This is a genomic window from Nonomuraea rhodomycinica (assembly GCF_013363995.1).
GTDB lineage: Bacteria > Actinomycetota > Actinomycetes > Streptosporangiales > Streptosporangiaceae > Nonomuraea > Nonomuraea rhodomycinica.
In genome coordinates, this window is record NZ_JABWGO010000003.1 from 508001 (window position 1) to 620393 (window position 112393).

Below are 112393 nucleotides of genomic sequence, written 5' to 3' on the forward strand. Positions count from 1 at the left end.
TCGCAGGGGCGCCGCCCGGCGACGGACGGCCCTCCTGGAGACGGCCCTCCTGGAGACGGCCCTCCTGGAGACGGCCCCCCTGGAGGGGCCGGGCGTGGCGTTCGCCCTGCGCCTGCACGGGCTGCTGCGCGCCGCCGACCTGCGCGCCATGGGCGTCGAGCCCCCCACCGGTACCGCCACCGAACCCCCCGGCCCCATGGCGTCGCGAAGCGCCACGACGGTAGCCGGCGCCGTCACCGCACCCGGCCCCGTGTGTGGCGACTGGTACGCCGAGCCCCGGCTGTGGGAGGAGTGCGGGCGGCGGCTGGCGGACGCCGTGCGGCGGCACGCGCACGACCATCCCCTGGAGCCCGGCCTGCCTGTGGAGGCCGCCCGGCACGAGCTGGGCCTGCCCGACCGGCGGCTGGTCGTCGCCCTCGTACGGCCGCCCCTCACGCTCGCCGCCGGCCGGATCGCCGCCGGGCCCGCGGGGCTGCCGCAGCCGGTGGCCGGGGCGGTCGAGCGGTTGAGGCGTGAGCTGGCGGCGCGGCCCTTCCACGCGCCCGAGGCGGCCCGGCTGGCCGAGCTGGGGCTGGGCGCGCGGGAGCTGGCCGCGGCCGTGCGGGCCGGCGCGCTGCTGCGCGTGGGCGAGGGCGTGGTGCTGCTCCCAGGGGCCGACCGGCGGGCGGCCGAGGTGCTCGGACGCCTGCCGCAGCCGTTCACGGTCAGCCAGGCCAGGCAGGCCCTCGGCACGAGCCGCCGGGTGGCCGTCCCGCTGCTCGAACACCTCGACCGGGCCGGGCTCACCGAGCGGCTGGACGACGTGCGGCGCCGTCTGGCGGGACGCGGCCGGCCGCCGTCCGCGAACCCGCAAACGTAGCGGCATTTAACCCGCGTCAAACGTATTCGAGCAGTTCAGGGACGCTGTTCAGGTATAGATTCGGATGTCGGGGGCCGCAACCTGAGGAGAGCAGACCTCAGGGGACTTGAACCATCGTCATCGGGGGTAGCGATGGTTGGAGACCTGCCGCGGCGACTCGTCGCGGAAGCCATCGGAACGCTGCTGCTCGTGCTGTTCGGAGCCGGCTCGGTGGTCGCGGCACTGATCATGGGCAAGGGCGAGCTCACCTACGCCGCCCTCGGCTTCATCTCGTTGTCGTTCGGCCTGGTGGTGGCGCTCGTCGTCTACGCCTTCGGCACCACCTCGGGCGCCCACATCAACCCGGCCGTCACCGTGGCCCTCGCCGCCGGCGGCAGGTTCCCGTGGCGGGAGGTGCCGTTCTACATCGGGGCGCAGCTCGTCGGCGCGTTCTCCGGCGGCCTGCTCATCGTGGGCGGCTTCGGACGGCGGGCGGCGACGGAGTTCGGCACCGGGCAGACCACCCTGGGCCCGCAGGTCGGCTACGGGCAGGGGATCCTGATGGAGGCGCTGGGCACGTTCCTGCTGCTGATCACCATCATGGCGCTGGCCGTGGACCGGCGGGCGCCGGCCGGCTGGGCGGGATTCATGATCGGCCTGGCGGTCGCGTGCGAGATCTTCGTCATCGGCCCGCTGACGGGCGGCGCGATCAACCCCGCCCGCACCTTCGGGCCGTACCTGACGACGACCCTGTTCGGCGGTGACGCGCCCTGGAAGGAGTACGGCGTGTACGTGGCCGGCCCGATCGCCGGGGCCGTGCTCGCCGTGCTCGTCTACGACCTGGTGGCGCGCCCGGCCCGGGAGGTGCCGGAAGAGGCCGAGCAGGGAACGGCAGGCGAGATCGCCGGCGCCCGCGCGTCGTCGGACGCGCGGGCCGGGGACGTCCCGGCGGCGCGCCATCCGCAGGACGAGCACCTCGGCGACCGTGTCGGCCACGTCGCGCGCCGCCGCCGGCGTCACGGACACAGGAGGTGATGCCCGCCCGCCAAACGCCCGACATCCATTCACTTCGCGTCAGGGAGGGGGCTCGTCATGCCTGGTAACAGGGGCGTCGCATACGAGGGTCCAGGCAGAGTCGAGGTACGCGAGACCGACTATCCGACGTTCGAGCTCAGGGACGGCCCCGGGGTCAACCCGGCCAACGTGGGCCGCAAGCTGCCCCACGCGGCGATCCTGCGGACCGTCGCGACGAACATCTGCGGAAGCGACCAGCACATGGTCCGCGGCCGCACCACGGCCCCGGCGGGGCTCATCCTCGGCCACGAGATCACCGGTGAGGTGGTGGAGACCGGCCCGGACGTGGAGTACGTCAGGACCGGCGACCTCGTGTCCGTGCCGTTCAACATCGCCTGCGGCCGCTGCCGCAACTGCAAGGAGGGCAAGACCGGCGTCTGTGAGAACGTCAACCCGGACCGGCCCGGCTCGGCCTACGGCTACGTCGACATGGGCGGCTGGGTCGGCGGCCAGGCGGAGTACGTCCTGGTGCCGTACGCGGACTGGAACCTGCTGGTGTTCCCGGACAAGGAACGGGCGATGGAGAAGATCCTCGACCTGGCCATGCTCGCGGACATCTTCCCGACGGGGTACCACGGCTGCGTCAGCGCGGGCGTCACGACGGGCTCGACCGTCTACGTCGCCGGCGCGGGGCCGGTCGGGCTGGCCGCCGCCTGCTCGGCGCTCCTGCTCGGCGCGGCCGTCGTCATCGTCGCCGACCTGAACAAGGAACGCCTCGACCAGGCGCACAGCTTCGGCTGCGAGACGATCAACGTGGCCATGGGCGAGCCGAAGGACCAGATCGAGCAGATCCTCGGCACGCCCGAGGTGGACTGCGCCGTGGACGCCGTCGGCTTCGAGGCGCGCGGTCACGGGCACGAGGCGGAGGTGGAGCGGCCCGCCACCGTCCTCAACACGCTGATGGACGTGACCCGGGCGGGCGGCGCGCTCGGCATCCCCGGGCTCTACGTCACCGGCGACCCGGGGGCCTCGGACGAGGCGGCCAAGCAGGGCTCGCTGTCGATCCGGATCGGCCTCGGCTGGGCGAAGTCGCACAGCTTCGTCACCGGCCAGTGCCCGGTCATGCGCTACAACCGCCAGCTCATGATGGCGATCCTGCACGACCGGGTGCAGATCGCCAAGGCGGTCAACGCCACGCCGATCTCGCTGGACGACGCCCCGCGGGGCTACCACGAGTTCGACGAGGGGGCGGCGCGCAAGTACGTGCTCGACCCGCACGGCATGCTGGCCCGCTGAGGAGTCCGGCGCCGCGGGCGGCGGGACGGCCGGTCCCGCCGCCCGCGGCGCACGTCCCCGCCCGGTGGCTCAGCCCGGTGGCTCAGCCCGGTGGCTCCGCCCGGCGGCTCTGCCCGGCGGCCGGTCCGGGGTGACGAGTCCGCTCTCGTAGGCGTAGACGACGGCCTGGGCGCGTCCGCGCAGCTCCAGCTTGGCCAGGATCCGGTTGACGTGCGTCTTCACCGTCGCCTCCGCCAGCCCCAGCTCCGCGGCGATCTCCGGGTTGGACAGGCCGCGCGCCACGTGGAGGAGCACCTCGCGTTCGCGCGCGGTGAGCCCGTCCGCGTCCGGCCGGGGCGTGCCGTCCGGCAGGTGTACGGCGAAGCGCTCCAGCAGGCGGCGCGTCGTGCTGGGCGCCACCACGGCGTCGCCCGCGTGCACCGACCGGACGGCGCTGAACAGGTCCGCCGCCGGAGCGTCCTTGAGCAGGAAGCCCGAGGCGCCCGCCCTGATCGCGGCGAAGGCGTACTCGTCCAGGTCGAACGTCGTCAGGATGAGCACCTTCGGCGTTGCCGCCGTGGCGCCGGACCGGATGCGGCGGGTCGCCTCGACGCCGTCCATCCCCGGCATGCGCACGTCCATGAGCACCACGTCGGCGTCGACCTCACGCGCCATCGCGACCGCCGCCGCGCCGTCCGCGGCCTCCCCGACCAGCTCGACGTCCGGCTGGGAGCGCAGGACGAGCCGCAGCCCGGCCCGGACGAGCTCCTGGTCGTCCACCAGCAGGAGCCGGATCACGACGACGCCTCCCACACGCCGCCGCGCGCCCCCGCGCGCTCTCCGAGGCTCCCGCGAACGCGATCTCCCGCGTCCTCCCGGAGGCCTGTCCAGAGCTCGTCGCGGGCGTCGTCCCGCGCGACGGGGATGCGGGCCGACACGCGGAAGCCGCCACCGGGCAGGGGCGCCGCCTCGACGGTCCCGCCGTACATCGCCGCCCTCTCGCGCATGCCGGTCAGCCCGTGGCCGCCCACGGCCGTCAGCGGGGCCGCGCCCCGGCCGTCGTCGGTGACGTCGAGCGCGACCTCGCCGCTGCCGAAGCGGAGCTCGACCCGGGCCCGCGTGCCGGGCCCGCCGTGCTTGAGCGCGTTGGTCAGCGCCTCCTGGACGATCCGGTAGACCGCCAGCTCCTGCCCCTCGGGCAGGTCCGGGGGCGTCCCGCGGACCGTGAGGACGGCCGGCAGCCCGGAGGCGCGGGAGCGCTCGACGAGCTCGCCGAGCCGCGACAGGCCGGGCTGGGGGGTACGCGGCTCGCCCGCGCCGGACTCCTCGCGCAGCACGCTCACCAGCCGCCGCATCTCGGCCAGCGCCCGCCGGCCGGTCGTGGAGATCGTCGCCAGCGCGTCCCGGGCCAGCTCGGGCTCGCCGGCGACGGCGTACCCGGCGCCCTCGGCGTGCAGCACGATGACGCTCACGTGGTGGGCGACCACGTCGTGCAGCTCGCGCGCGATGCGGGCCCGCTCGGCCGCGGCCGCGATGACGGCCTGCTGGCCGCGTTCCCGCTCGGCCTGCTCCGCCCGCTCCACCAGGCTCAGCACGTACCGGCGGCGCGTGGCGGCGTGGATCCCGGCGATCCAGATCGCGACCACGAACACGGAGAACGCGGCGTACTCCTTGACCAGCACCCCCAGCGGCGCGTCCGGCCGGGCCACCAGGAGCAGGACGCCCAGCTCGGCGACCGCGCCGGCGGCGACGGCCCAGCGCAGCGGACGCCACGCGGCCACCCGGTACATCGCGATCAGCACGCTCAGGTTGGCGGCGAGCAGGTCGGCGCCCGCCGCCCACTGCGCGAAGCTCACCGCCGCCGTCACCGCGAAGACGGCGAGCGGGTCGCGCCGCAGCCGCAGCAGCGGCGCGAGCAGGGCGGCGTGCAGGGCGAGGACCGCCCACAGGGGCGCCGCCGAGCCGGCGTACGCCACCTGGATCACGCACAGCGGCACCAGCGCCGCGAGGAGGGCGACGTCCTTGGACGCGCCGGGGCGCGCCGTCCGGTCGCGCACCCGACCGGCGTCGCGCACCCGACCGATGCCGGGCACCCGACTTATGTTGAGGACCCGACCGACGTTGAGCAGGCGACCGACGTTGAGCACCCGACCAACGATAGGGATCGGCCGTACGGCCCGGTTCCGCCCCGGGTCGGAGATCCGCGTACACCCCAGGGTGGAGACGTCAGGGGACGAGCGTGACCTCCGGGTACGCCCGGCTCGGCCCGTCGAAGAGCGGGGTGCGCCGGCCCCGCAGGTGCAGGTCGAAGAACGCGGCGAGGTAGGCGCGCTGGGCGGCGACCGAGCGCTCCGGGTCGATGGTCCCGATGGTCTCGGCGATGGGCAGGCCCTTCAGCCGGCCGGCGAGCTGGGGGTAGATCGCCTGCAGGTCGAAGAAGGAGAAGTGCTGGGCGCCGGTGAAGCGGGCCTCGCGCTTCCAGCCGGTGGAGGCGTTCCAGAAGGACTTCCAGGTGGGCTCGCTGTCGCGGGTGGTCGTCTGCCCGGCCACCTGGAGGAACGGCCGGGTGACGCCGAGCGTCGCGGCCGGTCCCAGCATGATGCCGTCGAGGTTGGCGCCCGCGTCGACGCGCGGGTCGTCGCGCAGCAGCTGGGCGGCCGTGGCGCCGCCCATGGAGTGGCCGAACGCGCCGACGCGCGACAGGTCCAGCGCGCTGGCCAGCCCGGCGGGCAGCGGTCCGCGCCCGGCGCCGGAGCCGCTCGCGCGGTTCAGCCGCGCCAGCTCGTCCAGGACGAACCTCAGGTCCGCCACCCTGGCCTCCAGGAGGACCTTGAAGAGCTTCGTCTGGTCCTCCTCCGTCTTCACCGGCGGCAGCTCGGAGTGCTCGACCCGGCCGCCCGGGAACTCCACCTGGTCCGGCTCGTGGGTGTGGTCGACGGTGACGACGGCGTAGCCGCGGGCGGCCAGCTCCTCGGCCAGGACGGTGCTGAGCGTGCGCGGGGCCTCGTAGCCCGGCGAGAACAGCACGACCGGCAGCCGGCCCGCGCTCCGGTCGGCGGGGGCCCCGGCGCGGGCGTGCGTCCTGGTCGCGGCCCAGTCCACCTGGCCCGGCTTGACGCCGAGGTCGGAGGCGGTGTCCCGGTCGAAGCCGGCCGCGGCGAGCGGCGGCATCTGCGGCGCCAGGGGGAGGCCGTCCGCGCGCCGGGCGGGGTACCAGACGCTCACCATGAGCTCCCGGTACGGCCGCGAGGTCACCAGCGGGTCGGGCCGGGAACGGTCCACCAGGCGCAGGGCGACGGTGCCGATCGGGCGCCGCACGGTGGGCGCGGGCAGCGAGAACCTGATGGCGTCGGCCGCCGTCGTCCCACCTGCCGTCCGGGCCGCCGACGCCGACGCCGACGCCGGGGCCGCCGACGCCGGGGCGGCCGGCGCGGCCAGGAGGGCGGCGGCGAGCCCCAGCCCGACGGCGACGCGAGCTCCGCGGACGCGCGTGAACGCTGACATGAAGGTCTCCTCGTAGGGGGTCGATGTCCTACGAGGAGCCTTCCAGCGATCTTCACCGTACGGCTCGTGCGCCGGGACGAACCGTGGCTGCCCCTGCGGGTGGACCGCGAACGATCATCAACCCCAGGGTTGAGCCGGTCAGGCCCGGGTGGCGCCGTAGGCCGCGTCGTCCGAGATGTCGATCTTCGACCGGTCGGGCAGCGCCAGCGTGGCCGCGAGCCCGATCACCGCACCGATGATCATGAAGATGGAGATCGCCTGCCAGCCGTGGTCGTGCAGCAGCCACGTCGCGATCAGCGGGGCCGGGCCGCCCGCGACGATCGAGGCGAGCTGGTAGCCGAGCCCCGCGCCGCCGTAGCGCAGGCCGGTCGGGAAGCTCTCGGCGATGAGCGACGCCTGCGGGCCGTACTCCATCGAGTGCTGGAGCTGCACCACGACGATCGTGACGAGGATGATCGCCGCGACGCCGGTGTTCAGCAGCGCGTAGTACGGGAAGGCGATGATCGCGAGCACGATCGCCCCCAGCGCGTAGAGGCGGCGGCGCCCGACGCGGTCGCTGAGATGGCCGAAGTAGGGGATCGCGACCAGCTCGATGGCCGCCGCGCAGGTGACCGCGGCGAAGGCGAACGTCTTCGACATCCCGATGTGCGGCGCGGTGATGTAGGTGATGACGAACGTCGTGAACAGGTAGAACGGCATCTGCTCGGGGATCCGCAGCAGCGCGCTGAGCACGACCTCCTTCGGGTGCCGCTTCAGCACCTCGACCACGGGCAGCTTGGCCACCTGGCGGTTCTGCAGCACCTGCGCGAACAGCGGCGTCTCCATCACCCGCAGCCGCACCCACAGCCCGACGGCCACGAGCACGAGGCTCAGCAGGAACGGCACGCGCCAGCCCCAGTCCTTGAACGCGGGGCCCGACGCGGCCGCCAGCAGCGACATGGCGCCCGTGCCGAGGATGAGGCCGATCGGCACGCCGATCTGCGGCCAGCTCGCCATCAGGCCGCGCCTGCGCTGGTCGCCCCACTCCATGGACAGCAGCACCGACCCGCTCCACTCGCCGCCCACCGCGATGCCCTGCAGGACGCGCAGGACGACGAGCAGGACGGGCGCGGCCACGCCGATGCTGGCGGTGCCCGGCAGCAGGCCGATCAGCGCGCTGGAGACCCCCATCATGACCAGCGTCACGATCAGCGTCGCCTTGCGCCCGATGCGGTCGCCCCAGTGCCCGAAGATGGCGGCGCCGACCGGGCGGGCCAGGAACCCCACCGCGTACGTGGCGAACGCCGACAGCGTGCCCGCGTAGGGCGTGGACTTGGGGAAGAACACCTCGGCGAAGACCGTCGCCGCCGCGGTGCCGTACAGGAAGAAGTCGTACCATTCGATCGCGGTGCCGACGACGCTGGCCGTGGCCGCCTTCCGGATCTGCGATCGACGTTCCTCGGCTGACAGTCTGCTCTCGGCCATCACCGCGCCTCCTCAGGCCGGTCCTCAACGTCCCGTACCCAGGAATGGCGTGGTCAATATACCTTTTGTCGGATCATTGCGACCTGACCGTTTAGCGCGGGACATCGGTGCGCCGGCCCGTCCTCACGCGGCCCGGCGGGACCGGGCCGCGTGAGGGCCGGGGTCCTCACTTCTGGGCCTGCAGCAGTTGGTCCAGGTGCTTGCGGATGACCGGCGCCGCCGCCTGGGCGAGCTCCTTGACCGCCGGCGACGAGCCGTCACGGAGCTCCTGCTCGCCGAGCTGGAGCGCCTGGCGGTGGCCCGCGATCATCGCGGCGAGCCAGGCCCGGTCGAAGGCGTGGCCGTGCAGCCGCGAGATCCGCCTGTGCGCCGCCCGGTCCTTCTTGGCGGGCCGGTCGGGCAGCGAGACGTCCAGGCGGTCGGCCGCGTCCTTCACCGCCTTGTCCAGCCGGGTGTGGTCGGTGACGAGCTCGGCCGCGATCGAGCGGACGGCGTCGTCCGCGCCCTTGACCCGGGCTACCTCACCGGCGATGATCTCGGCGAGGTTGCCCTGGTGGGCCAGCCGAAGGAACTTCCTGTCCTGCTTGGAGACCTCGGCCTGCCCCGACACGGGCGGCCCGCCCAGGGCCGACACAGGCGGTCCGCCGAGCAGGGCCATCGCGGCGACCGTGGCGGCGCCGGCGAACGCGACACGCAGAGACATGACTACCCCCGTACATGAGCGGGACGGCTGACCCGTCCCCCGGGAGCGCTTCCCGGCCGAATACGACATATCCGGATGAAGGCACAGAAAGTAGCTTTGTGCGACTATTCAATTACTTATTGTGACCATTGGGTTGGCGTCGCGGGCACGTTTGAAGCCCCCCGAGCAGGCCATGCTCAGTCTGGAGGCGGAGCGGGGCCGCCGAGGGGGAGTGCGCCATGACCGTGACGGCACTGACACAGTGGACACTCGCGAGCCTGCCACGGGAGGTCGCGGTCCCGGGCTACGACCGCTCGGTGCTCACCGCCGGCATCGTCCACTTCGGCGTGGGCGGCTTCCACCGCGCGCACCAGGCGATGTACCTCGACCGGCTGATGAACGCCGGCCGGGCGCACGACTGGGCGATCTGCGGCGTCGGCGTCCTGCCCGGTGACGCGCGGATGCGCGACGCGCTCACCGCCCAGGACGGCCTCTACACGCTCGTGCTCAAGCACCCGGACGGCACCCGCGAGGCCCGCGTCATCGGCTCGATCATCGACTACCTCTTCGCGCCCGACGACCCGGAGGCGGTGATCGAGAAGATGGCCGGCCCGGCCGTGCGCGTCGTCTCGCTCACCGTCACCGAGGGCGGCTACAACTTCCATCCCGTCACCGGCGAGTTCGACCGGGACAACCCCGCGATCCGCGCCGACGCGGCGCCCGGTGCGGTCCCGGCCACCGTGTTCGGGCTCGTCACCGAGGCGCTGCGCCGCCGGCGCGAGCGCGGGGTCCCGCCGTTCACGATCATGTCCTGCGACAACATCCAGGGCAACGGCGACGTGGCCCGCCGCACGTTCACGGCCTTCGCCCGGCTGCGCGACCCCGCCCTCGCGGACTGGATGGAGGACGAGGTCGCCTTCCCCAACTCCATGGTCGACCGCATCACCCCGGTCACCACGGACGAGGACCGCGAGGCCGTGGCGCGGCTGTTCGGCGTGCGCGACGCCTGGCCGGTGGTCTGCGAGCCGTTCACGCAGTGGGCGCTGGAGGACCGCTTCCCCGCCGGGCGGCCGCCGCTGGAGGAGGCCGGCGTGCAGGTCGTCGCCGACGTCGAGCCGTACGAGCTGATGAAGCTGCGCCTGCTCAACGCCGGGCACCAGGCGCTGTGCTACTTCGGCCATCTCATGGGCCACCGGTACGTCCACGAGGCCGCGCGCGAGCCGGCCATCGCGACGTTCCTCCTCGGCTACATGGACGCCGAGGCCACGCCCACGCTGCGCCCGGTGCCCGGCGTCGACCTGGACGCCTACAAGCGCACCCTCATCGAACGCTTCGCCAACCCCGAGGTGCGCGACACGATCGCCCGGCTGTGCGCCGAGTCGTCGGACCGGATCCCGAAGTGGCTGCTGCCCGTCGTGCGCGAACGGCTCGCCGCGGGCGGCGAGGTCGGCCGGGCGGCGGCCGTGGTCGCGAGCTGGGCCCGCTACGCCGAGGGCGTGGACGAGCGGGGCGAGCCGATCACGGTCGTGGACCGGCTGGCCGACCGGCTGACGGCCATCGCCCGGACCCAGCGCGAACGGCCCACGGCCTTCATCGAGAACCGCGAGCTGTTCGGCGACCTGGCCGACGACAAGCGGTTCGCGGAGCCGTACCTGCGGGCGCTGGCGTCGCTGCACACGCGCGGGGCCCGCGCCACGGTGGAGGAGCTCGCCGAGCGGGGCGAGGTGTCGTAACGCGAACCTGAGGAGCCCGTACCTCTCAGGAGCCCGTACTTCTCAGGAGCCCGTGTCTCAGGCGGGCGGCGGGTCCAGGCGGGCCGCGTAACGGGCGTACTGATGCCGGATGACCGGCCGGTGGTCGGGCGGCGGCTCGGCCGCGACGGACAGCGGCCAGCGCGGGCGCGCCTGCGTCAGCGTCCAGGCCGCCTGGGCGGCGGCCCCGTCCGCGACGTACTCGCCCGGCCTCGGCACCACCACCGGCGGCTCGAACGTCTGGGCGGCGATCCGCTGCACGGCGGCGTTCTGCGCCGCCCCGCCGATGAGCAGCACCCGGTCGGCCTCCACCCCCTGCCCGCGGATGGCGTCGAGGCCGTCGGCCAGGCCGCACAGCATGCCCTCGAAGGCCGCGCGGGCCAGGGCGGGCCGGGTCGCCGACGCCAGCGTCAGGCCGAACAACGTGGCCGTGGCGTCGGGCAGGTTCGGCGTGCGCTCCCCCTCGAAGTACGGCTGGAGCACCACGCCGCCGGCGCCGGGAGGGGCGTCGAGGGCGAGCAGGCCCAGCTCCTCGTGGGTGACGTCGAGCAGGCCCGCCACCGCGTCGAGGACGCGGGCCGCGTTCAGGGTCGCGATCAGCGGCAGGAACTGGCCGGTGGCGTCGGCGAACCCGGCGACGGTGCCCGTCTCGTCCCGCGTCGGACGGCCGGTGACCGCGAAGACGGTGCCGCTCGTGCCGATCGACACGACGACGTCGCCGCTGGCCGCGTCGAGGCCGAGCGCCGCCGCGGCGTTGTCGCCGGCGCCCGGGCCGACGGCGATCGTCGTCCCGGCGACCGTGCCCGCCCGCTCGGCGGGCCCGAGCACCCGCGGCAGCACCGCCTGGTGTCCCAGCGCCAGCTCCAGCAGCTCCTCGTCGTACGCGCCGGTGAACGGGCTCCAGTACGCCGTGCCGCTCGCGTCCGACCGGTCGGTGACCAGCTCACCCAGCTCCGGCCCGAGCGGGCTCGCCCCGGCCGGGCCGTAGCCGCGCAGCCGCCAGGTCAGCCAGTCGTGCGGCAGCGCCACTGCGGCCACCTCGGCGGCGTTGCCCGGCTCGTGGTCGCGCAGCCAGCGCAGCTTGGCCGCGGTGAACGAGGCGACGGGCACCGTGCCGGTCCGCTTGGCGTAGACCCCGGCCCCCACCTCGCGCACGAGGTCACTCGCGGCGCCCGCCGAGCGGGTGTCGTTCCACATCAGTGCCGGACGGACCACGTGACCGGCGGAGTCGAGCGCGATGAGGCCGTGCTGCTGGCCCGCGACCGAGATCGCGGCGACCCCGTCGAGGCTGCCCGCGCGGGCGATCGCCGCCCGCATGGCCTCCCACCAGCGCACGGGATCGACCTCCGTGCCCGGCGGGTGCCCGGCCCGGCCCGAGCGGACCGGCGCGCCGGAGCCGGCGTCCCGGATCACGACCTTGCAGTTCTGGGTCGACGAGTCGACGCCCGCGACGAGTGTCATGGCAGCCCCACTCGCTGAGCCTACGAGGCGGTGACCAGCCAAAACCCACCCGAAAAGCAAAAATCTCATATTAAATGCGAGATAATCTCACATATGCGTTTACATCGGCATTTATGCAAGATAAACCGGCCTCATTGCCCTTGCCTGCCACACCATGGGAGGGGACAGTGGACCGGAACCCGCTCGGACCCAGCAGGCGCGACGTCCTGCGCGGCGCCCTCGCCGCGGGAGCCGCGCTCACCCTCGCCGGCTGCGGCTCGCAGGCCGACGCCCCCCACTCGGTCACCGTGGACCAGTGGCGCCAGTTCAAGGGCGCCACTCTCAACTTCATCTCGGAGAACACCGCCCCGACCGCGGCCATCGCGGCCAACACGCGCCCGTTCACCGACCTGACCGGCATCAGCATCAACATCGTCACCCTGGAGCTGACCGCGCTCGTCCAGCGGGTCGCCCTGGACCTGGCCTCCGGCCACGCCCAGTACCAGGTGATCTACGCCGACCCGTACCAGGTGCTGGCCCCCTACCAGCGGGGACTGGTGGACCTGCGCACCATGCAGGCCGACCCGAACCTGCCCCACCTGCCCGGCGGCGTCGCGGACTTCATCCCCGCCCAGATGGACGCCGCCGGCCGCTTCGTCGACCCGAACGCGTACTACACCCTGCCCTACGACGCCCCGACAATGATCTGGCAGTACCGGCGCGACCTGTTCGACAAGTACCACGACCGCATGGCCAACGACCTCGGCTTCGACCCCACCCCGAGCGGCGAGCGGACCTGGGACGAGTACTACAGGATCGCGAACTGGTTCAACAAGAACGCCGGCTCCGACGTCAAGTACGGCACCGGCCACCAGGCCCGCCAGCACGACTCGCTGATGAACGACTTCAGCAACGTGCTGTGGTCCTACGGCGGCGCCTACTTCGACAACGGCAAGGAGGTCGGCCGGATCGGCTCGCGCGACCCCGGCCCCTGCCGGCTCGACTCCGACGCCGCGATCGCCGGCGCCGAGTTCTACCAGAAGCTGCTGGCCATCGCCGACCCCGCCTCCACCACCTGGGACTGGGACGGCGTCGGCGCCGCGTTCCGCGCCGGCCGGCTGGCGATGTGCCCGAACTGGCACGAGTTCGCCGCCAGCAACGAGCAGGTGATGCCCGGCAGGACCGGGTACTCGCCGCTGCCCAAGGGGCCGGTCGCCACGGCCAACATGTACGGCGGCACCGGCGTCGCCATCAGCGACAACACGCGGCCCCACGAGCGCGGCGCCGCCTGGCTGTTCCTGGTCTGGGCCACCTCGCCCCAGACGCAGCTCGCCAACCTCAAGAGCAAGGCCGGCGGCGGCACCCCCACCCGCACCTCCGTGTACGAGCTGCCGGAGGTGCGCGCCGCGGAGAAGCGGCCCTCGCCGATGCCCAACATGCTCACGGCCGCCGCGGTCCGCCAGGCGTGGGAGCCCGACAAGATCGGCCTGCGGCCCAAGATCCCGATGTGGAACGAGTGCAACACCGCGATCTTCACCCAGCTCTCGCGCATGCTCACCGGCGGGGCCACCCCGCGGGACGCGATGCGCACGATCAAGGCGCGGGTGGACCAGATCGTGGCCCGAGGATGGGTGGCCTAGATGACGCACGCAGCCGACCACTCGCCGGTGCTCGAACGAGCCCGGCCCGAGACCGCCAAGCCCAGGGAGCCGCGCATCGGCTTCGAGGGCGCCATGATGACCCCCGGCCTGATCCTGCTGGCCGCGCTGTCGATCGTGCCGTTCCTCGCCCTGATCGCCATGAGCTTCTCCCACGTCCGGCTGCTCGGCGGGGTGAGCCTCGACCTGGTGGGCCTGCGCAACTGGGCCCGCTTCTTCACCGACGCCGACATGTGGATGTCGTGGCTGCGGACGATCGTCTACTTCGTCCTCACCGTGGGCCTGGAGATGGTCCTCGGCGTGGCCGTCGCGCTGTGCCTGTACCGGGTGCTGCGCGGCCGGAACGTGCTGCTCGGCCTGCTGCTGCTGCCCATGTTCGTGGCGCCGTCGATCGTCGGCCTGCTGGGCCGCTACCTGACCGACTCGACCTTCGGCCTCTACGCGTGGGTGCTGCGCTCGCTCGGCTACAGCGGCGACATCCTGGGCAGCCCGATCAGCGCGTTCGCCGCGGTGGTGTTCATGGACGTGTGGGAGTGGACCCCGCTGATCGCCCTGATCACCCTCGCCGGCCTGGCCAGCGTGCCGCAGTCGGTGCGCGAGGCCGCCGCCGTGGACGGCGCCCCGGGCTGGATGACGCTGCGCTACATCGTGTTCCCGGCGATCTCCAACGTGCTGCTCGTCGCGCTGCTCATCCGCTCCATGGACGCGATCCGGTACTTCGACATCATCTGGGTCACCACCAACGGCGGCCCCGCCGACGCCACCAAGATCGTCCCGGTGCGGCTGTACGAGACCGCGTTCCGCTTCTTCGACCTCGGCTACGCCGCCGCCATCGGACTGGCGATGCTGGCCTTCTCGATCTTCATCGCCCGTACCTTCGTCCGGCTGCTGGACGTGAGGGGGTTGACCCGATGAGCACCACCGAAGCGCCGCCGCGCCACCCGCCGGTGACCGCCGCCCCGCGCGGCACGCCGCAGTCGCCGCTGGAGGAGACCGGGCGCGGCACCCGCTGGGTCGTGTGGCTGGTCCTCGCCCTGTTCATGCTGTGGACGCTGGTCCCGCTGGTGTGGATGCTGATGTCGTCGTTCAAGAACCGCACCGACGTCACCGCGGCCACGCCCCAGGTGGCGTTCCAGCCGACCCTGGACAACTACCGGGGCCTGTTCTCCGGGCCGAACAACCTCACGCCCTACATCTGGCACAGCGTGCTGGCCGCCGGGATCTCCGCGGTGCTGGCCGTCTGCCTGGGCTCGCTCGCCGGGTACGGGCTGGCCCGGACCGCGATGCGCGGCAAGAGGCACCTGGCCTTCTGGATCATCTCGACCCGTATGGCGCCCATCGCGGCGGTCGTGGTGCCGCTGTTCATCATCTTCCGCGGGCTCAACCTCATCGACACGATCCCGGGGCTGGTGCTGGCGTACCTGACGTTCAACCTGCCGTTCGCCATCTGGCTGATGAGCGCGTTCTTCGCCGAGGTGCCGCCGTCGCTGGAGGAGTCGGCGCTGGTCGCCGGCTGCACCCGCTGGCAGGCGTTCTGGACGGTCATCCTGCCGCTGACCAAGGCCGGCCTGGTCACCACGTTCATCCTGTGCCTCGTCTTCGCCTGGAACGACTACGCCTTCGCCGTCGTCTTCTCCGGGCCCAACTCCCAGACGCTGCCCATCGCCGCCTCGCAGCTCGTCACCCAGACGGGCGTCGACTGGGGCCAGCTCACCGCGATCGGCACGATCGTGGTCGTGCCGATGATGCTCGCCGGGCTCGCCGTGCGCCGCTGGCTGGTCACCGGCCTGACCCTCGGCGCCGTCACCGGAGAGTAGGAGCGGGCCATGCGCGCGGCCGTGCTGCACGGAGTGGGCAAGATCCTCCTGGAGGAGCGGCCCCGTCCCGAACCGGGGCACCGCGAGGTGCTCGTCCAGGTCACGTCGGTCGGCACGTGCGGCTCCGACGTGCACTACTACGAGCACGGGCGGATCGGCGACTTCGTCGTGCGCTCGCCGCTGGTGCTCGGCCACGAGCCGGCCGGGATCGTCGTGCAGGCGGGGCCGGGCGCGGACCGCCACCGCACGGGGCAGCGCGTCTCGCTGGAGCCGGGCGTGCCCGACTTCACCTGCGCCCAGTGCCGGGCCGGCCGCTACAACCTCTGCCCGCGCATGCGCTTCTTCGGCACCCCGCCGATCGACGGCGCCTTCACCGAGTACGTCGCCGTCCACGAGGAGTTCGCCCACCCCGTGCCGGACACCGTCTCCGACGACGCCGCCGCGCTGATGGAGCCGCTGTCGGTGGGCGTGTGGGCCTGCCGCAAGGCGCGGGTCGGCCCGGGCACCCGCGTCCTCGTCACCGGGGCCGGCCCGATCGGGCTGCTGTGCCTGCAGGCGGCGCGCGCCTTCGGCGCCACGCAGGTCCTGGTCACCGACGTCAACCCGGCCCGGCTCGCCCGCGCCCGCGAGCTGGGCGCCACCGCGATCCTGGACGCGCGCGCGGAGAGCCTCGCCGACGCCGCCTTCGAGCCCGACGCGCTGCTCGAATGCTCCGGCCACCCGGCCGCGACCGCCGACGCCGTCCGCGCGGTGGCGCGGGCGGGGCGCGTCGTCCTCGTCGGCATGGGCGGCGACGAGATCCCGCTGCCGCTCACGGCCCTGCAGACGCGCGAGCTGGAGGTGACGGGCACCTTCCGCTACGCCAACACCTGGCCGGCCGCCATCGCCCTGGCCGCCGCCGGACGCGTCGAGCTGGACGCCCTGGTCACCGGCCACTTCGGGCTGGACCAGGTCGAGGACGCGCTCACGGCCGGCACGCGCGACCCCGAGCTGGTCAAGGCAGTGGTCCGGCCGCAGGAGTGAGCGCGTGGCCAGGGCCAGGACCACGACCGCCGGTCTGGAGGAGCGCAGGCGGGCGGTGCTGGCCCGCGTGGCGGAGAAGGGGGAGATGGGCATCGCCGAGCTGGCGGAGGAGTTCGGGGTCAGCGTCATGACCATGCACCGCGACCTGGACGCCCTGGCGAGCGGCGCGCTGCTGCGCAAGTCCCGCGGCCGCGCGGCGGCGGTCGCCGCCGTGACCATGGAGGTCGCCCCCGAACTGCGCAGGCGCACGCGGCTGGCGGAGAAGGAGGCGATCGCCGAGGCCGCCCTGCGCGAGCTGCCGCGCCGGGGCGTGCTCCTCATGGACGACTCGACGACGCTGTTCCCGCTGGCCCGGCGGCTCGACGAGCGCGGCGGCTACACCGTGGTGACCAACTCCGTGGGCGTCGCCCGGCTCGTCGCCGCCACCGAGCACAGCCAGGCGATCCTGCTCGGCGGCGACTACCACGGCGTCTTCGACTCGACGACCGGGCCCGAGGTGACCCGCGCCCTGCAGCGCATCCGCGCTGACGTCGCCCTCATGTCGGCGGTCGCGGTCACCGCGGGCCGCCTCTACCACCCGATCCAGGGCTACGCCGCGGTCAAGGAGGCGATGCTCGACGCCGCCCAGGCGCACCTGCTGCTCGTCGACTCCTCCAAGTTCGGGCGGCACGCGCCGTTCAGCCACCGCGACGTGAGCGCGTACGACGTGGTGATCACCGACAGCGGCGTGCCGCGCGACGAGGAGCGGACGCTGCGCAAGCTGGCCGGGCGCCTGCTGCTCGTCGAGGTCGGGCACGGCCGGACGCCGTCCCTGAGCCCGGCGGGCTCCCACGGGGCCTCCTACCGAGGCCCGTACTGATCGTTTGAGGAGAAGAGCGATGGCCAAAGTTCTCTACGACGAGGCGACCCGCGTCTACCCGGGGTCCGAGCGGCCCGCGGTGGACGCCCTCGACCTCGACATCAAGGACGGCGAGTTCCTGGTCCTCGTCGGCCCGTCCGGCTGCGGCAAGTCCACTTCCCTGCGCATGCTCGCCGGGCTCGAACGCGTCGACGGCGGCAGCATCAGCATCGGCGAGCGGGACGTCACGCACCTCGCGCCGCGCGACCGGGACATCGCGATGGTGTTCCAGAACTACGCGCTCTACCCGCACATGACGGTGGCCGACAACATGGGCTTCGCCCTGAGGGTGATGAAGGCGCCCAAGGAGGAGCGCGACCGGCGGGTGCGCGAGGCCGCCCGCCTGCTCGACCTGGAGGAGTTCCTGGACCGCAAGCCCAAGGCGCTGTCCGGCGGCCAGCGGCAGCGCGTGGCGATGGGCCGCGCCATCGTGCGCGAGCCGAAGGTGTTCCTCATGGACGAGCCGCTGTCGAACCTGGACGCCAAACTGCGGGTGCAGACCCGCACGCAGATCGCCGCCCTGCAGCGCCGGCTCGGGGTGACGACGGTGTACGTCACCCACGACCAGGTCGAGGCCATGACGATGGGCGACCGGGTGGCCGTGCTCAAGGACGGCATCCTGCAGCAGGTGGACACGCCGCTGCGGCTCTACCAGCACCCGGCCAACGTCTTCGTCGCCGGCTTCATCGGCTCACCGGCGATGAACCTGGCCGAGTACCGCGTGGAGGGCGAGGAGGCCGTGCTCGGCGACCAGCGGGTCCGGCTCGGCCGCGAGACGCTCCAGGCGCTGCGCAAGGAGGGCGGCGACCGCGTCATCCTCGGCTTCCGGCCCGAGTCGGTCGAGGTGGTCGGCGACGGCGAGGCCGATCCCTCCGCGTTCCCGATCACCGTCACGGTCGTCGAGGAGCTGGGCTCGGACGCCTTCCTGTACGGCCAGTACGCCCACGCCGCCGACCCGGCGCTGGCCGCGCAGACCGTCATCGCGCGCGTCGACCCGAACGCCCCGCCCGGCAAGGGGGACCGGGTCAACCTGCGGATCCTGCCGGGGAAGGAGCGGCTGTTCTCGGCCGTCACGGGCCGCTGCCTGCCGACGTGAGGGCGGTTGACTATCCGGACTGCGGTCCGGTAGCTTCCCGCTGTATCCGGACTGCGGTCCGATTATCGGCAGGAAGGCATGTCATGATCAAGAAGCTCGTGCCGGTCGCCCTGGCCGCCTCGCTGGCCCTCGTGGCGGTGGCGGCGCCCGGCTCGTCCGCCCGGTCCCGGCCCGCGCAGGCGTCCGGCACGGCGTCCGGCGAGGTCGTCTACCACCGCCACGGCAAGGGCGGCTCGCCCTGCGAGGGCCTGGAGGGGTGCACGTTCGTCCAGCTCCAAGGCGACCCGGAGAAGGGCGCCTCGGAGGCGATGTTCACGCTCAAGGCCGGCACGCCGTTCTCCCCGCACTGGCACACCAGCCCCGAACGCGTCGTCGGCGTCTCCGGGGTCATGCTGTGGCACGTGCAGGGGCACAAGACCTACCGCGTCGGCGCGGGCGACTACCTGTCCTATCCGTCGAAGGCCGTCCACTGGGGCAGGTGCGCCCCGGGCGCCGACTGCGTGTACTACGTCCACGACGCGCTGCCCTACGACTTCCACCCCGCCGCACGCTGACGCGGCTCCCGGCCGAGATCGCTCCCGGGCGCGGGGCGGGCGCGCGTGCCGGGCCGGTCGCCCGCTCACCCCGCGGTGTGAAGGGCTTCACCCGCACGGGGGAAGCCCTTCGCCGCGGCTCGGCGGGAGCCTGGTGGCGTCACGGGTGTTCGACGTCGGGAGGGCGTGTGGCTGCTTCGATCCGGGTCCGGGCGGCGGTCTGCCTGCTGCTGTGCGGGCTGGCGCCGTGGGCGGGGGTGAAGACGGTGTGGACTCTCGGCGGCGACGCCCTCGGCGTGGCCGGGGAGGACTGGCTGCGCGGGGTCGAGACGGAGGGGGATGCCGTCTACCGGGCGTTGGCCGCCGCCGGCGTCGATGTGACGGTGCTGGCGGCGCTGCTCGGGGTGTTCCTCGCTCTCGGGCTGGTGCACCGGTGGGGGATGGTCTTCCCGCGGTGGACCCTGTTTCTCGCCGGGCGGCGGGTGCCCGCCTTGCTGCCGCTGGTCCCGGCCTGGGGGGTGGGGCTGTGCCTGGCGGTGTACGGCGTGGTGCTGCTGGCCATGGCGCCGCTCAGCCTGGTCGGGGTGATCGCGCGGTTCACGCCGATGGAGCCCTTCACCAGCAGCGCGGGCGTGACCTGGATGGTCCTGTTCGGCGGGCTGGCCTTCGGCGGGCTCGGGGGCGCTCTGGTCGTGGGCGCGTGGTCCTACGGACGGCGCGTGTCCGCGGCCAAGCGGGCCGCCGCACCGCTCCCGGCGTGACCGCCGCACCGCTCCCGGCATGACCGCCGCACCGCTCCTGGCATGACCGCGGCACCGCTCCCGGCGTGACCGCCGCGCCGCGGCCGGCGTGATCGCGGCGCCGTCAGTGGGTGGTCTTGCCGCGGGCGCGGAAGGCCGCCGCCTTGGCGCGGTTGCCGCAGCCGCGCATGTCGCACCAGCGGCGCGTACGCCGGTGGGAGGTGTCCACGTACAGGCGCGTGCAGGGGGCGGCCTCGCACTCGCGGATCAGCCCCGCCTGCGGCCCGCCCACCAGTTCGGCGGCGGCGCGGGCGGCGGTGGAGAGCGCGGCCCGCAGGTCGCCGCGGCGCTCCAGGCCGTGCTCGCCGAGCAGCACGCCCACGGGCGCCGTCGCGGCGGCCCGGTTGAGCGTCTCCCGGTCGGCCGGGTCGAACGGTGCTCCCGTGCGGGCCGCGGTGGCCAGCCGGTAGATCGCCTCCCGCAGGGCCAGGGCCCCGGCGAGGTCGTCCGCGCTCACCTCCGGCGAGGCGTCGAGAAGGCCGGCGGCAAGCGTCCAGCGGGCCAGGTCGCCGGGCGTGGCCAGCATGTCGATGCGCGCGCCGCGCCGGTGGCCCACGGTGCCGGCCAGGTCGAGCCCCACGTTGCCGCTGACGAAGGTGAAGTCCACCACCCCATGATAACCGGATTGACAGGTTAGTTGTGCCGCTGCCAAGGTTGAGTAACCGCCGATGTGGGTTACTTCTTGGAGGTTGGGGATGGTGGAGGGCGCGCGCCGGTACGGGCCGCGACACCGATGGGTGGTGCTGGCCATCGGAGTGGGGGCGCAGGGCAGCTTCTCGGCGATGTTCTCCGGGATCCCGGTCACCGGGATCGCGATGCGCGCCGGCTACCACCTGTCCACGGGGGCGCTCGGCGCGATCCTGGCCTGTCTGGGTCTGGGCATCGCGGTGTCGGACATCGCCTGGGGGCTGCTCGCCGACCGGTTCGGCGACCGGCGCGTGCTGCTGACCGGGCTGACGGCCACAGGTGCGCTCATGGCCGTCATGGCCGCCGCCGTCACGCCCGGCGACGGGGCGGGCGCGGTGGCGCTCGGCGCGGGACTGCTGCTGGCCGGGGCGCTGGGCGGCAGCGTCAACGGCGCGTCGGGGCGGGCGATCATGACGTGGTTCGCCGCGGGGGAGCGCGGGCTGGCGATGAGCGTGCGGCAGACGGCGATCCCCGTGGGCGGGGCTGTGGGCGTCGCGCTGCTGCCCTGGCTGGCCGGCGCGTACGGCTTCCGCGCCGTCTACGCCGCGCCCGCCGCGCTGTGCCTGCTGGCGGCGGCGGCCACCTGGCGCTGGCTGCACGAGCCGCCCACCTCGCGCGGCCCGGCCGAGGGCGGCGTGCAGGAAGATGGCCGCTCGCCGCTGTCGCGCTTCGACGTCTGGCGGCTGGCCCTGGCCGGGGCCCTGCTCACCGTGCCGCAGTTCGCCGTGCTCTCCTTCACCGCGATCTTCCTGCACGACGTCAAGGGCGAGGGCGCGGCGCTGGCCAGCGCCACCGTCCTGATCGCGCAGCTCGGCGGCGGCGCGGCCCGCGTGTGGACCGGGCGGCGCACCGACCGGGGCGGCGACCGCCGTACGTACATCCGCGGCATCGGCGTCCTCAGCGGCATCGCCATGGCCGGCGCGGCCGTGCTCACCGGCGCGCCCACCCCCGTCGTCGTCGCCGCGCTCGCCCTGGCGGGACTGCTGGCCCAGTCCTGGCACGGCGTGGCCTACACCGAGATCGCCGCCATGGCGGGCGCGTCCAGGGCGGGGACGGCCCTGGGGCTGCTCGGCACGACGGTGTTCGGCACGGGATTCCTCACGCCGCTGCTCATCCCCCTCGTCGTCACCGCCTGGAACTGGGAGACCATGTACGCCCTGGCCGCCGCCGCGCCCCTGCTCGCCGTGCCGCTGGTCCCTGGCAGGGGGATGCCGCCCGGCGGACGGAGGAAGGGCTGGGGCGACGGCGGTGCCACGGGCGCCGAGGCCGGGATCGGCGCGGGCGCGGAGGCCAGGAAGGATGCGGGCGCGGAGGCCGGGATCGGCGCGGGTGCCGAGGCCGGGATCAGCGCCGGCCCGGCGCCGGCTCTGCGCCGAAGCGGCGCCGGTACGCCAGCGGCGTGAGCCCGGTCTCCCGGCGCATCAGCGCGCGCAGGTTGGCGGCGGTGCCCAGGCCGCTGCGCCGCGCGACCGTCTCGAAGCGCGCCTCGCCCAGCTCGATGAGCCGGCAGGCCAGCGCGAGCCGTTCCCCGGTGAGCCAGGCCAGCGGCGTGGTCCCGAGCTGCGCGCGGAAGCGGCGGTGCAGGGTCGCGGGGCTGACCGCGGCGCGGGCGGCGAGGCCGGCCACGGTGAGCGGCTCGTCCAGCCGCTCCTGGGCCCAGGCGAGCAGCGGCGCCAGCGACTCGTCCGGGATGTCGGGCACGGGCCGCTCGACGAACTGCCGCTGACCGCCGTCCCGGTGCGCGGCGAAGACGAGCCGCCGGCTCACGGAGTTGGCGACCTCCGCGCCGTGGTCACGGCGTACCACGTACAGCCCGAGATCGAGCGCGGCCGCGCTGCCCGCGGCGGTGAGGATGTCGCCGTCGTCCACGAACAGCACGTCCGTCTCCAGCCGGACCGACGGGAAGCGGGCCCGGAAGGCGTCGGCCCACTGCCAGTGGGCGGTGGCCCGGCGGCCGTCGAGGACCCCGGCCTCGGCCAGGGTGAAGGCGCCGCTGCAGAAGCCGATCAGGCGGGCCCCGCGCGCGTGGGCCTCGCGGACGGCGTCGAGCACGGCCGGGCGGCGCGGCACCTCGACGTCGGGCCGGTTGGGGACGATGAGGGTGTCCGCCGTGGCCGCCGCCTCCAGCCCGGCGACCCCCGTGAGCGTGAAGAACCCGTCGCGCATCAGCGTGCGCGGCTCGGGGGAGCACAGGCGGAAGTCGTACAGGTCACGCCCGATCTCGGGCCGGCGCAGGCCGAAGACCTCGGTCGCGCAGCCGAGCTCGAAGGGGTTGGAGTTCTGGTCCACGATCACGACCACGCGGTGCGGTGCGGCGTGCGAGGTTTCTTGCGCCATATGCGATTCCTAGCACTCACGCCGGGCGCGGGCCAACCGCCAGGATGGGCCCATGACCACCGAACCCATCGCTCTGAGCAGCGCGCTCGCCTCGTTCGACGCCCTGTGGAGCCCCCGCGTCGTCACCCGCGTCGACGACTACGACGTCCGGGTCGCCAAGGTCGAGGGCGAGCACGTCTGGCACGTCCACGACGAGACCGACGAGTTCTTCCTCGTGCTCGACGGCGAGCTGTCCATCGCCCTGCGCGAGCCCGGCGGGGAACGCACGGTCCGGCTCGCCCGCGGGGCGGTCTTCACGGTTCCCCGCGGCACGGAGCACAAGCCGTCGGCTCCCGGCGGGGCGGCCATCCTCATGTTCGAGCGCACCGGGACGTCCTCGGTGGGCGACCGCCGCGACGGCGCGATCCCCGGCCACGTGGACGCCACGACGGGACACCCGCTCGGCTCCTGAGGCCCGTCACTCCCCGGGGTCGATGCCCAGCGACCGGACGAGCTGGTTCAGCTCCTCCTGGAAGAGCTTGCCGGGGTCGACGGTCTGGGTGCGCAGGTGCCCGTAGATCTCCAGCGACACCAGGCCGTGCAGGTGGCCCCAGATGCGCAGCGCGAGCGCGACACCGGCCGGCGGCAGGTCGGGGAACGCGGGGCGGACCTTGCCGAGCAGCCCGTCGTCGAAGTCCGACCACTGGAAGCCGCTGCGCGCGTGCAGCTGCTCGGCGTGCGGCCAGGCGGCGTCGGCGAGGGCGGCGATCCCCGTGCAGATCCGGTACGCGGCGTCCGGGGCGGCGCCGCCCTCGGGCGCCTCGTAGCCGGGCACCGGATCGCCGTAGATGAGGCGGAACCCCTCGGGATTGGCCAGGGCCCACCCCCGGAACGCCCGCGCCCACGCCTGGATCCGGCCGGCCGGACGCCCGGCGGGGGCTTGGGCCCACGCGGCCTCCACGGTGTCGGCCAGCGCGGTGTACACCTCGTTGATCAGCGTGGTGACCAGGTCGTCGCGGGTGGCGAAGTAGCCGTAGATCGCGTTGGCGGTCATGCCCATCTCGCGGGCGATGGCCCGCAAGGTGATCGCGTCGGGCCCGCCGGAGGCCATCAGCTGGAGCGCGACCCGCTTGATCTCCGCCGTCGTCTCGGCCCGCAGCCGTTCGCGGCGTCCTCCCGTGCTCACCACGCCCATCACTCTACAGCGTCACCGTACTTCATTGCCGTACAAAAACTTCACGGCGTATAGTCTCCTCACGCCACGCAGACAACAAGGGGAGACTTATGCACATCGGCATCATCGGAGCCACGGGCGGCATCGGAAGCCGTGTCGTCACCGAAGCCCTGGAGCGGGGGCATCACGTCACCGCGCTCACCCGCGACGCCACCGGGATCGAGGAGGAGAGGGAGAACATCGTCTGGAGGACCGTCGACGTCCTCGACGCCGGGAGCATCGCCGCGGTCCTGCCCGGACTGGACGTGCTGATCAGCGGGTACCAGCCCGGCAACGCCGCCCGCGACTTCGCCGACACCGTGTCGCGCTCGATCGCCGACCCCACGGTCTACGCCACCGCGGCCCGGGCGCTGCTCAAGGCGCTGGAGAGTCATCCCCGGACCCGCCTGATCGTGATCGGCGGCGCCGGCAGCCTGGAGATCGAGCCCGGCCTCACGCGAGCGGACTCCGACGAGCTCCTGCACGCCAGCCTCGACCAGCTCGGCCTGCCCCGGGAGTACGCCGCCGCCGTGCGCGGGCACCGGGACGCCCTGAACGTCCTGCGCACGTCCAACCGGCTGTGGACCTACTTCAGCCCGGCCGAGGAGATCCTGCCCGGCCGGCGCACCGGCCGGTTCAGGGTCGGCGGCGACCAGCCCGTCCTGGACGCCGAAGGGCGCAGCCGGATCTCCTTCGAGGACGCCGCCGTCGCCCTCGTCGAGGAGGCGGAGCTGCCCCGCTTCGTCCAGCGGCGCTTCACCGCCGGCTACTGAACGGGGCGCGGGCCGCCGTCGGCTACTGAACCGGGCGTGGGCCGCCGTCCGGGAGGACCGCGGGAAGGCGCGGGTCAGGGCCGCCGCAGGGCGAGGCGGGCGACGCGGCCGTTCTCCCCGGACGCCCAGCAGGACAGGTCGGGCGTGCACGAGACGGTGTCGAAGGAGCCCGTGTCGAACGTCCGCCACGTCCTGCCGCCCGTGAGCGTCACGTCGCTGCCGGAGGGGCCGACCGCGATGGCCGCGAACGGCAGGTGCGGCACCCACGTGACGCCCGACCGGTAGGCGGGAGGCGGCGTGGCGGCGCCGCGCCAGGTGGCGCCGCCGTCGTCGCTGAGCGCGCCCGCCGCCGGCGACGGCTGGCCGGTACGGTAGTCGCCGCCCACGGCCAGGCCCTGGCGCCGGTCGCGGAAGGCCAGCGCGAACACCCCGCGTGCCGGGTCGCCCGCCGGGATCGGGGTGTCGGCCACGGTCCAGGTGCGTCCGCGGTCGGCGGAGTGGAAGACGCGGGAGCGCTCGGCGCCGCCGGAGGCCAGCCAGGCGTCCCGGCCGCCCGCCGTGACCAGGCATTGGCCGCTCGCGGCGAAACCGGCCTCGCCGGGCAGCGCCTCGGGCATGCCGGCCGGCGGCAGCACCTGCCAGCTCCGGCCGCCGTCCTCGGTGGCGAGGATCCGGAACCGGCCGTCGACGGGGTCGCTCATGGCCAGCCCGTGCCGCGCGTCGAAGAAGGCCATGCAGTCGTAGAACGCCTTCGGCTCGTCGTTCCTGAACGTCTCGGTCCAGGTGCGTCCGGCGTCGTCGGTCCGGTAGACGCGCGAGTCGCCGCCCTCGCCGATCGACAGCACCACGGCGCGGCGCGCGTCGAACGCCTCCACGTCCCGGAACTGCAGCGTCTCCGTGCCGGGCGGTGAAACCCGCTCCCACGTGCGCCCGCCGTCGGCGGTGCGCAGCACGGCGCCCTCGCTGCCGGAGGCCCAGGCGACGTCCCGGCTGACGGGGGACAGGCCGCGCAGCCGGGCGGTCACCCCCGTCGGCCGCAGCTCCCAGCCGAGCGAGAGCCCCTCGGCGTCGAGGGCGGAGCCGGGCTCGGGGGCGGGGTCGTCGGCGTGGGCGGGCAGGGGGGCGGCGAGCACGCAGGCCGCCGCGAGCGCCGACAGCGCGATACGAAGCATCATGCGGGGCAACGTAGCAGGCGGTTTCGGGGGTGTTGATGAGCTTTGCGAGGCTGCCTCATCGGGCCTCTCGGCCGGATTTGATGTTCTTCATGGTGAAGTGCGAGTTGATGTTCCTCACCCGTGGGATGGTCATGACGTACCGGCTGAGGAAGGCCTCGTAGGCGGCCAGGTCGGCGACGGCCACGCGGGCGAAGTAGTCGGGGCTGCCGAACAGCCGCCGCAGCTCCAGCACCTCCTCGGCGCGCGCCAGTGTCTGCTCGAAGTAGGCGACCGTCTCGGCGTCCTGGGAGTCCAGGGTGAGGTCGACCAGCACCTCGAACGAGCGGCCCACGGCGGCCGGGTCCACCACGGCCCGGTAGCCGCGGATGACGCCCTCGGCCTCCAGCCGCTGCACCCGCCGCAGGCACGGCCCGGGCGTGAGCCCCACACGATGGGCGAGTTCGACGTTGGTCAGCCGCCCGTCGCGCTCCAGCTCGGAGATGATTGCTCTGTCCAGCGCGTCCACGCCACAAAGATTGCCGTACGGGCGGGCTGCTGAGCAATTTTCGCAACCAAATGGCGGGGATTTTGCGGGACCATAGGGGTGTGCAAACCGACATTTCACCCCAGATCGCCGCGCCGGCTCCCAGCCCGGCGCCGGTCACCCGGCGGCAGCAGATCGCCGCGGGGGTGCGCGACTCCTTCTCGGCGGGGCTGGGGATCTTCCCGCTGGGCATCGCCCTCGGCCTGCTGGTCCTCCAGGCCGGCCTGCCCGCGTGGTTCGCCCCCGCCCTGTCCGTGGCCGCGTTCGCCGGCAGCATGGAACTGCTGCTCGTGGGCATGGTCGCCGCCGCGACGCCGCTCGCCGCGGTCGCGCTGACCGTCCTGGTGGTCAACTTCCGGCACGTCTTCTACGCCTTCTCCTTCCCGCTGCACCTCGTCCGCGGCCGGCTGGCGAAGACGTACTCCGTGTACGCGATGATCGACGAGGCGTACGCCGTCAGCGCCTCGCTGCCCGAGTCGCAGCGCTCGGCCCCCCGCCTGCTGGCGATGCAGATCGCCAGCCAGGCCTACTGGGTGGGCGGCGGCCTCGTCGGCGTCGCCGTCGGCTCGGCCCTGCCCGCGCCGGTCAAGGGCCTGGAGTTCTCCCTGTGCGCCCTGTTCACCGTGCTCACCCTGGACGCGTTCCGCTCCCGCGAGGACATCCCGTCGGTGGTGCTCGCCGGGGCGAGCGTGACGCTCGCGCTCGTCCTCACTCCGCCGATCGCCCTGTTCACCGCGTTGCTGCTGTTCGTGGCCCTGCTGCTGGCCCGTCACGCCCTCATCGCCCGCCGCGCCGCGGCCGGCCGCGGCTCCACCGGCCGCCACGCCGCCCCGCGGACCGCGTCCCACGTGGCGACGACGGAGACCGCGTCCCGCGCCACGACGGAGACCGCGTCCCGCGCCATGACGGAGACCGCCTCCCGCGCCGCCACGGAGACCGTCGATGCCTAGCGCCGCCTACCTCGCCGCCGTCCTCGCGATCGCCTGCGGCATCACCTTCGCCCTGCGCGCCGTCCCCTTCGCCGTGCTGCGCACGCTGCGCACGTCGGCGATCGTGCGGCGGCTGGCGCTGTGGATGCCGGTGGGCATCCTCGGCATCCTCGCCGTGACCTCACTGCGCGGCGCGATCGCCGCCGAACCGCACACGACGCTGTACGCGCTGCTCGCGGTCGCCGTCACCGCGGGCGTCCACCTCCTCTCCGGGCGCCGGACGATCCTCAGCGTCGGCATCGGCACCACCGTGTACGTCCTCCTCGTCAACCTCCTCTGAGGGCCCCGGTTCCGGATGATCGCCTGGCGTGCTAGCGTTTTGGGCAAACGTCCAAGACGCTCACCCAAGGCGTACGTCCAGAAAAGGAGCCGGGCATGGGAGAGGCGGCGGCGATCCGCGGCGAGGCGACCCGCCGGCGGCTGCTGGAGGCGGCCGTGCCCCTCATCGGGGAGGCCGGCTGGCACGCCGTGACGACCCGGATGGTCGCCCAGCGGGCCGGGGTCGCGCCGGGCGTGGTGCACTACCACTTCGCCTCGGTGACCGACCTGCTGATCGCGGCGTCGGCCGGCTTCACGCGCGCGATGCTCGACCGGTTCGTCCGCGAGCTGGCCGAGCGGCCCGACCTGGACGCCGGGCTGGACTGGATGCTGGCCGAGATGGCGCGCTACGACGGCGCCGACCCCGCCTCGCTGCTCGTCGCGGAGACCTACCTCGCGGCGAGCCGGATCCCCCGGCTGCGCGACGAGTTCGCCGAGCTGGTGGCCGACTTCCGCGCGAGGCTGGCCGGCTGGCTGGCGGACCACGGCGCCGCCGACCCCGAGGCGGCCGCCACCGTCCTCGGCGCGGCGGTCGACGGCCTCATCCTGCACCGCGGCCTCGATCCCCGGCTCGACCTCGCCGCCCTGGCCCGGCCCTTGCGGAGCATGCTGCGAAAGGAGTGACGCGGTGCGAGCCCTCATCTGCGGCGCCGGCATCGCCGGTCTCACCCTGGCCTGGCACCTGGAACGCGCGGGCTGGCGGGTGGAGGTGGTCGAACGCGCGCCCGCCTTCCGCGACGGCGGCTACATGATCGACTTCTACGGGCCCGGCCAGGAGGTGGCCGCCCGCATGGGCCTGACCGGCCGGCTGGAGGAGGCCCGCCACCCGATCGACGAGCTGAGCTACCTCGACCGCCACGGGCGGGTGACCAGCCGCCTGACCACGCCCCCCGCGTTCCGGAGCGTCGTCAGCCTGCTCCGCGGCGACCTGGCGCGGATCATCCACGACGCCACCGCCGCGCCGATCTGCTACGGCACCAGCGTGGCCGGGGTCGAGCAGGGCGGCGACGGCGTCACGGTCACCCTCACCGACGGCACCGCCACGGAGGTGGACCTGCTGGTCGGCGCGGACGGAGCGCACTCCCGCGTCCGCGACCTCGCCTTCGGCGACGGGGCCACCGGAAGCGCGCCTTCTCCGCGGTACCTGGGGCACCATGTCGCCGCCTGCCTGCTCAGGGACGCGGACCTCAGCCGGGAGGTGGGCCGGCGGTACCGGATGCTCACCGTGCCGGGCCTCATGGCGGGGGCGTACGCGCTGGGCGACGACCGGCTCGCCCTGCTGTTCCTGCGCCGCGAGCCCGACCCCGCCCTGCCCGCCGACCCGGCCGCCGTCCTGCGCGAGCGCTACGGCGGCCTCGGCTGGATCCTGCCCGGCGCGCTGCGCGCCATCCCGGACGAGCTGTACTACGACCAGGTCACGCAGGTCGTCCTGGACCGCTGGAGCGCCGGCCGGGTGGTGCTGCTGGGCGACGCCTGCCAGGCCGTGTCGCTGTTCGCGGGGCACGGGGCGTCCATGGCGATGGCCGCCGCCCGGGTCCTCGCCGACGAGCTGACCGGCTCCGCGGGTGAGGGCGTGCCCGCGGCCCTGGCCCGCTACGAGGCGCGCATGCGGCCGGTGATCGAGGACGTCCAGGCGTTCGGCCGCCGCTTCGTCGAGTGGATGGCGCCCTCCAGCGGCCTGCGCATCACCGCGCGCGACTGGCTGATCCGGCTGGCCGCCCTGCCCGGCGCGGACCGGCTGTTCCTGCGCTCGATGAGCCCGTCCGGCCACCGCCTCATCACCGGCGGCCCGGAGCGGCCGGTCGCCGGACGCCGCTGACGCCTCGCCCGCGCGTCCGCACCCTCCCTCGGGCGGGGCCTGCGCTCTGCCCTCCGCCCGAGGGTCCGTACCCGCCCTCAGACGCGCCGGCGCTCGGCTCCCTGCCCGAGGGTCCGTACCCGCCCTCAGGCGCGCCGGCGCTCGGCTCCTCGTCCCTTGCCGTAGCGGCTGAGCAGCGGCCGGCCGCGGTCCCGCCGCTCCAGCCGTCCGTCGCGTTCGGCGCGCTGCCGGGCGATGCCCGACAGCGCCTCCAGGACCACCCGGCCCCCGAGCATCGCGGTCACGTCGGCGTGGTCGTGGTCCGGCGCGACCTCGACCACCTCGACGCCGACGACGGGCAGCTCGTACGACAGCCGGCGCACCGCGTCCAGCAGCTCCCGGGAGGTCAGCCCGCCCGGCTCCGGCGTGCCCGTCCCCGGGGCCATCCCGGGGTCGACGACGTCGATGTCCACCGACAGGTAGACGCCGTCGCAGTCGTCCAGGGCGGTCCGCGACGCCTCGGTCAGGCACTCGTCCAGGCCGCGCTCCACGATCTCGGTCATCTCGTACGAGCGCATGCCCTGGTCGGCCATCCAGTCGAGGGTCTCGGGGCCCGGCCAGTAGCCGCGCAGCCCGATCTGGAGGAACCGGTCGCCGCGCGCCGCGCCCGACTCGATGAGCCGGCGCATGGGCTGGCCGTGCGCGATGAGCGAGCCGTACGAGCTGTCGCCGGTGTCGGCGTGCGCGTCGAAGTGCAGCACGGAGACGCGTCCCCAGCCGACGGCGCGGGCGACGCCGGTGACGTCGGGCAGGGCGATCGAGTGGTCTCCGCCCAGCACCACCGGGATCCTGCCCGCCGCCGCGACGGTGTGCACGGCCCGCTCCAGCGCCGCGTGGGAGCGCTCGGCGTCACCGCTGAACATCATGACGTCGCCGGCGTCCTTGACGCGCAGGTCGAGCAGGCCGTCCACGTCCAGGGCCAGGGACGGGCGGGCGCCGTCGTGGCCGAGGTAGCACGCCTGGCGCATGGCCGAGGGCCCGAAGCGGGCGCCCGCCCGGTAGGTGGTCCCGCCGTCGAACGGGGCGCCCAGCACGACGGCCTGGGCGTCGTCCCAGGTGCCGGGCTCGTCCAGGTCGCAGGCGGGCACGCCGAGGAAGGTGAGGTCGGGGCCGTACATCGCGCCATAACGGGTCATCGGCTGCAGATCCTTCGAAAGAGGAGGTGGTCGGGCGCCGCGGCCCTTCCATCCTCACCGACGCCGGTCCGGCCCCGGAATCCCCGTACTGTCGACAACGCCTCCATACGCCCTATGGAGGTCGCGGCCCGCGGCGCGCAGCTCGGCGCCCAGGCGCTCCACGACCGGAGGCGGCGGACCGGCCGGCCGGAGGAAGCGGACGCTGCGCGCGCCGACGTCCTGCACCGGCACGCGTGCCACGGTGTCGTGGCCGCACTGCAGGGCCAGCTCGGGCACGAGGGCGACGGCGCCGCCCGCCGCCACGAAGCCGTGGATGACGCCGTAGTCGTCGCTGCGCAGCACGACGCGCGGCCGGAACCCGAGGGCCTGGCAGGTGGCGAAGAGCGTCTGGTCGCTCGGGTCGTACGAGCCGCGCGAGATGATCCAGCCCTCGGCCGCCAGCGTGGCGAGGTCCACGGGCCCGGCCACCGCCGACAGCGGGTGGCGGGCGGGCAGGAGCAGCCGGTACGGGTCGTCGAGCAGCGCCTCCACGTGCAGGTCGGCGCCGTAGCGGGCCTCGCCGCCGATGTCGTAGATGACGGCGCAGTGCAGGGACCTGGCGCGGGTCCGCGCGACCAGCTCCAGCGGCTCGGCCTCGGTCAGCTCGATCCGCACGTCCGTGCCCGCGGTGGCCCGCCGCAGCGCGCCCGGCAGCAGCCGCGACGCCGCCGTGCCGAACGCGCCGACGCGCAGCGTGGACACGCCGTGGCTCAGGCGCGCCTCGACGTCGGCCTCCACGGCCTCCAGGCGGTCCAGCACGAAGCCCGCGTGCTCCAGCACCAGCATCCCCACGTCCGTCAGCACGGCGCCGCTGGGACGCCGCTCCACCAGCCGCGCGCCCAGGTGCGCCTCCAGGGCGCCGAGGTGATAGCTGATCGTGGGCTGCCCGTAGTGCAGCCGGCGGGCCGCCCCCGCCAGCGAACCGGTGACCGCGATGGCCCGCAGGACCTCGAACTGGCGGATGTCGAACATCCACACATGCTATGGAGCGACGGGCTGCCGGATTGACGTAAGCGCTTGCAAATATTTGCGTGATCCGGCGTATAATTTGCGCATGACGCGACGACTGGCCGAGGTGGCCAAGAAGGTCGGGGTGAGCGAGGCGACGGTGAGCCGCGTGCTCAACGGCAAGCCGGGCGTGTCCGACGCCACCCGCGAGGCCGTGCTGACCGCGCTCGACGTCCTCGGCTACGAGCGGCCCACCCAGCTGCGCGGCGACCGGGCCCGGCTGGTGGGGCTGGTCCTTCCCGAGCTGCAGAACCCGATCTTCCCGGCGTTCGCCGAGGTCGTCGGCGGGGCGCTGGCCCAGCAGGGGTTCACCGCCGTGCTGTGCACGCGCACGGTCGGCGGCGTCTCCGAGGCCGACTACGTCCACCTGCTGCTCCAGCAGCAGGTCAGCGGCGTGGTCTTCGCCGGCGGCCTGTACGCCCAGGCCGACGCCGCCCACGGGCACTACGAGCTGCTGCACGAGCGCGGCCTGCCCACCGTCCTGGTCAACGCGGCGGTGGAGCGCCTCGACTTCCCGCAGGTCTCCTGCGACGACGTCGTGGCCGCCGAGATCGCCCTGGCCCACCTGCGGGCGCTCGGCCACGAGCGCGTCGGCATGGTCCTCGGCCCGAAGGACCACGTCCCGTCGCGGCGCAAGCTGGAGGCGTTCCAGGCGGCCGGCGGCGACCCGGAGCTGGTCGAGCGCGCGATGTTCTCGCTGGAGGGCGGCCACGCGGCGGCGGCCCGGCTGGTGGCGCGCGGCGTCACCGGCGTGATCTGCGCCAGCGACCTGCTGGCGCTGGGCACCGTGCGGGCCGTGCGGCGCGCCGGGATGTCCGTGCCCGGCGACGTGTCGGTCATCGGCTTCGACGACTCGGCGCTGATGAACTGCACCGACCCCCCGCTCACCACCGTGCGCCAGCCGATCGACGCCATGGGCCGGGCGGCCGTGGACCTGCTGGTCGCGCAGATCGACAAGGCCGTGGTGCCCGCCGACGAGCTGCTGTACGAGCCGGAACTGGTGGTACGGGCGTCAACCGCCCGAGTTCGTGCGTGATGTAGTCGTTATCTTGCAATAGTTCGTCGAGATATTGCAGTTCATGGTTCGCGATCCTATGGTGTGGGCACCTCGCACCAGAAGGGTCGAACCCATGCAGAGAACCACAGGGCTCTTACTGGCCACCGTCCTCGGCCTCTCCGCCACCGCCTGCGGGGCCGGCGAGCCCGGCACGCCCGCGTCGAAGGGCGCCGCGGTGACGATCACGGTGGCCTGCCAGCCCGCCAGGTCCGCGCCCAAGGAGCGCGCGGCCTGGGACGACGACGTCGCCGCGTTCATGAAGGCGCATCCGGGCGTGACGGTGAAGAGCACCGACCAGCAGCCCTGCTTCGACCCCAAGACGTTCGGGCCGAAGCTGGCGGGCGGCCAGATGGAGACCGCGTTCGTGGTGCCGGTGACCAACTACGCCGACGTGATCGGCAAGGGCCAGGCCATGGACATCTCCGCGTACACCGGCGAGATCAAGAACTGGAACGACCTGCGCGCCGACGTCCGCGAGCTGGTCACCAAGGACGGCAAGGTGTACGGCGTCCCGAACGTCCACTACAGCGTCGGCCTGGTCTACAACCGCAAGCTGTTCACCCAGGCCGGCCTCGACCCCGACGCCCCGCCCGCCACGTGGGCGGAGATCCGCGAGGCCGCCCGGAAGATCGCCGCGCTCGGCCCCGGTCACATCGGCTACGGCGAGTACTCCGGCGGCAACACCGGCGGCTGGCACTTCACCCAGGCCCTGTACGGCCGCGGCGGCGCCGTCCTCACCGACGACGGCAAGAAGGCCGCCTTCAACTCGCCCGAGGGCAGGGCGGTGCTCCAGACCCTGCACGACATGCGCTGGAGCGACAACAGCATGGGCAGCCGGCTGCTGGTCGGCTGGGAGTCGCTGATGATGGCGATGGGCAGCGGCAAGGTCGGCATGATGCTCGGCGCCCCCGACGTGGTCACCGACGTGGTCAACAAGTTCAAGGGCAACGTCGCCGACTACGGCATCACCGGCTTCCCCGAGGCCAAGGCGTCGCTGAGCGGCGGCGAGGCGTTCATGATCAACCCGAGGGCGACCCCCGAGCAGGCCAGGGCCGCCCTCCAGTGGCTCGACTTCCGCTACAACACCGTCGGCAAGGGCCGCTTCGACTTCGCCCGCGGCAAGACCCTCGGCAACCCCGTCGGCGTCCCCGACAACGACGTCTACGGCGACTCGGCCACCGGCAGGGCGATCCAGGCCGAGCGGGAGAGGAACGCCACGCTCCCGGTGCGGAACTACGCCCCCTACGTGCGGGCCGCCGCCGCCGTGCCGCCCAAGGCCGAGCCCGCCCACGCCCAGGAGCTGTACGCGATCCTCGACGTGGTGATGTCCGGGGTGCTCAGCCGCCAGGACGCCGATCCCGGCAAGCTGCTCGCCGACGCGGAGGCCAAGGCCAACGCGCTGCTGGCCGCCAAGGGCTGACCGCGTGCGCGTCCTGAAACGCAACCTCACGGCCTACGGGTTCCTGTGCGCGGCGCTGGCCTGCTTCGCGGTGTTCGCCTGGTACCCCATGGTCAGGGAGTTCGTGCTGAGCTTCCAGCGGACCAACCTGGTGGACCCGCCCGTATGGGTGGGGCTGGACAACTTCGCGGCCGTCGTCCGGGACCCGGCGTTCGGCACGGCGTGGCTGAACACCCTGGCGTTCACGGTGCTCGCGCTGATCTGCGGCTACGCCGTGCCGTTCGGCACCGCGCTGGTGCTCAACGAACTGCGGCACGCCCGGGGCTACCTGCGCTTCGTCGTCTACCTGCCGGTCATGCTGCCGCCGATCGTCGCGGTGCTGCTGTTCCGGTGGTTCTTCGACCCGGGCCCCGGGCTGTTCAACCAGATCCTCGGCCTGTTCCACCTGCCCGGCCTGGCCTGGCTCGACTCCTCCTCCACCGCGCTGATCTCGCTGGTCATCGTCTCGACGTGGATGAACATGGGCAGCGCCACGCTCATCTACCTGGCGGCGCTGCAGAACATCCCGTCCGAGCTGTACGAGGCGGCCGAGCTCGACGGGGCGGGCATCCTCGCCCGGATCCGGCACGTCACGATCCCGCAGACCCGGCTCATCCTGCTGCTCATGCTGATGCTGCAGATCGTGGCCACCATGCAGGTGTTCATCGAGCCGTACATGCTGACCGGCGGCGGCCCGGAGAACGCCACCGTCACGGTCGCGTACCTGATGTACCAGTTCGCCTTCACCTACGGCGACGGCTACGGGCAGGCCGGGGCGCTCGGCATGATGCTCATGCTCGCACTGCTGGTCTTCGCCGCCTTCCAGCTCCGCCTCACCCGGGACGACCGCGAGGTGACGGCATGATCTCCGTCGGCGCCCGCGCGTCCGCCCGCCGCGCCCGCGGAGGGCGCCGGCCCAGGCCGATCGAGGTGCGCTTCCGCACCATCGTCTCGCCGCACCAGCTCAACAGCCGGTGGGGACGGCGGATCTACTGGGCCGTCCTGCTCACCGTGCTCACCCTCTCCACGCTGGCGTTCGTCTTCCCGCTGTACTGGATGGTCACCGGCGCGATGAAGTCCGGCGAGGAGCTCGCCCGGATGCCGCCCACCCTCGTGCCGGAGGCTCCCACGCTGGACGCCTTCGCCGAGGCGTGGCAGCTGTTCGACATCGGGCTGCTGCTGCGCAACACCGCCTTCTACGCGCTGGGCGGCTGGCTGGTCACGATGGCCGTGGACGTGAGCGCCGCCTACGCCCTGTCGAAGCTGCGGCCCGCGCTCGGCAACGTCGTCCTCGGCGCCATGCTGGCGACGCTGATGGTGCCGCCCATGGTGGTGCTGATCCCGCTGTACGTCACGGTCTCCGACCTCGGGCTGCTCAACAACCCGTGGGGCCTGTGGCTGCCGGCGGCGGCCAACGGGTTCAACATCTTCCTGCTCAAGCGCTTCTTCGACTCCATACCGAAGGAGCTCGTCGAGGCGGCGCGCATCGACGGCGCGGGCCCGCTGCGGGTGCTGTGGTCGGTGATCCTGCCGGTGTCGCGGCCCATCCTCGGCGTGGTCTCCATCTTCACGATCGTCACCTCGTTCAAGGATTTCGTCTGGCCGCTGCTGGTCATGACCGACAGCGACAGGATGACGATCAGCGTCGGCCTGTCGCAGACCGCCGGAGCGGTCCCGCAGAACACGATCATGGCCGGGCTGGTGATCGCCGGGATCCCGACGATCATCGTGTTCTTCTTCTTCCAACGGCACATCATGGCGGGCCTGACCGCCGGGAGCAGCAAAGGATGAGCATGTCGCGTACGTGGTGGCGGGGGGCCGCGATCTACCAGGTGTACCTGCGCAGTTTCGCCGACGGCAACGGCGACGGCTGCGGGGACCTGGCCGGGCTGCGCTCCCGCCTCGGATACCTCAAGGACCTCGGGATCGACGCCGTCTGGCTCAACCCGTGGTACCCGTCGCCGATGGCCGACGGCGGCTACGACGTGGCCGACTACCGGGACATCGAGCCCGTCTTCGGCACCCTGGCCGAGGCGGAGGCGTTCATCGCCGAGGCGCACGAGCACGGCATCAAGGTCATCATCGACGTCGTGCCCAACCACAGCTCCACCGCCAGCGCCTGGTTCCAGGAGGCGCTGGCCGACCCGCGGGCCAGGGACCGGTTCTGGTTCCGCGACGAGCCGAACGGCTGGTCGTCGATCTTCGGCGGGCCGGCGTGGACCCAGGTGCCCGACGGTCAGTGGTACCTGCACCTGTTCGCCCCCGAACAGCCCGACCTCAACTGGGACAACCCGGAGGTGCACCGCGAGTTCGAGGACGTGCTGCGCTTCTGGTTCGACCGGGGCGTCGACGGGTTCCGCGTCGACTCGGCCGCGCTGCTGGTCAAGTCGGACGACGCGTACGAGGACCTGGACGGCGTGCACGACGTCTACCGGCGCTGGCGCGAGATCGCCGACGAGTACGGCGACGAGCGGGGCGAGCGGGTGCTGATCGGCGAGGTGTGGCTGCCCGACCAGGAGCGCTTCGCCCGCTACCTGCGCCCCGACGAGCTGCACACGGCCTTCAACTTCGACTTTCTGTCCTGCCCCTGGGACCCGGCCGAGCTGCGCCGGGTCATCGACCTGACCCTGGCCACGCACCTGCCGATCGGCGCCCCGCCGACGTGGGTGCTGTCCAACCACGACGTGACCCGCCCCGTCACCCGCTACGGCAGGGCCGACACCGGTTTCCAGCACGGCGGCCGGCTCCACGGCAGCCCCTCGGACCCGGAGCTGGGGCGGCGCCGGGCCAGGGCGGCGGCGCTGCTGGCGATGGCGCTGCCCGGCGGCGTGTACGTCTACCAGGGCGAGGAGCTCGGCCTGCCCGAGGTGGAGGACCTGCCGGACGAGGTGCGGCAGGACCCCATGTTCGCCCGGTCGGGCGGCGCCAACCCGGGCCGCGACGGCTGCCGCGTGCCGCTGCCCTGGTCGGGGGAGGAGCCGCCGTTCGGCTTCGGCGGGCCCGGCCCGTCCGCCCCGCCGTGGCTGCCGCAGCCGGAGGGCTGGCGCAAGCTCACGGCGCAGGCGCAGCTCGCCGACCTGGACTCGATGCTGACGCTCTACCGCTCGGCGCTGCGCCTGCGGCGCGACCTGCTCGGCGACGGCACGCTGACCTGGCTGCCGTCGGAGGCCGGCGTGCTGGCCTTCCGCCGCGAGTCGGGCCTGGTGTGCGTGTCCAACCTCGGCCCCGTCGCGGTGCCGCTCCCGCCGGGGGAGCTGCTGCTGGCCAGCGGGCCGGTGGAGGGGGGTGCGCTGCCGCCCGACACGACCGCCTGGGTGACCGGCGGCCCCGGGCCGGGCGTCAGCGGACGATGACCGCGGTGTCCATGCCGAGGTCGCGGTGGTCGTCCACCGGGCACCACACCTCGTAACGCCCCGGCCGGAGGGTGACGGTGAGGCTCGTCCGCTGCCCCGGCAGGATCGTCGCGGACTGCGCGACGCCCGGGATGCCGGGGCCGTCCACGGTCATGGCGTGCGGCGCGCTGCCGGCGTTGCTGAGCAGGAACGTGTAGGTGCCGGCGGTCAGGTCGTGCCAGGGGAGCGAGAAGGAGTACTCGTCCATGGTCACGCTGACCATGGTGGGCCTGACGGCGGGCGTGGCCGCGACCTGGGCCCGGGCGCGGGCTCCGGTCCGTGGTGGGGACTGCGGCTGGGGCTGGGACGTCGTGGCCCCGGACGGGGCGACGACGTGGCCGCAGCCGGACAGCCCCAGCAGCGTCGCCGTTGCCGCCGTCGCCGCGGCGGCGCCCGTCGCGAGCGTCCGGCGCCTGTTCGCGTCCATGAGGACCCCCTTCCCCCACGGGCGGTCCTGTCCCTCTCCACGGATCCTTCCGGGCGGGGGTTCACGGCGGGGCGGGGCTCACCTGGCGTCGCGCCGGCGGCGGATCCAGGCGGGAAGGGTGGCGGCGGCCAGCACGGCCGCCAGGGGCAGCACCGTGACCAGGTACGCCGTCCGCAGGTCGAGCGCGCCGCCCACCGAGGCGAGCACCGCCGGGGCGGCCAGGATCGCGGTGCCGGAGGCGAGTGCGCCGTACGCCGCCGAACTCGCCGCCGCGAGCCCCGGCACCTGCACCAGCCGGGCGAGCGTCACCGGATAGAACGGCGCGATGCCCACCCCGGCCACCACGAGCCCCGCGGCGACCGGCAGCGGCGCGTCGGCGAGGGCCACGGCGAGCGTCCCGGCCGCCGCGAGGCCGCACCCGAGCGGGACGACCGGCAGCCGGCGGGCGATCAGCCGCGGCGCCACCAGCCGACCGGCCGCCATCCCGACCAGGAACGCGGTGGCCGTCGCCGCGGCTGCGCCCGCGGTCAGCCCGGCGGCCTGGAGCCGGGCGGTGGCCCAGATCGTGAAGCAGAACTCCATGGACACGCCCACCACGATGGCTCCCCACCTCCCGGCGACCCGCCATCGCCACGAGGCCGCACCCCGGCCGCTCTCACGTTCACCGCCTTGGGCGGCCGATCGACGAGGCGAACCGGACCGGTGACGAGCGACAGACCCATGAGCGCCCTCAGGGTGATCCGCGGGCCGCCTGTCAGCGGCGCCCTGAGCCGGCGCCCCCTGGACCACCCACGTGCCGCTGGCACCTCCAGCCGCCGACGCCCCGCAGAGCTCTTCCGCTGTTGGCGCGCCGCTGAGGTGTTTCGCTGTTGGGGCGCCGCTGGGGCCCTCCGTCGCTGGTACGTCGCTGAGGTCTTCCGCCGTTGGCGCGCCGTTGAGGTCCTCCTCCGCCGATACGGCTCTGAGGGTGTCGGCCGCGAGGAGCAGCAGGGGCGGAACGGCGAGCAGGAGCGCGAGCCGCCCGTTCACCGCGGGCGTGTCGAGGGCGCCGATGGCGAGCGGGCCGAGCAGGGCACTGACGCTGCCGGCGGCGTTGGCCCGGGTCAGCCGCGCCGCCGCGTCCGGCCCGCGGAGCAAGGCAGGGATCACGAGGACCAGCCCGGCCGCGCCGAGACCGAGCAGGAGCGCCCCCGCAGCCGCGGGCGGGGCGACGGGCGCGGTGGCGAGCAGCGCCGCCCCGGCGGCGGCGACCAGGGCCGATCCCAGCATCGCCCGCCGGGGCCCGTACCCGAGCGCCCAGCGTCCCACGGCGCCCACGACCAGCAGACCGGCGCCGAACGACGACGCCAGCCACGCCAGCTCGCCCGCCGGGGCGCCCAGGTCGCGAGCCAGCAGCACCAGGCACGCGCCGAGACTGTTGACCATGAACCCGAGCGCCACCTGCGCGAACGCGACCTGCCTGGCCACCCGCCGCCCTCCCGAACCGGCCCCCGGCTCCGCCCGGCTCCTTTCCATCTCTCCCGCCCCCGGATCCGCCGAGCTCCTTGCCTTCTCTCCCGCCCCCGGCTCGTGCCTCCCCTGCGCTCGGACCGCCTCACCCTCTCCCGCCGCCGCGCGCTCCTCCTTCTTGACCGCCTCTCCTCCCGCTGCGACCTGGGTTTCGACCTGAGGCACGTCTGCCTCTTCCACCCCCCGGCGGGCCGCGCCGTGATCTGACGCCTCCCGAAACCCCTCGGAGCCCGCTACGGCGCGACACGTCGCCTCCGGGCGGGGCGCGCGGGCCGGAAGCCGATCGTCCGGCGTCGTCGTGCGTTCCTGACCGGCGCCCGGCTGGTCATCGGCGCGGCGGCGGCTCATCGGGCCCACAGGCAGACAGCGCGTCGCGGCGCGCCGCAGCGCGAGCGGAGACGGCCTGAGGCCGTTACATCGGGAAAAATCGCGGGGAGCGGGTCGAGATTCAGCCGTTGTCGCCGCACAGGGGGGCTCCTCCCATTAAACTCGTCTCACGAGCATAAAGGAGGCGACCATACCCATGGCAAGCCCCACGGGCCGTGCCAGGTCCGTACGCGCCCGCGACGCCCGCTGGCGCGGCGCCCTCGCCGTCCTGGACGAGATGCGCCGCCGCCCCGGCGTCACCAGGGCGGACGTGGCCCGGCGGCTCGCGCTGTCCACCGGGTCGGCCACCGAGATCACCGCCCGGCTGCGCGAGCTCGCGCTGCTCTCCGAGACCCCGGCCGCCGCCACCGGACGGGGACGTCCCACCACCGTGCTCCACCCGCATCCCCGGGGCCCGGTGGTCATCGCCGTGGACCTCCGCCAGGAGGACTGGCGGTGCGCCGTCGCGGAGATCGACGGCCGGCCGCGCGTCAGCGAGGAGGGCAGGCACGGGAGCCGGCACCCGGCCAAGGTGGTCGCCGCGGTCGGCGAGGCGGTGCGCCGCGTCCACGACCGGTTCGGCGGGCGCGTGCGGGCCGTGGCGGTGGCGGTGGCCGCGACCGTACGGCACGGCGCTGTCGTGCAGTCCGCCACCCTGGGCTGGGACGCGGTGGACCTCACCGGGCTGGCTCCGGCTCCCGGCCTGCCGTTGCTCGTGGGCAACGACGCGACGCTGGCCGGCGCGGCCGAGGCCCGGTACGGCGCCGCCGCCGGGGCCGGTACGGCGCTGCACGTCACGATCGAGGTCGGCGTGGGCGGCACCCTGGTCGTGGACGGCCTGCCGATCGAGGGGGCGACCGGAGCCGGGGGCGAGTTCGGGCACCTCCCGCTCGGCGACCCCGCGCTGCGCTGTCCCTGCGGGGCCCTGGGCTGCTGGGACCTGGCCGTGGACGGCCGCGCCATCGCCCGGCACCTGGGCGAGCCACCTCCCCGGGACCCGCGCAGCTACGCCCAGGCCGCCTTGGCCAGGGCGGAGGGTGACGCGGCGGTACGGTCGGCCGTCGGGCGCACGGCGAGCGGGTTCGGACGCGGGATCGCCGGGCTGATCAACGCGCTGGATCCCGGCATCGTCACGCTCGGCGGCTTCGCCGAGCCGCTGCGCGCCGCGGCCGCCGAGGAGTTCGCCGCGGCGCTGACCGACGGGCTGATGCGCTTCCGCCGCGCGGATCCGCCGCCCGTGGTGGCCGCCACGCTCGGCGACGACGGCGCCCTGCACGGTGCGGCGGCCATCGCCCTCGACCGCGTACTCACCGAGGAGGGCCTCGACGCCTGGGCCGCCGACCACACGGGCTGACCACCGGCCAGGCGTCCGAGGTCGTGGAGCGCCGCGGGGGTCCTTCGTGTCGTGGTCTACGGCTGGTGAGCCGCCGCACCTCCGTGCCACGGGCTCGGCTCGTATGCCGCCGTGGTCCCCGGCTGCCGGCCGAAGAGCGCGCGCCATGTGCGTTGTGGAGTCCGCCCGGGGGCGTACGCCCCCGGGCCGATGCCCGGCCGGCGGGCGATGGCTACGATCGACCGCGTGCCCCAGGACCCGAACCGCGCCCCTCTGCCGCAACGCGCGGACGTACGGCCGACGCCCTCCCCGTGCCGCCACCCATCACCCGGACGAGAGCCCGCACTGCTGCTGATCCCGGGAGCGCACCGCATGACCGGTCCGGAGAGACCGGCGCGCCCCGAGGAGCCTGCCGCCGGGGGAGATGCGGGCTGAGATGGCGATTCGAGAGGAGGCGGCGGAGCCGGAGGCGGCGGTCCGGGTCGTGCTCGCGGACGACCAGCCGCTCGTCCGCGCCGGTCTGCGCACGGTCATCGACGGCACGGCGGAGGCTCACGTGGTGGGGGAGGCCGGCACCGGTGCCCAGGCCGTACGGCTGGCGAGGGAGCTGCGCCCCGACGTGGTGCTGATGGACATCCGCATGCCCGGCATGGACGGCATCGAGGCCACCCAGATGATCACCTCGGGCCTGCCCGGGACGCGGGTCGTCATCCTCACCACCTTCGACGACGACGACAACGTCTACGCCGCGCTGCGAGCCGGGGCCAGCGGGTTTCTCGTCAAGGACATGGCGCTGGACGACATCCTGACCGCCGTGCGCGTGGTCGCCGCCGGGGACGCGCTCATCGCGCCCGGCGTCACCCGCCGCCTCATCGAGGAGTTCGCGGCCCGCCCCGCCGCCGCCGTCCAGCGCCCGCGCGAGCTCACCGCTGTCACCGAGCGGGAGCGCGAGGTGCTGACTCTCGTCGGCCGCGGCCTGTCCAACGCCGAGATCGCGGCGAGCCTGCACATCAGCCCCGGCACCGCCAAGGCGCACGTGGCGAGCCTGCTGGCCAAACTGGGCGCCCGCGACCGGGTCCAGCTCGTCATCGCCGCCTACGACGCCGGTCTGGTGTCGCCGTCTCGATGACAGCTCGCATGCCGCTCTCGCGTGCTCGCGACGCTTGATCTTCTTGTTGAAGGACGGCCAATATCGACATGGGGGCGCAGGTCCGTCAGGAGAGACCACGACAAGGAGCGGCACCCGTGAACCTGATCAGCCGCCTCATCGAGCGCAAGCTGGAGCTTCCCCCGCCGCTGACCCGCGACCTCGTCGTCCGGCGGGACCTGCGCGTGCCGATGCGCGACGGCGTCGAGCTGCTGGCCGACCGGTGGGCGCCGCGCGCCGGGGGAGAGGCGCTGCCGACCGCGCTCATCCGCTGCCCGTACGGCAGGCGCGGGCTGCTCGCCCAGGCCCTGGCCAGGCCGCTGGCCGAACGCGGATACCAGGTGCTGGTGCAGAGCACCCGGGGCGGCTTCGGCTCCGGCGGCGAGTTCGACCCGCTGCGGCAGGAGCGCGAGGACGGCCTGGCGACGCTGGACTGGCTGATCGCGCAGCCGTGGTTCGGCGGCGCCGCCGTGCTGGTCGGCATGAGTTATCTGGGCTACGTCCAGTGGGCGGTGGCCGACCGGCTGCCGCCGCAGGTCAAGGCGATGATCCCGCAGGTGAGCGAGTCGGCTCTGACGCTGGAGTTCCTGCGCGAGGACGGGCTGTCGCTGGAGACGCCGTTCGAGTGGGGCGCGCTCGTCGCGGTCCAGGAACGCCGCGGCGCGCTGCTCCGCCGGCCGTTCCAGGCGCGCAGGGTGCGGCGCGCGCTGGCCACGCTCCCGCTGAACCGGGCCGACGTCGTCGCCGTCGGCCGGCGCTCGGCCTACCTCCAGGACATCCTCGCCCGCCCCGCCGGCGACCCGCGCTGGACCGGCCTCGACCACCGCCACCGGGTGGCCGCGACGAGCGTGCCGGTCAGCTCGATCGCCGGCTGGTACGACATCTTCCTGCCCGGCCAGCTCCGCGACTTCCGCGTCCTGCAGGAGGCGGGCAGGCCGGCCCGGCTGACGGTCGGGCCGTGGACGCACGCGACGTTCACGAACACGGCGGTGATCGAGGCCGTCGAGTTCGGGCTCGCCCACGCGCGCGGCGAGCAGCCGCCCGAACGCGCGCCCGTCCGGCTGTACGTGACGGGGGAGGAGGCGTGGCGGGACTTCTCCTCCTGGCCGCCGGCCGGCTACCCCGAGCGGCGCCTCCACCTCCAGCCGGACGGCGGCCTGTCCGCCGGGCCGCCGCCGGAGTCGGAGCCCGACCGGTACCGCTACGACCCGGCGGACCCGACGCCCGCGGTCGGCGGCGTGCGCATGTCCGGCGGCGGCCGCGTCGACAACACCGCCCTGGAGGCCCGCGCGGACGTGCTCACCTACACCACCGGGGTGCTCGGCGCGGACGTCGAGGTGGTCGGCGAGGTCGGCGCCGAGATCTGGTTCCGCTCCAGCCTGCCCTTCGCCGACGTCTTCGTCCGGCTCTGCGACGTCGGCCCGGACGGTCGCTCGGTCAACGTGTGCGACGGCCTGACGAGCCTGCCGGGCGCGGACACGGTCACCCGGGCCGACGTCCGGCTCTGGCCGGCCGCCCACCGCTTCCGGCGTGGCCACCGCATCCGGGTGCAGGTCTCCAGCGGCGCCTTCCCCCGCTACGCCCGCAACCCCGGCACGGGCGAGCCGCACGCCACCGCCACCACCCTCCGGGCCGCCGACCAGGCCGTCCACCACGACCCCGAGCACCCGTCCGCGGTGATCCTGCCCGTCCGGGACGCCGCCGCCCCCTGACGGTCCTGAACGCGGTGACACGCCGCGGAGCCGCGAGCGGAGCGGCTACACGTGGCGCTTGGCGTACACCCCCGCGGCGAGGGCCACGCCCGCGGCGGCGAGCACGACCTGGATGATCAGTTCGATCCAGTCGATCCCCTTGGTCGAGGCGACGCCCAGCGCGCCCGCGATGGCGGTGCCGATGAGCGCCGCGACGATGCCGATCACGATGGTGAGCCAGACGGGGATGCTCTGGCGTCCCGGTACGACGAGCCGTCCGAGCACGCCGATGATGAGCCCGATGATGAGGGCGGAGATGATGCCGGTGACCGCCACGCTGCACGCTCCCTCAGTCAGCCGCAGGTCTGGCCGGGGCGCTGAACGCACCCCGACATCTTGATGTTTCCCCCGGGCGGAACCGGGAAACCGTCCCGTACCCGCACATTCAGCTCAGTAGCTCACGGACCAGCGCCTCGCTCCACCACCGCTCCACCCGGTCGGGCGACCAGCCGCGCTCCGCGGTGAGCGTCGTGTACACGTCGATGCCGCACAGGCCCGCGTAGACGTCGAGGGCGGCCGGCACGTCCAGGCCCGGGCGCAGCACTCCCGCGGGCCACGCCGAGAACACCGCCGCGCGGATCCCGTCGGCGCGCTCGCGGCCGTCGCGGTAGACCGCCGCCAGCTCGGGCTCGCTGCGGCCGGCCTCGCGCAGCAGCATGATGACGTCCCCGGCGCGCTCGTACAGGCGCCGGTCGAAGGCGCTCATCGCGGCGAGCTGCCGCGCGGGATCGTCGCCCGCGGCCTCCAGCTCGGCGAGCTCCCGTCCCGGGTCGGCCGACAGGTCCGCGGCGTCGGCCAGCGCCCGGGTGAGCCCGGCCTTGTTGCCGTACACCGCGTACACCGTCGGCGCCGAGACCCCGGCCTCGCGGGCCACGTCGCGGACGGTCGTGGCGGCCCACCCCCGCTCGACGAACAGCCGGCGCGCGGCGCGGGCGATCTCGGCGCGCGTCTCCAGGGCCTGGGCCGTACGGCGGAGCGAGTCGTAACGGCGCTGACCCACCTCTGCGTTCATGACTGGCACCCTAAGCCTTTACGATGCTTATATTGAATATAAAGTGCGTAAAGAAGCTTGGAGGCATCGTCATGCGCTTCTCCCGGATCGGCGGCGTCGCCGCGGTGGGCTTCGCCGCCGCGATCGTGACCGCGAACCTGATCATGGCCCCGGCCGGCCTGCCGCTCACCGGCGCCGAAGACGCCGAGGTCAGCGCGTTCTTCGCGGCCAACGGCGACGTCGTCGGCGCCGGGTCCGCGCTCACGCCGCTCGCGTGGGCGCTGGCCACCGTGTTCGGCGCGGGCGCGGTGTCCGTGCTGTGGCCGTCCGAGCGGGAGCGGGGCGAGGCGTGGTCCCTGGTCGGCTTCGCGGGCCTGGCCTTGCAGAACGTCACCTTCGCCGGGATCATCGCGGCCCGCCTCGCGCTGGCCAGGACGGCTCCGGCCGACCCCGGCGCGACCCCCGGCCTGTGGGCGTGGCACGACGCGATGTTCACGCTCAACGGCACGTTCCTGGCCGTCGCCCTCCTCGGGCTGTCCGTGGCCGGGCTCCGCGCGCGGTTCATCCGCCGCTGGCACGCGGCGCTGGGGTTCGTGGCGGCCGGGCTCCAGTTCTCCTCGGCCTGCCTCGCGTTCGCGGTGATGAGGGGGGAGGGGCCGCTCGGCCTCGTCGGCCTGGCCGGCTGGCTGGCCTGGGTGGCCTGGATCGCCGTCTACGGCATGCGCCTGATCCGCGCGTAGCCGGTGCGGTTGCGCCGCCGGGGCGTCAGCGGCCGCTCCACTTGATCTCGTACGGCTGGAGCATGACCTGCCGGCCGTCCACGGTCGCGGAGACCGGCGCGTCGGCCGTGTTGACCATGAGCAGCTCGCGCGGCTGCGCCAGCACGCGGACGCGGGGATCGGAGGAGGCGACCGCCTCCAGCTCCGCCCCGGCCGGGAACCAGCGGGCGAACTCGGTGACCAGCGTCCCGCTGGGCTGCGGCTCGCCCGTGCGGGGAGCCCACATGCAGCCCACGCAGGGGCCGTCCTTGGCCTGCGGGTTCCAGTACAGGGCGGTGGCGGCGCCGGCGCGCGCGAGCTCCATCATCGAGACGGCCTGCACCGCCAGGCGCTTGGGCTCCTCCCACGTGGTGCCGTCCTCCGGCACGAAGTACCACTCCGACCACCAGACGGGCATGTCGCCGGTGCGCTGCCGCAGCCACGCGGTGACCGCGCCGAACTTGTCCAGCGCGCCGAACTCGTCCGGCCGCAGCTCGTGGGTCTCGGTGGGGGAGGCGCCGTCCACGACGACGAAGTCGGCCCCCTTCTTGTGCTGGAACCAGTAGTCGAAGGCGTCCAGGGCGTTCTGGTTGACCACCCCCCAGGGGCCGCGCAGCTCCGACGCGCCGTCCTCGTCGCTGTCGAACCCGATGTACGGCCCGCCGACCTGGGCGTCCGGCCGGGCCGCCTTCACCGCCGCGTACACCTTGTTGTAGAGCTCGGTGTAGCCCTTGAAGTCGGCCGGCTTGGAGTGGTCCTTCCAGAAGCCCTTGAGCTCGTTCCACACCATGAAGTACTTCACGTCGCCGTAGCGGGTGGCGACGGCGGCGGCGAGCCGGGCGAAGTCGTCGTAGTGCTCGGGGTACGGCGCGTCCTCCAGGTGCTCCTTCCAGGCCGACTCCTCGGTCGGGCCCTCGGGGCCGCCCTTCATCCAGTCGGGGGCGCAGCACAGCGTGATGACCGGGGTGGCGCCCGACTCCCGCATGAGGCCGACCCGGCTGTCGAGGTCCTCCCAGAAGAACTCGCCGCGGCGCGGCTCGGGGTTGAGCGCGCCGAAGCCCATGATGTGCTGGTTCTGCAGCATCGGCGTGCGGGCCAGCGTCCCGGCCACCGTCCGCTCGAAGTCCGGGCTGACGTTGTTGGCGCTGACGCCGGTGTGGGTGAAGCCCCAGCGCGGCCAGCCGGCGTCCACGGGCGGCGGTTCGGCGATCGCCCTCGGCGCGGACGGCGCGGCTCCGGACGCCCGCCCGGTCGGGGCCGTCTCGCCGGTGGGGACGCCCGTGCCGCCTCCGGGGGAGCAGCTCGCCACGGCGAGGACCGCCGCCATGACCGCCGCCATGACCGCCGCCGCCATGAGCGGTCTCCGTGCGGGTCGCGGGCGTCCCGCCGGCGGGTGGAAAGCCGATGTCACCTGATCCCCATCCGATCCGCGGTCGATGCAGGGATGTAGCGTTCCACGCCGGGCGTAAGGCCGTCGTATCGAGGGCTCTCTTCACAGCCCAATCGTTATCGCCGGGCGCGCACCGTCCATTCCAGCTCGCCGGCGACCACCTCGGGCTTCCAGTAACCGATGGCGCGGCCCTTCTCCAGGGCGTCGGCGGTGGCCTTGAGGAGGGTGTGGTAGGAGCGGATGCGGACACCGCCGGGGGTGAAGTCCATGGTGCCCTCGTTGTCGGTGTCACCGACGTCGCGCCGTACGGAGTCGACGACGAGGTGGTTGCCGGATCCGTCGGCGCCGACGGGGAGCATGCGCCCGTCCCACCATTCCGAGCGCGGGTCCGACTCCTCGCCGCCGTAGTCCTCGTCGTCGACGTCGCAGAGGCCGCGCCAGGTGTCGAGGATCTCCCGGACGCTGAGGCTGGTGTTGCCGAGGAAGCCGAAACCCCAGGTGTCCTCCGCGGTGACGGCCCCGTCGTGGCGCAGCAGCGAGGCGCGCAGGTCGTCGGGCAGGCGCCGGCCCATCCGGGCCTCGACCGCCGCGACGGCGGCGGGCTCGGCGGGCCCGGCCAGCGTCCGGCGGCTCTTCGGGGCGTGGGTTCTCAGCCATCGCTCGATGCGCCGCCACTGCCGGTGGACCGCCCGGGTGACCTTCGCGTCCGGCGCGAGCGCGGGGAGGGCGGCGCGGCTCGGGGGGTGACAGTCCGGGTCGGGAACCGCCACGGGTTCCGGGCCGGACGCCGTCCCTTCTCGACGCAGCTCGGCGAACAGGCAGTCGGCGCCGGGCGGGTCCGTGAGGCATGGCCGCTCCTGGGAGGGGCCCCAGGAGGTCGCCGGCTCCTTGGAGAAGACCGCCGACTCCAGGACCTGGCCGCCGGCGGCGACCAGGCACAGCGCGAGGCCCACGGCGCCCCAGCGGGTCAGGCGGCGGCGGGTGGCCTCGTCCAGCGGCTGCCTGGCGGGGCGGTCGTGGCCGCCCTGGAGGAACGCCGGGATCCTGGCCGGCCCGGCGGCGGCGTAGCGGGCGAGGTCCTCGGCGGTGGGCGCGCCGAGGACCGGGGCCGGCGGCCACCGGTCCACGGGCGGGCCGGCGGGGCCCGCGGGCCGGGCGGCCGCGTGCTCGTGCCGTACCGGAGCGGGCAGCGCCGGGCGGCGGCGGGAACGGACGATCAGGACGATCGCCGCCGCCACCGCGGCCGCCGCGAGGGCGAGCCACACCCTCCGCGAGATGATCATTCGCCGCACGCCCGGCAGAGTACCCCGGATCGGGCCGCGACGAGATCACGCGGCGGCGCGCTCGCGCTGGAACAGCCGGACGCCGGCGACCGCCAGCGGCAGGAACAGCAGACTGAACGCGGCGCCCACCACGTAGGTGAGCTGGACGGGGATGAGCGTCATCCCGGCGAACGCGGCGAGGTAGACGGCGCTCAGCCACCAGCCGACGACCCCCGCCCGCGCCAGCCCGGCCGACAGCGCCAGCAGCCCGAGGAAGGCGAGCAGCTCGGTGCCGCTCCACAGCGGCATGAAGGCGGAGCCGTCCACCGTGTCGGAGATGCGGACGGCCACGTCGAGCGGGAGCTGCCGCCCGGTGACCATCCGCCACCAGTCGTCGCGCACGGCGCCGGAGACGTTCAGCAGGCCGATCGCCGTGGCCAGGGCGCCGAGCAGGGTGGGCCAGGCGCCCTTGCGGCCGCGCACCAGGCCGGGCACGGCCAGGGCGCCGAGGGCCCCGGCGACGAGGCCGTAGTGCAGCAGCATGGCCGACAGCTCGGTCAGGGACGTGTCGCGGGCCAGCGAGGTGATGTAGTCGGCCGCCGAGTCCGACACCTGGGGCGGGCAGGTCATCATCCCGGCCAGCATGAGCGCGGGCCCGGCGACGAGGGCGCCGGCGGCCGCGCGCCGCAGCACGCGGGCCGGCCTTCCGGTGTCGCCCGGCGCGACGGCGGCGCCGTTCGCGGCGCGGCTGTTCGCGGGGCCGTTCACGACACCGTCGGCGGGGCCGTTCAGAGGGCCGTTCACGGAGCTGTTCAGCGGGCCGGCGGCGTCAGCGGCGGGGGAGAAGGCGGTCATGTCGTACCTCCGGTGAGGGGTGGCGTCTCGTTGACGTGGACCACTGTCGCGTCCGGGCGGCGCGCGGCGCGTCCGCCGTTTCGCACCGTCGTCCCTCGCCGTCCCGGCGGACGGCGGCGAGGCGGGGTCCCCCTCATGGCGGACCCGTGGGACGGGCCGGGTCCGCCGTCCGGCGGAGCCGCCGGGCGGCGGCCCTGGTTACGATCGGTGGCCATGACGACGAGACGGCTGCCCGACCCCCGCCTGATACCGCTGGTGTTCGGGCCGGTCATCGGGGTGCTGGCGGTGCTGGAGACGCGGCTGGACGACGGGTTCGGCGCGGCGGCGACGGCCACCTGGGTGACGGGGGTGCTGCTGGCCGCCGGTGTGGTGCTGGCGGCCTGGGCCCCGCTGGCGGGCGCGGTCGCGGCGGCGGTGTGCCTGCCGCTGAGCGTGGTCGTCTTCGACGGCCCCGGCATGGGCGGGGCCGGCATGATCGGGCTGATCGGCGTGGTCGCGTGGGTGGGCCGGCGGGAGCCGCCGCGCCGCTCGGCCGTCGCGCTGGGCGTGGCGGCCGTGTCGTTCACCGTCGTGTCGATCGCGGCCGGGGGCTCGGCGTGGGAGCTGTTCTTCGTGCCGGCCGTGCTGCTGCCGGGCTGGTCGATGGGGCTGCTGGCGCGGCGCAGCGGCGAGCGGGCGCTGCGCCTGGCCGAGCTGGCGGCGGCGCTGGACGCCGAGCGGGAGGCGAACGCGCAGGCCGCCGTCGCGCAGGAGCGCACGCGCATCGCGCGCGAGGTCCACGACGCGGTGGCGCACTCGGTCAGCGTGATGACGTTGCAGCTCGGCGGGCTGCGGCGGCTGCTGGCGGACCGGCCGGCCGAGCAGGAGGTCGTGGCCGGGCTGGAGCGGCTGGGCCGGCAGACGGTGGAGGAGATGCGCGGCCTGGTGGGCATCCTGCGCGAGCGCGTGGACGGCGGCGAGACGGCGCCGGTGCCGTCGCTGGAGCGGGTGGAGGAGCTGGTCGGGGACGTGCGCGCCGCGGGTCTGCCGGTGCGGCTGGACGTCGCGGCGGACCTGCCCCGGCTGCCCCCGGTGCTGGACCTGACCGCGTACCGGGTGCTGCAGGAGGCGCTGACGAACGTGCTGCGGCACGCCGGGGCCGCCCCCACGACCGTCGTGCTCGGCCGCGAGGGGCAGGCGCTGCTGCTGGAGGTGCGCAACGACCCCGCGTCCGGGAGCGCCCCGGCGGGCCGGCCCGCGGGCGGGGCGGCCGGCGGCGGCCACGGCCTGGTCGGCATGCGGGAGAGGCTGGCGATGGTGCAGGGCACGCTGCGGACGGGCCCCGAGCCGGACGGCGGCTTCGCCGTGCGGGCCCGCTTCCCGCTGCCCAGGACGTGGGAGAGGACGACGGCATGACGGTCTCGGTGGTGCTGGTCGACGACGAGGCGATGGTCCGCGCCGGGCTGCGCATGGTGCTGAGCGGGGAGCCGGACATCGAGGTGGTCGGCGAGGCGTCCGACGGGCTGGAGGCGCTGGACCTGGTCGCCCGTACCCGCCCGGACGTGGTGCTGATGGACGTGCGGATGCCGCGCATGGACGGGCTGGCCGCGGCGCGCCGGCTGGTGGCGGAGCATCCGGGCAGCAAGGTGGTGGTGCTGACCACGTTCGACGAGGACGAGCACGTGGCGGCCGCCCTGCGGGCCGGGGTGAGCGGGTTCCTGCTGAAGGTGTCGCCGCCGGAGCAGCTCGTCGAGGCGGTCAGGACGGTGGCGGCCGGGGGCGGGCTGCTCGACCCGGCGGTCACGCTGCGCGTCATCGCCGCGTTCGCCCACCGGCCCGGCGAGGGCGACGGGCCGGACCGTACGGCGGAGCTGGCCTCGCTGACGGGCCGGGAGACGGACGTGCTGCGGCTGCTGGCGGGGGGCCTGACCAACACGCAGATCGCCGCCCGGCTCTACCTCGGGGAGGCGACGGTCAAGACACACCTGTCGCGGGTGCTGATGAAGCTGGGGCTGACCAGCCGGGTCCAGGCCGTGGTGTTCGCCTACGAGAGCGGGCTGGTGCGCCCCGGCGAAACCGCTGGAGGCGGGGACGATTCTGGAGTATGCAGGACACCGTGACCGACGACCTGGACGTGGACGCCTTCACCGCGGCGATCGAGAACTTCAACCGCTTCTACATCCGGCTTCCGGTGCTGGAGAAGCTGCCGTTCACGACGCTGTCGGTGCTGGACACCCTCGCGTCCGCCGACGGGCCGATGCGGCTGACCGAGCTGACCAGGACGGAGCAGATCAGCCAGCCGGCCGTCACGCAGCTCGTCACCCGCCTGGAGCGCGACGGGCTCGTGGAGCGCCGCCCCGACCCGCGGGACGGGCGCGCCGTGCTCGTGCACATCACCGAGGCGGGCCGGCGGATCGGCCGGGCGCGGCACGAGGACCGTACGCGGCACCTGCTGCCGCTCGTCGCCCGGCTCACCCCCGAGCAGCGGCGGGCCATCGCGGGCGCGCTGCCGGCGCTGGCCCGCCTCGCGGAGCTGGGCCGGGGCGCGGCGGCGGAGAACGAGTGACGGCGCCCGGCCGGCCGGAGGCGGCGCCGGAGCTGGTCGCCCGGGCGCGGGAGGCGTTCGGGTGGGGCGAGGACGTCGTGGTGACGGCGGGGCCGCGCGGCGCGCTGGGGCAGATCTGGCGGGTCGAGTCCGGCGCGGAGCGCTACGCGCTGAAGGAGATCTTCGCCGAGCCGCCGTCGGCGGCGCAGGTCGTGGCGGAGCTGGACCTGACGCGGCGCGCGGCGGAGGCGGGCGTGCGGATGCCGGCGAGCCTTCCCGACCGCGCCGGACGCCACCTGCTGCCGGCGCCCGGCGGGAGCTGGCTGCGGCTGTACGAGTGGGTGGACCTGCGGCCGGTGGATCCGGCGGGCCGGGCGACGCCCGGCGAGCTGGGCGCGTTACTGGCGCGCCTGCACCGGTGCGCGCCGCCGTCGTCGGCCGAGGCGGGCGGCGGGCGGCCCCACCCGTGGTACGACCGGGTGCCCGCGCCGGAGGCATGGGAACGGGCGGCGGCGTCGGGCGCGCGGTGGGCGGAGCGGCTGGCCCGGAGGCTGGCCTGGCTGCCGGAGCTGACCGCGGCGGTGACGCCGGCCGATCCGGCCGCCCTGGTCGTGTGCCACCGCGACCTGCACCCGGAGAACGTGCTGGCCGGCCCCGGGGGCGGCCTGGTGGTCGTGGACTGGGACAACCTGGGGCCGGCCGCGCCGGCGCGCGAGCTGGCCCAGGCGCTGTTCGACTGGTTCTGCGACGGCTCGGGCCCGGACCTCGGCGCGATGCGGCGCATGTACGACGCGTACGTGCGCGAGGGCGGGCCCGGGCGGATCACCGGGCCGGCGGACTTCTCGATGCTGGTGGCGTCCCGGCTGAACTTCCTGCTCCTGCAGGCCGGTGTCGCACTCGACCCGGAGGCCGAGCCGCGGCACCGCGCCTGGGCCGAGCGGGAGATCGACGAGATGTCGCGCCTGCTGCCGGACCCGCGATGGCTCGCCGAGGCGCTGGAGCTGCTGGGCGGCCGGGCTCAGGCGACGGAGCCGTAGCGGGGCTTGCCGGCCCGCTCGTAGGTGAGGTGGACGACGCCCGCTTCGGTGGTGGCCGAGCCGGTCAGCCGCAGCCCGGCCGGGGCGGTGCCCTCGGCGAACAGCCGCTTGCCCTCGCCCAGGACGACGGGGAAGACGAGCAGGCGGTACTCGTCGACCAGCTCGGCCCGCTGCAGGGTGCGGATGAGGTCGCTGCTGCCCTGGACGAGGATCACGCCGTCGGTGTCGCGCTTGAGGTCGGCGACGGTGTGGGCGGCGTCGCCCACGAGGACGTGGGTGTTGTTCCACGTGGCGTCCATGGGCGTCCTCGTGGTGACGTACTTGGGCATGCCGTTGATCTTGGCGCCGCCCTCCTCGTCGGGCACGCCGGGCCAGTACGAGGACAGGATGTCGTAGGAGCGGCGGCCGAGCAGCATGCTCGCGGCGCGGTCGAGCTGCTCGCCCATGATGCGGCCGAACCCCTCGTCCACGTGCGGGGGCAGCCAGCCGCCGTGCGGGAAGTCGTTGGAGTCGTCCTCGCCGGGGCCGCCGGGGCCCTGCATGACACCGTCCAGCGACACGAACGTCGAAACCACCAGCCTGCCGGCCATCTGTCACTCCCTCTGTCGTGCTGCTTCGTCGTGCCTCCACCCTGCCGGAACGCGTTTACGGTTTTCTTACGGCATCCCTAACGCGCCGGTCGCCGGATCCCCCTCTCTCTTTCGAGAGCACCGCTCTTGACTTCCCAGCACCCGTGCGAGAGCATTGCTCTCATAAGGGAACGCCGCTCTGGAGGAGTGTCATGAAGGTTCTGTACGCCGGCCCGTCGATCGAGCGCCTGCACGAGGAGTACGCCAAGAAGGGCCGGCTGGACGACGACGCGCCCGTGAAGTCCTCCTCGTCCATCGTCGTCGACGCCCCCGCCGGCAAGGTGTGGAACCTGCTCGTCGACATGCGGAACTGGCCGGCCTGGCGCTCCGACGCGCACGTCGTCGAGCTCGGCGAGATCGAGCCGGACGCGACCTTCCGGTGGAACATTCGCGGATCGGCGATCCGCTCCACCTTCGCCGTGGTCGAGCCGGAGCGGGAGCTCACCTGGACCGGTGTCGCGATGGGGTGCTTCAAGGCCATCGACCGGATGCTGCTGGAGGAGACGGCGGACGGGCGGACCCGGGTGACCGTCGAGGAGTCCATGTCGGGTCCGCTGCTGACGCTCTTCTACAGCGGCGCCAAGCTCCGCCAGGGCCACGAGGACCTGCTGCGCATGCTCAAGACGGCGGCCGAAGCCTGACGCTTCCCCGAGGTCGCGCAGGGGCTCGTCAGCCGGCTCGCCGGGCCAGGGTGAGCAGGTGACCACTGACGCCGAGCAGCGAGGGCACCAGAAGGCGCCTTCCGGCCCGTACTGCCGCGCCAGCAAAGGGTTCGGCCCCGGGCGCTCATCGGGGACCGAGGAGGTGGCCCGCGATGAGCCAGGCGCCGATCCCGATCATCGCGATCCCGGACAGGCGGCCGACGAGGCGGGCGGCGGCGGGCCGGCCGTGCAGGACGCCGCGCGTCAGGCGGCCCACGCCGAGGTAGAACAGCCCGCAGGTGATCACGAAGGCGAGTCCCAGCACGCCGATCTGCACGGCGATCGGCCAGGCGCCGCGCCGGTCGGTGAACTGCGGGAGCAGCGCAAGGAAGATGAGCAGCCCCTTGGGGTTGAGGGCGCTGACCCCGATGCCGCGCAGGAAGACGGCGCGGTCGCCGCCGCCGACAGCCCCGGGCGCCGGGTCCGACGGGGCGGCCGGGCGGGCGGCGGTCGTGGCGCCGTGGGCCATGAGGTAGAGGCCGCCCGCCAGGGTGAGGGCGGTCAGCAGGGCGGGTTCGCCCGCCACCAGCGCGCCGACGCCGGTCGCGACGACGACGGTAATGGCGGCGTACCCGACGACGAGCCCGCCGACCGCCGGGTACACCGGCCGGCCGCGCAGCCCGGCGCCGATCGTGAACGCCCAGTCGGCGCCGGGGACGACGATGAGCAGCAGGGAGACGGCCCAGAAGGCGAGCACGGAGCCGGCGGCCATGGACGAACCTCCCGGATAACGGCTGGTTCGAGAAGAATAGTGCCGATAGTCCGAGAGGTGCTTCCAACTTCGACCCCGTACGGGACCTTCCGTGGAAGGATTTGCTCCATGGACGCGATCGACCGGAAAATCCTTGCGCTGCTCCAGGAGGACGGCCGGCTGACGGTCACGGAGCTGGCCGCGCGGGTGGGCCTCAGCGTGTCGCCGTGTCACCGGCGGCTGAGGGAGCTGGAGCGCAGCGGGACGATCCGCGGCTACCGGGCCGTCGTGGACGCCGCCGCGCTCGGCCTGACGTTCCAGGCGCTGGTGTTCGTGACCATGCGCCAGGAGGACCGCGAGACCCTGCTGGGCTTCGAGGCGGCGGTCGGGCGGGTTCCGGAGGTGGTGCAGGCGCAGCGGCTGTTCGGCGACCCCGACTACCTGCTGCGGATCGTCACCGCCGACCTGACCGCCTACCAGGAGCTGGAGGACGACGTCCTGGCCGCGCTGCCGGGCGTGCAGCGGCTGAACTCGACCCTGGTGATGAAGCACGTGGTCGACGACCGGCCGCTGCCCACCCCGGGAGCGCGCTCGGGGCCCACCCCGCCTTGACCGTCGTCGCCACGCGGGTGACGCCGGGCCTCAGGCGACGGAGTGACTGATCGTGCCCCTGTAGGTGCCGGACACCGCGCCGTCCGGGATGTCGACCACGACGGTGGGATTCCAGGTGCACGAGTTGCCGCCGGCCCCGCTGATCTTGCGGAAGGCGGCGTACGGCGCGTCGAGGTGCTCGGCGGAGGCGGCGTCCGGCTGCCCGGGCACGAAGGTGCCCGCGCCCGTGGTGCTCGTCGCGAGCCCCGACCAGTAGGAGATCGCGCCGGCCGGGATCGTCTCGGCGCCGCTGCCGCCGCCGGTGGTGAAGCTGGTGCCGGACACGGTCGCCACCCACGTGGCGTTCAGCGCGGCGCGATCGTCGGACACGGTGACCGGGCCGAGGGGGCCGCTGATCTGGTCGCCGGGCGTGCCGCTGCCGATGCCGACCGGCCCGTCCGGGACGCTGATCGCCAGGCCTTCGTCCGCGGACACGGTGAACAGCACCGTGGTGTCGCAGGTGGTGGCCGCGGGGCAGGTGCCGGCCAGTGCCGGACGCGCCGTCACCCCGCCCGCCAGCGCGGTGACCGCCATGACCCCCATGACTCCGAAACGGTCCCATCCCATGGCTGATCCCTCCATCCACCCCGGATGACTACAAAGAGTGACGTGTGATCACATCCTGCTCGTCCCGTGAGGTGCGGAAACGGGGCCTGCGCACACCTGACGACACCTTTGTCGTGATCTGGTGCGCTTGACGCTCGTGTCCTGATGTGATCGTTTCGGTCCACCGTGCGGCGGAGCCTTCCGGCGAGAAGGTGTAGCGCGCACTACTGCCCCCGTCGTACGCGCAGCCTCCCGAACGGGCCCGGTGCGGTAGAGGCGAATGCCTCCCGTGGGCGGACGCCCGCACCCCCCGCCGCGGGCGACGATGTCGGGCCAAGAGTCATGTTCACCAGGCCGTCGCCCGGCTCACGGCCCGTCAGAGGAGAAACCCCGATGTTCCTGCGTGTCGCGATGGCGGTGCAGACCCTGGCCCTGCTGGTCCAGGCGGTCACCGCCGGGATGCTGCTGTCCTCGCCCGGCGGCCGGGGGCTGCACGCCGCCACGGCGATCGCCGTGATGGTCGCCGTGCTGGCGCACCTGGTCGCCGCGATCGTCACCCGCCGCCGGGCCGCCATCCTGCCCGCCGTCGCCATGCTGGTGATGACGCTGGCCCAGGTGGCGCTGGGCGTGGCCCACGTCAAGGTCCTGCACGTGCCGGTCGGCGTCCTGATGTTCGGCGTGAGCCTGCAGCGGCTCGGGCAGGTGTGGCCGGCCCGCCGCGTCCAGACGGCCGCGGCATGACGATGACCAGAAGGCGAGCCCTGCGTCTGTTCGGCCTGGGCGCCGCCGCCGCGCTGGCCGCGCCGGGCTGCTCCCTGCTGAGCGGCACCCCGCTGCCGCAGGTCCTGCCCAGCCGCGCGCCGCTGCCCAAGCCGTACGGCGTGCCGCTGCCCCTGCCCGTGACGGCCCGCCCGGCCAGGAGCGACGCCAGCACCGACTACTACGAGCTGGTGCAGCGGGAGGCCGACGCGCAGATCCTGCCGGGCCTGCGCACGCGGGTGTGGGGGTACGACGGGCGCTTCCCCGGGCCGACCATCCGGGCCCGCGCCGGACGCAGGACCGTCGTGCGCGTCACCAACGCCCTCGGCGCGCCGACCGTCACCCACCTGCACGGCGGCCACACGCCGCCCGAGTCCGACGGCTACCCCACCGACCTGGTGGGGCCGGGCACGCACCGCGACTACGCCTTCCCGCTGGACCAGCGGGCGGCCACGCTGTGGTACCACGACCACCGCATGGACTACACCGGCCCGCAGGTGTGGCGGGGACTGGCCGGGTTCTTCCTGGTGGAGGACGAGGAGGAGGCGGCGCTGCCGCTGCCGTCGGGCGAGCGCGACGTGCCGCTGATGATCTGCGACCGGTCCTTCGCCGCCGACGGGAGCATGCCCTACCCGGCCTCCGCCGAGGGGCCCGGCGCGCGGGAGGCGTTCATGGGGGGCGTGCTCGGCGACGTCATCCTCGTCAACGGCGCGCCGTGGCCCTCGCTCGGCGTCGACCGGGCCCGCTACCGGTTCCGCCTGCTCAACGCCTCCAACGCGCGGGTCTACGAGCTCGCCCTGGCGCCCGCCGGGCGGCTGGTGCGCATCGGCGGCGACGGGGGCCTGCTGGCGGCGCCGCGCTCGGCGGACCGGGTGCGGCTCGCACCGGGCGAGCGCGCGGACGTGGTCGTCGACTTCGCCGCCCACCGCGTGGGCGAGCACGTCGAGCTGCGCAACCTCCTCGGAGAGGGCCCGCAGGCGCGGGTGATGCGCTTCACCGTCGAGCGCGACGCCCGCGACGACTCGGCGATCCCCGCCGCGCTGTCGCGCGTGGAGACCCTCGACCCGGCGCGGGCGGCGGTGACCCGCGACTTCGAGTTCAGCAGCGGCAGCATGGGCGGCCACACCGGATGGCTGATCAACGGCAAGCCGTTCGACGCCCGCCGCGTCGACGCCCGGCCCAAGCTCGGCCAGGTCGAGATCTGGCGGCTGACCAGCGACGTGGCGCACCCCGTCCACCTGCACCTGTCGCCGTTCCAGGTGCTCTCGGTGGCCGGCGAGCGGGCGGCGGGGCCGCCGGAGTGGAAGGACACCGTCGAGCTGCGGGAGGCGCAGACCGTGGAGATCGTCACCAGGTTCACCGGCTACCGGGGCCGCTACGTGATGCACTGCCACAACCTGGAGCACGAGGACATGGCCATGATGAGCACGTTCGAGGTGGTCTGACCCCGGGCTTCCCCCGCGCGATCCGCGGCCTGCCTCAGCCCAGGTCGGCGAGGTCCTCCGCGCTCAGCTTCAGCGATCCCGCGGCCACGTTCTCCTCCAGGTGCGCCAGGGAGCCGGTGCCGGGGATGAGCAGGATGTTCGGCGAGCGGGCCAGCAGCCAGGCCAGCGCCACCTGCGGCACGGTCGCGCCGTGGCGGGCGGCGACGGCGTCCAGCCGCGCGGCGGTGAGCGGCTGGAACCCGCCGACCGGGAAGAAGGGGACGTAGGCGATCCCGGCCCGCGCGCAGGCGTCGACCAGCGGGTCGTCGTCGCGCCGGGCCAGGTTGTAGAGGTTCTGGACGCAGGCGATCGGCGCGATCGTCCGGGCCTGCTCGAACTCGGCGGCGGTGACGTTGGAGACGCCGAGGTGGCGGATCAGGCCCTCCTCGCGCAGCGCGAGCAACGTCTCCAGGGGCCCGGACAGCGGGGTCTGATCCCGGTCGAGGTCGCCCATCCGCAGGTTGACCACGTCGAGGCGGTCCACGCCGAGCGAGCGCAGGTTCGCCTCGACGCCGCGGCGCAGGCCGTCGGGGGTGAGGCCGGTCTTCTCCTCCGCCGGCCGCGCCAGGTCCGAGCCCTCGACCAGCGCCCCCACCTTGGTGACGATCACCAGGTCGTCCGGGTACGGCGACAACGCCTCGCGGATCAGCTCGTTGGCCGCCACCCCGTCGCGGGAGTAGTAGTGCGAGGTGTCGATGTGGTTCACCCCGAGCTCCACGGCCCGGCGCAGGACGGCCAGGGCCGTCTCCCGTCCGGGCCGCTCGCCCCGCGGCCAGCCGGTCAGCTTCATCGCGCCGTAGCCGATCCTGGCGACGCCCAGATCGCCGCCCAGCGCCCATCGTTCAGTCGTCACGATCCCCCAGCCTAGAGGTGGGCACGGACGCCGGCGTCGACCGTGCGGTCCTGGGGGAGGCGCTCGGCGCCGGCGGCGCGTGACGACGTCCCGGGGTCCCCGCCCGGATGAAAGTTTCACTCCTGTACGTCCTCCCCTTCGAGGTCCGCGCGGGTGGCCACGGCGGCGGGGCGGGGGAGCGTTGCGCGGCGGTGCCGGGCGGTAGATCGTCCGGGAGCGCTCCCATCCACCGGAGGGGCCGATTCCTCACGGAGATCCCCCATGTCCATCCTTCGCACCACCTGGCGCCGGGCCCTGACGGCGGCGGCCGCCGCCCTGCTCGCCGGAACCGGGCTCGCCGCCGTCCCGGCCGCCGCCGGCGCCGCCGTCTCCTGCACGGCCACGTACGCCAAGAGCTGGGACAACGGCAGCGCGTTCGGCGCCACCATCACCGTCACCAACACCGGCGACCCGCTGACGACCTGGACCCTCGGCTTCGACTTCCCGGACAACCAGGTGATCACCCAGATGTGGGGCGGCGTGCCGGCCCCCGCCGTCCCCACCCCGGCGGGCGCGGCCATCACCGTGAAGCCGGAGTCCTACAACGCCCGCCAGGGCGCCGGCGCCACCTGGACCGTCGGCTTCAACGGCACCTATACCGGCGGCGCCAACACCGCTCCCGCCGTCTCCTGCTCCGGGAACGGCGGCGGCGGGACGCAGCAGGCCCTGGTCGTCTCCGCTACCGGCGTCAGCGTGCCCGAGGGCAACACCGGCGCCTTCACCGTCCGCCTGCAGGCGCAGCCGTCCGGCAACGTGACCGTCACCAGCACCGCGGGCACCGGCGACGGCGACATCACCGTGACCGGCGGTGCCTCCCTGACCTTCACCTCCGCCAACTGGAACACCCCGCAGAGCGTGACCCTCGGCGCCGCCGAGGACAGCGACCGGACCAACGGCAGCAGGCCGATCGTCGTGGCCTCCTCCGGCCTGCCCCCGATCACGGTCACCGCCACCGAGGCCGACAACGACGGGCCGCCCACCGGCGGCGCCGCCCCCGCCCTGCGCGTGTCCGGCAACCGCCTGGTCACCTCGATGGGCTCGACGTACCGCCTGCTGGGCGTCAACCGGGCCAGCGGCGAGTTCGCCTGCGTGCAGGGCAAGGGCATGTGGGACGGCGGCCCCGTGGACCAGGCGTCCGTGGACGCGATGAAGGCGTGGAACATCCACGCCGTACGCATCCCGCTCAACGAGGAGTGCTGGAACGGCACCACCGGCACGCCCAGCGGCGCCGCCTACCAGCAGAACGTCAAGGACTACGTCGCGCTGCTCGTCGCCAACGGCATCACCCCGATCGTGGAGATGCACTGGAACCACGGCCAGTACACCGGCCAGGGCGCCGGCTGCTCCGACACCGCCGCGACCTGCCAGAAGCCCATGCCCGACGCCCAGTACGCGCCCACCTTCTGGACCGGCGTGGCCAACGCCTTCAAGGGCGACAACGCGGTCGTCTTCGACCTGTTCAACGAGCCGTACCCGGACGCCGCCGCCAACTGGAACGCCACCGCCGGCTGGACCTGCTGGCGCGACGGCGGCACCTGCACCGGCATCGGCTACCAGGTGGCCGGCATGCAGTCCCTGGTCAACGCGGTGCGCGCCACCGGCGCCACCAACGTGATCATGCTCGGCGGGCTGGCCTGGTCCAACGACCTGAGCCAGTGGCTGACCTACAAGCCCACCGACCCGACGGGCAACCTCATGGCCGCCTGGCACACCTACAACTTCAACTCCTGCTCCAGCGTCTCCTGCTGGGACAGCCAGGTCGGGGCCGTGGCCGCGCAGGTGCCGGTGCACGCCGGCGAGATCGGCCAGAACTCGTGCGCCCACGACTACATCGACCAGGTCATGGCCTGGGCCGACGCGCACGGCGTCGGCTACACCGCCTGGACCTGGAACCCGTGGGGCTGCGGCCAGGGCAACGTCCTCATCGAGGACTACGCCGGCACCCCCACCAGCACGTACGGCGCGGGGTTCAAGGCCCATCTGCTCACCCAGAACCCCACCTCCTGAGGGCCGCCCGACCGGCGCCGCCGCGGCCCGCCCACCGGCGCGGCGGCCAGGCCGCTCAGCCGGCGGGCTGGGCGGCCTGGATGCGCTCGGTGAGGTAGCGCCGGGCCGCGTTCGCGCTGACGACCATGTCGGCGGCCATGCCGGCGGTCAGGTCGGCGCAGGCCTGGGCGGCCGCCGCGGCGCGGGGCAGCATCCGGTTCTCGTAGGCGCGCACGGCCTCGTCGAGGGCGTCGTGGACGACGACGGCCTCGGCGAGGTCGGCGCCGTCGAGCATGGCGAGGTTGGCGCCGATGCCGGCCGGGGGCATGAGGTGGGCGGCGTCGCCGAGCAGCGTGACGCCCGGGACGTGGTCCCAGGCGTGCCCGATGGGCAGCACGTGCAGGGGCCGGTTGACGAAGCCGCCGTCGGAGTCGCGGATGAGGTCCAGCAGGCTGTCATGCCAGCCGTCGAACACCGTGAGGAGGTGGTGGCGCACGGCGGCGTCGTCGTCGAGGTCCACGCCGGCGGTGGCGTGCCAGTCGTAGGGCCCCTCAAGGCCGGCGTACACGCGGATGTGGCCGCCGCTGTTGCGCTGGGCCGACAGCATGGTGCGGCCGGACTTGGCCGCCATGGTGCCGTTGCCGACCAGGCGCGCCGACGCGGGATGGCGGGTGTCGGCGTCGTCGAGGCAGGTCTCGACGATGGTGTCGCCCGTGTAGGCGGGCGTGGCGTCCGAGAGCGCGGGCCGGATCCTCGACCACGCGCCGTCGGCGCCGACGACCAGGTCGAACTCCTCGGTCGTGCCGTCGGTGAAGCGCAGGCGGGCGGTCCCGTCGCCGGTCGGGGTGGCCCCGGCGGCCGGGCGTCCCCACCGGACCGTGCCGGGGGCGAGGGATTCGAGGAACAGGCCGCGCAACTGGCCGCGGTCGATCTCGGGCGCGTTGCCCGGCCCGCCGGTGGGGTGCTCGTGGAAGATCTGCTCGCCGGTGAAGGGATCCAGACCGCGCAGTTCCTGTCCTTCGGGGCGGGCCAGGGCGCCGAACTCCTCGAACAGGCCCGCGGCGCGCAGCGCGGCCTGTCCGGTGTCGACGTGCATGTCCAGCATGCCGCCCTGCCGGCGGGCGTGGGGGGAGGTCTCGCGCTCGAACACGGTGACCTGCCGGCCGTGCCGCTGGAGGGTCCGGGCGCAGGTGAGGCCGCCGATGCCGGCGCCGACGACGGCGATGCGGGGAGAGGTCATGACGCAAAGGTCCCTTCGTCTCGGAACGCGCCGGAGGCCCGGCACGCGACGATGAAACCATATCCACTTCGAAAGTGTAGTGACTAGCCTTTCGAAGTAACTGCGCTTTGGCGGTAGGCTGAGCCCGTGACCGAACCCCTCGGACGTCGCGAACGCAAGAAGGCGCAGACCCGTCAGGCGCTGGCCGACGCCGCCCTGCGGTTGTTCCTCGAACGCGGCTACGACAACGTCGGCGTCAAGGACGTCGCCGAGGCCGCCGACGTGGCGGTGACCACCCTGTTCAAGCACTTCCCCAGCAAGGAGGCCCTGGTCTTCGACCTCGACGCCGACCTCGAGGCCGCGCTCGTCGCGGCGGTGCGCGAGCGCCCCGCCGGCCGGTCGATCCCGGCGGCTCTGCGTGAGCACGTCCTGGAATGGGCGGTCAAGGTCGTCGCGGACGAGCGGGGCGCCCGCATCACGCGCATGGTGGAGGACACTCCGGCGCTGAGCGAGTACGCGCGGCGCATGTGGACGCGTCACGAGAGCGCCCTCGCGCGCGCCATCGCCGAGGAGACCGGGGCGCCGGCCGGCGACCTCGCCTGCGCCGCGCTGGCCCGCTTCGCGCTCGAAGCCGCCGACCTCGTCCAGCGGGACGCCGACCCGGGCAGGGCCGCGACGGTGGTCTTCGACCTGCTCGAACAGGGCTGGACGGCCGCCGGCCGCGAGCGGGCCGGCGGCGCGGGGCCCCGGGAGGCGGCTACGCCGGAGGCGTGACGTACTGGGCGACCCCGTGGCCGAGCGACCAGTCGATCGGCTCGTTCTCGGTCACGGTGACGAACACGTTGCGCGGCTCGGTGCCCGCGTAGGCGTGGGCGAGCTCGGCGATCCGCCGGTACATCGCCTGCTTCTGCGCGGGCGTGCGGCCGGAGCGCATGGTGATCCCGACGTAGACGATGCCCTCGTCCCGGTGGATGCCCAGGTAGTCGCCGTAGCGCAGGGTGCCGTGGGCGCCGTCGTGGCCGGTGAGGATGTGGAACCGGTCGTCGTCCGGGATGCCGATCGTCTCGACCAGGGCCTCGTGCACGGCGCGGCTGAGCGCGTCGAGCCGGCCGGGGTCGGCCCCGAGCGCGTCGATGCGGACGAGAGGCATGTCAGCGGCCCTCCTTCCGAAGCGGCCGCGCGGACGGCCCGGCCGGTCGCGCGGATGGCCCGGCCGGTCGCGCGGACGGGTGGGCCGTCCGCACGGGCGGGTGCGCCGGTCGCGCGGAGGGGCGGGCGTGGGCCATGAGCAGGGCGAGGGCGCCGTCCACGGCGCGCGCGTACGCCTCGGCCGAGCCGGCGGCGCGGGCCAGCACGTAGCCGCCCTGCACCACCGCGACCAGCGCGGCGGCCGTCGCCGCGGGGTCGAGCCCCGGATCGAGCTCGCCGCTCGCCCGCCCCTCGTCCAGCAGGCCCGCGAGCCGGCCGGTGAGCCAGGTGAAGTACTCCTCGACCGGCGCCCGCAGCCGGGGGTCGGCCATCACGTCGGGGTCCTGGCTGAGCCGGCCGACCGGGCAGCCCCGCAAAGCCTCCCGCTCCCGCCGCAGGTAGGCGGCGATCCGCCCGGCCGGGCTTCCCGGGCCGCCGAGCTCCGCCTCCGCCCTGCCCCGCGTCTCCTCGGCGCTGCGCGCGATCGCGGCCAGCGCCAGGTCGGGCTTGCCGTGGAAGTGGTGGTACATGCTGCCCTGACCGGCTCCGGACCGCTCCTGGATCGCCTTCGGGCTGGTGCCCACGTAGCCCCGCTCCCACAGCAGCTCACGCGTGCTCTCGATCAGTCGTTCCCTCGTGTCCACGCCACCGAGTTTACATACTGGTAGGTACAGCCCGTCGGTCTCAGGCGCAGGTCTTCTTCTCCGGGACGCAGTGCTTGACCTCCGGGTTGCTCGCCGACGGCCCGTCCAGCAGCGGCTGCGGCCTGTTCAGCAGGTGCCGGTCGAAGAAGGCGCCGACGTACGTCCGGGTGATCGCGAGCCCGCGCTCCGCCGGCAGGTCAGCGCCGATGTCGATGCCGAACTCGGCCGCGAGGACGCCGACGTCGGTGAACGACGCGTGCTCCGCGCCCGTCACGAGCAGCCAGCGCTTCCAGCCGGTCATGAGCTTCCAGTCGCGCTCCCAGGTGGCGGCCGGCTCCATGCCGGGGGTGTAGGTGGCGGCCTTGCCCAGGAACATGAACGGCCGCTTCAGCTCACGGGTGAGGGCGTCGGGAGGCGTGGTGCCGTCGATGTCGATCCCGGCGCGCAGCCGCGCGTCCAGGGCGAGCGCGGTGACGGCGCTCGCGCCGCCGATGGAGTGGCCCGCCATGCCCGTCCGGGACCTGTCGATCAGCCGGGCGCCCTTCCACGCGGGCCGCGGCCCGGTCAGCCGGTCGAGCACGAACGACACGTCGGCCGCGCGCACGTTGACGACCTTCGTGAACATCGACGGGTCGTGGTCGCCGTCGCAGGGGACGCAGGTGGTGACCCGCCCGTCGGGGAACGTCGTGGCCACCGTCTCGTAGGTGTGGTCGATCGCGGCCACCACGTACCCACGGCTGGCCAGGTCCTCGGCCAGGGCGGTCAGCGTGCTGCGGGGCTTGCCGAACCCGGGGGAGAGCACCACGAGGGGAAGGCCGTGCCCGCGCCCGGCCGGTTTCGCGTCGCTGAAGGCGTTGGTCCGCGTCGTGCTCAGCAGGGCGGGCGGCAGGTCGGTCAGCTTCGCGTCCTTGAGGAAGAGCTCCGACTCCTTCGGCGTCATGTACCGGGCCCGCTGCAGGCCGGGCGAACGGGCCGGATACCACAGCGACACCATGAGCTCGCGCGCCTTCACCGAGGGCACCCACGGGTCGGGGCGCGAGGCGTCCTTGAGGTGGAGGGACGTGGTGCCGACCGGGTGCGAGCCGGTCGGCTCGGGCAGGTACGGCTTGTCCGGCGCGGAGGCCGGGGCCTTCGAGGCGATCCCCGGGGCGGCGGGGGAGGCCCAGGCGGGGGAGGCGGGTGCCGCGGCGGCCAGGGCGCCCGCGAGGAGGAGCGCTGTCACACGACGCATGGAGATCCGTTCTTCCGATGTGGACGGCCGCCCCCGGCGGACGGGCTCCGCGGACGGCTCGATGACGGGTAAGAAGCTAGGCGCGCGAGGCCCGCGCGGGCGTCGTCCGCCGCGCGGATCTTGGATACCCCGCGCGAACGATCCGGGCCCGGGGTCATCCCTGCGATGTACTCCTCCAGGACACCGTCCCGGTCATTCAGGACGATGCGCCGCGGATCATGCCGCCGCGACAATGTGCCGGTGACTGCTGACGAACGACGGCCCCGGTGGCGGCGGGCGCTCGACCTGCCGCTGCCGGTCCTTCAGCTGCTCCGCCTGCGGCTGCTCGCCATGGTTCGGCCGCGAGCGCGGGGCGCCCGGCCGTCCCGCGGCTCCCTCGTCGCCGACGTCCTGCTCGCGGCCGTCCTGACCGTCGCGGCGCTCTTCGCGGCCGGCGCGGGCGACCAGGCCGGGGATCGGGCGGAACCGGTGGCGGGGCTGCTGCGGCTCGGTGAGGCGCCGCTCTCCTCCGTGCGGCCGTCGTCCTCGCCACCGTTCGCACCGTCGTCCTCACCGTCGTCCTCCGCGGTCGCCGGCGCTCCGGACCACGACGCCGGCGCGGCGGGCCACCCGAGCTCGGCCGTCCGGACGGGGGCGCAGCCGCCGGAGCCGCCCGACCCGCCGGACCTGCCCGACCCGCCGGAACCCCCCGAGCCCCCGGAACCACCGGAACCCCCCGAGCCGCCGCAGCCTCCCGATCCCGGGCAGCCGGAGGAGGTCCGGGTCGTGCCCGCCGTTCCGGACCTGGACCCCGGTCCAGGCGAGGACGGGCCGCCCCTGGTCCTGGCGGCGCTCACCGCGGTGCCCCTGGCGGCGCGCCGCCGCTATCCCCTGAGCACGTTCTGGGCGGTGATGGCCGCGGCGCTGGCCATGACCGGCGCGCAGACCTGGATCACCGTGGCGGCCGTCGGCGTCGCCGGGTACAGCGCCGTGGCCCACAGCCGCAACCGGGTGCCCGCGGTGGCGTCCCTGCTGCTCGCGGCCGTGCTCGCCGGGGCGGCGGCCCAGGGCATCACGCCGAGCGTGCCGAGCGCGCTCGGACCGTACGTGGTGCTGGTCAGCGCCGGCGCGCTGGCCGGTTTCGTCAGGTTCTGGCGGCACAGCAGGAGCCGGATCGACGAGATGCGGCGCGCCCAGGAGGAGGCCATGCGCGAGGCGGTCCAGGCCGAGCGCTCGCGGATCGCCGGCGAGCTGCACGACGTGGTGACCCACAATGTCAGCGTGATGGTGATCCAGGCGGGCGCCGCCCGCAAGGTGATGGACGCGCACCCCGAGCAGTCGCGGGAGGCGCTGGTCGCGATCGAGGCCAGCGGCCGGGCGGCCATGGCCGAGCTGCGCAACGTCATGGGCCTGCTGGCCGGCCAGGAGAGCGCCGCCGCGGCCGGCCCGGACGACGGGCTGGAGCCGCAGCCGGGGCTCGACCGGCTCGACGGCCTCGTGGAGCGGGTCCGCGCCGCCGGGACGCCCGTGGAGGTCACGCTCCGCCTGCCGGAGGGGCCGCTGCCCGCCGGGGTGGAGCTGGCCGCGTACCGGGTGGTTCAGGAGGCGTTGACCAACACGATGAAGCACGCGGCGGGCGCGGCGGCCGCCGTCACGGTCGGCCATCGCGGCGGCCGCCTGGAGATCGAGGTCACCGACACCGGCGGCACGCCGGGCACGCAGTCGCGCACCGGCAACGGGCGCGGGCTGATCGGGCTGCGCGAGCGGGTTGCCCTCTACGGCGGGAGCCTGGAGGCGGCTCCCCTGCCCGGCGGCGGATTCCGCCTCAGGGCCGAGATCCCGTGGCGGGCGACGTGAGCGGGGACGCGGGCAGCGGGGAGGGCCGTCCGCTGCGCGCCGTGATCGCCGACGACCAGGCGCTGGTCCGCACCGGCTTCCGGATGATCCTCATGGCCGACGGCATCGAGGTGGTGGGCGAGGCGGCCGACGGGGGCGAGGCGGTCGCCGCCGTGCGGCGCACCCGCCCCGACGTCGTGCTCATGGACGTCCGCATGCCGCACATGGACGGCATCGAGGCCACCCGCCGGATCGTGGCCGGGGGAGCCGACGACACGCGCGTGCTCATCCTCACCACCTACGACCTCGACCAGTACGTCTACGCCGCGCTCACCGCGGGCGCCAGCGGATTCCTGCTCAAGGACGTCACCCCCGAGCACCTGGTCGCCTCGGTGCGGCTGGTGCGCTCCGGCGACGCCCTGCTCGCGCCGGCGATCACCCGCCGCCTGGTGGAGCGCTTCGCCCGCCCCGCCGAGGCCGTGCCGGCCGTCCAGGGCGACCTCGCCGAGCTGACGCCGCGGGAGCTGGAGGTGCTGCGCCTGCTGGCCACCGGCCTGAGCAACGCCGAGCTGGCCGACCGGCTGACGCTCAGCCCGACGACGGTCAAGACCCACGTCGCCCGGATCCTGTCCAAGCTGGGGCTGCGCGACCGGGTGCAGGCCGTCGTCCTGGCCTACGAGAGCGGCCTGGTCTCTCCCGGCCGGGCCGGGGGCTGAGCCGACGTCCCGACGGGCCAGGTCAGGGCGCCACGGGGACGCGGGGCCTGGTCAGGGCGTCCAGCAGGCCGGGGAACGCCTCGTCCATCTCGGCGCGGCGCAGCGCGTTCAGGCGCGAGGTGCCGACGTAGTACTGCCGGATCAGCCCCGCCTCGCGCAGCACCTTGAAGTGGTGGGTGGCGGTGGACTTGCTGACCGCGATGTCGAACGTCCCGCACGCGAGGTCCTCACCGGCGGCGTCGAGTTGCGTGACGATGCTCCGGCGTACCGGGTCGACCAGGGCCTCCAGCACCTGCTGGAGATCGAACTGCGACACGTCGGGGTGCGGTGGCGTACGTCCCATGCGCCCCATGGTACGACACTCATCGAAGTTTGACGACGATCGTACTTCTGTGCTTCAGTGACCCCGTTGCCGGGAGAGCGCCGGAAGAGCGAAGGACGAGGACATGGCGAGAACTGTGCTGTTCCACGAGGTCGGCGGCCCCGAGGTGATGCGGCTGGAGGACGTCGAGCCGGGGGAGCCGGGGCCCGGCGAGGTGCTGATCCGGGTGGACGCGATCGGGGTGAACCGGGCCGAGGCGCTGTTCCGCGGCGGTCACTACATCGAGCCGGTCCGGCGGTTCCCGGGCAGGCTCGGGGCCGAGGCCGCCGGGGTGGTCGAGGCCGTCGGCCCCGGCGTCACCGGGCTGGAGCCGGGCCAGGCGGTCAGCAGCGTGCCGGCGTTCTCGCAGAACGACTACGCCGTCTACGCCGAGCGGGCCGTCGTCCCCGCGTCGGCGCTCGTGCGCCGCCCCGACGGGCTGGACGCGGTGTCCGGCGCCGCCGTGTGGATGCCCTACCTCACCGCGTACGGCGCGCTGGTGGAGGTGGGCGGCATGCGGCCCGGCGACGCGGTGGTGCTGACCGCCGCCTCCAGCGGCGTCGGGCTGGCCGCCATCCACACGGCCAACCGCGTCGGAGCCACGCCGATCGCCGTCACCCGCACCGGCGGCAAGAAGGAGCGGCTGCTCAAGGAGGGCGCCGCCCACGTGATCGTCTCCGACGAGGAGGACGTGGCCGCCCGCGTGCTGGAGCTGACCGGCGGCAGGGGCGCCGAGTACGTCTTCGACGCCGTCGCCGGGCCGGGCGTGACCGACCTCGCGCGCGCCGTGGCGCCGGGCGGGACGCTCTTCCTGTACGGGGCGCTGAGCGGTCAGCCGACCCCGTACCCGGGCTTCGAGCTGGGCATGCCCGCCCTGAACATGCGCACGTACACGGTGCTGGAGACCATCAGGGACCCGCGCCGCCTGGACCGGGCGGTGGCGTTCGTGGCCTCGGGGCTGCGCTCGGGCGCGTTCCGGCCCGCGGTGGACCGCACGTTCCCGCTGGAGGAGGTCGTGGCGGCGCACCGGTACATGGAGTCGGGCGTCCAGATCGGCAAGATCGTGCTGACCGTGGACCACTGAGCCGCGCCCGTCCCGCACGAGCGGACGTCGGCGTCAGGCTCGCGACGACCGGCCGGGCCTGGGCTGCGGCCGCTCCGGCCGGGCGGCCAGAGCCGCCGCGAGCTGCGCCTCGGCCTGCGGGGTGAGCGAGGTGCGGATCACCCGGCCGTGCTGCCGCAGGCGCGGCAGGACCTCCCCGGGGTCCAGGTCGTGGACGAGCAGGATCAGCGCGGCCCCTCCCGGAGGGAGGCCCTGGCGCAGCTCGTCGACGAAGTCCCGGGTCATGCCCGCGTCGCCGAACGCGCTCTTCCAGATGGCGCCGCCCGCGACCGCGCCGACCGCCATGCCGAACAGCGGGGCCAGCAGCAGCAGCCCGATCACGCCGCCCCAGACGGCGCCGCCAGTGACCGCCATGCCGACGCCCGGCCCGCCCTGCCGTACCTGGACGGCGCCGTCCTCGTCCCTGACCATGAGCACCAGGTCCTCGACCTGGAGCAGCCCCTCCGCGTCCGCCTCGCGGGCGTGCCGCTCGGCCAGTTCGGCGGCCGGCCTGTCGGGATAGGCGATGGCGACGAGATCCCTCATGCGCGCGTTCCCTTCGTGTCGGGTTGCCTGGCCGAGGGGATGCGGGCGGCGGCGGCCAGGCCGACCAGGGCGAAGACCGCCAGCGCGGCCATCGCCAGCGCGTACGAGCGGTTCCCGGAGGCCAGGTCGGAGACGAGGATCGTGCCGGCGATCGCTGTGCCGAACGACGAGCCGAGGTTGGACACGCTGCGCGACAGCCCCGAGATCTCGCCCTGCATGCTCTCGGGCACGCTGGACTGGACGATGTTGACCGACGGCGTCAGCGACACCCCGAGGCCGAGCCCGATGAGCAGCAGCCCCGGGCCGAAGGCGAGCACGCTCGACGAGACCGGCACCAGGGCGAGCAGGACCGCGATCCCGGCCACCGTCACGGCGAAGCCCGTCACGATCAGCATCTTCTGGGACCGCCTGGCGGCGAGCCGCTCGGCCGCCAGTGAGGAGAGGAGCACGCCCAGGGTCGCCGGGGTGAAGATCACGCCCGTCTCGATCGCGTTGTAGCCGCGCACGGTCTGCAGGAAGACGGCCACGACGAACGAGACGCCCATGAGCAGCACCCATTGGATGTTCTGCGTCACCAGGCCGAGGTTGGAGGTGCGGCCGCGGAACAGCGCGGTGGACAGCAGCGGCTCCTTGCCCGCGCTCTCCCAGGAGCGCACGTGCGCGAAGAACCAGAGCAGGAACACGCCGCCGAGCACGAGCGAGGCCGTCATGAGCGCCGTGTTCTCGTCGGCCTGCAGGATCCCGAACACGACGAAGAACATGCCGGCCGCCGACAGGACCGCTCCGATGGTGTCGAAGGGACGGTCCGGGTCCGGTTCGAGGGGGTCGGTGATCCGGCGGCTGAGCAGGATGATCGCCACGATGATGACGGTCTGGAAGAAGAACGCGGCCCGCCAGCTGACGGCCGTGGTGATGAACCCGCCGATCAACGGCCCGGCCGCCGCGCCGATGCCGCCCATCCCGCTGATCACGCCGAACGCCCGCGCCCGGGACACGGTGTCGCTGAAGGCCAGCGTCGCGAAGATGTAGACCGGCGGGATCAGCAGCGCGGTGCCCACGCCCTCCAGCACCGAGTTGCCGATGATGAGCACCCCGAGGCCGGGCGCGACCATGCTGAGCACGGCGCCGACGCAGTAGAGCTGAAGCCCTAGGACGAAGCACCGTTTGCGGCCCCAGCGGTCGGTCAGCTTGCTGCCGGGGATCATGAAGATCGCCATGATCAGCAGGAACAGCGTGATCGTGATCTGCACGCCCTTCACGGTCGTGCCCAGGTCCTGGCTGATGTCCTTGATCATCACGTTCATGTTCGAGCCGGCGAAGCTGCAGATGAACTGGGCGAGAGCGAGGGGTACCAGCAGGCTCCGCGACGAGGCGGCCGAGCCGGAGGCGGCGGGCGTGCTCGTCATGTCCGGCTCTCCGGTGTGAGCGGCACGATCCTCGGGGGAGGCGCGGCGACCCGGCCCGTGGGCACGCGGTGCCGCAGCACGACCTTGATCACCTCTTCGACCACGACGAGGCTCGCCGCGATCCCCAGGCACGTCCCCCACTGGGGGACGCCCAGTTCGGTGGTGCCGAAGATGCGCTGCAGCAGCCCGATCTCGGTGACCGCGACGACGAGGATCAGCGCGAGGGCGTACCGGCGCAGCTGGGTCGGGCCCGGCAGCGCCGCCCGCGAGAGGATCGTGTTCTCCTGGTCGCGCGCCAGCAGCCCGGCCGCGACGTGGAAGAGCGACAGCGTCGTCAGCAGCATGGTGGCCCCCGCGACGGCGCCGCCCTGCCGGGCCCCGATCTGGTACGCGGCCAGCGACCCGGCCGTCATGACGAACCCCTGGACGCACAGCCGCACCCAGTTCCCCCGCGACAGCACCGGCGCGCCGACCGGCCGGGGAGCGCGGCTCATCAGGCCCCGCGTCGGCTCGTCGAAGCCGAGCGCGATCGCGACGGGGATGTCGATGAGCATGTTGACCCACAGGATCTGCAGCGGGGTGAGCGGGATGCCGCCGGCGATCCCGAAGGCCGCCGCCCCGATGAAGATCGCGATGTAGGCGACCAGGGTGGACATCTGGAAGCGCAGGTACTTGAGCAGGTTGTCGTAGAGCGCGCGCCCGTACTCCACGGCGCCGACGATCGTCGCGAAGTTGTCGTCGGTGAGGATCATGACGGCGGCTTCCTTCGACACCTCGGTGCCGGTGATCCCCATCGCCACGCCGATGTCGGCGGCCTTCAGGGCGGGGGCGTCGTTCACCCCGTCGCCCGTCATGGCGACCACGTTGCCGGCGCGCTTGAGCAGCCGGACCAGCCGCAGCTTGTCCTCGGGCGACACCCGGGCGACGACCCCGATCTCGTCGATCCGCGCGCGCAGCTCGTCGTCGCTCATGGCCGCGAACTCCGCCCCGGTGATCGCCCGTCCGGGGATGCCGAGCTCGCGGGCGATGGCGCCCGCGGTCGTCACGTGGTCGCCGGTGATCATCCGTACCCGGATGCCGGCCTGCGCGCACGTGGCGATCGCGGCCTTGGCCTCGGGCCGCGGGGGATCGACGATCCCGACCATCGCGAGCAGCGTCAGCTCCGTGACCATGGCGAACAGGTCGCCGCCGGGGTCGAACGCCGCCGGGTCCAGGTCGCGCTGGGCCACGACCATGACCCGCTCGCCGGCGGCGGCCATGCGGTCGTTGGCCTCCAGCGCGAGCGGGCGGTTGGCGTCCGTCACCGGGACGAGCGTCCCGTCCGGCGAGCGGTAGGCGGCGGCCCGGGCGATGAGCACGTCGGGGGCGCCCTTGACGTAGCAGCGGACGACCGGCTTCCCGTCCGGACCGGCCATCTCGTGGAAGGTGGCCATGAACTTGTAGTCCGCGTCGAACGGGACCTCACCGACGCGCGGGTAGCTGCCGCGCGTGCTGTCGAGGTCGAGGCCGCCCTTGGCGGCCAGCACGATGAGCGCGCCCTCCGTCGGGTCGCCGATCAGGCTCTCGCCGTCCAGGACGGCGTCCGCGCACAGGACCATCGGCAGCAGGTACGGGTCGAGGTCGACGTGCGCCCCGCCGACGTGCTTGATCTCCCCGGCGGTGGAGTAGCCCTCGCCGGACACGGCGTAGCGGTTCAGCCCCGGGATCACCATCTCGCGGGCGGTCATCTTGTTGAGCGTCAGTGTGCCCGTCTTGTCGGAGCAGATCATCGAGGTCGAGCCGAGCGTCTCCACCGCGGGCAGCCGCTTCATGATCGCGTTGCGGCGGGCGATCTCGCGGGTGCCGATCGACAGCAGAGCCGTCACGACCGCCGGCAGGCCCGTCGGGATGGCGGCGACCGCGAGCGCCACGCCGGTGATGAACAGGACGTCGAACGGCTTGCCCCGGATCAGCCCGAGCACGATCACGAGCGCGAGCGCGATCCCGGCGATCGTGGCGATGATCTTGGAGAGGCCGTCGAGCTGCTTCTGCAGCGGCGTCTTGTCGGCCTCCGTGCCGGCGAGCAGGCCGGCTATGTGGCCGATCTCGGTGTCCATCCCGGTCTCGGTGACGACGAACTCGCCGCGCCCCCGGGTGACGGAGGTGTTCATGTACGCCAGGCAGACACGGTCCCCGAGCGGCACGTCGCCCTCGGGCACCGGGCCGGTCCGCTTGGCCACCGGCAGGCTCTCGCCGGTGAGGGCGGACTCCTCGATCTCCAGGGACGCGGCGAGGCAGATCCGGCCGTCCGCGGGCACCCGGTCGCCCGCCTCGACCAGCACCACGTCGCCCGGCACGAGCTGTTCGGCGTCGATCTCGACGGCCTGGCCGTCCCGGCGGACCCGGGCGACGGTCTTCATCATCTGGGCCAGCGCCTGGACGCTCTCCTCGGCCTTCGCCTCCTGGCGCAGCCCGACCACCGCGTTGAAGACGGTGAGCCCGGCGAGGACGACGGAGGTCCCGGCCTCGTGCGTGACGACCAGGCTGATCACCGCCGCGGCCAGCAGCACGATCTGCATGAAGTCCCGGTACTGGCGCAGCCACGCCTGCAGGACCGACTCCTTCTTGCGGCCGGCCAGCCTGTTGGGGCCGTGGGCCCGCAACCGGTCGCGCGCGTCCTCGGCGGTGAGGCCGCGCTCGGGCCGGACGCCGAGCTCCCGGGTCACCGTCGCCGAGTCGAGCGCGTGCCACGTGCGGTGGCCGTCATGCGTCTGATCCACGGCGGACCCGGACCTTTCCGTCTCGACGGGAAACCGCTGCGCCGTCCGCCCTGTTCATGGTCTGCGTCCTCCCTTGCGGAAAACCGCCGGTCGTGCCGGCGGAAGTGCGCGCCCGTGGGGGGAGGCTCCGACCTGACTCCAAAAAATGTCGACATTTCGAAGAAATTGTCTGGAATGTAGGTATATGTCCCTTTGGGGGCTGCGGTAACCCTGCCGCCGCCGGTGACCGTGCCGGCGCTCCGGAGGGGACCCAGCGGATCGGACCAACGACGGGGGCATCCATGAACGACTATCCGGCGATCGCGGACCACGGCATGATCGGAGACCTGCAGACCGCGGCGCTCGTCTCCGGCACGGGGACCATCGACTGGTGGTGCACCCCGCGCTTCGACTCTCCGAGCGTCTTCGCCTCCCTCCTCGACAGCGAGCGCGGCGGCCACTTCCGCTTCGCCGCGGCCCTCGACCTCATCGCGGGGGAGAGCGTCCGGCAGCTCTACCTGCCGGACACCGCGATCCTCGTGACCCGGTACATGGCGCCGAGCGGCGTCGGCGAGGTCGCCGACTTCATGGCGCCGAACCCCACCACCACCGCCTCCGACCGGCACCGCATCATGCGCGTCGCCCGGGTCGTCCGCGGCAGCCTGCCCTTCGCGCTCGACTGCCGCCCCCGCTTCGACTACGCGCGGGCGGCGCACACCCTCAGCATGCTCGACGACGGCTCCGCCCTGTTCCGCGGTCCTGGCACGGACCTGCACCTGAGAGCCAGCGACCACATCATGCTGCGCCCCGACGGCGACGACGTCGTCGCCGAGTTCACCCTCCAGGCGGGCGAGACGGCCGCGATCACCCTGACCGCGGACCGCCCCGGCGCCCACACCCCGAGCCCGCTGACCCCCGCGGAGGTGCGCGACGGCATCGAGGCGTGCCATGACTTCTGGCTCGACTGGCTGCGCGGCTCCCGCTACCGCGGGCGGTGGCAGGAGATGGTCAACCGCTCGGCGATCACCCTCAAGCTGCTCACGTACGCGCCCACCGGCGCGCCGATCGCCGCCGCCACCATGGGCCTGCCGGAGCAGATCGGCGGCGAGCGCAACTGGGACTACCGCTACACCTGGATCCGCGACGGCTCCCTGTCCGTCAGGGCCCTGATCGACCTCGGCTTCACCGAGGAGGCCAACGCCTTCCGCACGTGGCTGCGCGACCGTATCGAGGCCGGCGGCACGGCGTCCGGCGAGCCGTTGCAGATCATGTACCGCATCGACGGCGACCCCGCCCTGACCGAGGAGGTCCTCGACCATCTGGAGGGGTACGAGAAGTCGGGCCCGGTCCGGGCCGGCAACGCCGCCGCCGACCAGATCCAGCTCGACATCTACGGAGAGCTCGCGGACGCGCTGGTGCAGGCCCAGGACATCGGCGGCATCCAGGGCTGGCGGGCCTTCGCCCGGATGCTGGACTGGCTGGCCGACACCTGGGACCGCCCCGACGAGGGCATCTGGGAGACCCGCGGCGGACGCCAGGACTTCACCTACAGCCGCCTGATGACGTGGGTCGCCTTCGACCGCGGCATCCGCATGGCGGCGACCTACTCCCGTCCTGCCGACGTCGTCCGCTGGACGAACACGCGTGACACCGTCTTCAACCAGATCGTGCGGCGCGGCTGGAACGCGCGGCGGCAGGCGTTCGTCCAGCACTACGCCACCGACGTCCTGGACGCCTCGCTCCTGCTGATGCCCCGGGTCGGTTTCGTCTCGCCCCGCGACCCGGCCTGGCTGAGCACCCTGGACGCCATGGACCAGGAGCTGGTCAGCGACAGCCTGGTCTACCGCTACGACCCCGTCGCCTCGCCGGACGGGCTGCGCGGCTCGGAGGGGACGTTCAACCTGTGCAGCTTCCTCTACGTCGAGGCCCTGGCCCGTGCCGGGCGGGTCCGCCAGGCCCGCTACGCCTTCGACAAGATGCTCACCTACGCCAACCACGTCGGCCTGTTCGCCGAGGAGATCGGCCCGTCGGGGGAGCAACTCGGCAACTTCCCGCAGGCGTTCACCCACCTGGCGCTGGTCGCCGCGGCCATGGCCCTCGACGAGCAGCTCGACCGCGGCGACCGGGCCGAGGGGCTCGCCGGCCGCCCCGTTCCCCCTTACGGGGCGTGAGCAGGGGAGACCGGCGTGAAGGCGTGCAGTTCGTAGTGCCCGTCGTGGACGACGCCGTAGGTGCTCTCGGGCAGCTCGTTCCACGCGCCCTTGAGGTCGCGCAGCGGTTCGGAGACCACGAAGCGCGACTTCGGGCCGAGCTGCCGCAGGGCGTCCAGCTCCGGGTGCAGCGCGCTGAGCTGGGAGACGCCGGTGGAGTAGAACAGCGACCTGGGCGGGCCGGCGCTGGCGTAGCGGAAGATCCAGAGCCGCTCGCCGTCGGCGGTGGCCACGGTCATCTGGACGGGGTCGGGGACGCCGTGGCGCCGGGCGACCTCCTCGACCAGGCCGACGGCGCGGGCCACCGCGCCGGGCGGGTCGTCGGGCAGGCCGAAGGTGAGCGCCAGGAAGAACAGCAGCTCCGAGTCGGTCGACCCCTCGATGGCCGGGTACAGCACCGGGTCCACCGCCATCGCCAGGTCGCGCTTGAGCCGGAAGTACTCCCCGATGAGCCCGTTGTGCATCCACAGCCAGCGCCCGTACCGGAACGGATGGCAGTTGCTGCGCTCCACCCCGGTGCCGGTCGAGGCGCGGACGTGCGCGAACAGCAGCGAGGTGCGGATCTCCCCGGCCAGCTCGCGCAGGTTGCGGTCGTTCCACGCCGGCAGGATGCTCTTGAACACGGCGGGCGCGACCCCCTCGCCGTACCAGCCGATGCCGAACCCGTCGCCGTTGGTGGTGTTCGGGCCGAGCTTGGCGTGCATGCTCTGGTCGATGACCGAGTGCACGGGCTGGTACAGCAGCTCGTCGGCCAGGATCGGGTCTCCGCTGTACGCCATCCACCTGCACATGATCGCCCTCCGCCGTTCTCGCCGGTCAGGCCCGGGGGTAGCCGGGCGGCGGCTGGGGGTAGCCGGGTGGCGGGGGGTAGCCGGGCATCAAGCGGTTGCGCGCCGCCATGCTCGCCCAGTGCAGCACGTCCAGCACCGCCGCCAGCACGATCCAGATCCAGTCCCCGCCGCTGAGGTGCGCGCCGGAGATGGACAGGATGATGTACATCAGCGTCGCGAACGGCAGGAAGATCAGCCCGAGCAGGGGCCAGATCCACGTGTGGAAGACCGCGCCCACCAGCGCCGGCCGCGCGATCCAGAGGATGAAGACGGCCATTCGCGGGAAAATCCCGGCGAATATAGCGAACAAGCAACCCATGGGTGCCTCCGTCGGATCCCGCGCCATCCGCGAAAAAGCTGTCGGACCATGGTCAATGCCCTGCGTCCGGCATCGTAAGACCCGACGGACGCCAGTCCAGCAGGAATTTGGACGACTTTGGGGAATGCGGGAGGATGCCCCCGGGATCCCGGTGAATCCATTAATACGGGGCGGCCTGTTCCGGGAAGCGTTTTACCTCAGTGTGGCTATATGTCTGCCGACATCCGGAAATTTCCCCATGGTTCGGTAACCCAGAAGGAAGAGAGCCATGAGCAACCTCATCGTCATCGCGTACCCCGACGTCGCCACCGCCACCTCGGTCCGTGACCGTCTCTTCGACCTCCAGCGGCAGAACCTCATCACCATGGAGGACGTCGCCGTCGTCGAGCGCCGCACCGACGGCAAGATCAAGCTGCACCAGAGCGCGAACATGACAGGGATGGGAGCCGCCAGCGGCGCGCTGTGGGGCGGCCTGATCGGCCTGCTGTTCTTCATGCCCCTGCTGGGCATGGCCTTCGGCGCCGCGGCCGGGGCAGCCGGCGGCGCGATGAGCGACGTCGGGGTCAACGACGACTTCATGCGGCAGATCGCCGCCGAGATGGAGCCCGGCACGGCCGCGCTGTTCGTGCTCGTCGTGCGGAGCACCCCGGACAAGGTCATCCCGGAGATCCAGCCGTACGGGGGGCGCATCCTCCAGACCTCGCTCAGCCAGGACCAGGAGGCGCAGCTGCGGGAGATGGTCCAGGGCGCGGCGGCCCACTAGCCGGCCCGTACGTCCCGCGTCACCTTCGCCGCCCGCCGCCTGCCGTTCGTCATGGCGGCTGACGGATCCGGGCGGGGGAGGTGCGCGCTGCCCGGTCCACGGCCGGGGTGGCGACGGGACGGCTGCCATGATGGTCCCCCGTCCCGTCGCGGCCCCCGGAGGACCCCCGTGCGCATCGCCCTCGCCGGTCTCGCCACCAGCCATCCGTACACCGACGCCCGCACCCTGGCCCGGTACGCCGAGCTGGTGGTCTGGGAGCCGGACCCCGAGCGGCTGGGGCGCTTCACCGCCGAGCACCCCTCGGCGGTGGTGGTCCCGAGCCTGGCCGAGGCCCTGGCGACCCGGCCCGACGGGGTGGTGCTGACCGTGCCCAACCCCCGGGTGCCCGACGCGCTGGCCGCGGTGCTGGAGACCGGGGCGGCCTGCTTCGTCAACAAGCCCGCCGCGGCCGGCCGCGACCAGCTCGACCGGCTGGACCGGCTGCCGATCCACGACCGGGTGATGTCCACGTCGGTGCTGCGGTTCGCCCCGGCGTTCGCGGGCCTGACGGTGGACCCGGCCGACGTGCTGGCCGTACGGGCGACCGTGCGGCACGACGTCGGGCTGTGGGCGAGCGGCTACAACGCCTGGCAGGACACGCCGGGGGAGGGCGGCGGCACGATGGTGACCATGGGCGTCCACGGCGTCGAGCTGCTGGTCGCGCTGCTCGGGCCGGACGTGCGGCTGGTGGGCGCGGCGGGCGCGCGGCGGCACTACACGACCCTGCGCTCCGAGGACACCGGCGTCATGGCGCTGCGGTGGTCCCACGGCGTCACCGGCACGGTCGAGGTCCTCGGCGTGTCGGAGGGGGAGTCCTACAGCGTCACCCTGCACCGGCGCGACTCCTCCGAGACCGTCGTGATCGAAGGAGGCGACGACCCGATCCAGGGGCTCGGCTACGAGGGGACGATCGCGGCGTTCCTCGACATGGTCAAGGGCGCGCCGAGCCCGGTGCCGTGGGCGCAGACCCGCGCCATCCTCGACGTCCTCGTCTCGGCCCGCGAGGCCGCCCCGCCCGCCGCCGACGCCTGACCGGATCCCCCGGCTCAGGCGGGAGCCGGCTCACCCTTCCGGCAACTCGCCGATCTCGAACAGGTCCCGGTAACGCTCCAAGCTGTCGAAGGACTGTGACAGCAGGGTCGCTCCCACCTCGAGGTCGTCGACCTGGAGGAGCTGCAGCGCCGCGACCCCGAGGAAGCGCCATGCCACCCGCTCGCCGAAGGCGTTGCCGTACTCGACCTCGGCCTCGCGCCCCAGCGCCTCGGCCATCCGGCGAGCGGCTTCCTCCGAAGCGGCCCGTACCACGGTGATGTCCTCGCTGAAACTCGGAGTCGCGTAACCGCCCTCCACCGTCGTCGCGTAGACCAGCACCACACCGTAGAGAAAATCCGTCGCCGTCACCGAGCCTCCGTCCGCGAAGAGCAAGGCAGCAGTCTGCCCAGGAGAGGCGGAGCGCGGCTGGACAGGCCGTCAACGAGCATTCCTCCGGAAAACTCCCGCAGGACCCTTCCTCGGCGGCAGCGCTTGACGGCGACGATCCCGGCGAACCCGGGCCAAGCCGATCAGGACCTCCGTCCGGACCATCACCGTTCCCGTGCCGGATGTCGAGCAAGCCTGCCGGCCGCGCCTCTCCCGGAAGGAGCCGGTCCCGTCCGAGGCGCGCACGTGCTGAGCCCGTACCGCCACCCGGAGCTCCGCCCGATCCGGGGGACATCGCATCGCCGGTTGGCGCGTCCTCGGGGAAGCGCGGCTCGCGCCTCGTCGCCTCCGGGTGGCCGGCGCCGTCGGACCGCCGGCGTACAGGTGGCCCAGGCCGCCCGAGGACCCCGAGGTGACGTGCGCGGCCGTTGACAGGCGGACTCTCCGCCAGTTACGGTCTGGACCGTAACTCACGTACAGAGGGAGACCGCGTGCGGACGACAGCGGAACTCGAGGAGCGGCTGGCGCGGCCGAGCGCCGGGCTCGTCGACGATCTCGACAGGCTCGACGGCGACATCATGATCCTCGGCGCGGGCGGCAAGCTCGGCCCCAGCCTGGTGCGGCTGGCGCTCAATGCCACGGCCGCGGCCGGGCGCGACCGGCGGGTCATCGCCGTGTCCCGCTTCTCCGAGCCCGGCCTGGCCGACGCGCTGCGCGCGGAGGGCGCCGACGTGGTGGCCGCCGACGTCGCCGACGAGGGGGCGCTGCGCGAGCTGCCCGACGCGGCCAACGTCGTCTTCCTGGTCGGCGCCAAGTTCGGCACGGCCGGGCGCGAGCACGCCACCTGGTTCACCAACACGTACCTGCCCGGCCGGGTCGCCGACCGCTTCCGCGGCAGCCGCATCGCCGCCCTGTCCACCGGCAACGTCTACCCGCTCGTCCCCGTGACCAGCGGCGGCAGCACCGAGGAGTCCGCCACCGGCCCGGTCGGCGACTACGCGATGAGCTGCCTGGGCCGGGAGCGGGTCCTGACCCACTTCGCCGAGACCCACGGCACCCGCATGGCGCTGATCCGCCTCAACTACGCCGTCGAGCTGCGCTACGGCGTGCTCGTGGACCTCGCGCAGAAGGTCCTCGCCGGCGAGCCCGTCGACCTCGCCACCGGCCAGGTCAACGTCGTCTGGCAGGGCTACGCCAACGAGGTCACCCTGCGCTCGCTGCTGCTGGCCGGGACGCCGCCCTACGTGCTCAACGTCACGGGCCCGGAGCTGATCTCCGTACGGCAGGCGGCGCTGGCGCTGGGCGAGGCCCTCGGCAAGGAGCCGGTGTTCACCGGTGAGGAGGCGCCGACGGCGCTGCTGTCCAACGCCTCGCGCTGCCACCGGCTCTTCGGCTACCCGCCGATCACGCCGGCCGAGCTGATCGAGCACACCGCCCGCTGGGTCGCCGGCGGCGGCCCCCTGCTCGGCAAGCCGACCAAGTTCGAGCGCCGCGACGGCCGTTTCTGACCCCGCGTCCGCGAAAGCGCACCCGCGTCCGCGAAAGCGCACCCGCGTCCGCGAAAGCGCACCCGCGCCCGCGAAAGCGCACAGCTCCTGATCCGCGCCCGCCCCACCCTCATCCGCGCGCGGGCACCGCAGCCACCAACCGTGACACAAGGGGGATCCCACGTGCTCAGCACGGCTCCAGAGGCGCAGACGTCCGTGCGCCACCTCTTCCGGCGCGGCCTCGTCATCCCGGCGCACCCGCTCGCCCTGACCGAGGACCGCAAGCTGGACGAGCGCCGCCAGCGGGCGCTGACCCGCTACTACGTCGAGGCGGGCGCCGGGGGACTGGCGGTGGGCGTCCACACCACCCAGTTCGCGATCCACGGCACCGACCTGCTCGCCCCCGTGCTCGAACTGGCCGCCCGCACCGCCGGCGAGGCGGGCCGCGAGGTGGTGCTGGTGGCCGGGGCCACCGGCCCGACCGCGCAGGCGGTGGCCGAGGCCGAGCTGGCCCGCTCGCTCGGCTACCACATGGTCCTGCTCAGCCCCCACCGCGAGCTCGACGAGGACGCCCTGATCGAGCGCGCCCGCGCCGTCGGCGAGGTGCTGCCCGTGATCGGGTTCTACCTCCAGCCCGCGGTGGGCGGGCGCGCCCTGTCGCGCGACTTCTGGACGCGCCTGGCCGCCATCGAGTCGGTGGTCGGCATCAAGGTCGCCCCGTTCGACCGGTACCGCACGCTCGACGTGCTGCATGGCGTCGTACGCGCCGGGCGGGCGGGCGACGTCGCCCTCTACACCGGCAACGACGACCACATCCTGGCCGACCTCATCACCGCGCACCGCGTCGTGGTGGACGGGCGGGAGGTGGACGTCGAGTTCGTCGGCGGCCTGCTCGGCCAGTGGGCGGTGTGGGTGCGGCGCGCCGTGGAGCTGCTGGAGGAGGCGAAGCTGGCCCGGGGCGGCGACGACGCGGCCGTACGGCGGCTGCTCACCCTGGACGGCCACCTGACCGACGCCAACGCCGCCATCTTCGACACCGCCAACGGCTTCCACGGCTGCATCCCGGGCATCCACGAGGTGCTGCGCCGGCAGGGGCTGCTGGCCGGCCGCTGGTGCCTGGACCCCGCCGAGGAGCTCTCCCCGGGGCAGCTCGCGGAGATCGACCGGATCTGGGCGGCCTACCCGTGGCTGCGCGACGACGACTTCGTCGCCGGCGGCCTGGACCGCTGGCTGTCCTGACATGCCCGCCCGCCGACCGGACGCCGTACCCGTCTCATCAGAGGGTCAGGCGGTACAGCGTGAGCGGGCGGCCGCTGGAGCCGCTGGTCAGGTTGCCGGTGCGCTCGGCCAGCCCGGCCAGCTCCAGCCGGTGCAGCATGCGTCGCGCGGTGCGCTGCTGCACGGCCAGGCGGTCGGCGATCTCCCTGGTGGTGAGCGGCTCGTCCCCGGCGGCGGCCCGCGCCTCCAGGAGCTTCTCCAGCGTGGGGACCGACAGGCCCACGCGGCGCGCGATGACCGACAGGTTGTGCTCGGCCGCCGGGGCCGCCGGCACCGACTCCAGCACGATGTCGGTGTCGGCCCGAAGCGACAGCACGGCCGCCACCTCGCCGATGCGGCGCGCCCGGGCCAGCGCCCGGCGGGCCAGGCTCTCGGCCTCGGCCGCGCTGCGCCCCAGGCCGAAGCCGATGCGGACCGCCTCGTTCTGACCGGCCAGCCGCGCCAGCATGGGCAGGCAGGTGAAGCCGCCGGTGGCGTCGTGCAGCGGGCCGCGCGTGGTGACCAGCAGGTGCGTGCCGCCGCGGAAGGCCGCGATCGTGCCGCCCAGCGCGGCGGCCTCGCGAAGCAGGCCCTCCTCGTTGGCCACCTCGATCAGCCCGAGCGCGATCTGCGCGTCCTCCTGGGCCTGGCCCTCGGCCGTCAGCAGGAGCTGGCGCAGCGCCACGCGGACGGAGTGGACCGACGGCACCAGCCGCAGCACCTGCATCTCCTCGCGCAGCGCCTCGTGGACGCTGCTCAGGCAGGTGATCACCGGATGGCCGGGGTGGCGGCGGTGGAAGGCGATGGCGTTCCTGGAGGTCACCTCCGGCCGGTAGGGGAGCGTGCGCAGCTCGTCGGTCGGCAGGCCGGCCTCGGCGAACGTCGCCGTCACGTCGGCCGCCGGCAGCGTGTCGATGGACAGCCGGGTCACGTCCACACCCTCGTGCTGGAGCCGGACGAGGGCGCTCAGCAGCGTCGCGCCCGAGTAGTCGACGAAGGCGGCCGGACGCGTCAGCACGTCGGCGTCGCGGGCCAGCATGTACGGGACGATGCCGGTGAACAGCCATCCCTCCACGGACGGGGTGTGCGCCTCGACGATCGCGGGCGCCTGGGACTCGTGGTCGTAGTCCAGGCGCAACGCGGTGAGGCCGGGCTGGTCCTCGCACGTGGCCGCGACGTCGTCGACCAGATCGTGCGGGCCGACGACCCCGATGACGATTCCCACCCGCGTCTCCCTCTCGGCTCATTTCGGTCAAGACCGCAATCATACTCTTGTGAGGTGCTCCGGTGAACTTCCCGTCCATGGCCGAAGCGGCGGGCCGTACCCTCGGCGACGAGGAGGTGGCCGCGGCCGAGCGGGTGATCCGCTCGGGCATGCTCAACTCCGTCTGGGGCACCGAGGCCCGGCTGCTCGAGGCGGAGGTCGCGCGGATGTACGGCCTCCCTCATGCGATCTCCTGCAGCTCGGGCACCGCGGCCCTCCACCTGGCGGTCGTGGCGGCCGCGCCGGACCCCGGAGACGAGATCATCACGACACCGATCACGGACTTCGGGACTGTGGCCCCCATCTTGGCGCAGAACGCCGTCCCTGTCTTCGCGGACGTGGACCCCGGCGACGGCAATCTCGATCCGGGGGCCGTCGCGAAGCTGATCGGGCCGCGTACGCGGGCGATCATGGCGGTGCACCTGTTCGGCGCCCCGGCCCGGGTGGACGAGCTGCGTGCCCTGGCCGACGCCCACGGCCTGACGCTGATCGAGGACTGCGCGCAGGCGTGGCTGGCCGAGCTGCCCGCCCCCGAAGCCGCGGACGCCTCTCCGCGGCTCGCGGGGACGGTGGGGGACGTGGCCTGTCTCAGCCTCCAGCAGTGGAAGCACATCACCTGCGGCGACGGCGGGATCGCGCTCACCGCGGACGACGAGCTGGCCCGGCGCATGCGGCTGTTCGCCGACAAGGGCTGGGACCGCGCGGCCGGGCGCTCGCACGCCTCCTTCGGGCTCAACTACCGCATGACCGAGCTGCAGGCCGCGGTCGCGCGCGCCCAGCTCGCCAAGCTCCCCGGGGTGGTGGCCGCCCGGCGGCGCACCGCGGCCCTGCTGCTGGACGCGCTCGGGAACGTCCCGGGCCTGCGGCTGCCCCGCCCGGACGGCCACGCCTGGTGGCTGTTCCCCCTCGTGCTGCCGGGCGGCGGCGCGCGGGAGCTGGCCGAGGCCCTGGCCGCGGCCGGGGTTCCGGCCCGGGCCGGGTACCTCGGCGAGCCCCTCAACCGGGCGCCCGTCTGGCACGGGCCCGTCTACGGCGCCTCGCGCGGGCCCCTGGAGGGCTACACGCCGGCGGACTGCCCCGAGGCCGACCGCCTCGTGGCCGACACGCTGCTGGTCATCGACTGGAACGAGCACTACACCGGCGAGCACGTCGAGGTCGTCGCCCGGGAGATCGTCCGGGCGACGCCCCGGTCCGGTGGCCGTGCGTAGTCACGGTCGGATATCAGGCGTTGACCCGGCTCGGCGCCCTCACTACATTTCGGTCAGGACCGGTATTACGGGAAAGGAAGCCGCCATGAGGAAGACAGCGGCAGTCGGCATCGCCGCCGCGCTGGGCGTCGCGGTCGCCGGGTGCGGATCGAGCGGCTCGGACAAGAGCGCCGTGACTCTCTGGATGTACCCGGTGATCGCGGACCAGGCGAAGAGCCAGGCGTTCTGGGGCAAGGTCGAGAAGGACTTCGAGGCCAAGAACCCCACCGTCGACGTCAAGGTCGACCTCCAGCCCTGGGAGGGCCGCCAGGAGAAGGTCACCACGGCCCTCATCTCCAAGAAGGGCTTCGACCTGGTCGTGCTCGGTCCCGACCAGATCCCCCAGTACGCCCAGCAGGGCACCGTCGAGGCGGTCGACGACGTGATCGCCGCCGACAGGGCGAAGTACCTGCCCAACTCGCTGAGCGCCCTCACCGCGAACGGCAAGCTGTACGGCGTGCCGATCTACCAGACCATCACCGCCCCCATCTACAACAAGAAGCTGTTCGCCGAGGCCGGCGTCGACCCGGCGCCGCAGACGCTCGCCGAGCTCAAGGCGGCCGCCCCCAAGCTGGCCGCCAAGAAGGTCGCGGTGCTGGACTACCCCGGCAAGCCCGAGGTCAGCCTCAACCAGAGCTTCTACCCCCTGCTGTGGGCCAACGGCGGCAGCGTCTTCGCCCCCGACGGCAAGAGCGTCGCCTTCGACGGCCCCGAGGGCGTCGCGAGCCTGCAGCTGCTGCTCGACCTCAAGGCCGCCGGCGGCCTGCCGGAGAACACCGCCAGCAAGGGCAACGACATCGAGGGCGGCCTGCTCGCCGCTGGTAAGACCGCGATGTACCACGCGGCCACCGCGCTCCAGGCCACCCAGCTCGGCGCCGCCATCGGCGCCGAGAACGTCGGCATCGGCCTGCCGCTGGAGGGCACGAAGCGCGTCGCGTTCGGCATCCCCGGCGGCCTGGTGCTGGCCAAGCACTCCGAGAACAAGGACGCGGCGAAGAAGTTCGCCGCCTTCCTCGCCTCGCCCGAGGTGTCGGCGCAGCTGGCGAAGGAGTCGGGCTTCTTCCCCGCGCGCACCGACGTGACCGTGCCCGACCAGTCGGCCGAGGCCAAGGAGTTCGCCAAGTCGCTGCAGTACGCCTTCCCGGGCGACGCGCACCCGAAGGCCCGCCAGGTGATGGGCGTGCTCGCCCCGCACATCCAGGCGGCGCTGCTCGGCAAGGAGGACGCGAAGACGGCCCTCGACGCCGCCGCCAAGGAGGCCGACGCGCTGCTGAGCAGCGGCGGCTGACCGGAGGAGAGGAACGTTGCGTCAACGCTTGCGTGACCCGGTCACCGGGCTGCTGTTCGTGCTCCCGATGCTGGTGCTGTTCCTGATCTTCAGGATCTTCCCCACCCTCGGCGCGGCGGGCATGAGCCTGACCAACTGGAACATCGGCGGGGAGTGGAGCTTCGTCGGCGCCGACAACTACGCCCGGCTGCTGGACGACGTGAACTTCTGGACCAGCCTGCGGGTCACGCTGGTGTACGCGGCGGTCTACGTGCCGCTCACCGTCGTCGTGGCGCTCGGCACGGCGCTGCTGCTCAACCAGGTGGTGTTCCTGCGGGGGCTGTTCCGCGGCATGCTGTTCCTGCCGTACGTCACCAGCTTCGTGCTCGCCGGCATCATCTGGCGCTGGATCTACGAGTACAGCGGCCTCATCAACGGCCTGCTGGCCAAGGCCGACCTCGGGCCGGTGCCGTTCCTGGAGCAGTCGGCGCTCGTGCTGCCCGCACTGGCCGTGGTGTCGGTGTGGAAGGGGTTCGGCTACTCGATGCTGATCCTGCTGGCCGGGCTGAAGTCCATCCCCGGCTCGTACCTGGAGGCGGCCACGGTGGACGGGGCGAGCTCCTGGCAGCGGTTCCGGCGGATCACGCTGCCGCTGCTCAAGCCCACCCTGTTCTTCGTCCTGGTGATCGAGACGATCAGCGCCTTCCAGACGTTCGACACCATCTACGTGATGACCGGCGGCGGACCCGCGCGGGCCACGTACACGCTCATCTACGGCATCTACGACCACGGCTTCCGGTCCTTCGACTTCGGCTACGCGGCCACCTGGGGCATGGTGCTGTTCGCGATCGTGCTCGTCGTCTCACTGGTGCAACGCCGCTTTCTCGACCGGGGGAACACGTGACGCTGACCGCTTCCAGGCCGCTCGTCCGGGCCGCCGGCGCCGCGCGGACGGGCCGCCGGCGGGCCGGATGGCCGCTCGCGGCGCTGCTGGCCGTGCTGTCGCTGCTGACCGTCAGCCCGTTCGTCGCGATGGTCGTCGTGGCGCTGTCGCCGGCCGGCCGGCCCACCGTGCCGGGGAGCTGGCCCGAGTCGCTCACCTTCGACAACGTCGCGCGGGTGCTGTCGTCCAGCGGCTTCGCCGGGTGGACGGTCAACTCGCTGGTCTACTCCCTGGTGTCGGTGGTGGTCATCCTGCTCACCGCGTCCATGGCCGGGTACGCCTTCGCCAAGAAGCGCTTCCCCGGCCGGGAGGCGATGTTCTGGACGTTCCTCGCGACCATGATGGTGCCGTTCCAGGCCACCCTCATCCCGACGTTCGTCCTGGTGAACGACCTGGGCGGGGTGGACACGTTCTGGGGCCTGATCGTGCCGACCCTGGCCAACTCGCAGGCCGTCTTCCTCATGCGGCAGTTCATCCTCGGCCTGCCGGACGAGCTGTTCGACGCCGCCAAGGTCGACGGCGCCTCGGAGCTGCGGGTCTACTGGACGATCGTGGTGCCGCTGACCCGGCCCATCCTGGCCACGCTCGGCGTGTTCGTCTTCCTGTGGCACTGGAACGACTTCCTGTGGCCGCTGGTCATCGGGCAGAGCGACACGACCCGGACGCTGACCGTGGGGCTCACCACGCTGCGGACCGAGGAGATGCAGCTCTCGGTGCTCATGGCGTCGGCGACCGTGTCGGTGGTGCCCTGCCTCGTGGTGTTCTTCCTGCTCCAGCGGTACCTGGTCAACAGCATCGCGATGACCGGACTGAAGTAGCCGGGCCTCCTGCCCTAAGCTCTCTGGGATGCACATCTCGGCACAGACCCTCCGCGACCGCCTGCGCGGCTCGCTCATCGCCGCGGCGGCCACCCCCATGACGGCGGCCGGGGAGGTCGATCTGGAGCTGGTCTCGCACTACCTGGCCGGGCTGGTCGCCGACGGGGCCGGCGCCCTCGCGGTGCTGGCCCACACCGGCCGGGGCCCGTACCTGGCGCCGGAGGTGCGCGCGGGCGTGATCGAGCGGGCGGTGGCGCTGGGCGTCCCCGTCCTCGTGGGCGTCGGCGGCCACCCCGCCACGGACGACTCCCCGGACGGATCCACAGGCGGCTCCACGGGCTCCCCGGCGGGGGAGGGCGTGGAGCGGACGGCCGAGGAGGCGAGGGTGGCGGCCGGGCTCGGCGCGGCGGGCGTCCTGGTGTTCCCCTCGGCCGGTGACCGTCCGGCGCTGCACGACGCCGTGTGGCGGGCCTCCGCGCTGCCGATGATCGCCTTCGACCTCTACACCCGGCCGTGCCCGCCGGAGGCGATGGCCGCGATCCTGGCCCATCCGGGCGTGGCGGGGCTCAAGACGGCCCTGCTCTCCGACGCCATGGGCTGCCAGCGGGCCATCGCGCTGACCCGCGAGGCGGGGCGGCTGGCCATCACCGGCGAGGACCGCATGTTCGGGCCCTCCCTGCTGTGGGGCGCCGAGGCCGCGCTGGTGGGCCTGGCCGCCGCCTCGGTGGAGGTCACCGCGGCCGTGCTGGCCGCCTTCCGCGGCTCCGACCTGCGGGCCTTCGAGGAGGCGTCCGGCCGCCTGGACCGGCTGGCGCAGGTGACGTTCACCGAGCCCATGGAGGGCTACGTGCAGCGCATGCTGTGGCTCGCGGCGGCCGAGGGACGCATCCCCGGCTCGCACGCGCACGACCCGTACGGCCCGCCGCTGCCGGCGGAGGAGCGCGCGCTGGTGGAGCGCCATCGCGGCCCCGCCCGGCGCCCCGGCCGGGCGGGCACGACGCTCACCGGCTAGGCGTCAGGGCGGCCGGAGATGGCGACGCGGACCAGGTTGCGTCCCCGCACCCCGTACAGGGCGCGACGCGAGGGGTCCAGCGCCAGCTTGGGCTCCCCGCCGAACCACTGCCCCGCCAGCCCGGCGGCGACGGTCTTCGCCGTGAACGACCGCAGGTCGAGCTTGTAGATCGTGTCCCCGTCCGTGCAGTAGGCCACCTCGCCCGTGACGAACAGCTCGCCGCCCTTCGCGCCCACGCGCAGGCGCGCGGTCACCTCCCGGCGGCGCAGGTCGAACGCGAACACCTCGCCGGTGCTGGCCATCCCGTACAGCACGGCCCCGGCGCGCCCCAGGGCGAGCGAGGTGATGGCGCGGGCGCCCGGCACGGGCTCGTGCTGCCACAGGAGCTCGCGGGCGGTGAGGTCCCACGCCGCCAGGCGGGCCGTGGCGGTCACCGGCGGCAGGCCGAGGCCCTCCTGGATGAGCGTGCCGAGGTAGGCGGTGCCGCGCCGGGTGACGACCGAGTAGACGGTCTGCCGCTCCACGGCCGGGCGGTAGGTCTCCAGCTTCCCGGTGCGCGGGGAGTAGAGCGACAGCGCGCCGTTGACGTGGCCGGGCTCGGGCTGCGTCGGCATGACGACCAGGCCGGTACGGGCGTCGTAGGCCAGGTCGCGGGGCCGGTCCTGCTGGTTGCCGGCGCGCGCGAGCAGCCTGGCCTCGCTCTCGCCGGCGCGGTGCGCGTACAGGGCGGCCTGCGTGTAGACGCCGAGGTACGTGGTGCCGCGCACGGTCAGCATGGTCTTCGGCTCGCCCGGGATGCCGAGCCGGGTCACCTTGCCGGTGGCCAGGTCGTGGATGTCGGCGCCGCTCTTGCCGCCCACGTAGACCCGTTCGCCGTCGGAGTGGACGGACATGGGCTCCTCGGGGGCGGCGCGCAGGCCGCGCTGCACGAGGTTGCGGTACTCGATCTGCCCGGTGGCCGGGTCGTACACGAACACCGCGCTGTCCTGGACGCCGTAGACGCGCCCCTCGTGGGCGAGGAGGCGGTGGGTGGCGGCCTCGAAGTACGGCACGCCGAGCACCTCCAGCTCGCCCCCGGCGATCGAGTACCGGTAGAGCGTGCCGGTGGGGCGGCCGGCGAAGTAGACGTGGCCGTCGTGGACGAGCACCGAGACGATGTACTTCTCGCCCGGCGCGGTGGCCTTGACGACCTTGAACCGGGAGGGGTCGGCCCGGTCCAGCACGAGCAGCTCGGCCAGCGAGTTCATGCCGCACGCGAGGTGGGTGTCGGACATGCTCATGCTGGCCACCCAGTCGCGGTCGGCCAGCTCCGGCGGCAGCAGCTCGCGCCGCTCGCCGGTGGCGCGGTCGACGGCGATGAGGTGGGCGTTCGCGCCGACGCCCGCGTAGACGTGCGTGGCGTCGGCCTGGATGCTGCGCACGTACGCCTCGCCGGGGCTGGCCTCGCCCAGGTCGCGGCCGGCGCCGGTGGCCGGGTCGTACTCGCGGACCCGGCCCGGCTCCGAGGTGCCCAGGTAGACCTTGCCGTCGGGGGAGGCGGCCATGGTCCACACGAAGTGGTCGGGGTACTCGGCGACCTTCGTCACCGTGCCGGCCACCGTGTCGATCCGGTACAGGTCGGAGCGGGAGTGCGTGGCGGCGTAGACGTCGGTGCCCACCCGGCACATCGCCCAGATGCCGATGCCCGTCGGGATCTCGAAATGGGTCGTGACCGAATCCTTCGTGAGGTCGTAGGCGGCGACGACGTTCGGCGACAGGCCGCGCGAGCCGACGTACAGCACGTCGCCCACGATCTCGGCGTTCCCGAGCGGGCCGGCGACGCTGGCCGGGCCCAGGTCGGTGATGGTTCCCTCGGGTTCGCGGGCGCGTGCGGCCGTGGCGTGCGCGGAGGTGGCGGACAGGGGGACGGCCACCGCGGTGGTGGCCGCCGCCTGCAGGAAACGACGGCGGGGGATCATGTGCGGCTCCCTGATGAAGTTTGCCGCACGCTATAACGGGCTAGTCCGTAATGTCCAGTGCGAACAGTTCGGCCGCGTTGCGCCAGGCGACCCGCTCGGCCAGGTCCGGGGCGAGGCCGGCCGCGGCCACCGCGCCGAAGGCCGACGACGGGTCGATCAGCGTGGCGTCCGTGCCGAACAGCAGCCGCCGCCCGTCCACCGCCGCCGCCACCTCGGCGATGCGGCCCGCCGGGGCGTGCGACCAGCAGGGTTCGAGGTAGAGCCGGTCGCAGGCGGCGGCCGCCTCGATGGCGTGCCGGAACCCGTCGGCGCCCATGTGCCCGGCGATCACCCGCAGGCCCGGCGTGTCCAGGCAGACCTGGGCCAGGTCGAGCACCGAGGTGCCCCAGGTGTGCACGAGCGCCGGGCAGCCGGCCTCGGCGACGAGCGCCAGGGCGTCGCGCAGCCGCGGCGAGGTGACGGGCGAGCCCGTGTAGTCGGTGTGGATCTTCACGCCGACGAACCGGCCCGTGGGCAGGTAGGCGTCGAGGTCGCGGGCGGCCTCGTCCAGGCGGCGCGGGTTGACCGTGACGTAGCCGAGCAGGCGCTCGTGCTCCTCCAGCACCCGGGCGAGGGCGCGGTTGCCGGCCGGGGCGTCGTAGATGACCGCCTCGGTGTGCGAGACCACGGCCCGGTCGATGCCGTAGCGGTCCATGGTGGCCAGGCTCGCCCCGGCCACGTCCATGGTGAAGAACCACGGCCCCCAGTGGGCGTGCACGTCGATGATCATGACAGGAGCCTCCGGGCGTTGCCGCCGGCCACCGCGGCGACCTCGTCGGGCGACAGCCCGCCGGTCGCCAGGCGCAGCAGGGGGACGAGGGGTTCGGCGTACGGGGTGCGCGAGCCGTACAGCAGGCGGTCCGCCCCCACCTCCGCGGCGGCGATCTCCAGCGCGTCGGGGGAGTTGAGCAGCCGGGTCGAGGTGTGGAAGCCGGGCTCGTCGGCGGCGGCCACCAGGAAGTCGCCCAGGTGGTAGAAGTGCGTGTCCAGGAAGACCACCCGGGCGCCGATCCCGGCGAACGGCCGCCAGAACCTGCGCACGTCGCCCCCCGAGAGCACGGTCAGGCCCAGCGCGGTCGCGCGGCGCGCCACGTGCCCCACGGACGGGAAGCCGGCCTCCACGCCCTGCTCGTCCGGGAAGAGCCGGACCGCGCGGACCCCGTCGGCCGCCAGGCGCTCCAGCTCGCGCGCCGCGCCGATCGGGTCGCGCAGGTCCACCGTCCCCACCGGCGCGAACGACGTCCCGTCCCGCTCCGCTCCGCGCAGGGCGAGGGCCTCGTCGTTGCCGGACCGCACGTCGAACAGGGCCGCCCGCAGGGCGGCCACCGCCCCCTCCCGGATCCGGTGCCGGGCCAGCGTCGCGAGCACCTCGGCGGGCGTGCCGGGCGGGCCGTCGCGGTCCGGGTACGCTCCCACCAGCACGTCGACGTCGAGCGTCACCTCCAGGTCGCCGACCAGCCTCCACGCGTCGAACGCCGTCCCGCCGGCGGCGATACCGGACCCATCCCTAATCGTCATGCGCGCCATCATGCCATTGACGTACTGCGCCCATAAAGTTACGGTCTGGACCTAAATCTAACAACAATGAACGCGAGGTGCTCGGCATGCTCCGACGTCTCCTGGCCGCCGTGGCCGGCCTCTTACCAGCCCTCCTCACCGTCCCGGCGGCCACGGCCGCCCCCGCCTCGGCCGCGGCCACCCCCGCGACCGCTTCGGCGCCGGCCCGGGCGACGGCCTCCGGCGCGGCGTGCGCTGACCCCGCCGTGCGCACGTACGGCCCCGCCACGGTCACCGGCGCGATCGTCGGCGCCGCCGTGCACGACGGCCGCGCCTACGTCGTCACCCGCGGCCCCAAGCCGCCCGTCCTCGCCGAGGTGGACCTGAGCACCCGCAAGGTGATCCGGACGGCCACCCTCCCCGACGGCCCGGCCGAGGGCGCGCCCGAGGGCGGCTGGGCCACCGCCGTGACCGGCGGCAAGGTGTACGTCGGCACCTATCCCGTCCCCGACCTCTACAGCTTCGACATCGCCACCGGCGAGGTGAAGCACCTGCGCTCGTTCGGCCGCAACGGCGGTTTCGTGTGGAGCCTGGCCGCGGCCCCCGACGGCACCCTCTACGCGGGCACCTACCCGGGCGGCCGGGTCTTCGAGTACGTGCCGGCCACCGGCGCGGTCCGCGACTTCGGCGTGCTCGCGCAGGGCGAGCGGTACGTGCGCGCGGTCGCCGCCGACGACGCCTACGTCTACGCGGGCCTGCTCGACAAGGCGAAGCTCGTGCGCATCGACCGGGCGACCGGCAAGGTCGCGGAGCTGGCGAGCGCCCCCACCGGCGTGGGCGCCGTCACCCTGCACGGCGACCGCGTCCTCGCCGCCGCCGGCGGCGAGCTGATCGACGTCCGCAAGGACGGCTCCGACCTGCGGCGGGTGACGCTGGAGCAGGGCTCCATCGACGCCCCCGCCGCGATGGAGGACGGCACCGTCTACCTCACCTCCCGCCCCGACGGCACCGTCTACCGCTACCGGGCCGGCGACACGGCCTTCACCAGGGTCGCCGACGCGCCCGCGCCCGGCGACGAGAGCCGGCGCATCCACCGGCTCGACGCCGACACGCTGCTCGGCTTCGCGGGCAGCGGCGGCCTGTGGTGGCTGGACCTGCGCTCGGGCGCGTCGCAGTTCGTCGACCTGCTGGAGGCGGGGCTGCCGCCGGGCACCGAACGGGTGCAGAGCATGCTGCTCGTGCCCAACCGCGCCCTCTACGTCGGCGGCCACTTCGTGATGGAGGTGCGCGACCTGCGCACCGGCGACAAGCGCCGCTTCCGGGTGCCGGGCGAGCCCAAGGACCTGGTGCGGCGCGGCGACAAGATCTACGCGGCCGTCTACCCCAGCGGCCAGATGATCTCCGTCGACCTGCGCACCGACGAGGTGAAGAGCGTGGCCTTCCTCGGCCACGGCCAGCAGCGGCCGTGGGACATCGAGTACGACCCCGTGACCGACAAGCTCCTCGTGGCCAGCGCCCCCCTCGGCGCGAACCTCAAGGGCGCGCTGACCGTGGTCGACCCCGACACCGGCGCGGTGGACTCGTACGTGGACGTCATCCCCGACCAGAGCCTCATGAGCCTGTCGCTCGACTCGCGCCGCGGCGTGGTCTACCTCGGCGGCGACGTGCTCGGCGGCGGCGGCACCCCGCCCACCCGGACGACGGCCTCGGTCGCGGCCTTCGACCTGCGCGAGCGCAAGGTCCTGTGGACGGTGGACCCGGTGCCCGGGCACCGCACGTTCCAGGACGTCAAGGTGCACGACGGGCTGCTGTACGGCGTCTACAAGCGGGAGTCGGGCACCTGGATCGCCCTCGACCTGGCCACGCGCCAGGTGGTGCGTCAGGGGACGATCGCCGGCTACGGCGAGCTGACCGTGCACCGGGGCCGCGTCTTCGCCTCCGTCTTCCGCGGCGGCGGCAACGCCTACGAGCTGGGCGCCGAGGCGAAGCTGCTGGCCACCGGCCTCGGCGACGAGTGGTACACCAACCCGCAGCTGCACTTCGAGCCGGGCTCCTGGTACGCCTGGGCGCTCGTGGGCCGCGAGCTGGCCAGGATCCGGCTGGACCCGTCCTGCCCGCCCTTGACCATCCCTCCGGCGGGTGGTTAGTTTCGGTCTGTGCCGAAATTCGTCTTCGACGCCCACCGCCTGATCGGCCCGGTGCCGTTCGACGACCTGCCCGCCGACCCGCGGCCCGAGATGGACCGCCTGGGCATCGACCGGGCGTGCGTGACCCACACGCTCAGCCTCTACTCCGACCCGAGGGAGGGCAACGACGCCCTCCTGCGGCTGGACGACCCCCGGCTCGTCCCGGTGCCCGTCGTGGTGCCGGGCGTGCCGGGGGCGTCGGCTCCCTCCGCCCCGGCCGAGGTCCTGGACTGGGGCGCGCCGATGATCCGGCTCTGCCCGGAGCGGCACCGCTTCGACCTCACCGGGCCGGTCGCGCTGCGCTGGCTGGCCGAGCTGGACCTGCCCGTCGCCGTCGACCTGGACGAGACCTCGCCCGCCCAGCTCCGCACCCTCACCGAACGGCTGCCCGGCCTGCGCGTCCTGCTGCTCAACCCCGGCTACCGGCGGCTGCGCGCCCTGGCCGAGCTGATGGCCGGGGCGCCGGGCGTGTGGGTGGAGATCGGCACGGTCAACACCCAGCGCGGCGTCGAGTGGCTGGCCGAGCGGTTCGGGGCCGGGCGGCTCGTGTTCGGCACGGGGGCGCCGGTGGCCGACGACTGCGGGCCGCGCTTCCTGCTCGACCATCTCGACCTGGAGCCGGCGGACGTCGAGCTGATCGCCGCGGGCTCGCTGGGGAGGCTGCTGTGACCGGAGACCGGCCGCAGAACCGGGCGGCCACCCGTGGGCCGGGCGAGGGGGCCGCGGCGCGTCGGCCGGAAGAGCGGGCCGCCGCGACCCGTCCCCTTCTCGAAAGCCCGGTGCTGGACGCGCACGGGCACGTCGGGACCTGGCCCGACTTCCTCATCCCCGACCCGACCGCCGAGGGCCTCGTGGCCACCATGGACCGCGTCGGCGTCACGGCGATGGGCATCAGCCATCTGCTGGCCGTCGGCCCCGACGCCGAGCGCGGCAACCGGCTCGCCATGGAGACCGCCGCCCGCTTCCCCGGCAGGTTCGGCGTCTGGCAGGTCCACAACCCGCACCACCGGACCCCGCTGGTCACCGACGGGGTGTGGGGCGTCAAGCTGCATCCCGACGTCCACCAGTGCCCGCTCGACGACCCCCGCTACGAGCCCGTCTGGCGGCTCGGCCTGCCGGTGCTCGCCCACGGCCAGACCGGCTCGCCGTGGAGCGACCCCGCGCTGTTCGCCGCCGTCGCCGCCCGCCATCCGGACGTCCCGCTCCTCATGGGGCACGCCGGGCTCTGGCCGTACGGGTTCGACCGGGCGGCCCGCCTGGCGGACGGCCACCCGAACCTGCATCTCGAGGTGTGCGGCTCCAGGATCACCGGGCGCTGGATCGCCCGGCTGGCCGCGGCGATCGGCGCCGAGCGGGTGCTGTTCGGCTCCGACGCCTGCTTCCTCGACCTGCGGACCGGGTACGGCCGGGTCGCCCTGGCCCCGCTCGCCGAGCCGGAGCGGGCGCTGATCCGGGGCGGCAACCTGGCCCGCCTCCTCGGCCCGCGTCTTCTCGCCCCCCGTCTGGCGGCCCCCGCGCCTGACCGCTCTCCTCACCCCCGAAGGGATCTCCCGTGACGCTCGCCCTGCACGGCGGCACGCCCGTCCGCGCCACCCCGTGGCCGTCCTGGCCGCCTCCCCTCGACGACGCCCAGCGCGAGCTGGCCGGCAAGGTCCTGGAGAGCGGCCGGTGGGGCGCCACCCAGGGCGGCGGCGTGACCGACGACCTGGCCGCCGCCTTCGCCGCCAGATCCGCGGCGCCGTACGCGGTGGCCGTCGGCAACGCCACGCTCGGCCTGTTCGCCGCGCTGCGCGGCCTCGGGGTGGGGCCGGGCGACGAGGTGATCGTGCCCGCCTACACCTTCGTCGCCTCGGCCACCGCCGTGCTGCTCGCCGGCGCCGTACCGGTGATCGCCGACGTGGACCCGGCCGACCTGCGCCTGTCACCCGACGCCGTACGCGCCGCGCTGACCGGGCGGACCGCCGCCGTCATGCCGGTCCACCTGGCGGGCGGCCCGGCCGACATGGACCCGCTGAACGCCCTGGCCGAGCGGCACGCGCTGGCCGTCGTCGAGGACGCCGCCCAGGCCCACGGCGCCGAGTACCGCGGCCGGCCCGTCGGCGGCCTCGGCCACGCGGGCGTCTACAGCTTCCAGGCGAGCAAGGCGATGACCGCCGGCGAGGGCGGGATGATCGTCTGCCGCGACGAGCCGGCGTACGAGGCGATCTGGTCGGTGTGCAACCTCGGCCGCAGGCTCGGCGGCCAGTGGTACGGCCACCCGAACGTCGGCTGGAACCTGCGGCTCACCGATCTGCAGGCCGCCCTGCTGCTGCCGTGGCTGGACCGGCTCGACGACGAGATCGCCCGCCGCGAGGCCTTCTGCGCCGCCCTCGAACGCGAGCTGGGCCGCCTCCCGGAGGCGGCCGGGACCCGCCCGGTGACCGTGGTGCCGCGCGCGCCCGGCACCACCCGCGACTCCCGCCACCTGCTCATGCTGCGGGTGAACGCCCCCGTGGACCGCGACTTCCTGCTCGCGGCCATGGCGGCCGAAGGGGTGCCGCTCGACGCCGGCTACCCGCCGCTGGGCACGATGGACGCCCTGACCCGGGCGGGGGCGCGCGCCGAGCCGTGCCCGGCCGCGGAGGCGGCCGCGCGGAGCGTGGTGTGGGTGCGCCAGTCGATGCTCATGGACGAGCCCGCCCGGGCGGCGGACGTCGCCGAGGCACTCGCCAAGGTCCTCGCCGCCTGAGACCCCGCCGCTACCTTGCCGAAGTTGTGGACACCGCAGCCTGTGGGCGGCGCCACAGTACTCGTTGCGGTTTCGGCCCTGACCGGAGAGACGGGAGACCGAGCGCCGGCCGACGCCACGGTGAGGATGACGGCCATGACCGTGATTCTTCGGAGGTCCTCTGGCAGGGTGCGCCCGCCAGACCTGCGCGTCAGGCCGCGGTGGACGAGAGCCTGCCGCGCACCCAGCCGGCGGCCGCGACGGCGGGCCACAGCCGGGAGGCGAGGTTACGGACGGCGATGCCTCCGCCCGAGGCGGGGACCATGAGCGCGGCCGCCCGCGCCACGTTGTCCTGCCGCGGGCCGACCAGCTCGCGGTGCGCGGCCTCGTAACGGGCGAAGGCACGGACGTGGGCGCCCTCCAGTGCGGCGGCGGGCCCAGAGGCGAGCTCGGCGGCCGCCCCGTAGCCCGGCCCAGTGGCGGGCCCAGCTGTCGGCGCAGCGGCCGGCTCGGCGGCCAGTGCGGAGGCGAGCTCGGTCGCCAGCGTGTACGCGCCCGCCATGGCCAGCGTGGAGCCGTCGCCGAACAGCGACACCGACGAGGCCGCGTCGCCCAGCAGCGCCACGCGCCCGTCGTGCCACCGGTCGATCCGCACCTGGCTGACCGCGTCCAGCCACAGGTCGTCGGAGGCCATGGCCTGCTCCAGCAGCTCGGGCACGCGCCAGCCCGCCCCCGCGTACGCCCCGGCCAGGATGCGCCGGTGCTGCTCCAGGTCACGGTGGTCGAAGCCGGTCAACTCGGGTGAGCGGAAGATGAACGCGGCCAGCGCCCGGCCGCGCACCGGGTGGACCGCGACCATCCGGCCGGGAGTGTTGTGGATCACCACGTGGCGGTCGTCGTCGGCCGGGCCGTCCAGCGGCACCGTGGCCACGTACAGGCCCGTGTGGCGCACGAACCGGCTCTCGGGGCCGAAGGCGAGGCGGCGGGTCGCCGAGTGCAGCCCGTCGGCGCCGATCACCAGGTCGAACCGGCGCGGCGCGGCCTCGCCGAAGGCGACCTCCACGCCGTGCCCGTCCTGGCGGAGCGTCGTCATGGAGTCGCCGAACAGGTACTCCGCCGAGTCCCGGCCCGCCTCGTACAGGATCGCGGCCAGGTCGGTGCGCGTCACCTCCACCTCCCGGCTGCGGCCGGCGCGCTGGAGGGCGCGGGTGTTCACCCCGCCCACGCGGCGGCCGGAGCCGTCGACGAACGTCATGCCCGTCGCGGTGGTCGCCGCCGCGCGCAGCCGTTCCATCACGCCCATGCGCTCGGCCACCTCCACCGCCGGGCCGCGCACGTCCACCGGGCTGCCGCTGGAGCGCAGGCCGGCGGCCCGCTCCACGACCGTCACCCGGAAGCCGTGGCACGCCAGCCAGTAGGCCAACGTGGTTCCGGCGATGCCGGCACCGGAGATCAGAACGTGCTTCATGGCGTCCTCCTGGGATCGCTCGACAGCGTCACCATCAATGTATGACCAATTTTGAAATCTGGTCAACTGTCGCTCTGAAGATTGACCGAATGTGGCGTCCGGTCATACGGTGAACCGCGTGGAACGACTCCGTGACCCCCGCGACCGGGCCGAACGCGCCACCCGCATCCTCGACGCTGCCGCCGGCCTGCTGCTGCGCCACGGCTACCGGCGCGTGACCATCGACGACGTGGCGGCCGGGGCCGAGATCGGCAAGGGCACCGTCTACCTGCACTGGAAGACCCGCGAGCAGCTCTTCGGCGCGGTCTTCACCCGCGAGGTCTGCCTCGCCATGGACGAACTGCGGCAGGCCCTGCTGGACGACCCGCGCACCTGCCTGCTCCACCGCTTCGCGCGCGTCTACTTCCTGGCCATCGCGCGGCGGCCCCTGCTGCGCGGGTTCGTGCTGGCCGACCCCGAGCTGATCGGCAAGCTGACCGCCACCCTCGACGAGCGGCACGCCGCGATGGCCCACGGCTATTTCGACCTGCTCGTCGGCCACGGCCTGCTCAGCGACGACCTGGGAGCGGAGGAGGCCGGCTTCGCCTACCAGGCCACGTTCGAGGGCTTCCTGCGCGCCTCCGACGACGAGCGCGCCTCCGACGAGGAGTGGGAGCGGCGGGCCGACCTGCTCGCGCGCACGGTGCGGCGGGCCTTCGAGAACGACGCGGCCCCGGACGACGCCGTGGTACGGGAGGTCGCCGACGCGACCGCGGCGCTGCTCACGAAGGTGATCGACGCCGACCTCGCCGACTCGGGCGTCACCGCCGAATAGCCGGCGCGGGACGGGCGAGGACGGGGCGCGACGGGCGAGGACGGGGCGGGACGGGCGAGGACGGGGCGGGACGGGCGAGGACGGGGCGGGACGGGCGAGGACGGGGCGGGACGGGCGAGGACGGGGCGGGACGGGCGAGGACGGGGCGGGACGGGCGAGGACGGGGGCAGGTCGACGGTCTTCGCGTCGCCACGGTGGCGGCACGGCCATCGGCTGGTCACCGTACGGGCGACCACATGACCCTTGCGGGCCCGCGCCGAGCCCGCGTTCCCCACCATGGCCCTCGCCGGCCCGGGTTGAGCCGGCGTTCCCGATCGTGGCCCCGCCGGGCACCGGGGCCGGCGCGGCCGTGATCCGCCGCGGTCGGTGAGGTGCCCTGTGCGAGGCACGCCGTGCGAGGCGGCGAGCCGAGCTGGGGGAGGCGGCGCAGCGGGCTGTCGTGGCACGCCCGGCCCCGCCGCCGGCGTCACGTGGCGACGCGGGCAGCGGGTGGACGGTGAACGCGGCCCTGACGGATGCCGCGGCCTCGTCAGGGAGTGGCGCAGGTGGTGCCGTTGAGGGTGAACCCGGTGGCCGCCGCGGCGTTGCCGGTGTGGGTGGCCTGGAAGCCGATCTGGGTCGAGCCGCCCGGCGGTATCGAGCCGTTGTAGGAGAGGTTGGCCGCCGTGACCCGGCCGCCGGCCGGCGTGAACGTGGCGTTCCACCCGGAGGTGATCGTCTGCCCGCCCGGGAGCGTGAACGCGAGCGACCAGCCGTTCACGGCCGAGGAGCCGGTGTTGGTGATGGTGAGGTTCTCGGTCAGGCCGGTGCCCCAGGCGTTGACGGCGGCGCTGACGCGGCAGGCGCCCTGCCCGCCCCCGGGCGGCGGGGTCGGCGTCGGCGTTGGGGTCGGGGTCGGGGTCGGTGTGGGTGTCGGAGTGGGCGTCGGGGTCGAGCCGCCGCCGCCGTCGAGGCCGAGGAAGGCGACGGCGTAGGCCACGATGCCGTCCGTCGGCAGGGAGTGGCCGTACCCCGCGATGCTGACGCCCTCGACGGTGGCCCGGGTCCCGGGGGTCCCGTACCGGGTGCGCGTCCAGCCCGCGCGCGGCTGGTCGGTGGAGACCGGGGTCTGGCTCACCCCGTTGAGGTTCGTCCACTGCTTGATCTCTTCGCCGAAGTTCGGGTAGGCCAGCGTGGTGTCCACGGTGCCGTGGAAGAGCTGCATCCGCGGGTAGCGGCCGGTGTAGCCGGGGTACATCGCCCGCGCCTGGTCGCCCCACTGCTGCGCGGTCTTGATGAGATTGCCGCCGGAGCACCGGCTGTTCCACAGGGACCCGTCGGTGGTGGCGAAGCATCCGGCCGGCACGCCCGAGAACGCCGCGCCCGCGGCGAACACGTCCGGGTACTCGGCGGCCAGGACGTTGGTCATCATCGCGCCCGAGGAGAAACCGCTGACCACGATCCGGGCGGGGTCCACGTTGTAGCGCTGCCGGGCGTAGGCGACCATCGCCATGATGCCGGTCGAGTCGCCGCCGCCGTCGCGCCGCAGCGCGGCGGGCGTGGACACGTCGAAGCAGTGTCCGTCGCGGGTCGCCTCCGGGACCACGATGACGTACCCGTACCGGTCGGCGGCGGTGACGTAGTCATGGCCGACGCCGTTGAAGACCCCCGCGGCCGAGCCGGTGCAGTAGTGGACCATGACGAGCAGGGCGGGGCGTGCCGCGACGGTGTCGGGGACGTAGAGGTACATGTTGAGGTTGGTCGGGTTGGTGCCGAAGTTGGTCACCCGGGTCAGCGACGCGGCGCCGGCGGGCGGGCCCGCGAGGAACAGGCCCGCGACGATCAGCGACGCCAGGGACACCAGGACGGCCGCCAACCGGCTCGTGCGTGTACGCATGCTCAAGCCCTCCCAGGGGGTCGGCGGGCACCGCCGCGAAGGGTGCTGTGAGCGTTGACAACCATGCTGCCGACTCCGTCCTTCGGTGAGGCGTGCGGGGCGGTGGTGGTGTGCCCGGGAGCAAATACGACCCCCGCCGGAGCCGTCAAGCGCCTGTACGGGGCCGGCGCACCGGGCGGGCGGGTCGTCCGCCGTCCTGGCTGCGCGTCGTCACGCCCGCCCCGGGTGGGCGACGATGAAAGTTTCACGCGTGCGCGCTGGACGCCACCGCTGCGTCGGTCCTGGACGAAACTTTCGGAATTCAAGAGGCCGCTCGGCACAGGTAGGGGATGCCTGAACGACGATGGTCGCCGAAAGTTTCTGTCTGTGGGCTTGACACGTTTCGGGAGCCGTTCCCACACTGAGGCTCCGAGACGGCTTCCCCGCCGGCGTCGGTGGTGGACGGCGGGGCCGCACTTCGTGACGCGAGCCGGAGACGGGCCGCGCGCCGGCGCCGCCTCCCGCGCGTGTCAACACCAGAGGGGAGGGGCTGGTACTGGACCGATGACAAGCAGCGCTTGCCGGCTGCGACGGAGGCTGTTCCCGGCATGGGTCGCGCTCCAGTTGCTGCCAGCAGACAGGAGGCGTCGCTACTCCATCCTGAGCTGCGTGATCGTCGGCGCCCTTCTGGAGCGGCCCTGAGAACCGCCATCAGCCAGTCTCTGACATCCAACTCTTCGATCGCCCCTTCAGGGAGAGACCTGCTGGAGCGCACGCTCCGCCACCGCAGGTGTATGGGGGCCGCTCACCATGTCGGGCGACCGGCACGACGCGCCGTCGGCGTTTCTCGTCTCTTGACGATCGGGCACTTGGGCGACAGCAGCGACCAGTGGTGCTGCGACACGTCCTGGGATCCTTGCCTCCGCCGGAATGTGTCTGAGATGGCAGATCAAGGCGAGCTGGGCGCGGTCGCCTTCGGCGAGCCTGCCATCGCCGACGGCACGGCGTGGCCGATGGCTTCCCGACGGCGAGGTGGCACAGCCGAGCATCGCGACCGCAACGTGGCGGCAGCGATGCTCACCTATTTCGGAGCCCGTGCTCTAATAATGAACCGCACTTGCCGTCCGGCACCCTCCCGGCCGACCTCGTCGCAGGTATCTCCGCGACTTGACGCGCCAGGACGAGACAGAAAGCTGAAGCCAGCCTTGCCGTACTCCATTTCATCGAAGCTCGCGCGGGTTGTGACGTCTGTTGCTGTATGTCTGATCATGGGCGGATGCTCAGGAAAAGAGGACGTCCGGACGAGTCCCCCGGCCGTCGCGCCCTCGGCGACGACGATCCGATCGACCGCGGCCACGGTGGCCCGTTCCGAGCGCTGGAAAGTGATCCAGGGCCCGAGGCTGATGGCGACCGCGGAACTGGTCGACGTGGTGGCCAAGGGGCCCCGGCAGGTATGGGCGGCGGGATCGGAGGGCGGCGCTGAAGATCGCGGCGGGATCGTGGTCGTCGAGCGGTGGGACGGTGCGAGGTGGCGGAGGAGCGCTCTCAATCGCGATCGCGAGATTCTCCTGAGCGGGTTCGACGTGGGGGCGACCGGTGACTTATGGATCGTGGGAGACCATGAGGTCATCCATGGGGACGGACAGCGCTGGTCGTACCCGCGCCCGTCGAAGCTCCCGGACAGCTCTGTGTTCACCGACGTGTCGGTCGACGGTGACAGGGTGGTGTTGATCGGTGGCGACGAAGCCGGCGAGGGTTCCTTCGCCTACGAATGGGCCGGCCACAGGTTCGAGAAGCGGTTGGCAGCCGTCCAGGGCGACTTCGCCGCGGTGACAGCCCGGCATGGCCAGGTATGGGTGGTCGGCAATGAACTACGCGACGACTGCTCGAACATCAGGCCCGCGGTCTGGCACGCGGTCCGTGGCGGAAAGTACACCCGGATGCTGCTTCCTGATGTGGTGGGAGGCTACCTGAATCAGGTGTGGGCGACTTCGCCGGCCGACGTGTGGGCTGTCGGGGGCGTCGGGGGCAAGCAGGGAGAGTTCGAGTGCCTTCCCGAGTCTCAGGAGTCCGGGCAGCCGGAGCCGCTCGTGATGCATGGGGACGGGTCCTCCTGGCAGCGGGTGGGGGTGCCCGGCGGCGGCTCGCTGACAAGCGTCACCGCGTCAGGCCCCGACGAGGTGTGGGCGGTCGGTTCCGACCGAGGCGACGCGATGATCGCTCTGCATTTCGACGGCCGGAACTGGACCCGCGAGTACGCCTACGCTTCCCGCTTGAGCCACCTCGCAGTGACGACCGTTCCCGGCACGTCGGATTTGTGGGCGGTGGGGGCCTATGGAGCCGACACCGATTATGGCCAGGACGTCATCCTGCGACGCCGGTGAGGAGGACCAGAGTCGCCGAAGGGAGAAGCTGACCGAACAACGCCCGCTTTTCCTGCCGATGGCTTGCACGAGTGATTCCGCGCGCTCTCGTCCCGCCGGGCAACCCCACCGATCGGAGCGCGAGGTAACAGACCGACGGAAGGACCCGGCCGAGGACGCCCTCACCAGTGGTCACTTCACGCGGCGCGCGGGCCGAGGAAGCCCACCATGAGCAATCACGACAGGGCGCCCTGGTCCGACCCAGCACCACAGGTCGGCCGTGACCTCAGTACGGCTGCGTCCTGGCCGAAGTGGCGATCGGTGCGGTGAGAATCATCCGGAGCAGAAGCTACCGGGCGGGATCGACGACCTTGGTGACGAAGGCGGTGGTGACGGGCCGCATGAGGACGGCACTGGCCGGAGTCCGGTAACCGGGCACCACGGAGGGGTCGTAATCTCGCTGGAAGGCGCGGATCCTGACTTCCCCGGCAGCCAGCAGCAGGGTGACCTCCACCCCCTCGGCGGGCGGCGCGTGGAAGGTGAAGCCGCGCTTCTCCCCGAGGTCTCTGCCCGCCACCGTGATCACTGCCTTGCCCGGCAGGCTGAGCCCCACGGCGGGGGCGCCGCCCGACGGGGTCAGACGGAGCGTCAGGCTCCGCTTGCCGTTCGCCGTGGTGTCCTTCAGCACGGTCAGCGCGGGCGCCCGTAGCGGGGCGACGGGAGCCTTGCTGGTGGCGAAGCCGGCTTCACCGAAGAAGCGGACGCTCAGCTCGGAGTCGCCCGGCCTTCCCCAGACCGCTTCTCCCGTGTCCGTGTCGAGGGAGTAGGCGAGGCGTTCCTGACGCGGGTGCGCGGCGTCGAAGCGGTCCACGACCAGCCCTACCCCTACCAGCACGATCGCCACCGCGGGCAGGACCCATGTGGTACGACGGCGCGGCGCCTTGACCTGGAGGACAAGCATGAGGAGCAGCAGGAGCGCGAAGTAGGTGGCCGCGATCGGCCCGCCGATGCTCAGGCCGATGTCGAGAGAGGACAGGGCGGCGCCCCCCAGAATGATCGCGGCGGGAGCCAGGCCCACGGTGAGCGCCGCGCCCGAGCCCCAGGACAGTCCGCCGGGCGCTTCGGGCAGCAACAGTGCCACCAGCCAACCCGCGGCGGCGAACAGGGCCGGCCAGGCGAAGCTGTGAGAACCTCCGGGCAGGGCCAAGGCGGACAGCACGCCGAGCAAGGCCACGAGGAGGACCGCGCCGGCCGCGAGCCCTGCCACCTGCCGTTCGCCGGTGGTCCTACGGGAGGTCACTCGGCTGAACAGGGCGGCCCACACCAGGACGATCCCGGTCGTCAGCGCCAGCAGGGCAGCCCGGTAGGGCAGCGGCCGATAGGGCTCGCCGGTGAACAGCATCGTGTACTCCGGCCTGAGCGCCCCCAGGAGTGGCCACAGGCCATACCCCGCCAGCGCCGCCAGCACGACCGCGGCCAGGCAGAGCCCCGCCGCTCCCGTCACTCTGGGCCAGGTGAGCAGGCCGCGGCGCCGCAGCACATGGACCAGCACCAGGGCAAGCACCATCCCGACCACCGCCACGGGCAGTTCCAGCGATGCCGGATATCTGATGAAGCCGCCGGGCACGGTGAAGAAGACCGATTCCTCCTTCGCATGCAGCGCCACGAGATCCCGTCCCGCCAGTGCTTGGGTGAGCGCCAGCGCGTTGTCGCCCATCTGCTGGAGGCTTCCTTGGTCCAGGTGGGCGGGATCGTCCAGGGGCGAGTGGTAGTGGACACCGCTTCCGATGAAGGCCGAGTCGAGACCCATCCAGCCGGCCTCGCGGAAGACGTGGAAGTCGGTGTCGTTCGGGAGCAGGCTCATCAGGGAACTGAAGGCGGAGTCGGCGGCGGGGTGCGGTGCCGCGGAGCCGTACACGCCGCTGAGCGCGCCGGACGAGCGGAACATCTGCACTGTGCCGGCGGTGCCGCGGGCCTCGTGGTTGAGCACCACGACCGGGCCCTCGAACCGGTTGCGCCTGGCGAATGCCTCGGCGCCGAGCAGACCCGCCTCTTCGCCGTCGGTGAAGAGGAAGACGACATCGTTCCTGAGGCCGGAGGGGAGCGTCCGGGCCACCTCCAGAAGGGTGGCGACCCCGGCGCCGTCGTCGGCGGCGCCCGGCGCGCCGGGCGCCGAGTCGTAGTGGGCCGCCAGGATGATGCGGCCGGTGGACGCGGTGCCCGGCCGGGTGGCCACGACATTACGCACCCGGCCGACGGGAGTGGTGCCGTCGTGGGCGATGGGCAACACGCCCACCCCTTCCTGGACCTCGGTCCGGAGGCCGAGGCCACGGAGCTGGGACACGAGGTGGTCTCGCACGCGTTCGTTCTCGGCCGAGCCCGTCGGATGCGGCGCCCGAGCGATGGCCTGGATGTCCTTGAACGCCCTGGTCGCGCGGAAACCAGGGGACTCCGCGCGAGGGCGCGGCGATGCCAGATCGAGCATGGTCGCGGCGAGTAATGCGGCCAGCACGAGGAAGCTGGCGAATCGGATCATGAAAGGTCACCTTAGGAACGGATTCATCGGGCGTCCCGGCCCTGGAGGACGATGCTCGATACACCAAAAGGACTACGGCAGCATCAGCTCACCCGGCGATCTGCCGTCCTTGGCAGACGTGGCGGGTGATGTGACCCCACGCATGCCTTCCGCGGCTAGGAGCCCGATCGCCACGTCGGCGATCTCCTGTCGTCTGAACGCGGCCGAGTGCGGCGGCGCTTCTCCGCGCCCGCTCAGCTCCGCTTTCTTGGGCCACTGGTCCGAACGATACGGGCCTGCCCGGGACGCCCGGCGGCGACGCTCGGGCGTGCGCGGACGCCGTCCGCCGTCACCGCGGGGGCCACTGCAGGGATCAGTCGCAGAAGACGCTCGCCGCGCCGCCCCAGTTCCAGCCCTCGATCCTGCCCTCGACGTCGATGCAGTGCCCGCTGGCCTTCACGTAGACCGGGCCCGCGTAGTACTGGTATCTGCCCGTGTCCTTGATCCAGGTGCCGCCGGTTCGGCGGATCCACACGCTTTTTCCGTCCCGTTTGCCATAGTGCTCGCCGGCGCCGACGGTGACCGCGCAGTTCTTGCCGGTGCTCGAACTGTAGTAGACGTGCAGATACCCGGCGTCCTCCACCTTGTATGTCTTGAGGAGGCGATAACTGGCGCCGCAATAGTTGGCGGCCGCGTTCGCAGGTGCGGCGGCTGCCAGCAGCCCTGCGGAGACGGTTACCGCGGCCAGAGCGGCGACGGTCCTGCTGCGGTTGATCATGTGACTGTCTCTCCTGGAGTGTTCCGTGTGTTTCATGACCTCGCTGCGCCGACTCGTCGCGGGCGCTGTGGGGGCGCGCCGACGGGGCGAGCGCGCCGTCCCCTCGTAAGGACGAACTGTCCCCTCCGGCAAGGGGCTGACCAGGTCCGGGGTCGGGAGAACGGGTGTCTCCAGAGCGGCAAGCCGCGTCCGCCGGCGGCGGCTCTCAGGTTCCGGCGTGTTCCATTTCGGAGCATGTGCTCTATTATTGCTACGTCTCGCCGTCCGGATCAAGGGGGAACGCCTGGGGTGCTGGACTGGCGCGTGCGAGTCGAGTCGCCCTAGCTCGTTCGGCTCGATGGTGGCAGTCGCCCCCAGGCGACCGACGATGTTCTCCCTGATTCTCCAGGGACCTCGACAAGCTCCGGATAGTGGGGCTCGCCGACTGGATCGCACTCGATCGATTTGTGCCGGCGCCGCCGGCGGCATGCCGGCGAGATTTCGTGATGCGCTTTTCCGAATATCCCGAGACGGAGGAACGGCTTGGTAGTGCCAGCCCCACCATGAACAAGCCTGACGGCATCACTGATCTTCGAATCAGGAGATTCAAGAATAACGGCAGCACCTCAGATATAAGGAGATTTTCACAATGCGTATGCTTCTTGCCGCCGCAGCCGCTGGAACCGCCGCCGCCGTCCTTCTGGGCGCGGCCTCGCCCGCCCTGGCCACCGAGACCGCCCCCGGCGGCAAGGCCGTGCAGCAGCAGGTGGACCGGCTGACCGGACAGGACGGCATGACCGGCGCGGTGCTGTCCGTGCGTGAGCGTGACGGCCGCACGACGACGTGGACCTCCGGTACCGCCGTGCGTGGCACCCGCAAGCCCATGGTCGGCGGGGACGGCCGGTTCCGCGCGGCGAGTGTCACCAAGCCGGTGATCGCGGCGGCGGTGATGCGCCTGGCCGACGACGGCAAGCTCGACCTCGACGAGCAAGTCGAGCACTACCTGCCCGGCGCGCTGCACGGCGCCCCGGTTACCGCCCGGCAACTGCTCAATCACACCAGCGGCCTGCCTGAGTACTTCGACCTGGTCGACTGGACCAAGCCCGCGATCCCGGCCGAGCAACTCGAGCTCGCCATGACCCGCAAGCCCGTCGCCAAGCCCGGCGAGCGGTGGTTCTACTCCAACACCAACTACCTGGTCGCCGGCATGCTCATCGAGAAGGTCACCGGCAAGGACTTCCGCCGCATCACCCAGGAAGGCGTGCTGAAGGGCCTGCCCGGCACGTACTGGCCGAAGAACGGCGAGCTGGGCATCCGGGGCCGGCACGCCCACACCTACGGCATCAACCCCGCCTCCCCGCAGTCCGGACAGACGGACACCACCCAACTGCCCGGCTACGCGTTCGGCGCCGGCGGCGGCCTCATCTCCACCCCCGAGGACCTCAACCGCTTCTGGCAGACGATCCCCGCATCGACACTGCGCACGATGCTCGCCGACCCCGTGCCCGCCACCGACCCCCAAGGCAGCCGCTACGGCCTCGGCCTGTACACCTACCCCCTGAGCTGCGGCGCCGCCTGGATGCACGACGGCGGCCTGCCCGGCACCCGCGTGCTCAGCGGACGCACCAGCGCGGGAAGGGCCGCCACCGTCTACGTCACCGGCACCCCCAAGAACGACAAACACCTCTTCGCCGCCCTCGACACCGCGCTCTGCCGCCCCTCACGCTGATTCGCATTCCAGCGTGGCCGGTCTGGAAGCGGGGCCGGCCCCACTTGGCGTGCTTCCATCCTGCGCGCCGCCGTACGCAAGCGGCTGGGCGCGGGGGCTGGCGCCCTGCCGCGGTGCGGACGACTTGGCGCAGGACGGCTACCGCGTGACGACGAGCCATGGCGAGATCGGCTGCCGGGCGGTGTTCTCGCTCGCGGTTCTCAGGCTGGAGCGCCTGCTGGACACGTTCGGTGCCTGGGCCCGTTCGCCCGATCTCGGGACCGGCCCGCCCGAACGCTTCGCGCCGACCAGGGGGCCCGGGTCGGCGCGCCTGCAGCTCGACCTGCGTAGCGGCGAGATCCGCACGATCGTGCGTGCGACCGGTTTCGTCCTGACTGCGAGTGGCTCCGCGTTCCGGTGGTCGACGAGAAGGGACGGCTGCGCCCCGACGGCGGTGTCGTCCGCGGCCCGGGACTGTGCGCGCCGGGGCTGCCTCTGCTGCGGCGGCGCAGGTCCATGTTTCATCCACCTGGCCGAAAGGCGCGGAAACGGGACGCCGCCGGTCGCGTGGCGGACGCGGAGCGTCAAAATAATAGAGCATGTGCTCTGGAATGCTGTAGCATCACTTCGGCATAGGTCAGGACGACACGGTCGTATGTCGAAGAAGGGGCATCGTGATGGGTTTCGTTGATCGTCTGCTGGCACGGGTCGCGCGTAAGGCGACCGTCGAGGCGGGCTGCAGCTACACCTACTACTGCTCCGGCGCCATCATGTACCAGCGCATGTGCTGCCTGGACCAGGGTTGCCAGATCACCAGGGTCGGCATGTGCTGATGGGGTAGTCGGACCAGCGTTCGGCGGGCGGTGGGCGACCACCGCCCGCCGACCGGCGGAGGTGGCCGGATGGCTCCCTGACGCTCGCCGGACCGGCCAGGGCGCCGGACGCAGGCGCGATCGGAACGACTCTGATGGTCTCCTCCGACGACATCGTCGATCTCTCCGATAGGACCACCTGATGCCCTTCTTGGCTGCCGCAGTCGTGATCATCGGACTGTTGTCCGTGGTCAACCTGCTGCTCACTGTCGCTCTCATTCGCCGGACGAGGCAGACCAGCGAGAGCGCCGCTCCTGCGAGTGGTCCCCCCATCGCGTTGCGTCCGGGCTCGCCCGTCGGCGCATTCGCCGCGGTGACCCTCGGCGGGGAGGCGGTGTCCCACGACGCAATCTCCGGCCTTGTCGGGTTCTTCTCCGCGGGATGCGCACCCTGCCACACACTCCTGCCCCGCTTCGTCGAGCGCGCCCGCGCGCTGGGGCGGGACAACGTGCTGGCGGTGATCGCAGGAGACGACCCCGAGGCGGTCCACGCCCTCCAACCAGTGGCGCGTGTGATCGTGGAGGACTACGACGGCCCGGTGGCCGGCGCGTTCCAGAACACCTGGACCCCGGCGCTCTACCTTCTGGGCCCGGATCGGCGCGTCGTCGCCGCAGGTGGCCGCGTCGAGGACCTTCCCATCGCATCGTCGGCATGAGCGCCCACGAGGGGCTTCGGCGGGCCGGGGCCCACGAGTTGGCCTCTGCCGCCGGCGCGGCCCTGTCGGTGACCTGGCGGTCAGCGCCCGGAGAAGTCATCGGACAAGTGGCGATGGCCGTCGCCGAGGCAGCGGCTCCTGTCGCCACTGCGTGGCTGACCAAGTCCGTCCTCGACCGGCTGACCAGCCCGGACGGTGCGGTCGCCGGGCTCGCGCTGGGGCTGGCGGCGGCGGGCCTGGCCGTCGCGGCTCTGCCGGGGATCGGCCGCTACCTCCGTGCACGGACCAGCCGCCGGGCTGGGGCGGAGGCGATCGACAAGCTCTTCGCGGAGGTCGAACGGCAGGTCGGTCTGCGGCGTTTCGAAGACCCGGTCTTTCTCGACCGTATCCGCCTCGCTCAGCAGGGAGCCGGAACGACCGGCGATCTCGTCAGCAACATCTGTGCAGGCATGCACGGCGTCCTGTCCCTCGCGGGATTCGTGGGGTCGCTGCTCGTCCTCAGCCCTGCCATGACGGCGCTCGTGGTGCTGGCCGCCGTCCCGGTGCTCGTCGCCGAGCTGCTGCTGTCGAGAGGACGGGCCACCCTGCAGTTCGATACGGAGCCGATTCATCGGCGCGAGTTCTTCTACGGCCGTCTGCTCACCGACGTCCAGGCGGCCACGGAGATCCGGCTGTTCGGCATCGGTGCCTTCCTGCGCGCCCGGATGATGGCCGAGCGGCGCGAGGCGAACGCCGCGGAATCGCGGATGGATCGCCATGAACTAGCCGCTCAAGGCGGTCTTTCCGTGCTGAGCGCAGTGGTCGCCGGCGCCGGACTGTGGTGGGCGATCACGGCCGCTCGTCGTGGCGCGCTCGGCGTCGGGGACGTCGCCATGTTCATCGCTGCCGTCGGCGGCGTGCAGGCCGCGCTGAACACCCTCATCTCCTCGGCCGCCTCCGCCCACCAGCGGCTGCTCATCTTCTCTCACTACGTCGCGGTGACCAGGGCCGAGCCGGACATGCCGAGCGTCGCTACGGGGACGGCTCATGCTTTGCGCCAGGGCATCGAGCTGCAGGACGTGTGGTTCCGCTACAGCGACGACCATCCGTGGGTGTTACGCGGGATTGATCTGTCCATCCCATGCGGCCGTTCGGTCGCCCTTGTCGGGCTGAACGGCGCGGGCAAGAGCACCCTCATCAGGCTGCTGTGCCGCATGTACGATCCGACGCGTGGCCGCATCCTGTGGGACGGCGTCGATCTGCGGGACCTTCCTCCCGCCGCGCTGCGTGACCGGATCAGCGCCGTGTTCCAGGACCACATGAACTACGACATGACCGCCGCCGAGAACATCGGGCTAGGGGACCTGCCCGCTCTGGATGACGTCGTACGCATCAGGGAGGCGGCCCTGCGCGCTGGCGTGCACGAGACACTGTCCGAGCTTCCACGCGGCTACGACACCTTGCTCACGCGCATCTTCTTCTCCGAGGCCGACAAGGGCGACGCGGAGACGGGGGTGGTGCTGTCCGGCGGACAGTGGCAGCGCCTCGCGCTGGCCAGGGCCCTTGTCCGCGACGGCAGAGACCTGATGATCCTCGACGAGCCCAGTTCCGGCCTGGACCCGGAGGCGGAGCACGAAGTTCATGCCCGCATCAGGGAGCGTCGGGCCGGGCGGACGAGCCTCCTCATCTCACACCGGCTCAGTGCCGTGCGGGACGCCGACCATATCGCGGTGCTGCACGACGGCCGGATCGCCGAGCAGGGATCTCACGAGGCG

General features: G+C 73.4%; 104 protein-coding genes (2 of these 104 cut by a window edge). 61 read left to right on the forward strand and 43 right to left on the reverse strand.

The features are described from left to right. The 3 genes from HT134_RS18145 to fdhA form a co-directional block, all read left to right on the forward strand. On the forward strand, positions 1 to 859 hold the 3' portion of the coding sequence (locus HT134_RS18145) for a SelB domain-containing protein (protein WP_175601540.1). 1145 nt of this gene lie to the left of the window's left edge; the window shows 859 of its 2004 coding nt (coding positions 1146-2004); the start codon falls outside the window, past its left edge; the stop codon is at positions 857 to 859. A gap of 132 nt (positions 860 to 991) precedes the next feature. Beyond that, positions 992 to 1873: an MIP/aquaporin family protein gene (locus tag HT134_RS18150; protein WP_175601541.1), complete on the forward strand. Its 882-nt coding sequence runs from the start codon at positions 992 to 994 to the stop codon at positions 1871 to 1873. 57 nt (positions 1874 to 1930) lie between these two features. Further along, positions 1931 to 3148: a formaldehyde dehydrogenase, glutathione-independent gene (gene fdhA / locus HT134_RS18155; RefSeq protein WP_175601542.1), complete on the forward strand. Its 1218-nt coding sequence runs from the start codon at positions 1931 to 1933 to the stop codon at positions 3146 to 3148. 69 nt (positions 3149 to 3217) lie between these two features. Here the strand turns inward: fdhA and HT134_RS18160 are convergent, their stop codons facing one another. From HT134_RS18160 to HT134_RS18180, 5 genes are all read right to left on the reverse strand, one after another. Further along, positions 3218 to 3925 carry a response regulator gene (locus tag HT134_RS18160; protein ID WP_175601543.1) on the reverse strand — a complete coding sequence of 236 codons (708 nt, stop codon included), beginning with the start codon at positions 3923 to 3925 and terminating at the stop codon, positions 3218 to 3220. Next, a complete protein-coding gene (locus HT134_RS18165; RefSeq protein WP_312888205.1) occupies positions 3922 to 5274 on the reverse strand; it encodes a sensor histidine kinase in 1353 nt (450 codons plus the stop codon). Before HT134_RS18165 ends, HT134_RS18160 begins: the two co-directional genes overlap by 4 nt. A gap of 79 nt (positions 5275 to 5353) precedes the next feature. Continuing rightward, positions 5354 to 6631 carry an alpha/beta hydrolase family protein gene (locus HT134_RS18170; protein ID WP_175601544.1) on the reverse strand — a complete coding sequence of 426 codons (1278 nt, stop codon included), beginning with the start codon at positions 6629 to 6631 and terminating at the stop codon, positions 5354 to 5356. Between the two features lie 138 nt (positions 6632 to 6769). Continuing rightward, the gene (locus HT134_RS18175) at positions 6770 to 8095 is read right to left on the reverse strand and encodes an MFS transporter (protein ID WP_175601545.1); all 1326 of its coding nucleotides are present in this window, start codon (positions 8093 to 8095) and stop codon (positions 6770 to 6772) included. Between the two features lie 166 nt (positions 8096 to 8261). Further along, entirely contained in the window at positions 8262 to 8798 is a 537-nt protein-coding gene (locus HT134_RS18180; RefSeq protein WP_175601546.1) for a DUF4142 domain-containing protein, read from the reverse strand. Between the two features lie 218 nt (positions 8799 to 9016). Here HT134_RS18180 and HT134_RS18185 point away from each other — a divergent pair, with 218 nt between their 5' ends. Beyond that, positions 9017 to 10510 (forward strand): mannitol dehydrogenase family protein, encoded by a 1494-nt coding sequence (locus HT134_RS18185; RefSeq protein WP_175601547.1) that lies wholly within the window; start codon positions 9017 to 9019, stop codon positions 10508 to 10510. Positions 10511 to 10567: 57 nt separating this feature from the next. On the opposite strand, the gene HT134_RS18190 is transcribed toward HT134_RS18185, so the two are convergent. Continuing rightward, positions 10568 to 11989: a xylulokinase gene (locus HT134_RS18190; protein WP_175601548.1), complete on the reverse strand. Its 1422-nt coding sequence runs from the start codon at positions 11987 to 11989 to the stop codon at positions 10568 to 10570. 167 nt (positions 11990 to 12156) lie between these two features. Here HT134_RS18190 and HT134_RS18195 point away from each other — a divergent pair, with 167 nt between their 5' ends. The 8 genes from HT134_RS18195 to HT134_RS18230 all read left to right on the forward strand — a co-directional run bounded on the left by HT134_RS18195 (position 12157) and on the right by HT134_RS18230 (position 19754). Continuing rightward, on the forward strand, positions 12157 to 13608 hold the full coding sequence (locus tag HT134_RS18195; protein ID WP_312888206.1) for an extracellular solute-binding protein: 1452 nt from the start codon (positions 12157 to 12159) through the stop codon (positions 13606 to 13608). Beyond that, positions 13609 to 14541 (forward strand): carbohydrate ABC transporter permease, encoded by a 933-nt coding sequence (locus HT134_RS18200; protein ID WP_175601550.1) that lies wholly within the window; start codon positions 13609 to 13611, stop codon positions 14539 to 14541. Then, a complete protein-coding gene (locus HT134_RS18205; protein ID WP_175601551.1) occupies positions 14538 to 15443 on the forward strand; it encodes a carbohydrate ABC transporter permease in 906 nt (301 codons plus the stop codon). Before HT134_RS18200 ends, HT134_RS18205 begins: the two co-directional genes overlap by 4 nt. A 9-nt stretch (positions 15444 to 15452) precedes the next feature. Beyond that, complete coding sequence (locus tag HT134_RS18210; protein ID WP_175601552.1) at positions 15453 to 16466, forward strand: NAD(P)-dependent alcohol dehydrogenase; 1014 nt, start codon at positions 15453 to 15455, stop codon at positions 16464 to 16466. A gap of 4 nt (positions 16467 to 16470) precedes the next feature. Then, a complete protein-coding gene (locus HT134_RS18215; protein WP_175601553.1) occupies positions 16471 to 17325 on the forward strand; it encodes a DeoR/GlpR family DNA-binding transcription regulator in 855 nt (284 codons plus the stop codon). 19 nt (positions 17326 to 17344) lie between these two features. Continuing rightward, positions 17345 to 18460 (forward strand): ABC transporter ATP-binding protein, encoded by a 1116-nt coding sequence (locus HT134_RS18220; RefSeq protein WP_175601554.1) that lies wholly within the window; start codon positions 17345 to 17347, stop codon positions 18458 to 18460. 83 nt (positions 18461 to 18543) lie between these two features. Beyond that, on the forward strand, positions 18544 to 19014 hold the full coding sequence (locus HT134_RS18225) for a cupin domain-containing protein (protein WP_175601555.1): 471 nt from the start codon (positions 18544 to 18546) through the stop codon (positions 19012 to 19014). A 167-nt stretch (positions 19015 to 19181) separates the two neighbouring features. After that, the gene (locus HT134_RS18230) at positions 19182 to 19754 is read left to right on the forward strand and encodes a hypothetical protein (protein ID WP_175601556.1); all 573 of its coding nucleotides are present in this window, start codon (positions 19182 to 19184) and stop codon (positions 19752 to 19754) included. 103 nt (positions 19755 to 19857) lie between these two features. Here HT134_RS18230 and HT134_RS18235 read toward each other — a convergent pair whose 3' ends face one another. Then, positions 19858 to 20400 (reverse strand): CGNR zinc finger domain-containing protein, encoded by a 543-nt coding sequence (locus HT134_RS18235; protein WP_175601557.1) that lies wholly within the window; start codon positions 20398 to 20400, stop codon positions 19858 to 19860. Between the two features lie 88 nt (positions 20401 to 20488). On the opposite strand from HT134_RS18235, the gene HT134_RS45700 reads away from it, so the two are divergent. After that, positions 20489 to 21883, forward strand: coding sequence for an MFS transporter (locus HT134_RS45700; RefSeq protein WP_175601558.1), 1395 nt, complete (start codon positions 20489 to 20491; stop codon positions 21881 to 21883). On the opposite strand, the gene HT134_RS18245 is transcribed toward HT134_RS45700, so the two are convergent. Further along, complete coding sequence (locus tag HT134_RS18245; RefSeq protein ID WP_175601559.1) at positions 21825 to 22817, reverse strand: GlxA family transcriptional regulator; 993 nt, start codon at positions 22815 to 22817, stop codon at positions 21825 to 21827. The genes HT134_RS45700 and HT134_RS18245 overlap by 59 nt on opposite strands. 52 nt (positions 22818 to 22869) lie before the next feature. On the opposite strand from HT134_RS18245, the gene HT134_RS18250 reads away from it, so the two are divergent. Beyond that, positions 22870 to 23268, forward strand: a complete 399-nt coding sequence (locus HT134_RS18250) for a cupin domain-containing protein (RefSeq protein WP_175601560.1) — start codon at positions 22870 to 22872, stop codon at positions 23266 to 23268. Between the two features lie 6 nt (positions 23269 to 23274). Here the strand turns inward: HT134_RS18250 and HT134_RS18255 are convergent, their stop codons facing one another. Further along, complete coding sequence (locus HT134_RS18255) at positions 23275 to 23985, reverse strand: TetR/AcrR family transcriptional regulator (RefSeq protein WP_376768096.1); 711 nt, start codon at positions 23983 to 23985, stop codon at positions 23275 to 23277. Positions 23986 to 24080: 95 nt separating this feature from the next. Between HT134_RS18255 and HT134_RS18260 the strand changes: the two genes are divergently transcribed. Then, positions 24081 to 24782, forward strand: a complete 702-nt coding sequence (locus HT134_RS18260; RefSeq protein WP_175601562.1) for an NAD(P)-dependent oxidoreductase — start codon at positions 24081 to 24083, stop codon at positions 24780 to 24782. A gap of 74 nt (positions 24783 to 24856) precedes the next feature. Here HT134_RS18260 and HT134_RS18265 read toward each other — a convergent pair whose 3' ends face one another. Both HT134_RS18265 and HT134_RS18270 read right to left on the reverse strand, forming a co-directional pair. Next, positions 24857 to 25957, reverse strand: a complete 1101-nt coding sequence (locus tag HT134_RS18265; RefSeq protein ID WP_175601563.1) for a WD40/YVTN/BNR-like repeat-containing protein — start codon at positions 25955 to 25957, stop codon at positions 24857 to 24859. A 55-nt stretch (positions 25958 to 26012) separates the two neighbouring features. Further along, positions 26013 to 26462 carry an Lrp/AsnC family transcriptional regulator gene (locus HT134_RS18270; protein WP_175601564.1) on the reverse strand — a complete coding sequence of 150 codons (450 nt, stop codon included), beginning with the start codon at positions 26460 to 26462 and terminating at the stop codon, positions 26013 to 26015. 80 nt (positions 26463 to 26542) lie between these two features. Here HT134_RS18270 and HT134_RS18275 point away from each other — a divergent pair, with 80 nt between their 5' ends. The 4 genes from HT134_RS18275 (at position 26543) to HT134_RS47665 (ending at position 29606) form a co-directional block, all read left to right on the forward strand. Beyond that, on the forward strand, positions 26543 to 27430 hold the full coding sequence (locus tag HT134_RS18275) for an AzlC family ABC transporter permease (RefSeq protein ID WP_217707988.1): 888 nt from the start codon (positions 26543 to 26545) through the stop codon (positions 27428 to 27430). Next, positions 27423 to 27749, forward strand: coding sequence for a branched-chain amino acid transport AzlD family protein (locus tag HT134_RS18280; RefSeq protein ID WP_175601566.1), 327 nt, complete (start codon positions 27423 to 27425; stop codon positions 27747 to 27749). The genes HT134_RS18275 and HT134_RS18280 overlap by 8 nt, the downstream gene beginning before the upstream one ends. A gap of 95 nt (positions 27750 to 27844) precedes the next feature. Then, positions 27845 to 28411 carry a TetR/AcrR family transcriptional regulator gene (locus HT134_RS18285; RefSeq protein ID WP_175601567.1) on the forward strand — a complete coding sequence of 189 codons (567 nt, stop codon included), beginning with the start codon at positions 27845 to 27847 and terminating at the stop codon, positions 28409 to 28411. Between the two features lie 4 nt (positions 28412 to 28415). After that, on the forward strand, positions 28416 to 29606 hold the full coding sequence (locus tag HT134_RS47665; RefSeq protein WP_175601568.1) for an FAD-dependent oxidoreductase: 1191 nt from the start codon (positions 28416 to 28418) through the stop codon (positions 29604 to 29606). Between the two features lie 125 nt (positions 29607 to 29731). On the opposite strand, the gene speB is transcribed toward HT134_RS47665, so the two are convergent. Next, on the reverse strand, positions 29732 to 30781 hold the full coding sequence (gene speB / locus HT134_RS18295; protein WP_175601569.1) for an agmatinase: 1050 nt from the start codon (positions 30779 to 30781) through the stop codon (positions 29732 to 29734). Positions 30782 to 30835: 54 nt separating this feature from the next. Continuing rightward, a complete protein-coding gene (locus HT134_RS18300; protein ID WP_175601570.1) occupies positions 30836 to 31792 on the reverse strand; it encodes a LysR family transcriptional regulator in 957 nt (318 codons plus the stop codon). A gap of 82 nt (positions 31793 to 31874) precedes the next feature. Here HT134_RS18300 and HT134_RS18305 point away from each other — a divergent pair, with 82 nt between their 5' ends. From HT134_RS18305 to HT134_RS18325, 5 genes are all read left to right on the forward strand, one after another. Further along, positions 31875 to 32864, forward strand: coding sequence for a LacI family DNA-binding transcriptional regulator (locus tag HT134_RS18305; RefSeq protein WP_175601571.1), 990 nt, complete (start codon positions 31875 to 31877; stop codon positions 32862 to 32864). Positions 32865 to 32958: 94 nt separating this feature from the next. Continuing rightward, positions 32959 to 34305: an ABC transporter substrate-binding protein gene (locus HT134_RS18310; RefSeq protein ID WP_175601572.1), complete on the forward strand. Its 1347-nt coding sequence runs from the start codon at positions 32959 to 32961 to the stop codon at positions 34303 to 34305. Positions 34306 to 34309: 4 nt separating this feature from the next. Then, positions 34310 to 35188, forward strand: coding sequence for a carbohydrate ABC transporter permease (locus HT134_RS18315; RefSeq protein ID WP_175601573.1), 879 nt, complete (start codon positions 34310 to 34312; stop codon positions 35186 to 35188). Further along, the gene (locus tag HT134_RS18320) at positions 35185 to 36114 is read left to right on the forward strand and encodes a carbohydrate ABC transporter permease (RefSeq protein WP_175601574.1); all 930 of its coding nucleotides are present in this window, start codon (positions 35185 to 35187) and stop codon (positions 36112 to 36114) included. Before HT134_RS18315 ends, HT134_RS18320 begins: the two co-directional genes overlap by 4 nt. Positions 36115 to 36116: 2 nt before the next feature. Then, a complete protein-coding gene (locus HT134_RS18325; RefSeq protein ID WP_175601575.1) occupies positions 36117 to 37676 on the forward strand; it encodes a glycoside hydrolase family 13 protein in 1560 nt (519 codons plus the stop codon). Here the strand turns inward: HT134_RS18325 and HT134_RS18330 are convergent. Together HT134_RS18330 and HT134_RS18335 are read right to left on the reverse strand one after the other, a co-directional pair. Further along, positions 37663 to 38142, reverse strand: coding sequence for a cupredoxin domain-containing protein (locus HT134_RS18330; protein WP_175601576.1), 480 nt, complete (start codon positions 38140 to 38142; stop codon positions 37663 to 37665). The two genes, HT134_RS18325 and HT134_RS18330, sit on opposite strands and share 14 nt — an antisense overlap. Positions 38143 to 38220: 78 nt before the next feature. After that, positions 38221 to 39609, reverse strand: a complete 1389-nt coding sequence (locus HT134_RS18335; RefSeq protein WP_175601577.1) for an MFS transporter — start codon at positions 39607 to 39609, stop codon at positions 38221 to 38223. A gap of 565 nt (positions 39610 to 40174) precedes the next feature. Here HT134_RS18335 and HT134_RS18340 point away from each other — a divergent pair. The 3 genes from HT134_RS18340 to HT134_RS18350 all read left to right on the forward strand — a co-directional run bounded on the left by HT134_RS18340 (position 40175) and on the right by HT134_RS18350 (position 44209). Next, positions 40175 to 41371: an ROK family transcriptional regulator gene (locus tag HT134_RS18340; protein WP_175601578.1), complete on the forward strand. Its 1197-nt coding sequence runs from the start codon at positions 40175 to 40177 to the stop codon at positions 41369 to 41371. Positions 41372 to 41786: 415 nt separating this feature from the next. Further along, positions 41787 to 42479: a response regulator gene (locus tag HT134_RS18345; RefSeq protein WP_175601579.1), complete on the forward strand. Its 693-nt coding sequence runs from the start codon at positions 41787 to 41789 to the stop codon at positions 42477 to 42479. 116 nt (positions 42480 to 42595) lie between these two features. Continuing rightward, positions 42596 to 44209 (forward strand): CocE/NonD family hydrolase, encoded by a 1614-nt coding sequence (locus tag HT134_RS18350; RefSeq protein ID WP_175601580.1) that lies wholly within the window; start codon positions 42596 to 42598, stop codon positions 44207 to 44209. A gap of 45 nt (positions 44210 to 44254) precedes the next feature. On the opposite strand, the gene HT134_RS18355 is transcribed toward HT134_RS18350, so the two are convergent. Both HT134_RS18355 and HT134_RS18360 read right to left on the reverse strand, forming a co-directional pair. Beyond that, positions 44255 to 44524, reverse strand: coding sequence for a GlsB/YeaQ/YmgE family stress response membrane protein (locus tag HT134_RS18355; protein WP_175601581.1), 270 nt, complete (start codon positions 44522 to 44524; stop codon positions 44255 to 44257). 109 nt (positions 44525 to 44633) lie between these two features. Continuing rightward, positions 44634 to 45260 (reverse strand): TetR/AcrR family transcriptional regulator, encoded by a 627-nt coding sequence (locus HT134_RS18360; RefSeq protein WP_175601582.1) that lies wholly within the window; start codon positions 45258 to 45260, stop codon positions 44634 to 44636. Between the two features lie 71 nt (positions 45261 to 45331). Between HT134_RS18360 and HT134_RS18365 the strand changes: the two genes are divergently transcribed. Next, positions 45332 to 45979, forward strand: coding sequence for a hypothetical protein (locus HT134_RS18365; RefSeq protein WP_246364514.1), 648 nt, complete (start codon positions 45332 to 45334; stop codon positions 45977 to 45979). Between the two features lie 25 nt (positions 45980 to 46004). On the opposite strand, the gene HT134_RS18370 is transcribed toward HT134_RS18365, so the two are convergent. The 3 genes from HT134_RS18370 to HT134_RS18380 form a co-directional block, all read right to left on the reverse strand. Next, a complete protein-coding gene (locus HT134_RS18370) occupies positions 46005 to 47351 on the reverse strand; it encodes a GH39 family glycosyl hydrolase (protein WP_175601583.1) in 1347 nt (448 codons plus the stop codon). 152 nt (positions 47352 to 47503) lie between these two features. Beyond that, complete coding sequence (locus HT134_RS18375) at positions 47504 to 48670, reverse strand: SMI1/KNR4 family protein (protein WP_246364613.1); 1167 nt, start codon at positions 48668 to 48670, stop codon at positions 47504 to 47506. 45 nt (positions 48671 to 48715) lie between these two features. Then, complete coding sequence (locus HT134_RS18380; RefSeq protein WP_175601585.1) at positions 48716 to 49504, reverse strand: hypothetical protein; 789 nt, start codon at positions 49502 to 49504, stop codon at positions 48716 to 48718. Positions 49505 to 49717: 213 nt separating this feature from the next. Here HT134_RS18380 and HT134_RS18385 point away from each other — a divergent pair, with 213 nt between their 5' ends. From HT134_RS18385 to HT134_RS18400, 4 genes are read left to right on the forward strand one after another with little or no spacing between them, the layout of a single operon-like run. Then, positions 49718 to 50899, forward strand: a complete 1182-nt coding sequence (locus HT134_RS18385; RefSeq protein ID WP_175601586.1) for a sensor histidine kinase — start codon at positions 49718 to 49720, stop codon at positions 50897 to 50899. After that, positions 50896 to 51603, forward strand: a complete 708-nt coding sequence (locus tag HT134_RS18390; protein WP_175601587.1) for a response regulator — start codon at positions 50896 to 50898, stop codon at positions 51601 to 51603. The genes HT134_RS18385 and HT134_RS18390 overlap by 4 nt, the downstream gene beginning before the upstream one ends. Further along, positions 51588 to 52049 (forward strand): MarR family winged helix-turn-helix transcriptional regulator, encoded by a 462-nt coding sequence (locus HT134_RS18395; protein ID WP_175601588.1) that lies wholly within the window; start codon positions 51588 to 51590, stop codon positions 52047 to 52049. Before HT134_RS18390 ends, HT134_RS18395 begins: the two co-directional genes overlap by 16 nt. Continuing rightward, a complete protein-coding gene (locus HT134_RS18400; protein ID WP_175601589.1) occupies positions 52046 to 53065 on the forward strand; it encodes a phosphotransferase enzyme family protein in 1020 nt (339 codons plus the stop codon). The genes HT134_RS18395 and HT134_RS18400 overlap by 4 nt, the downstream gene beginning before the upstream one ends. Here the strand turns inward: HT134_RS18400 and HT134_RS18405 are convergent. Further along, positions 53047 to 53655 carry a dihydrofolate reductase family protein gene (locus HT134_RS18405; protein ID WP_175601590.1) on the reverse strand — a complete coding sequence of 203 codons (609 nt, stop codon included), beginning with the start codon at positions 53653 to 53655 and terminating at the stop codon, positions 53047 to 53049. The genes HT134_RS18400 and HT134_RS18405 overlap by 19 nt on opposite strands. Positions 53656 to 53846: 191 nt before the next feature. Here HT134_RS18405 and HT134_RS18410 point away from each other — a divergent pair, with 191 nt between their 5' ends. Beyond that, positions 53847 to 54335 (forward strand): SRPBCC family protein, encoded by a 489-nt coding sequence (locus tag HT134_RS18410; protein ID WP_175601591.1) that lies wholly within the window; start codon positions 53847 to 53849, stop codon positions 54333 to 54335. Positions 54336 to 54480: 145 nt separating this feature from the next. On the opposite strand, the gene HT134_RS18415 is transcribed toward HT134_RS18410, so the two are convergent. Further along, the gene (locus tag HT134_RS18415) at positions 54481 to 55107 is read right to left on the reverse strand and encodes a LysE family translocator (RefSeq protein WP_175601592.1); all 627 of its coding nucleotides are present in this window, start codon (positions 55105 to 55107) and stop codon (positions 54481 to 54483) included. Between the two features lie 108 nt (positions 55108 to 55215). On the opposite strand from HT134_RS18415, the gene HT134_RS18420 reads away from it, so the two are divergent. After that, positions 55216 to 55698 (forward strand): Lrp/AsnC family transcriptional regulator, encoded by a 483-nt coding sequence (locus tag HT134_RS18420; protein ID WP_175601593.1) that lies wholly within the window; start codon positions 55216 to 55218, stop codon positions 55696 to 55698. Positions 55699 to 55728: 30 nt separating this feature from the next. Here the strand turns inward: HT134_RS18420 and HT134_RS18425 are convergent, their stop codons facing one another. After that, entirely contained in the window at positions 55729 to 56304 is a 576-nt protein-coding gene (locus tag HT134_RS18425) for a hypothetical protein (RefSeq protein ID WP_246364515.1), read from the reverse strand. 372 nt (positions 56305 to 56676) lie between these two features. Between HT134_RS18425 and HT134_RS18430 the strand changes: the two genes are divergently transcribed. Both HT134_RS18430 and HT134_RS18435 read left to right on the forward strand, forming a co-directional pair. Further along, positions 56677 to 57024, forward strand: a complete 348-nt coding sequence (locus HT134_RS18430; RefSeq protein ID WP_175601594.1) for a hypothetical protein — start codon at positions 56677 to 56679, stop codon at positions 57022 to 57024. Next, on the forward strand, positions 57021 to 58487 hold the full coding sequence (locus HT134_RS18435) for a multicopper oxidase family protein (RefSeq protein ID WP_175601595.1): 1467 nt from the start codon (positions 57021 to 57023) through the stop codon (positions 58485 to 58487). The genes HT134_RS18430 and HT134_RS18435 overlap by 4 nt, the downstream gene beginning before the upstream one ends. A 34-nt stretch (positions 58488 to 58521) precedes the next feature. Here HT134_RS18435 and HT134_RS18440 read toward each other — a convergent pair whose 3' ends face one another. Beyond that, positions 58522 to 59379 carry an oxidoreductase gene (locus tag HT134_RS18440; protein ID WP_312888209.1) on the reverse strand — a complete coding sequence of 286 codons (858 nt, stop codon included), beginning with the start codon at positions 59377 to 59379 and terminating at the stop codon, positions 58522 to 58524. A 261-nt stretch (positions 59380 to 59640) separates the two neighbouring features. Here HT134_RS18440 and HT134_RS18445 point away from each other — a divergent pair, with 261 nt between their 5' ends. Continuing rightward, positions 59641 to 61425 carry a cellulase family glycosylhydrolase gene (locus HT134_RS18445; protein WP_217707990.1) on the forward strand — a complete coding sequence of 595 codons (1785 nt, stop codon included), beginning with the start codon at positions 59641 to 59643 and terminating at the stop codon, positions 61423 to 61425. A 55-nt stretch (positions 61426 to 61480) separates the two neighbouring features. On the opposite strand, the gene HT134_RS18450 is transcribed toward HT134_RS18445, so the two are convergent. After that, complete coding sequence (locus HT134_RS18450) at positions 61481 to 62644, reverse strand: FAD-dependent oxidoreductase (protein ID WP_175601596.1); 1164 nt, start codon at positions 62642 to 62644, stop codon at positions 61481 to 61483. A 126-nt stretch (positions 62645 to 62770) separates the two neighbouring features. Here HT134_RS18450 and HT134_RS18455 point away from each other — a divergent pair, with 126 nt between their 5' ends. Further along, a complete protein-coding gene (locus HT134_RS18455) occupies positions 62771 to 63397 on the forward strand; it encodes a TetR/AcrR family transcriptional regulator (RefSeq protein WP_175601597.1) in 627 nt (208 codons plus the stop codon). Here HT134_RS18455 and HT134_RS18460 read toward each other — a convergent pair. The 3 genes from HT134_RS18460 to HT134_RS18470 are packed head-to-tail and all read right to left on the reverse strand — an operon-like array spanning position 63381 to position 65686. Further along, positions 63381 to 63773 carry a tautomerase family protein gene (locus HT134_RS18460; protein WP_175601598.1) on the reverse strand — a complete coding sequence of 131 codons (393 nt, stop codon included), beginning with the start codon at positions 63771 to 63773 and terminating at the stop codon, positions 63381 to 63383. The genes HT134_RS18455 and HT134_RS18460 overlap by 17 nt on opposite strands. Before the next feature lies 1 nt (position 63774). Continuing rightward, entirely contained in the window at positions 63775 to 64455 is a 681-nt protein-coding gene (locus HT134_RS18465) for a TetR/AcrR family transcriptional regulator (RefSeq protein ID WP_175601599.1), read from the reverse strand. A 40-nt stretch (positions 64456 to 64495) separates the two neighbouring features. Continuing rightward, positions 64496 to 65686 (reverse strand): alpha/beta hydrolase family protein, encoded by a 1191-nt coding sequence (locus tag HT134_RS18470; protein ID WP_175601600.1) that lies wholly within the window; start codon positions 65684 to 65686, stop codon positions 64496 to 64498. Positions 65687 to 65926: 240 nt separating this feature from the next. On the opposite strand from HT134_RS18470, the gene HT134_RS47670 reads away from it, so the two are divergent. Together HT134_RS47670 and HT134_RS18480 are read left to right on the forward strand one after the other, a co-directional pair. Beyond that, positions 65927 to 67522 carry a sensor histidine kinase gene (locus tag HT134_RS47670; RefSeq protein ID WP_312888210.1) on the forward strand — a complete coding sequence of 532 codons (1596 nt, stop codon included), beginning with the start codon at positions 65927 to 65929 and terminating at the stop codon, positions 67520 to 67522. Beyond that, positions 67519 to 68217, forward strand: a complete 699-nt coding sequence (locus tag HT134_RS18480; protein WP_312888211.1) for a response regulator — start codon at positions 67519 to 67521, stop codon at positions 68215 to 68217. The genes HT134_RS47670 and HT134_RS18480 overlap by 4 nt, the downstream gene beginning before the upstream one ends. 22 nt (positions 68218 to 68239) lie before the next feature. Here the strand turns inward: HT134_RS18480 and HT134_RS18485 are convergent, their stop codons facing one another. Further along, positions 68240 to 68560, reverse strand: coding sequence for an ArsR/SmtB family transcription factor (locus HT134_RS18485; protein WP_175601601.1), 321 nt, complete (start codon positions 68558 to 68560; stop codon positions 68240 to 68242). Between the two features lie 103 nt (positions 68561 to 68663). On the opposite strand from HT134_RS18485, the gene HT134_RS18490 reads away from it, so the two are divergent. Beyond that, positions 68664 to 69662, forward strand: coding sequence for a zinc-dependent alcohol dehydrogenase family protein (locus HT134_RS18490; protein ID WP_175601602.1), 999 nt, complete (start codon positions 68664 to 68666; stop codon positions 69660 to 69662). A 33-nt stretch (positions 69663 to 69695) separates the two neighbouring features. Here HT134_RS18490 and HT134_RS18495 read toward each other — a convergent pair whose 3' ends face one another. From HT134_RS18495 to HT134_RS18505, 3 genes are read right to left on the reverse strand one after another with little or no spacing between them, the layout of a single operon-like run. Beyond that, positions 69696 to 70226 (reverse strand): DUF1269 domain-containing protein, encoded by a 531-nt coding sequence (locus HT134_RS18495; RefSeq protein WP_175601603.1) that lies wholly within the window; start codon positions 70224 to 70226, stop codon positions 69696 to 69698. Then, positions 70223 to 71632, reverse strand: a complete 1410-nt coding sequence (locus HT134_RS18500) for an MFS transporter (RefSeq protein WP_175601604.1) — start codon at positions 71630 to 71632, stop codon at positions 70223 to 70225. Before HT134_RS18500 ends, HT134_RS18495 begins: the two co-directional genes overlap by 4 nt. After that, entirely contained in the window at positions 71629 to 74391 is a 2763-nt protein-coding gene (locus tag HT134_RS18505; protein ID WP_175601605.1) for a cation-translocating P-type ATPase, read from the reverse strand. The genes HT134_RS18500 and HT134_RS18505 overlap by 4 nt, the downstream gene beginning before the upstream one ends. A 281-nt stretch (positions 74392 to 74672) precedes the next feature. On the opposite strand from HT134_RS18505, the gene HT134_RS18510 reads away from it, so the two are divergent. Further along, on the forward strand, positions 74673 to 76541 hold the full coding sequence (locus tag HT134_RS18510) for a glycoside hydrolase family 15 protein (protein WP_175601606.1): 1869 nt from the start codon (positions 74673 to 74675) through the stop codon (positions 76539 to 76541). On the opposite strand, the gene HT134_RS18515 is transcribed toward HT134_RS18510, so the two are convergent. Continuing rightward, on the reverse strand, positions 76529 to 77359 hold the full coding sequence (locus HT134_RS18515; RefSeq protein WP_175601607.1) for a class II glutamine amidotransferase: 831 nt from the start codon (positions 77357 to 77359) through the stop codon (positions 76529 to 76531). The genes HT134_RS18510 and HT134_RS18515 overlap by 13 nt on opposite strands. 37 nt (positions 77360 to 77396) lie before the next feature. Next, positions 77397 to 77687: a hypothetical protein gene (locus HT134_RS18520; RefSeq protein ID WP_217707991.1), complete on the reverse strand. Its 291-nt coding sequence runs from the start codon at positions 77685 to 77687 to the stop codon at positions 77397 to 77399. A 310-nt stretch (positions 77688 to 77997) separates the two neighbouring features. On the opposite strand from HT134_RS18520, the gene HT134_RS18525 reads away from it, so the two are divergent. Together HT134_RS18525 and HT134_RS47675 are read left to right on the forward strand one after the other, a co-directional pair. Continuing rightward, positions 77998 to 78492 (forward strand): DUF1269 domain-containing protein, encoded by a 495-nt coding sequence (locus HT134_RS18525; RefSeq protein WP_175601609.1) that lies wholly within the window; start codon positions 77998 to 78000, stop codon positions 78490 to 78492. Between the two features lie 168 nt (positions 78493 to 78660). Further along, positions 78661 to 79563, forward strand: coding sequence for a Gfo/Idh/MocA family protein (locus HT134_RS47675; RefSeq protein WP_175601610.1), 903 nt, complete (start codon positions 78661 to 78663; stop codon positions 79561 to 79563). A 30-nt stretch (positions 79564 to 79593) separates the two neighbouring features. On the opposite strand, the gene HT134_RS18535 is transcribed toward HT134_RS47675, so the two are convergent. Then, on the reverse strand, positions 79594 to 79956 hold the full coding sequence (locus HT134_RS18535) for a DUF4288 domain-containing protein (RefSeq protein WP_175601611.1): 363 nt from the start codon (positions 79954 to 79956) through the stop codon (positions 79594 to 79596). A 485-nt stretch (positions 79957 to 80441) separates the two neighbouring features. Between HT134_RS18535 and HT134_RS18540 the strand changes: the two genes are divergently transcribed. Next, the gene (locus HT134_RS18540; protein ID WP_175601612.1) at positions 80442 to 81458 is read left to right on the forward strand and encodes an NAD-dependent epimerase/dehydratase family protein; all 1017 of its coding nucleotides are present in this window, start codon (positions 80442 to 80444) and stop codon (positions 81456 to 81458) included. A 162-nt stretch (positions 81459 to 81620) separates the two neighbouring features. Beyond that, positions 81621 to 82676 (forward strand): dihydrodipicolinate synthase family protein, encoded by a 1056-nt coding sequence (locus HT134_RS18545; RefSeq protein WP_175601613.1) that lies wholly within the window; start codon positions 81621 to 81623, stop codon positions 82674 to 82676. Between the two features lie 37 nt (positions 82677 to 82713). On the opposite strand, the gene HT134_RS18550 is transcribed toward HT134_RS18545, so the two are convergent. Then, positions 82714 to 83919: a response regulator gene (locus HT134_RS18550; protein ID WP_175601614.1), complete on the reverse strand. Its 1206-nt coding sequence runs from the start codon at positions 83917 to 83919 to the stop codon at positions 82714 to 82716. A 62-nt stretch (positions 83920 to 83981) separates the two neighbouring features. On the opposite strand from HT134_RS18550, the gene HT134_RS18555 reads away from it, so the two are divergent. The 5 genes from HT134_RS18555 (at position 83982) to HT134_RS18575 (ending at position 89245) form a co-directional block, all read left to right on the forward strand. Next, entirely contained in the window at positions 83982 to 85166 is a 1185-nt protein-coding gene (locus HT134_RS18555; protein ID WP_312888213.1) for a DegT/DnrJ/EryC1/StrS family aminotransferase, read from the forward strand. A gap of 85 nt (positions 85167 to 85251) precedes the next feature. Next, on the forward strand, positions 85252 to 86493 hold the full coding sequence (locus tag HT134_RS18560) for an extracellular solute-binding protein (RefSeq protein WP_175601615.1): 1242 nt from the start codon (positions 85252 to 85254) through the stop codon (positions 86491 to 86493). 16 nt (positions 86494 to 86509) lie between these two features. Next, positions 86510 to 87376: a carbohydrate ABC transporter permease gene (locus HT134_RS18565; RefSeq protein WP_175601616.1), complete on the forward strand. Its 867-nt coding sequence runs from the start codon at positions 86510 to 86512 to the stop codon at positions 87374 to 87376. Further along, complete coding sequence (locus HT134_RS18570) at positions 87373 to 88233, forward strand: carbohydrate ABC transporter permease (protein ID WP_312888214.1); 861 nt, start codon at positions 87373 to 87375, stop codon at positions 88231 to 88233. The genes HT134_RS18565 and HT134_RS18570 overlap by 4 nt, the downstream gene beginning before the upstream one ends. Positions 88234 to 88261: 28 nt before the next feature. Then, on the forward strand, positions 88262 to 89245 hold the full coding sequence (locus tag HT134_RS18575; protein ID WP_175601617.1) for a dihydrodipicolinate synthase family protein: 984 nt from the start codon (positions 88262 to 88264) through the stop codon (positions 89243 to 89245). Here the strand turns inward: HT134_RS18575 and HT134_RS18580 are convergent. Genes HT134_RS18580 through HT134_RS18590 form a run of 3 tightly spaced genes read right to left on the reverse strand, consistent with a single transcriptional unit; the run spans position 89242 to position 92760 of the window. Continuing rightward, complete coding sequence (locus tag HT134_RS18580) at positions 89242 to 91203, reverse strand: PQQ-binding-like beta-propeller repeat protein (protein WP_175601618.1); 1962 nt, start codon at positions 91201 to 91203, stop codon at positions 89242 to 89244. The genes HT134_RS18575 and HT134_RS18580 overlap by 4 nt on opposite strands. 40 nt (positions 91204 to 91243) lie before the next feature. Beyond that, a complete protein-coding gene (locus tag HT134_RS18585) occupies positions 91244 to 91972 on the reverse strand; it encodes an amidohydrolase family protein (protein ID WP_175601619.1) in 729 nt (242 codons plus the stop codon). Further along, entirely contained in the window at positions 91969 to 92760 is a 792-nt protein-coding gene (locus tag HT134_RS18590; RefSeq protein ID WP_246364516.1) for an amidohydrolase family protein, read from the reverse strand. Before HT134_RS18590 ends, HT134_RS18585 begins: the two co-directional genes overlap by 4 nt. Positions 92761 to 92846: 86 nt before the next feature. On the opposite strand from HT134_RS18590, the gene HT134_RS18595 reads away from it, so the two are divergent. From HT134_RS18595 to HT134_RS18610, 4 genes are read left to right on the forward strand one after another with little or no spacing between them, the layout of a single operon-like run. Beyond that, on the forward strand, positions 92847 to 94886 hold the full coding sequence (locus tag HT134_RS18595) for an outer membrane protein assembly factor BamB family protein (protein WP_175601621.1): 2040 nt from the start codon (positions 92847 to 92849) through the stop codon (positions 94884 to 94886). A 9-nt stretch (positions 94887 to 94895) separates the two neighbouring features. Further along, entirely contained in the window at positions 94896 to 95594 is a 699-nt protein-coding gene (locus HT134_RS18600) for an amidohydrolase family protein (protein WP_175601622.1), read from the forward strand. After that, the gene (locus HT134_RS18605) at positions 95591 to 96481 is read left to right on the forward strand and encodes an amidohydrolase family protein (RefSeq protein WP_312888215.1); all 891 of its coding nucleotides are present in this window, start codon (positions 95591 to 95593) and stop codon (positions 96479 to 96481) included. The genes HT134_RS18600 and HT134_RS18605 overlap by 4 nt, the downstream gene beginning before the upstream one ends. Next, positions 96478 to 97653, forward strand: a complete 1176-nt coding sequence (locus HT134_RS18610) for a DegT/DnrJ/EryC1/StrS family aminotransferase (RefSeq protein WP_175601623.1) — start codon at positions 96478 to 96480, stop codon at positions 97651 to 97653. The genes HT134_RS18605 and HT134_RS18610 overlap by 4 nt, the downstream gene beginning before the upstream one ends. Positions 97654 to 97843: 190 nt before the next feature. Here HT134_RS18610 and HT134_RS18615 read toward each other — a convergent pair whose 3' ends face one another. Beyond that, on the reverse strand, positions 97844 to 99100 hold the full coding sequence (locus tag HT134_RS18615; protein WP_175601624.1) for an FAD-dependent monooxygenase: 1257 nt from the start codon (positions 99098 to 99100) through the stop codon (positions 97844 to 97846). A gap of 118 nt (positions 99101 to 99218) precedes the next feature. Here HT134_RS18615 and HT134_RS18620 point away from each other — a divergent pair, with 118 nt between their 5' ends. After that, positions 99219 to 99914: a TetR/AcrR family transcriptional regulator gene (locus HT134_RS18620; RefSeq protein WP_175601625.1), complete on the forward strand. Its 696-nt coding sequence runs from the start codon at positions 99219 to 99221 to the stop codon at positions 99912 to 99914. Positions 99915 to 100443: 529 nt separating this feature from the next. On the opposite strand, the gene HT134_RS18625 is transcribed toward HT134_RS18620, so the two are convergent. Beyond that, entirely contained in the window at positions 100444 to 101790 is a 1347-nt protein-coding gene (locus tag HT134_RS18625; RefSeq protein ID WP_175601626.1) for an extracellular catalytic domain type 1 short-chain-length polyhydroxyalkanoate depolymerase, read from the reverse strand. 920 nt (positions 101791 to 102710) lie between these two features. On the opposite strand from HT134_RS18625, the gene HT134_RS18630 reads away from it, so the two are divergent. Further along, positions 102711 to 104153 (forward strand): hypothetical protein, encoded by a 1443-nt coding sequence (locus tag HT134_RS18630; RefSeq protein ID WP_175601627.1) that lies wholly within the window; start codon positions 102711 to 102713, stop codon positions 104151 to 104153. Between the two features lie 328 nt (positions 104154 to 104481). Here the strand turns inward: HT134_RS18630 and HT134_RS18635 are convergent, their stop codons facing one another. Together HT134_RS18635 and HT134_RS18640 are read right to left on the reverse strand one after the other, a co-directional pair. Further along, positions 104482 to 106668, reverse strand: coding sequence for a M20/M25/M40 family metallo-hydrolase (locus HT134_RS18635; RefSeq protein ID WP_175601628.1), 2187 nt, complete (start codon positions 106666 to 106668; stop codon positions 104482 to 104484). A gap of 352 nt (positions 106669 to 107020) precedes the next feature. Beyond that, positions 107021 to 107425, reverse strand: coding sequence for a serine/threonine protein kinase (locus tag HT134_RS18640; protein ID WP_175601629.1), 405 nt, complete (start codon positions 107423 to 107425; stop codon positions 107021 to 107023). A gap of 628 nt (positions 107426 to 108053) precedes the next feature. On the opposite strand from HT134_RS18640, the gene HT134_RS18645 reads away from it, so the two are divergent. The 4 genes from HT134_RS18645 to HT134_RS18660 form a co-directional block, all read left to right on the forward strand. Continuing rightward, positions 108054 to 109133 (forward strand): serine hydrolase domain-containing protein, encoded by a 1080-nt coding sequence (locus tag HT134_RS18645; RefSeq protein ID WP_175601630.1) that lies wholly within the window; start codon positions 108054 to 108056, stop codon positions 109131 to 109133. 653 nt (positions 109134 to 109786) lie between these two features. Continuing rightward, entirely contained in the window at positions 109787 to 109945 is a 159-nt protein-coding gene (locus tag HT134_RS18650; protein WP_175601631.1) for a hypothetical protein, read from the forward strand. A 181-nt stretch (positions 109946 to 110126) separates the two neighbouring features. Next, on the forward strand, positions 110127 to 110639 hold the full coding sequence (locus HT134_RS18655; RefSeq protein WP_175601632.1) for a thioredoxin domain-containing protein: 513 nt from the start codon (positions 110127 to 110129) through the stop codon (positions 110637 to 110639). Then, positions 110636 to 112393 carry the 5' portion of an ABC transporter ATP-binding protein gene (locus HT134_RS18660; RefSeq protein WP_175601633.1) on the forward strand. The gene runs 72 nt beyond the window's last position, so the window shows 1758 of its 1830 coding nt (coding positions 1-1758); its start codon is at positions 110636 to 110638; its stop codon lies beyond the right edge, outside the window. Before HT134_RS18655 ends, HT134_RS18660 begins: the two co-directional genes overlap by 4 nt.

What these genes read in the sequence shown, in the direction of transcription:
- HT134_RS18640 (WP_175601629.1), bottom strand. Translation starts at nt 107,425, where the DNA reads ATGATCAACCGCAGCAGGACCGTCGCCGCTCTGGCCGCGGTAACCGTC.
- HT134_RS18280 (WP_175601566.1), top strand. Translation starts at nt 27,423, where the DNA reads ATGCCTAGCGCCGCCTACCTCGCCGCCGTCCTCGCGATCGCCTGCGGC.
- HT134_RS18330 (WP_175601576.1), bottom strand. Translation starts at nt 38,142, where the DNA reads ATGGACGCGAACAGGCGCCGGACGCTCGCGACGGGCGCCGCCGCGGCG.
- HT134_RS18510 (WP_175601606.1), top strand. Translation starts at nt 74,673, where the DNA reads ATGAACGACTATCCGGCGATCGCGGACCACGGCATGATCGGAGACCTG.
- HT134_RS18525 (WP_175601609.1), top strand. Translation starts at nt 77,998, where the DNA reads ATGAGCAACCTCATCGTCATCGCGTACCCCGACGTCGCCACCGCCACC.
- HT134_RS18615 (WP_175601624.1), bottom strand. Translation starts at nt 99,100, where the DNA reads ATGAAGCACGTTCTGATCTCCGGTGCCGGCATCGCCGGAACCACGTTG.
- HT134_RS18625 (WP_175601626.1), bottom strand. Translation starts at nt 101,790, where the DNA reads ATGCGTACACGCACGAGCCGGTTGGCGGCCGTCCTGGTGTCCCTGGCG.
- HT134_RS18580 (WP_175601618.1), bottom strand. Translation starts at nt 91,203, where the DNA reads ATGATCCCCCGCCGTCGTTTCCTGCAGGCGGCGGCCACCACCGCGGTG.
- HT134_RS18265 (WP_175601563.1), bottom strand. Translation starts at nt 25,957, where the DNA reads ATGATGCTTCGTATCGCGCTGTCGGCGCTCGCGGCGGCCTGCGTGCTC.
- speB (WP_175601569.1), bottom strand. Translation starts at nt 30,781, where the DNA reads ATGACCCGTTATGGCGCGATGTACGGCCCCGACCTCACCTTCCTCGGC.
- HT134_RS18200 (WP_175601550.1), top strand. Translation starts at nt 13,609, where the DNA reads ATGACGCACGCAGCCGACCACTCGCCGGTGCTCGAACGAGCCCGGCCC.
- HT134_RS18450 (WP_175601596.1), bottom strand. Translation starts at nt 62,644, where the DNA reads ATGACCTCTCCCCGCATCGCCGTCGTCGGCGCCGGCATCGGCGGCCTC.
- HT134_RS18410 (WP_175601591.1), top strand. Translation starts at nt 53,847, where the DNA reads ATGAAGGTTCTGTACGCCGGCCCGTCGATCGAGCGCCTGCACGAGGAG.
- HT134_RS18185 (WP_175601547.1), top strand. Translation starts at nt 9,017, where the DNA reads ATGACCGTGACGGCACTGACACAGTGGACACTCGCGAGCCTGCCACGG.
- HT134_RS18320 (WP_175601574.1), top strand. Translation starts at nt 35,185, where the DNA reads ATGATCTCCGTCGGCGCCCGCGCGTCCGCCCGCCGCGCCCGCGGAGGG.
- HT134_RS18470 (WP_175601600.1), bottom strand. Translation starts at nt 65,686, where the DNA reads ATGCGTCGTGTGACAGCGCTCCTCCTCGCGGGCGCCCTGGCCGCCGCG.
- HT134_RS18250 (WP_175601560.1), top strand. Translation starts at nt 22,870, where the DNA reads ATGACCACCGAACCCATCGCTCTGAGCAGCGCGCTCGCCTCGTTCGAC.
- HT134_RS18635 (WP_175601628.1), bottom strand. Translation starts at nt 106,668, where the DNA reads ATGATCCGATTCGCCAGCTTCCTCGTGCTGGCCGCATTACTCGCCGCG.
- HT134_RS18590 (WP_246364516.1), bottom strand. Translation starts at nt 92,760, where the DNA reads ATGACGATTAGGGATGGGTCCGGTATCGCCGCCGGCGGGACGGCGTTC.
- HT134_RS18360 (WP_175601582.1), bottom strand. Translation starts at nt 45,260, where the DNA reads ATGAACGCAGAGGTGGGTCAGCGCCGTTACGACTCGCTCCGCCGTACG.
- HT134_RS18170 (WP_175601544.1), bottom strand. Translation starts at nt 6,631, where the DNA reads ATGTCAGCGTTCACGCGCGTCCGCGGAGCTCGCGTCGCCGTCGGGCTG.
- HT134_RS18645 (WP_175601630.1), top strand. Translation starts at nt 108,054, where the DNA reads ATGCGTATGCTTCTTGCCGCCGCAGCCGCTGGAACCGCCGCCGCCGTC.
- HT134_RS18365 (WP_246364514.1), top strand. Translation starts at nt 45,332, where the DNA reads ATGCGCTTCTCCCGGATCGGCGGCGTCGCCGCGGTGGGCTTCGCCGCC.
- HT134_RS18305 (WP_175601571.1), top strand. Translation starts at nt 31,875, where the DNA reads ATGACGCGACGACTGGCCGAGGTGGCCAAGAAGGTCGGGGTGAGCGAG.
- HT134_RS18490 (WP_175601602.1), top strand. Translation starts at nt 68,664, where the DNA reads ATGGCGAGAACTGTGCTGTTCCACGAGGTCGGCGGCCCCGAGGTGATG.
- HT134_RS18245 (WP_175601559.1), bottom strand. Translation starts at nt 22,817, where the DNA reads ATGGCGCAAGAAACCTCGCACGCCGCACCGCACCGCGTGGTCGTGATC.
- HT134_RS18345 (WP_175601579.1), top strand. Translation starts at nt 41,787, where the DNA reads ATGGCGATTCGAGAGGAGGCGGCGGAGCCGGAGGCGGCGGTCCGGGTC.
- HT134_RS18285 (WP_175601567.1), top strand. Translation starts at nt 27,845, where the DNA reads ATGGGAGAGGCGGCGGCGATCCGCGGCGAGGCGACCCGCCGGCGGCTG.
- HT134_RS18225 (WP_175601555.1), top strand. Translation starts at nt 18,544, where the DNA reads ATGATCAAGAAGCTCGTGCCGGTCGCCCTGGCCGCCTCGCTGGCCCTC.
- HT134_RS18485 (WP_175601601.1), bottom strand. Translation starts at nt 68,560, where the DNA reads ATGGGACGTACGCCACCGCACCCCGACGTGTCGCAGTTCGATCTCCAG.
- HT134_RS18630 (WP_175601627.1), top strand. Translation starts at nt 102,711, where the DNA reads ATGGCAGATCAAGGCGAGCTGGGCGCGGTCGCCTTCGGCGAGCCTGCC.
- HT134_RS18385 (WP_175601586.1), top strand. Translation starts at nt 49,718, where the DNA reads ATGACGACGAGACGGCTGCCCGACCCCCGCCTGATACCGCTGGTGTTC.
- HT134_RS18415 (WP_175601592.1), bottom strand. Translation starts at nt 55,107, where the DNA reads ATGGCCGCCGGCTCCGTGCTCGCCTTCTGGGCCGTCTCCCTGCTGCTC.
- HT134_RS18520 (WP_217707991.1), bottom strand. Translation starts at nt 77,687, where the DNA reads ATGGCCGTCTTCATCCTCTGGATCGCGCGGCCGGCGCTGGTGGGCGCG.
- HT134_RS18325 (WP_175601575.1), top strand. Translation starts at nt 36,117, where the DNA reads ATGTCGCGTACGTGGTGGCGGGGGGCCGCGATCTACCAGGTGTACCTG.
- HT134_RS18575 (WP_175601617.1), top strand. Translation starts at nt 88,262, where the DNA reads ATGCACATCTCGGCACAGACCCTCCGCGACCGCCTGCGCGGCTCGCTC.
- HT134_RS18340 (WP_175601578.1), top strand. Translation starts at nt 40,175, where the DNA reads ATGGCAAGCCCCACGGGCCGTGCCAGGTCCGTACGCGCCCGCGACGCC.
- HT134_RS18405 (WP_175601590.1), bottom strand. Translation starts at nt 53,655, where the DNA reads ATGGCCGGCAGGCTGGTGGTTTCGACGTTCGTGTCGCTGGACGGTGTC.
- HT134_RS18500 (WP_175601604.1), bottom strand. Translation starts at nt 71,632, where the DNA reads ATGACGAGCACGCCCGCCGCCTCCGGCTCGGCCGCCTCGTCGCGGAGC.
- HT134_RS18380 (WP_175601585.1), bottom strand. Translation starts at nt 49,504, where the DNA reads ATGACCGCCTTCTCCCCCGCCGCTGACGCCGCCGGCCCGCTGAACAGC.
- HT134_RS18435 (WP_175601595.1), top strand. Translation starts at nt 57,021, where the DNA reads ATGACGATGACCAGAAGGCGAGCCCTGCGTCTGTTCGGCCTGGGCGCC.
- HT134_RS18395 (WP_175601588.1), top strand. Translation starts at nt 51,588, where the DNA reads ATGCAGGACACCGTGACCGACGACCTGGACGTGGACGCCTTCACCGCG.
- HT134_RS18190 (WP_175601548.1), bottom strand. Translation starts at nt 11,989, where the DNA reads ATGACACTCGTCGCGGGCGTCGACTCGTCGACCCAGAACTGCAAGGTC.
- HT134_RS18515 (WP_175601607.1), bottom strand. Translation starts at nt 77,359, where the DNA reads ATGGCGTACAGCGGAGACCCGATCCTGGCCGACGAGCTGCTGTACCAG.
- HT134_RS18460 (WP_175601598.1), bottom strand. Translation starts at nt 63,773, where the DNA reads ATGCCTCTCGTCCGCATCGACGCGCTCGGGGCCGACCCCGGCCGGCTC.
- HT134_RS18180 (WP_175601546.1), bottom strand. Translation starts at nt 8,798, where the DNA reads ATGTCTCTGCGTGTCGCGTTCGCCGGCGCCGCCACGGTCGCCGCGATG.
- HT134_RS18260 (WP_175601562.1), top strand. Translation starts at nt 24,081, where the DNA reads ATGCACATCGGCATCATCGGAGCCACGGGCGGCATCGGAAGCCGTGTC.
- HT134_RS18430 (WP_175601594.1), top strand. Translation starts at nt 56,677, where the DNA reads ATGTTCCTGCGTGTCGCGATGGCGGTGCAGACCCTGGCCCTGCTGGTC.
- HT134_RS18390 (WP_175601587.1), top strand. Translation starts at nt 50,896, where the DNA reads ATGACGGTCTCGGTGGTGCTGGTCGACGACGAGGCGATGGTCCGCGCC.
- HT134_RS18425 (WP_246364515.1), bottom strand. Translation starts at nt 56,304, where the DNA reads ATGGGATGGGACCGTTTCGGAGTCATGGGGGTCATGGCGGTCACCGCG.
- fdhA (WP_175601542.1), top strand. Translation starts at nt 1,931, where the DNA reads ATGCCTGGTAACAGGGGCGTCGCATACGAGGGTCCAGGCAGAGTCGAG.
- HT134_RS45700 (WP_175601558.1), top strand. Translation starts at nt 20,489, where the DNA reads ATGGTGGAGGGCGCGCGCCGGTACGGGCCGCGACACCGATGGGTGGTG.
- HT134_RS18370 (WP_175601583.1), bottom strand. Translation starts at nt 47,351, where the DNA reads ATGGCGGCGGCGGTCATGGCGGCGGTCATGGCGGCGGTCCTCGCCGTG.
- HT134_RS18655 (WP_175601632.1), top strand. Translation starts at nt 110,127, where the DNA reads ATGCCCTTCTTGGCTGCCGCAGTCGTGATCATCGGACTGTTGTCCGTG.
- HT134_RS18175 (WP_175601545.1), bottom strand. Translation starts at nt 8,095, where the DNA reads ATGGCCGAGAGCAGACTGTCAGCCGAGGAACGTCGATCGCAGATCCGG.
- HT134_RS18310 (WP_175601572.1), top strand. Translation starts at nt 32,959, where the DNA reads ATGCAGAGAACCACAGGGCTCTTACTGGCCACCGTCCTCGGCCTCTCC.
- HT134_RS18205 (WP_175601551.1), top strand. Translation starts at nt 14,538, where the DNA reads ATGAGCACCACCGAAGCGCCGCCGCGCCACCCGCCGGTGACCGCCGCC.
- HT134_RS18220 (WP_175601554.1), top strand. Translation starts at nt 17,345, where the DNA reads ATGGCCAAAGTTCTCTACGACGAGGCGACCCGCGTCTACCCGGGGTCC.
- HT134_RS18150 (WP_175601541.1), top strand. Translation starts at nt 992, where the DNA reads ATGGTTGGAGACCTGCCGCGGCGACTCGTCGCGGAAGCCATCGGAACG.
- HT134_RS18560 (WP_175601615.1), top strand. Translation starts at nt 85,252, where the DNA reads ATGAGGAAGACAGCGGCAGTCGGCATCGCCGCCGCGCTGGGCGTCGCG.
- HT134_RS18420 (WP_175601593.1), top strand. Translation starts at nt 55,216, where the DNA reads ATGGACGCGATCGACCGGAAAATCCTTGCGCTGCTCCAGGAGGACGGC.
- HT134_RS18595 (WP_175601621.1), top strand. Translation starts at nt 92,847, where the DNA reads ATGCTCCGACGTCTCCTGGCCGCCGTGGCCGGCCTCTTACCAGCCCTC.
- HT134_RS18495 (WP_175601603.1), bottom strand. Translation starts at nt 70,226, where the DNA reads ATGAGGGATCTCGTCGCCATCGCCTATCCCGACAGGCCGGCCGCCGAA.
- HT134_RS18210 (WP_175601552.1), top strand. Translation starts at nt 15,453, where the DNA reads ATGCGCGCGGCCGTGCTGCACGGAGTGGGCAAGATCCTCCTGGAGGAG.
- HT134_RS18585 (WP_175601619.1), bottom strand. Translation starts at nt 91,972, where the DNA reads ATGATCATCGACGTGCACGCCCACTGGGGGCCGTGGTTCTTCACCATG.
- HT134_RS18375 (WP_246364613.1), bottom strand. Translation starts at nt 48,670, where the DNA reads ATGATCATCTCGCGGAGGGTGTGGCTCGCCCTCGCGGCGGCCGCGGTG.
- HT134_RS18300 (WP_175601570.1), bottom strand. Translation starts at nt 31,792, where the DNA reads ATGTTCGACATCCGCCAGTTCGAGGTCCTGCGGGCCATCGCGGTCACC.
- HT134_RS18445 (WP_217707990.1), top strand. Translation starts at nt 59,641, where the DNA reads ATGTCCATCCTTCGCACCACCTGGCGCCGGGCCCTGACGGCGGCGGCC.